Genomic DNA, 115343 nt, shown 5'->3' on the forward strand with positions numbered 1-115343 from the left:
GCGAGCACCGCGCCTGCGAGCGGTTGCAGACGCCGGCGAGGCGCGCGCGCAGTTTGGCGTTGCGAGTCTTCGGCTCGATTTCCGCCGCCGCGAATGGCACGGATCGAACCGTTGGCGCCGTAATTCCGGCGCATGGACATGACAAAGGTGCGGCCCCCGCCGCTCGACGACTGCTTCACTGCTGGCTCCCAGTGCAAGAAAACCCCGTTTCTGGCTGGCAAGCGCTCGTGGCAATCGGCGTGTAGGCAGCATCGTCATCGACGCTGAGGAACACGCAGGCAGGCGCGGCTGGCGAAAATCTCGTACCACCCGGCCGCAGAGACCCGGCCTTGGGACGAAAAACTTAAATGAGAATCATTTGCATTTTTAGCGGAGAAGTGACGGCACGTCAAGGGGATATGTCGTGCGATGTCGACAAATGGGAAAGCGGCGAAAGGGCGGCGTCAGATCGGCAGACTCGTATCGAACTTGATTTCGCGCAGCACGACGCTTGTCTTCACGTTGGCCACGGCGGGCAGACGGAAGATGTGCTCGTGAAGAAACGCGTCGTAGGCCTTGATGTCCGGCGCCACGATTTTGAGGATGTAGTCGGCCTCGCCCGTCGTGCTGTAGCACTCGGTGACTTCCGGGCAGGTGCGGATTTCGCGCTCGAACTGTTCCGTGCCGCCCTCGGTGTGGCGGGTGAGTTGCACATGGGCCAGCGCGCACACATGCAGGCCCAGCTTTTCGCGGTCGAGCAGCACCGTGTAGCGCTGGATCACCCCGCTTTGCTCCATGTCCTTGATGCGTCGCCAGCACGGCGTGGCCGACAGGCCCACGTTTTCAGACAGTTCTTGCGCCGAGCGGCGCGAGTCGATCTGCAATAGGCGCAGGATTTGACGGGCAAAATTGTCGAGTAATTCCATTTCCTTAAAGCGCCTTTTTCGAAATGAACGTTTCTAATTGTGCGACAGAATGAGTGAAATAGTAAAAATCTTTCTCCCGCCTCCCCATACACTGCTTGCATACCAACGCGTGCCCGCGCTATGCGGCTAGTGCGTTGAGACGAACAGAACAGAAGCTCCCCAAAGCACGGCCGACACCCGGTCACATCCGTCCGGTGCTGGCTGCGGGGATCAGGAGATACCCAATGAATGCCCCCATGCGCGCCGCGCTTGCGACGCCGACGGCCAACCCCCTGGCCCATCCCGATTACCAGCTCTCCGACGCGCTCACGGCCCGCCGCGGTCAGATTTTCCTGACCGGTACGCAGGCGCTCGTGCGCATTTTGCTGATGCAACACCAACTCGACGCCGCCCGTGGCCTGAACTCGGCGGGCTTCGTCAGCGGGTATCGCGGCTCGCCGCTCGGTGGCGTGGATCAGCAGTTGTGGAAGGCGAAGAAACTGCTCGATGCGGCCAACGTCAAGTTCCTGCCGGCGATCAATGAGGAACTGGGCGGCACTGCCGTCATGGGCACGCAACGCGTGGAAGCCGACCCCGAGCGCACTGTTGAAGGCGTGTTCGGCATGTGGTACGGCAAGGGCCCGGGCGTGGACCGTGCCGGCGACGCGCTCAAGCATGGCAACGCCTACGGGGCATCACGTCACGGCGGCGTGCTCGTGGTCGCGGGTGACGATCACGGCTGCGTGTCGTCGTCGATGCCGCATCAGAGCGACTTCACGATGATGTCGTGGAGCATGCCCGTGCTCAACCCGGCCGACATCGGCGAACTCGTCGAATTCGGTCTGTACGGCTATGCGCTGTCGCGCTTCTCGGGCGCGTGGGCGGGCCTCAAGGCGATCTCCGAGACGGTGGAGTCGCGCGGCACGGTCGACCTCGACAAGATCCGCACCGACTGGACCGAGCCGCTCGATTACGTCGCGCCGGCAGGCGGCCTGCACAACCGCTGGCCCGATTTACCGAGCCTCGCACTCGAAGCGCGTCTGGCTGACAAGCTCGACGCCGTGCGTGCGTTCTCCCGTATGAACAGCATCGACAAGTGGATCGCTCCCGCCCCCGAGGCCGACATCGGAATCGTGACGTGCGGCAAGGCACATCTCGACCTGATGGAGACGCTGCGCCGCCTGGACATCACTGTCGACGATCTCGCCGCCGCCGGCGTGCGCATCTACAAGGTCGGGCTGTCGTTTCCGCTTGACCTGTCGCGTCTGGACACCTTCGTCGCCGGTCTGAAGGAAATCCTCGTGATCGAGGAGAAGGGCCCGGTCGTCGAGCAGCAGATCAAGCAATATCTCTACAACCGCACGACGGGCACGCGTCCGATCGTGCTCGGCAAGACCGACGCCGAAGGCCGCGCGTTGCTCTCCGCGCTGGGCGAGTTGCGTCCGTCGCGCGTGCTGCCGGTGTTCGCCGAGTGGCTGGCGAAGCATCGCCCGGCACTGGATCGCCGTGAGCGTGTGGTCGATCTCGTCGCGCACGAGATTCTGTCGAATGCGGCCGACGGTGTGCGTCGCGTGCCGTATTTCTGCTCGGGTTGTCCGCACAATACGTCGACGAAGGTGCCCGAGGGCTCCATCGCGCAGGCGGGTATCGGTTGTCACTTCATGGCGTCGTGGATGGATCGCGACACCACGGGGCTGATCCAGATGGGGGGCGAAGGTGTGGACTGGGCCGCGCATTCGCACTTCACCAAACGTCCGCATGTTTTCCAGAATCTGGGCGACGGCACGTACTTCCACTCGGGCCTGCTCGCCATTCGTCAGGCCGTGGCCTCGAAGGCGAACATCACCTACAAGATTCTTTACAACGACGCCGTGGCGATGACGGGCGGCCAGCCGGTCGACGGCTCGATTTCGGTGCCGCAGATTGCGCGCCAGGTCGAAGCCGAGGGCATTGCAAAACTCGTCGTGGTGAGCGACGAACCGGAGAAGTACATCGGTCACGAAGGACAGTTTCCGAAGGGCACGACGTTCCACCATCGCAGCGAACTCGACGCTGTGCAGCGCGAGCTGCGCGAGATTCCCGGCACGACTGTGCTCATCTACGATCAGACATGCGCGGCCGAGAAGCGTCGCCGCCGCAAGAAAAATGAGTTCCCGAATCCGGATCGCCGTCTGTTCATCAACGAGGCGGTTTGCGAAGGCTGCGGCGATTGCGGCGTGGCTTCGAATTGTCTGTCGGTCGAACCGGTGGAAACGGCGCTGGGACGCAAGCGCCGCATCGATCAATCGTCGTGCAACAAGGACTTCTCCTGCGTGAACGGTTTCTGCCCGAGCTTCGTGTCGGTCAAGGGCGCGCAGTTGAAGAAGGCGCTCGCAGCGGCGTTCGATCAGGCGGCTTTTGAAGGACGTCTGAATGCGCTGCCTCAACCGGCAGCGCTCGCGGGCGACGTGCCGTTCGACATCATGGTCACGGGCGTGGGCGGCACCGGAGTGGTGACGATCGGCGCGCTCATCACGATGGCGGCGCACCTCGAAGGCAAGAGCGCCTCGGTGCTCGACTTCATGGGCTTCGCGCAGAAGGGCGGCGCCGTGCTGTCGTTCGTGCGTTTCGCCAACACGCCGCAAGCGCTCAATCAGGTGCGTATCGACACGCAGCAGGCCGACGTGCTGCTCGCTTGCGACATGGTGGTGGGCGCGAGTGCCGATGCGCTGCAAACCGTGCGTCGCGACCGCACGCGCGTGGTCGTCAACACGCACGCCATTCCGAACGCGACATTCGTGCAGAACCCCGACGCGAATCTTCACGCCGACGCGCTGCTCGCGAAGATGCATCACGCCGCAGGCAACGCCAAGCTCGATGCCTGCGACGCGCAAGCGCTCGCACAGCGTTTCCTCGGCGACACGATGGGCGCGAACATCATCATGCTTGGCTTCGCATGGCAACTGGGTCTGGTACCGGTATCGCTGCACGCGCTGCAACGCGCCATCGAACTGAACAACGTGGCGGTGCCGATGAACCAATTGGCGCTGGCGATCGGCCGGTTGGCGGCGGGAGATCCGGTGGCATTGACGCAGACGTCGGCCAAGGCGGCGCATGCCCCGGTGCATGCGCCGGTCGCCGACGACATGACGTTCGATACGCTCGTCGCACACCGTGTGGATCTGCTCACGCAGTACCAGAGCGCGGCGTATGCGGCGCAATTCGCGAGCTTCGTGAAGCGGGTGGCCGATGCGGAAACACGGGTGTCCGGCGCACCGGGACGCCTCTCGCGCGCCGTCGCGCAGCAACTGTCGCGTCTGATGGCTTACAAGGACGAGTACGAAGTGGCTCGCCTGTATGCGCACACGGCGTTTGCCGATTCGTTGGGCGAGGCCTTCGAAGGCAAGCCGGGTCGCGACTTCCGCCTTGAGTTCCATATGGCACCGCCGCTCATCGCACGCGGCAAGAACGGCGCGGCACCGAAGAAGGTGACCATTGGGCCGTGGCTGTGGCCGGTGCTGCGGGGGATGGCGAAGCTGCGCGGGTTGCGCGGCGGGGCGCTCGACGTCTTCGGTTACACGCTGGAGCGCCGCATGGAGCGTCAGTTGATCGCGGACTACCGTACGACGATCGAACGTGCGTTGGCCTGTCTGTCGGCCGATACGCTGGCCGATGGGGTGGCGCTGGCCGAAGCCCCGGCAAAGATTCGCGGCTACGGTCATGTGAAGCTCGCGAATCTGGCGATGGCCAAGCGCGTCGAAGCCACGATCGCCGGCCGGCTGGGCGTGACGCCGGCCACCGGTAACGCCGTCGAGCAGGCGCTGGCGCACGCGCGCAAGCGCGGCAAGTCGCTGGCAGGCATTCCGGTGGTGACGTCACGCTGAGCCGCTTGGGGGAGCGGATGCCGGTTTCGGATCGGCGTTGATGCTCGAAATGCACGGAACGGGGGCTGCGGCCCCCGTTTTTCATGGGCGCACGCATGCTTCGTCGCCGGAGGTGCCGACCCGCACCGAGCGCGTTTCTGTACTGTCATCGGGCCGACGCGCTACCATTCGGGGGTTACGGTTGACGCAACTGGGTGAACCGGATGCCGCAGAGGGCGTGACGACGGGAAGCCGTCGACTGCCCGCGAGGCGTCGGGAATTGCCATAAGCGCTTGATTACGGAGAGGAAAATGAGTGTTTCGAAGGCACCTGCGGATCGCAAGGTGATCCTCACGGGTGACCGCCCGACCGGCCCGCTGCATTTGGGTCACTACGTCGGCAGTCTGAAAAACCGCGTGGCGTATCAGCACGAGTACAAGCAGTTCATTCTGGTCGCCGACGCGCAGGCGTTGACCGACAATACGGACGATCGCGGCAAGGTTCACCGAAACGTCTCGGAAGTGGCGCTCGACTATCTGGCTGTCGGCATCGATCCGACGGTGACGACCATCTGCGTGCAGACGTGGCTGCCCGAGCTGACCGAACTCACGTTCTATTATCTGAATCTGGTGACCGTGGCGCGCCTGGAGCGCAATCCGACCGTCAAGCAGGAGATCGTTCTGCGCAACTTCGAGCGCGACATTCCGGCCGGCTTCCTCACGTATCCGGTGAGTCAGGCGGCGGACATCACGGCGTTTCGCGCCACGCTCGTGCCGGTTGGCGAAGATCAGTTGCCGATGATCGAGCAGACGAACGAAATCGTGCGCCGTCTGAACCGTCTGGCCGATCGCGAGATCCTCGTCGAAACGAAGGCGCTGGTGCCGCCGATCGGACGTTTGCCGGGCATCGACGGCAAGGCCAAGATGAGCAAGTCGCTGGGCAACGCGATCAATATTTCGTCGACGCCGGACGAGATCCGCGCTGCGGTGAAGAAGTGCTACACCGACCCGCTGCATCTGAAGGTGGAAGATCCGGGGCACCTCGAAGGTAACGTCGCGTTCGCCTATCTCGATGCCTTCGACGAGGACAAGGAAGGGTTGCAGGCGCTCAAGGATCACTATGTGCGCGGCGGTCTGGCCGACTCGAAGGTAAAGGCGCGTCTGGAAGAGCGATTGCAGGAAATGCTTCGCCCGATGCGCGAGCGCCGTGAGGAATACGCCAGGAATCCGGACTTCGTGTGGGACATGCTGCGTGCGGGCACCGAACGCGCACGCGAAACGGTCGCGCTAACGCTCGACGACGTGCGCTCGGTGTTTGTCACGCCGGGCTGGAAGAAGTAAGGCTTGCCGACTCGCCCGACGGTGTTATCGGCAAAGAAGAAAGCAGCCCATCCGGGCTGCTTTTTTTTATGGTCGTTGGCGCTTGTGTCGGGGCACTGCAAACCAGCGCTCGGCGGAGGTATCAGAGCTGCGTGGAGATCGTCTCGAGGTTGCCGCACGACCGGCAGCGCGTGATGTCGCTCCTTAGCGCTTCGACACGTTGCGAGGATTGCGCATTGTCGGCGGAGGCGGCTCGCGTCACGGTGCGCGTGCCCGATTGGGCGATGAGATGGTCGATGCGCGAGAGTGCTGCGTTCTGCATACTCAGAAGCTCCGACAGTCCGGTCTCAATGTCGGTCAGGGTGTCGATGATCCGGCCTTCGGCGGCGGCGGCTCGATAGCTTTGCCCCGGATCGGCCGCGGGCGCAAAAAAGGCGTTGCTGGTAGGACGCATGATGGATTTCCTCCTCTTGGTGACTAGACCGTCTCCGACCCCTTTGGCCCGCCGTCAAAGTTGGGTTTTGATGTCGTCGCGGTCGAAATTCTCGAACTTTCGGTTCAATGTGCGTTGATTGCGTGTGGCGTGCGTGATTTCGTGATTGATCTTGTCGAGACGCTCTTGTATCTGCGTGGTCGCGCCAGACTGATGGATCCCATGTCTGGCTTCTATTCCCCGATTGATGGCGTCGTTCAGATTCTTGACTGCGGTGATTTCGTTAGATAGCTGACCCCAGCCGCGATTGCGCGCGTACGCGAAGACGTTGCAGATCCCGTTGAGTGCGGTCAGGATGCCGACCCCTGTCGTGGCGATCTTCAGCCCGAGGGCGAGGCCCGCAAGCGCAGGCAACAGCGCGGGAACCGCTATCGACGCCACACCCAACGATACGGTGATGACGAGAAACGTGACGAGGATCGCGATTTTCGTCTTCCATCGCCGTTTCTCTCCCGGAATGGCGGTCTGCGCCTGCGTCAGATAGTGATGAATCAGCGGCTCGGTCTTGCTGAGCAGGTCGCCCGTGACTTCGAACGCTTTGTGCAACTCCGCCTTGGCCTGTTTGAGCCCCTCTGGCGTCATGTTGGCGCCGTTCAGGCCCTGACGCTTGTCTTCCAGAAGCCGTCGCGCGGACGACGCGCACACCATCGTGTCGAGCGCCGCTTTCAAGTGCCCCAGTGCTTCGAATGCGGCCCGTGCTTTCGGCATCAATTGTTCAGGGTCGGAGATCGAGCGTTGCGCGTCGACGCTCCTGATCTTGAGCGACGTCAGGGAAATATCGCGGGCATCGCAGATTCTCTCGACCGCGCTCTCGAACGTCTCGATCAGCTTATCGATGCTGAGGAGGTCGGACGCCTGATGGGTGGAGACGGCTTCGGACAGTCTGACGATGACGTCGTACTCGTTGGATAATTTCCCGCGGACTGCGTCGGGGGCGACCGTTTGCGCAGCGGCATTCCAGTCGCGCTTGATCGTGGCGAAGCTCTCGAGGATGCCCTCGCGCAGGGTCTCGATGGTGGGAGAGGTGTCGGCAGGCGGCGATGACGCGCCGACGATCGGCATCTGCTGGCGAACGGCAACATGCTTCCATTCGGGGGAGGTCGTGGAATCGGCAGTCGGCCATGGCGGGGCCACGGTGTCGAAGCCAAGCGATATGTAGTTTTGCGGAACGAGCTTCATTTGGGGGGACCCTCCGTCGACAACATTTCACGAAGTCTAGGCAGCGTCGCCCGCGTGCGCTTTTCATTCGTTTGACGGATTGTTGTAAACGAGGTGTCGCGTGATCTTGAGCGACGGTGGTATCGGCGAGGCAAAAAAGGAAACGCCGCGATGTGCGAGACATCGCGGCGTTATTCGTGTTAGGCCGTGTAAAGCAGTGTTAAGCCGAGTTACCCGATCCAAACCAGCAGAGGCGCTCATATGGCGATGCAGTGCCCATTACGCGATCACGCGGGGCAGTGAGCACCGCAGCTTACGGTTGCTTCGCGACCTTGCCGTCCTTGAAGACCCAGCGAATACCTTCACCCTGACCGGTGAGTACCTCAATCGATTCGAGCGGATTCCCATCGACGACCAGCACATCGGCCAGTGCGCCCGGTGCGATCACCCCCAGTTCGCCCACGCGATTCAGAATCTCCGCACTGACGACCGTGGCCGAGCGCAGCGTGTCGGCCGTGCCCAGCACGCCGGCACGAATTGTCAACTCGTCCGACTGGTACTTGTGCATATCGCCGAGCAGGTCGGAGCCGAAGCCCATCTTCACGCCCGCGTCGCGATAGATCGACAGCGATTCGCGACCGGCGCGCTGCACGCTTTCCACCTTCGCGACCGATTCCGGCGGCAGGCCCAGCGATGCACCGTCCTTGGCCAGGGCGTCGTACGTGACCAGCGTGGGCACCACATAGGCGCCTTTCTCGGCCATGAGCTTCGCCGTCTCGGCATCGCACAAATTGCCGTGCTCGATGGTACGCACTCCGCAACGCACAGCTCGCGCAATCGCACGCGGCGTGTAGGCGTGAGCCATCACATAGGTTTGCGCGGCTTCGGCTTCGGCCACGGCGGCGCGGATTTCATCTTCCGAGTACTGCGTATTGGCGATGGGATCGACCGGCGATGCCACCCCTCCCGAGGCCATCAGCTTGATCTGCGTGGCGCCCTTCTGAATCTCCTCGCGCACGGCGAGGCGGATCGGATCGACGCCGTCGACCACGCGGGCAATCGCCCCGGCGCGAAACGCGCACGAACACGGCTCGAGCGTATCGCTGCGCGGCCGAAAATCGCCGTGACCGCCCGTCTGCGAGAGCGCCTTGCCCGACGGGAAAATGCGCGGGCCGGGAATCACGCCTTGCTCAATGGCCTGTTGCAGTGCCCAGTCGGCACCGCCGGCGTCGCGCACGGTCGTAAAGCCGCGATTGAGCATGCCTTGCATGATCGGCAGCGACTTGAGCACAGTGAGCACGTTCGGCTGGCTGGCGTTCGTGCCGAGGTTGGGATGCGAGGCGAGCACGTGCACATGGCAGTCGATCATGCCGGGCATGACGGTCTTGCCGGTGACGTCGATCACCGTGGCGCCATCGATATCGAGCGGTGTGGCGCTGACAGCGGTGATGCGATCGCCCTCGATAACAACGTCGTGACGCTCGAGCAGACGACCGGCGGCCGCATCGAGCACATTGCCGCCGCGAAGCAGGGTAACGGACATGGGGGGAGTTCCTTGCAAAAGACACAAGGCGCGCCGGTCAGGGCGCGCCTCGATGAGAGAAAACTCAGGCCTTGGGCAGTGGCTTCACGAAGCGCGTGCCGATCAGGCTGATGGTGGCCGCGACGATCACGTAGATGGCCGGGGCCATGTTGCTGCCCGTGCGGGCGATCAGCCACGTGATGATGAGCGCAGCGAAGCCGCCGAAGATCGTCACCGCGAAGTTATAGGCCACCGACAGCCCGGTCGAGAGCACCTTCGCCGGGAACAGCTCGGCGAACGCTGCGAGAATCGGGCCGGTATAGCAGGCGATGAGCAGACCGAAGACGATCTGGAACGTGAGCAGCGATTGCAGACCCGGCGCCACGTTCAGGTACGTGAACATCGGCCATGCAAGCAACAGAATCAGCAGTGCGGAACCCGACAGGAACGGCCGGCGGCCGTAGCGATCTGCCAGACGTCCCACTACGGGTGCGAACACGAGAATCATTGCGCCGCCGACCATGCCTGCCGTGAAGCCGTAGGACGCGGGCAGCTTGAGCACGCGCTGGGCATACGTCGGCATGTAGAACAGCAGCACGTAGGTGCAGATCGTCCACAGCACGACCATCGAGAAGCTGGCGAGCGTCTCGCGCGGATACTGCGAGAACACGTCGCGCAGCGGCGTATCCGACTTCTCGGCGTGCTGGAACGTCGGCGTTTCGTCGATCTTGTTACGGATGTAGAAACCCACCGGGCCGATCAGCATGCCGACGATGAACGGCACACGCCAGCCCCAGGATTCGAGCGAGGCCTTATCGAGTTCCGTCGTGACGAACGTACCCACGGCAGCGCCAAGCAACACGGCGAAGCCGATGCTCGATTGAATCCATGCCGAGTAGTAAGCGCGCTGATTGGCGGGGGCGTATTCGGTCAGGAAGGCGGTTGCACCACCCATTTCGCCGCCGGCCGAGAAGCCTTGCAGCAAACGCGCCAGCACGATGATGAGGGGGGCGGCCAGACCGATCTGATCGTAGGTCGGGGCCAGACCGATCATCGCGGTACCGGCAGCCATGAGCAGAATGGTGAGCGACAGGGCTGCCTTGCGGCCCACGCGGTCGGAATAGATGCCGAGCACGATGCCGCCGACCGGGCGCATGAAGAAGCCCACGCCAAAGGTCGCGACAGCGAGCAGGAACGACGACAGATCGTCGCCGGTGGGGAAAAACTGTTTCGCGATAATGGCTGCGAAGAAGCTGTAGACGGTGAAGTCGAACCATTCAAGACCGTTGCCGATCACCGTCGCCACGATCGCGTGACGGCGCTGACGAGCCATATTGTCTTGAGGCACTGCGTAGGTCGCCTGCATCTGGGTCTCCCGGAGGATAGGTGGCGTCCGTTGCGTGCTTTGCTTTCACGTCATGCCGGTAATACGCCTGCTTTTGTCGAATCACGTCTGCCGAAGCCGGGCACAAGCGGCCCGATGGCCTCGGTGTACGTGCGCGGATAGAGCACAAAGTAGTGCATACAAAATGACAGGCCAAACGATAATTCCGCATGTTGCCATGCGTGTGGCGCATGGCAACTTTCAAAAAAACACGTAACCCCTATGATGGGAAACGAGTTTCGGAATAAATCCAGTTGCGGAAAATTCGCGCTGCGGCATGCTCATGGCGCTCGGCAGGCCATATGAGGTAGTAGCCGCCGCCCAGACTCGCGGTCGCTTCGCACGCGCGAACGAGCAAGCCGGCGTCGAGACATGAGTCGATCATGTGACGCCATCCCATCACCATGCCGCCGCCTTCGATGGCCATCTGCACGAGCAGCGGATAGTGATTGGCGCTCACCATGCGGGGGAATTTCCGGGCACCGACACCTTGCAGCTCGAACCAGTCGGGCCATGACATCCACTTGCGCTGGCCGTCTTCGACGAGAAGCAGCGTCTCGTTGACGAGATCGGCGGGCGTGAGCTTGCGGCCGTCGAGGTAGGCGGGGGAACAGACGGGGAAGACTTCCTCGTCGAACAGACGCCGTCCGGCGAAGGCCGGCGGCAGGTCGTTACGCACGTAATACACGCCGAGATCGAACTCCGACGCGGAAAGCGACGTGATGCCGTCTTTCACGATCACGCGAATTTTGATGTCGGGATGGGCGGCGCGAAAGCGCATGAGTTGCGGTGTCATCCACAACACGGCCACACCGGACGAACAGGCCACGGTGAGATCGAGATCGCCGCGCCGCTTCATCAGATCGGCGGTGGCTTCGGCGCACTCGCCAAGCAGACGCTGAATCTGCTCGGCGTAGCGTTGTCCGGCCACCGTCAGCCGCAGCGTGCGATGTTCGCGTGTGAAGAGCGCGCGCCCGAGGAATTCCTCGAGCTGCGCGATCTGCCGGCTCACGGCGCTTTGCGTGAGGTTGAGTTCCGCTGCGGCCCGGGTGAAGCTTGCGTGCCGCACGGCAGCGTCGAAAGCAATCAGGCAATGCAGCGGAGGCAACGGCGAAATGGGCATGCGTCGGTGACGAGGGGCGGTGTGGCGCTAACGAGGAATCAGCGCTTGCCGACCATCTGCTCGGGGCGAACCCACGCGTCGAACTGCTCGTCCGTCACATGGCCGAGGGCGAGGGCGGCCGCCTTAAGCGTGGTGCCTTCCTTGTGCGCCTTCTTGGCGATCTGCGCGGCTTTGTCGTAACCGATGTGCGGGTTGAGCGCGGTCACGAGCATGAGCGACTCCTCGAGCAGCGAGGCGATGCGGGCGCGATTCGGTTCGATACCGATGGCGCAGTTGTCGTTGAAGCTCACGGCGCCGTCGGCGAGCACGCGTACGCTTTGCAGGAAGTTGTGGATGAGCATCGGCTTGAACACGTTCAGCTCGAAGTTGCCCATCGAGCCGCCGATGTTGATCGCCACGTCGTTACCGAGCACCTGAGCGCACAGCATCGTCATCGCTTCGCATTGGGTCGGGTTGACTTTGCCCGGCATGATCGAGCTGCCCGGTTCGTTTTCCGGGATCATCAGTTCGCCAATGCCGCAACGCGGGCCGCTGGCCAGCCAGCGCACGTCGTTGGCAATCTTCATCAGGCTGGCGGCGAGCGTCTTGAGCGCGCCGTGCGCGTTGACGATGGCGTCGTTGGCGGCGAGCGCTTCGAACTTGTTCGGCGCGGTGACGAACGGCAGCCCGGTGTCGCGTGCGAGCGCGTCGGCCACTTTCTTCGCGAATTCCGGATGCGCGTTCAGGCCCGTGCCGACGGCCGTGCCGCCGAGTGCGAGTTCCGCCACGTGGGGCAGGGCGTCGTCGACGTGCTTCAGGCCGTGGTTGATCTGCGCGACCCAGCCCGAAATTTCCTGACCGAGCGTGAGCGGCGTGGCGTCCTGGAGGTGGGTGCGGCCGATCTTGACGATGTCGTCATAGGCGTGGGCCTTGGCGGCGAGCGTGTCGCGCAGTTGGCCGACGTTGGGCTTGAGATGGTTGACGAGGGCGTCGAGGGCGGCCACGCTCATGGCCGTCGGGAACACGTCGTTCGACGACTGGCCCTTGTTCACGTCATCGTTGGGGTGCACGCTGCGCGCTTCGCCGCGCACGCCGCCAAGCAGTTCGCTGGCGCGATTGGCGAGCACTTCGTTCATGTTCATGTTCGACTGCGTGCCCGAGCCGGTCTGCCACACGGCCAGCGGGAATTCGTCGTCATGCTGGCCATCGATCACTTCGTCGGCGGCCTTGATGATGGCGTCGGCCTTCTTCGCGTCGAGCATGCCGAGGTCCTTGTTGACCTGGGCGGCGGCGCGTTTCACGCGAGCGAGCGCGCGCACGAGTTCGCGCGGCATCTTTTCGGTGGAAATCTTGAAGTTCTGCAGCGAGCGCTGCGTTTGGGCACCCCACAGACGATCGGCGGGCACCGCAATTTCGCCGAAAGTATCGCGTTCCATTCTCACAGACATGATCGACTCCTCGAAGAGAGAATTGAATTCTAGAGCTTTAGTAAGGTTCCGGCATGGCAGCACAGGGGTGACATGCCATGACGTGGGAATGCATTGCGGGGAGCGCGGCCATTTCGAATGTCGTGAACGGGAGGCCTGAGCAGGCATGGATTATGCGCCGGAATTGTGACGCCAGGCAGGGGGTGCCGGCGTACGCAGACCGTTGCCGGATCGCTCAGGCCCATACGGCAGCCACCAACTGTAAGGCGGCGGCGATGGCGGGTTCGTCGCGCCGCGTGGCCAGCGTGACGAACGTGAGTTCGGTCGGCACGCTCACGCCGTCGGCGATCACCAGGCCGTGGGCGCGGGCCTCGCGTAGCGCAATCGAGTCGCGCACGAGCGAAAGCCCGATGCCCGACTTCACCAGATCGAGCATCGACGGCTCCTGATCCACTTCCGCAACCCGGGTGGGCGACACCCCGAGCGCGCCGAACAGTTCCGACAGCAGACGGTGGTGGGCCGACTCTGGCGGTGTCCAGATCCAGGGCAGTGCGGCGAGTTCGCGCCATCCACGCCGGGCCACCCGCTCGCGCCAGCCGGCGGGTGCGAGCACTTGATACGAGAACGGCGTGAGGGTGATGGCGTGATAGCGCACCGGGTCGGGGCGGCCGAGATAGAAGCCGACGTCGAGTTCGCCGCGCCCCACCTGCTGCAGCACCGAGCCGGACATGCCATGGCGCAGCGCCGTCTCGATGTGCGGATACGACTCGACCAGACGCTTGAGAAACCCGCCCAGCCGGGTGAATTCGGGATCGAGGATCGTGCCGATACGCAAGCGTCCGCGCACCGTTTCCCGTAGCGCACCGGCGGCCTGTTGAAGATCGGTCAGCGCGGCGAGCATGCGCTCGGCCAGCGGCAACAGCGTTTGTCCGTCGCGGGTGAGGGCCAGTCCCTGTGCCGTGCGCGCGAAGAGTGTCAGACGCAGCGCTTCCTGAAGCGCCTTGACCTGAAGGCTGACCGCCGGTTGCGTCAGATGCAGCCGCCGGGCGGCGCGGGTAAGGTTGCCTTCGTGAGCGATGGCGACGAAAGCGCGAAGATGGGCGAGTTCCATGGGGCAGCCGTTAGCAATCCGCAATCGTTACCCGGTGGAGGGTAACGGGCAATATAAGCCGATCTTATATTGCTTTTGATAATTTCTCATTGGCTTGCGCCGGTGTGCCGCAGTACGCTTGGTGCTTGCCGGTGCGCGTGTCGTCGAGCGTGTCGCGGGCAGGAGGAATTCGGGGTATGAAACATGAGCGATGCTGATATTCGGGCACCGCTGACAAAATGAACCTGAAGCGGTGGGCGACAGTCCACCCCAGTCGGGTGCTGCACCCGCGCCGGCACCGCACTATGGCGAGTGCCGCGCCATTGACGGAGACATGCGGGAATGAGCAAGCAGGCAGCGAAGCACGAGCGCTTCGATTACATCATCGTGGGGGCCGGCTCGGCCGGGTGTGTGCTGGCCAATCGCCTCACGCAGGACCCCGACGTCAACGTGCTGTTGCTCGAAGCGGGCGGCAAGGACGACTATCACTGGATTCATATCCCCGTCGGCTATCTCTATTGCATCGGCAATCCGCGCACGGACTGGTTGTATCGCACGCAGGCGGAAGCGGGCCTCGGCGGCCGCTCGCTCGCGTATCCGCGCGGGCGGGTGCTGGGCGGTAGCTCGTCGATCAACGGCATGATCTATATGCGCGGTCAGCGCGAGGACTACGACGCGTGGGCCGACGCGACCGGCGACGACGGCTGGCGTTGGGACAACGTGTTGCCGCTGTTCAAGCGCAGCGAGGATCACTACAAGGGCGGCACCGAGTTTCACGGTGGCGGGGGCGAGTGGCGTGTCGAGAAGCAGCGTCTGTCGTGGCGCGTGCTCGATTCGTTTGCCGATGCCGCCGAGCAGATCGGCATTCCCAGGACGGACGATTTCAATCGCGGCGACAACTTCGGCATCGGCTATTTTGAAGTGAATCAACGGCGCGGTGTGCGTTGGAGTGCGGCGAAGGGTTTTCTGCGTCCGGCGATGCAGCGGCCGAATCTGACCGTCATCACGGGGGCGAGTGTGAGCCGCCTGACGTTCGACGGCACGCGTTGCACCGGCGTAGCGTATCGCGGCGGCAATGAAGACTTCACGGCGCTCGCGAGCGCCGAGGTGATTCTCGCGGCGGGGGCAGTGAATTCGCCGCATCTGCTCGAAGTCTCGGGCGTCGGAAGCGCAGAGCGGCTGCGCGGCTTCGGTATCGATGTCGTCGCCGATCTGCCGGGCGTGGGCGAGAACCTTCAGGACCATCTGCAATTGCGCTCGGTGTACAAACTGCGCGGTGTCACGACGCTGAATCTCACGGCCAACAGTCTGTTCGGCAAGCTCAAGATCGGCATGCAATATGCGTTTGCGCAGCGTGGGCCGATGAGCATGGCGCCGTCGCAATTGGGTGCGTTCGCCCGCAGTCGGGAGGACGTGGCGCGGCCCGATCTCGAGTACCACGTACAGCCGTTGTCGCTCGAGCGCTTCGGCGAGCCGTTGCACAAGTTCAACGCGTTCACGGCGTCGGTGTGCAACCTGCGGCCGACGTCGCGCGGCAACGTGCATCTGACGTCGCCGGACGCGCGCGTTGCGCCCAACATCGCGCCGCACTATCTGTCGACGGAAGCGGACTTGCGTGTTGCGGCGGATGCTATCCGGTTGACGCGTCGCATCGTGGGGGCACCGGCATTTGCGCGTTACGAGCCGCGCGAATATCTGCCGGGGCCGTCGTTCCAGAGCGACGAGGAACTGATGCGCGCGGCGGGCGAGATCGGCACGACGATCTTCCATCCCGTCGGCACCTGCCGCATGGGACGCGCCGACGACCCCGACGCCGTCGTCGATGCGCAGTTGCGCGTGCGCGGCGTGCAGAACCTGCGCGTGGTCGACGCCTCTGTCATGCCGGCGATTACGTCGGGCAATACGAACTCGCCGACGATCATGATTGCCGAACGCGCGAGCGACATGATTCGTGCGGGGCGCAAAGCCAGGCAGTGAGCGAACGCGATATCGACGCGCCTGCGTTTCACCGTTCTGGGTGAAGCGCAGGCGCCGGTTCCGGCCTCGGCCATGACCGTGCGCCTTCCGGAAATCCGGACAGCGGCGCTAAAACTTACGTAGTAATACCTAATGTCGGTTGCGCGAACGACACGAGTCCATCGCCAAAAGCTATCGGACGCACGTTTGCGTGTGCCGCAAAAGCCTTTTGCCATAAGGGCTTGTGGCACCTCCGGGTAGTGCGATCGAACGTACTGCAACACGAGTGAGCATGCGTGTTTCGGTGGGTGCGAAGCTAAGTGCAAATCCCAATGATCGCGTTGCAGCAAACCACACACAATAACGTTTCCCTATGTGCGATCGAACCAAGAATTCGACACCACATGCGGGACGTGGGGCATATCGCCGACGACGCCGGACCATAGCGTCATCTGCCTGCCTTGCGGTTGTCACAGACGATGGTGCCGTGGCGCTTGACGGCCTCGCACCGCCAACCAGGAATGTGGCAGGAGACATGGCGAACAACGATTACATTCTCGAAACCCGCGGACTCACGAAAGAGTTTCGTGGCTTCACCGCCGTGAACGGGGTCGACCTGCGCGTCGCGCGCGGCACCATTCATGCGCTCATTGGACCGAACGGCGCCGGCAAGACCACTTGCTTCAACCTGCTCACCAAATTCCTGGTGCCCAGCGCGGGAGCGATTACCTTCAACGGTGAAGACATCACCCGCGAAGCACCGGCGCAAATTGCGCGGCGCGGCATCATCCGCTCGTTCCAGATCTCTGCCGTTTTCCCGCACCTCACCGTGCTCGAGAACGTGCGCATCGGTCTGCAACGCAACCTTGGCACCGCGTTCCACTTCTGGCGCAGTAACCGCACGTTGCGCAAGCTCGACACCCGTGCGATGGAACTGCTCGCCGAGGTCGGTCTCACCGAATTCGCCAATACGCTCACCGTGGAACTGCCATACGGCCGCAAGCGCGCGCTCGAAATCGCAACCACACTTGCTATGGAACCCGAACTAATGTTGCTCGACGAGCCCACGCAAGGCATGGGCCACGAAGACGTCGATCGTGTCACCGCACTCATCAAGAAAGTGTCGGCAGGCCGCACGATTCTGATGGTCGAGCACAACATGAATGTGATCGCGGGTATCTCCGACACCATCACCGTGCTTCAGCGCGGCGAGGTGCTCGCCGAAGGCCCGTATCACGAAGTCTCGAAGAATCCGCAGGTGATGGAAGCCTATATGGGCACCGCGGACGGCGAAATGCAGGGAGCCCACGGGTGAGGACGGCTATGTACGGGAATGGGGGTGGCAACGGTAGCGGGAAGGGCGGCTCGAACGTACCGGCACTGGAAGTCGAAGGACTTCAGGCGTGGTACGGCGAATCGCACATCCTGCATGGCGTCGATCTGACGGTGGGCCGTGGCGAGGTCGTCACGCTGCTCGGGCGCAACGGCGCCGGACGCACCACGACACTGCGCGCCATCATGGGCCTGACAGGACAGCGTCAGGGGTCGATTCGCATCGGCGGGGAAGAAACGATTCACCTGCCGACGTATAAAGTCGCACACCACGGCGTGGGCTATTGCCCCGAAGAACGCGGCATTTTCGCGAGCCTGTCGTGCGAGGAAAACCTGCTGCTGCCGCCGTATATCGGCGTGAGCGGGAAGCGTCGCGACGATGGCGGGCAAGGCATGTCGCTCGAAGAGATCTACGACATGTTCCCCAACCTGAAGGAGCGGCGTCACAGTCAGGGCACGCGTCTGTCGGGGGGAGAACAGCAGATGCTGGCGGTGGCGCGCATTCTGCGCACGGGGGCCAACCTGCTGCTGCTCGACGAAATCTCCGAAGGTCTTGCGCCGGTGATCGTGCAGACGTTGGCGCGCATGATCACCACGCTCAAGGCGCGGGGCTACACCATCGTGATGGTGGAACAGAATTTCCGTTTTGCGGCTCCGCTGGCCGATCGCTTCTATGTGATGGAGCACGGCAAGATCGTGGAGCGCTTCGGCGCTCAGGAGCTGGAGACGAAGATGCCGGTGCTGCACGAGTTGTTGGGCGTATGAGGTGAGCTACCCGGCGCACGTGCGTTCCGGGCGATGGACCCAGGCGATCAAATCCACGAAGGAGACGAAGATGACGATTCGGATGAAGGCGTTGGCCGTTGCGGCTGCGTTCGGTTTTGCGGCAATGGCCTCGCAGGCCCATGCCGATGGCAACACGGTGAAGATCGGTTTCATTACCGATATGTCGGGCCTGTACACCGATATCGACGGGCAAGGGGGTGCGGAAGCCATCAAGATGGCCATCGCCGACTTCGGTGGCAAGGTCCTCGGCAAACCGATCGAACTGGTCACTGCCGATCACCAGAACAAGGCGGACGTTGCGGCGTCGAAGGCGCGCGAATGGTTCGACCGTGGCGGCGTGGACATGCTCATCGGCGGTACCAACTCCGGTACCGGTCTGGCGATGAACAAGGTCTCGGCCGAGAAGAAGAAGGTCTACATCAACGTGGGCGCCGGTTCGGATGCGCTGACGAACGACCAGTGCCAGCCGTATGGCGTGCACTACGCCTACGATACCGTCGCGCTCGCACGCGGCACGGGCTCGGCCGTCGTCAAGGCGGGCGGCAAGTCGTGGTTCTTCCTGACGGCCGACTATGCGTTCGGTCACGCGCTGGAGAAGGCAACGGCCGACGTGGTCAAGGCCAACGGCGGCACGGTGAAGGGGCAGGTACGTCACCCGCTCTCGGCGTCGGACTTCTCGTCGTATCTGCTGCAGGCGCAATCGTCGGGCGCGCAGGTGCTGGGCCTGGCCAACGCCGGTGGCGACACCATCAATGCGATCAAGGCCGCGAAGGAGTTCGGCATCAAGGGCAAGATGCAAATCGCCGGTCTGCTCGTGTTCATCAACGACATTCACTCGCTCGGTCTGGATAACACCGAGGGCATGTACCTGACCGATAGCTGGTACTGGGACAAAAACGACAAGACCCGTGCTTTCGCCAAGCGCTACTTCGACAAGATGAAGAAGATGCCGTCGAGCCTGCAGGCCGGCGACTATTCGGCAGCGACGACCTATCTGAAGGCAGTGCAGGCCGCCGGCACCACCGATGCCGACAAGGTCATGGAGCAACTGCACAAGATCAAGATCGACGACATGTTCAGCAAGGGTTATATCCGCCGCGACGGCACGATGATCCACGACATGTACCTGATGCAGGTGAAGTCGAAGGCAGAATCGAAGTCGCCGTGGGACTACTACAAGGTCGTGGCGACGATTCCGGGTGAGAAGGCGTTCACCACCGAGGCGGAGTCGACCTGCAAGCTGCCGAAGTAATCGGCGCGATCTGAAAGCGATGCAACGAAAGCGGCGGGACGTGTGTCCCGTCGCGACCTTTCTCCCAGAGAATCGATTTCGATGGAATTTCTAGGCATCCCCCTGCCGGCGCTGTTGAGCCAACTGCTGCTGGGACTGGTGAACGGCTCGTTCTACGCCATGCTGAGCCTCGGCCTGGCGGTGATTTTCGGTTTGCTCAACGTGATCAATTTTGCGCACGGCGCGTTGTTCATGCTGGGTGCCATGCTTGCCTGGATGGGCGGCAACTATCTTGGCCTCAATTACTGGGTCATGCTGATTCTCGCCCCCCTCGTGGTGGGCATCATCGGCATTGTCATCGAGCGCACCATGCTGCGCTGGATCTACAAACTCGACCACCTTTACGGCTTGCTGCTCACATTCGGCATCACGCTTGTGCTCGAAGGCGTGTTCCGTTCGATCTACGGCGTGTCGGGCCAGCCCTTCGACGCCCCCGAGGCGCTCTCAGGTGCCACCAATCTCGGCTTCATGTTCATGCCGAATTACCGCGCGTGGGTGGTAGTGGCGTCGCTCATCGTGTGCTTCCTGACGTGGTTCGTCATCGAGAAGACGAAGATCGGCGCGTATCTGCGTGCCGGCACCGAGAACCCGAAGCTGGTGGAAGCGTTCGGTGTGAACGTCCCGCTCATGATTACGCTGACGTATGGCTTCGGTGTCGCGCTGGCCGCATTCGCCGGGGTGCTCGCCGCGCCCGTCATCCAGATCTCGCCGCTCATGGGGCAGTCGATGATCATCACCGTGTTCGCGGTGGTCGTGATCGGTGGCATGGGCTCCATCATGGGCTCGATCGTGACCGGTCTGATGCTCGGCGTGATCGAAGGCTTTACCAAGGTGTTCTACCCGGAAGCGTCCGCGACCGTGGTGTTCGTCATCATGGTGATCGTGTTGCTGCTGCGCCCGGCTGGGCTGTTCGGCAAACAAAAGTAAGGGGCAGAACCATGCAACAACAGACGCAACAACGGGTGCTTTATTCCCTTCTGCTGCTCGCGCTGATCGTCGCGCCGTTCGCCGGCGCCTACCCGGTCTTCGTCATGAAGGTGCTTTGCTTCGCGCTGTTCGCCTGCGCGTTCAATCTGCTGCTGGGCTTCACGGGGCTGCTGTCGTTCGGCCACGCGGCGTTTTTCGGCAGCGCAGGCTATATCACCGGCTACGCCATCCGCAATCTGGGATTCACCCCGGAGATCGGCATTCTCGCGGGGGTGATCGCCGGGGCGGTGCTGGGGCTTGTCATCGGCCTGCTCGCGATTCGACGCCAGGGGATCTACTTCGCGATGATTACGCTGGCACTGGCGCAGATGCTGTACTTCCTCTGTCTGCAAGCGCCGTTCACGGGCGGTGAAGACGGCCTGCAAGGCGTGCCGCGCGGCAGTCTCTTCGGCGTGCTGCCGCTCGATTCCGACCTCACGCTGTATTACGTGGTGCTAGCCATCTGTGCGCTGGGCTTTCTGCTCATCATGCGCATCGTGCACTCGCCGTTCGGTCAGGTGCTCAAGGCGATCAAGGAGAACGAGCCGCGAGCCATCTCGCTCGGTTACGACGTCGATCGCTTCAAGCTGCTGGCGTTCGTGCTCTCGGCGACGCTGGCGGCACTGGCCGGGTCGACCAAGACGGTGGTGCTGGGCTTCGAGACGCTGACGGACGTGCACTGGACCATGTCGGGCATGGTGATCCTGATGACGCTCGTGGGCGGTCTGGGAACGATGCTCGGGCCGGTGGTCGGCGCAGTGGTGATCATCGTGCTGGAGAACAAGCTCGGCGACATCGGCAACTGGCTCGCGACGGCCACCGGCGTGCCCTGGTTCCAGACGCTTGGCGAATCGGTGACCATCGTTATCGGCGCGATCTTCATCATCTGCGTGCTGGCCTTCCGGCGCGGTCTGGTGGGCGAACTGGTAGCGCGCAACCGGTTCTTCCGAACCATCTCGCAACCGTCGTGACAACGGGGTGGACGCACCGGCTTGGGGCGTCCGCTCATCACCCTGGCGCACGAATGTCGGAAAAAAGCTAATTCATAGGGGTAAATGCTGACTTGTGGTGCATCGGGTGCTCCTTTATTCTCTCTATCAGTTCGCGTCACAGCAGGATATAGGGGCGAGGAACGAGGAGACAATAAGCGCGATAACGCGCACCGCCAAAAAGGAAGCGCTGTTGGAGAATGCTCCAACAGCGCTTTTTATATTGCGCTTCGCTCCCGCGCGAGGCCGCTGGCCGCCGGAGCCCGGCAGTCTGTACGACATCCCTTTGCACAGTGTTTTTTCTGCGATTCACGCCATATTGCGAGAATCGCATTGCTTAAATTCGCGCAATGCGGCCTAAAGACGCTATGCTCGCCGTTTCATTGTGCGCTTTCGATGGTGTCGTCCAATTCGGTCAATTCCATTTGGGCGCCACTCTCACTCATTCGGCTCGTTCCATTCGGCCATTACGATTACCCGGTAGTCGCAGTCGTATGTCTAGCACCCTTCACGTTCCGCAATGCGCGCACCCGCGCTGTCTGGCCGGTGACTTCCCCCGGTGGCCGTCGCAAGTGCGAAGGGTCTGTGTGGTCCTTATGGCCCGTATGGCGGGTATGGCCCGTGCGGGGAATGTATGTTGACGGGCTGGGCGCTGACCGACTTGCTGATGCTCGCGGGCGGGGCGTTTCTCGCCGGTCTGGTCGATGCCGTGGTCGGTGGCGGCGGATTGATCTCGGTGCCGACGCTTTTTGCCGTCTTTCCGAACGCTGCGCCACCGGTGCTGTTCGGTACCAACAAGATGGCCGGCGTCTGGGGCACGGCGTCTGCCGCGTTGCGCTACGCGCGCGGCATCCAGCTTCGCTGGGCCATTCTGGTACCGGCAACGGTCGCGGCGTTCGTGTTCTCGTTCTGCGGTGCGTATGCCGTCACCCATATTCCCGCCGACGTGCTGCGCAAGCTGCTGCCGTTCGTGCTCGCGGGGGTGGCGGTCTACACGTTGCGCAAGAAGGATTTCGGGACCGTCCACGCCCCTGTGAAGGGTGGGACAGGGGTAACCCTCATGGCCGTTGCCGTGGGCGGTGCCATCGGCTTCTATGACGGTTTCTTCGGCCCTGGTACGGGCAGCTTCCTTGTATTTCTGTTTGTCCGGCTGTTCGGGCAGGATTTCGTCAACGCGTCGGCGTCGTCGAAGATCGTAAACGTGGCGACCAACCTCGCCGCGCTGCTGCTGTTCGGCATGGGCGGGCATGTGTGGTGGCAGGTGGGCCTTGGCATGGCGATCATGAACGTGCTCGGCAGTCAGGTGGGTAGCCGTCTCGCGCTCAAGCACGGAGTGAGCTTCGTGCGGCGTATGTTCCTGTGCGTTCTCGCGGTGCTGATCGTGAAGACCGGCTACGACGCGTTTCTGCGCGCGTGAGATGGGATTGCGGGATCGCGCAGGGTGGCCGTTGGCGTTCCGGCAGGTTCAGGCAATAAGGAGGGCCGGCGTGTCGGGGGCAGATGCGGTCGAAACCACATGTGGGGAAACCGCACTTTACGAGAAGGCATCGGTGCCCGTAAGATGGGCGACAATTTACCGACTGATCGGTCGGTTAATGTCAAAAAAACGAATTCGAAATTTTTGTGAGGAGACCCAAATGAAATTGAAGTTGCTGTGTATGGCATCGGCGATGATGCTTGCCGCGGGCGTCGCGAACGCTCAGGTGAAGATTGGCGTGTCGCTGTCGGCGACCGGCCCGGCGGCTTCGCTGGGTATTCCCGAGAAGAACACCATTGCGCTGATGCCGAAGACGATCGCCGGTCAGTCGGTGCAGTACATCGTGCTCGACGACGCGACCGACACGACGACCGCCGTCAAGAACATGCGTAAGCTGATCACCGAAGATCACGTCGACGCCGTGCTCGGCTCGACCGTCACGCCGAATTCGCTGGCGATGGTCGACGTGGCGGCCGAGACGCAGACGCCGGTGATTTCGATGGCAGCGGGCGCAGCCATCGTCGAGCCGGTCGATGCCAAACGCACGTGGGCGTTCAAGACTCCGCAGAACGACATTCTGATGGCCACCGCCATTGCGAAGCACATGGCCGATCACGGTGTGAAGACCGTGGCGTTCATCGGCTTCTCGGACGCTTACGGCGAAGGCTGGTACAAGGAATTCCAGAAGGCTGCCGATCTGAACAAGATCAAGGTGGTGGCCAACGAGCGCTTCAACCGTGCCGACACGTCGGTGACGGGCCAGGCCTTGAAGGTCATGGGCGCGAACCCGGACGCCGTGCTGATCGCCGGTTCGGGCACGCCGGCGGCATTGCCGCAGCGCACGCTCAAGGAGCGCGGCTACAAGGGCAAGATGTATCAGACCCACGGCGTGGCCAACAACGACTTCCTGCGCGTTTGCGGCAAGGACTGCGAAGGCACGTATCTGCCGGCTGGCCCGCTGCTCGTGGTCGAGCAACTGCCTGCCGACAATCCGGTGAAGAAGTCGGCCGCCGCATACAAGGCCGCTTACGAGAAGGCTTACGGCGCCGGTTCGATCTCGACCTTCGGCGGTCATGCGTGGGACGGCGGTCTGCTGCTGCAGACGACTATTCCGGTGGCGCTGAAGAAAGCCAAACCGGGCACGGCGGAATTCCGTGCCGCGCTGCGCGAGGCGCTGGAGAACGTGAAGGACATGCCGGGCACCGCCGGTATCTTCAATATGAGCAAGAACGACCACAACGGTCTGGATCAACGCTCGCGCGTGATGGTGCAAATCGTCGACGGCAAGTGGAAATTGGCGAACTGATACGGTTCGGGGCTGCCTATAGCACCAGTAGTACGCTGGCATGCCCCGTTGTCGTATCTGCGGTATCTGCGCCCGGTTGGACCGATCGGGCCGGAAGAACGGGCGTTCGCGCCCGTTTTTTTTGAGCGCGTGGTAATTTCGCGCTTCGCAAAGAGACGGCAGGACATGCGAAACGAGCGGCACACGAGAGGCCGTATTGTCCCAACCTGATCGCTACAGCCGGGGGGCTGACCAGGCGATCCTTTCGAGCGTAAATCCATGACGGGTGAATTCGAGCACCGCAATCTATCTCTGGTGTTGCTGCAGTCGCGTGAAGCGGTGATGGGGCTGTTCCGGCCCTTGCTTAATTGTTACGACATCACCGAACAACAATGGCGTGTCATACGGGCCGTCAACGATAGCGAATCCGGGGAAATGGAAATCGGACAGGTCGCGCGCGAGTGCTGCATTCTCAGTCCGAGTCTGTCGGGCATGCTCGAGCGAATGGAGGTCTCCGGCCTCATTCTGCGTCGTCGCGTGGCCGCCGATCAGCGACGGGTAATGGTGTCGCTCACGCCGTCGAGCCGCGCGCTGTGCAAGAAGCTCGGCCCGCTGGTCGAGGAACGTTATCGCTACCTGGAAGACAAGGTCGGGCGCGACACGCTCGCCGAAATCTACCGGTTGCTCGACGTCGTACGTGAGGCGTTGCCTCCCGAAGTGCTGGCAGAAGCACCGTCGTTGCCGACCAAGGCGCGTCGCCGTCGCAAGCCGGCGGCGGGAGGGTAGGCATCCATCGTGCGCGACGCTGCGGGAATGAGCGTCGAGAGCGGTCAGCAGCAGTTTTGAGCGGTCTTGAGCGGGAGCGGGTGATGGGGGTGCGCCGAGTCAGGCGCGGCATGCAGGACGGTGCAGACGGCGAAATGGCAGGAGACAGGTTTCGCCGACTCAGTAGTCACCCGAGTTTTACCAATACATAATCGTTTATACAATTCATAATTCGCTGCGCTGCGACACGGGGATCGTGCGGGGTGTATCGATGTGAAGGGGAACGGGGCGGCCGCGCGCCGCGCCGTGCATCACACCGGCTGTCTCGCCAGCCGGTTCAAGAAGTACTCAAACGAAGTGAGAGGAGCATGGATCTTTCGATTGCAGCCATCCTGGCGCAGGACGGCATCACCACGGGTGCGATTTATGCCTTGCTGGCATTGGCGCTCGTGCTGGTGTTCTCCGTCACCCGCGTCATCTTCATTCCGCAGGGCGAGTTCGTGTCGTATGGCGCGCTGACGCTGGCGGCACTGCAAACCCAGAAGTTTCCGCTTACGAGCTGGTTGCTCGTGGCGATGGGCGTATGCACGTTCGTCGTGGAGACGGCTGGCGTGTTGCGTCATAGCGAGCGTCGCAAGCTGGCGGGCCGCCTGGTGCCGGTGCTTGCGGGCAAATATCTGGTGTTTCCGATCGCCGTGTTCTTCGTCGTCAAGGCGTTGGCGACGATGACACTGCCGATGCTCGTGCAGATCGCGCTTACGCTGCTGCTGGTCGTGCCGATGGGGCCGATGCTTTATCGCCTGGCCTATCAGCCACTGGCCGAGGCGAGCACGCTGCTGCTGCTCATCGTCTCGGTCGGGGTGCACTTTGCGCTCACGGGGCTGGGGCTGGTGATGTTCGGGGCCGAAGGCTCGCGCACGCAGGCGTTCTCCGACGCGAGCTTCAACATCGGTTCGGTGATGGTGTCGGGTCAGAGCCTGTGGGTGCTGGGTGTCTCGCTCGTGATGATTCTGGCGCTGTACTTCTACTTCGACCGCTCGCTCTCGGGCAAGGCCCTGCGTGCCACGGCCGTGAACCGGCTGGGTGCGCGTCTGGTGGGTATCGGCACCGTGCAGGCCGGGCGGTTGGCGTTCACGCTGGCGGCGGTGTTGGGTGTGCTGTGCGGCATTCTGATCGCACCGATCACGACCATCTACTACGAGTCGGGCTTCCTGATTGGCCTGAAGGGCTTCGTGGGCGCCATCATCGGCGGTCTGGTGAGCTATCCGGTCGCAGCGCTGGGGGCCATTCTGGTGGGCCTGCTGGAGTCGTATTCGTCGTTCTGGGCGAGTGCATACAAAGAGGTCATCGTCTTCACGCTGATCCTTCCCGTGCTGCTGTGGCTGTCGCTCACGAGCAAGCATGTGGAAGAAGACGAGGAATAAGCCGGGGCGGACCACAGAATGAAAAACAAATACTTCCTGATTTTCCTGGTAGTGCTGGCCGTGTTGCCGGTACTGCCCGCGCCGGTGCGTTTGCCTGAATACTGGGTGACGCTGCTTAACTACATCGGCCTGTACAGCATTGTGGCCATCGGCCTCGTCCTGCTCACGGGTGTGGCCGGCATGACGTCGTTCGGACAGGCGGCGTTCGTCGGTCTGGGCGCGTATGCCACGGCGTATCTGACCACTGCCTACGGCGCATCGCCATGGCTGGGTCTGATCGTCGGCGTGGCGATCACGGCAGCCGCGGCCCTCGTCATCGGTGCGATCACCATGCGTCTGTCCGGCCACTTCCTGCCGTTGGGCACGATTGCCTGGGGGCTGGCGTTGTACTTCCTGTTCGGCAACCTCGAGTTCCTGGGCAAGTACGACGGCCTGAACGACATTCCGACCATCAACCTGTTCGGCATCGAGCTGGCGAGCGGGCGTCAGATGTTCTATCTGATCTGGATCGTCGTGGTGCTGGCAGTGGTGTCGATCAAGAACCTGCTCGATTCGCGTCCGGGCCGTGCCATTCGCGCGCTCAAGGGCGGTGGCGTCATGGCCGAGGCCATGGGGGTGAACACCGCGTGGATGAAGGTCGTGGTGTTCGTGTACGCCGCAGTGCTCGCGGCGATCTCGGGCTGGCTGTACGCGCACTTGCAACGGGCCGTGAATCCGACGCCGTTCAACCTGAACCACGGCATCGAATACCTCTTCATGGCCGTGGTGGGCGGGGTGTCGCATGTATGGGGCGCGGTGTTGGGCGCCGCCATCCTGACGGTGCTCAAGGACTACTTGCAGAACATTCTGCCGGTGCTGCTGGGCGCCAACGGCAACTTCGAGACCATCGTCTTCGGTGTGCTGCTCGTGCTGCTGCTGCAATACGCGCGTGACGGCGTGTGGCCGTTCTTCGCCAAGATCTTCCCGGCGCGACGCGTCGCAAAGGCACCGGCGCATGCCGATCCGCTGGGGCATCGCGCGAAGCCTGCGTTGGGCGAGGTGGTGCTCAAGCTCGAAAAGGCACGCAAGGAGTTCGGCGGTCTGGTCGCGGTGAACGATGTGTCGTTCGAGGTGAAGGCCGGCGAGATCGTGGGGTTGATCGGCCCGAACGGTGCGGGCAAGTCGACGACGTTCAATCTGGTGACGGGCGTGCTGCAAGCCACCCGGGGCGAGATTTCGTTCCTTGGCGAGCGCATCGATCGTCTGCCGTCGCGTGAAATCGTCAAGCGCGGGATTGGCCGCACCTTCCAGCACGTGCGCCTGATGCCGCACATGAGCGTGCTCGAGAACGTGGCGATTGGTGCGTATCTGCGCGACAAGAACGGGCTGCGCCGCCGTCCGCAAGGGGGCGTGTGGTCGAGCGTGTTGCGTCTGGATCGCCACGAAGAAGCGATGCTCCTGAACGAAGCCAGAATGCAGATCGAGCGCGTGGGCCTTGGCGCACATATGTACGACGAGGCGGGCAGCCTGGCGCTGGGTCAACAGCGTATTCTGGAAATAGCCCGTGCGCTGGCATGCGACCCGACGCTGTTGCTGCTCGACGAGCCGGCAGCCGGCCTTCGCTACAAAGAAAAGCAGGCGCTGGGCGATCTGCTCAGAAAACTCAAGGACGAAGGGATGAGCGTGCTGCTGGTCGAGCACGATATGGACTTCGTGATGAATCTGACCGATCACCTGGTGGTGATGGAGTTCGGCACCAAGATCGCCGAGGGGCTGCCTGAAGACGTGCAGAAGAACCCGGCGGTGCTCGAGGCGTACCTTGGAGGAGTGGAGTAATGGCAGACGCGATTCTTGAGGTCAAAGACCTCGCCGTCGCATACGGCAAAGTCGAGGCGGTGCATGGTGCGCATCTGCGGGTGGAGGCGGGCCAGATCGTGACGGTGATCGGGCCGAACGGCGCGGGCAAGTCGTCCATGCTCAACGCCATCATGGGGGCGCTGCCGCACAACGGTTCCAGCCGGGGGAGCGTGGCGTATCTGGGACACGAGATGTCGGCGCTGACCATCGAAGCCCGGGTGTCGCGCGGCATGTGCCTGGTGCCGGAAAAGCGCGAGCTGTTCTCGACAATGACCGTCGAGGACAACCTGCTGCTCGGCGCCTACCGCCGCAAGCGGGCCGGGGAGAAGAACTTCCTGGACCAGATGGAAGTGGTCTACGAGCTGTTCCCGCGCCTCAAAGAGCGTCGTGTGCAGCAGGCGGGGACGCTGTCGGGCGGTGAGCGCCAGATGCTGGCGGTGGGCCGTGCGTTGATGGCAAAGCCCCAGTTGCTGATGCTCGACGAGCCGAGCCTTGGGCTGGCGCCGCTGATCGTGAAGGAAATCTTCCATATCATCAACGACTTGCGTAAGACGGGTGTGGCAACGCTGCTGATCGAGCAGAACGCCCGGGCGGCGTTGCAGGTGGCCGACTACGCTTACGTGATCGAGACGGGCGAGCTGGCGCTGGAAGGCCCCGCACAGGAGCTGGCGACCAATCCCAAGGTTATCGAGACCTATCTCGGGTTGGCGAAGAAGGCAGCCTGACGCGCGTTGCTCGTCGGATTGCTTTGACGGAAAGGCCCGCCAATTTGGCGGGCTTTTTCTTTTGTGACAGGGCGCGTGCGTGTCCGCTGCGGGCTATCCGGCCCCATTTTTGAGGCGTGACATCGAAGCATTGTTCGCAGTATGGGCGAACTCACTTATTCACAGTTGCTTGTGGATAGTTGTGGATATCCAAATTCTATGGCGCACTGCCGCAATAAGGGGTTGCGCGATTTTCTCGAAAGTCTTGAGGAAAAATCGCTTGAGGTTATCCACAGAAAAGCAAATTCCCGAGAGCTGTTTGGAGGCCTTGGCGCGCGTATGTGGATAAGGTGCTTCGATGGGGGGGGGGCGGAGGGGCTTTGGGCTTTGTTCTTCATTCTTCGTTTCGTGGTTTCACGTGAAACAGTGTGGTTTGTCGAGCAGCCTTGAGACGCCACATCCCGCGATCCCGGCGGCGTGCTTTCATCCGTCCGGGCACCGCCAATCCCCACTTCTCAAACATCCGAGTTTCCGGCCCGGGATGGCATTAATCCGTGGGATATCCGCTTTCCCATCGTTCGCCATTCCCGCAGCGGAGATTCCTCAGTGGAAAAGTCCGGTATCGAGCGATGCACTGCACTCGGGCAATTGACCCGGCGGAGATTGCCGGTGCCCGATCGAGTGACCTTCGAGTGGAACGCCCAGTCAGGGCGTCGGTGGTCTCCTTGTCCTTTGGCGAGCGAGAGCGGGGCTGATGTTTGGGGAGGTGCTGGTGGGGGCGCCGCCAACCCGGTGCAATGACGGCCGAGTGGTGACTCGGCCATCACCAACGTTTCACGTGAAACACGCCCACCGATTCTTCGATGGTTGTGCTCGGGCGTTGATCCGGCGGAGATTGTCGGTGCCCTGACGGAGCGACTTTCAAGTGGAGCGCAGTCAGGGTATCGGCGATCTTCGCGGCCCGGACGCGGGAGAGGGCGGGCGCCGGTATTCGGGGATGTGGTGGTGAAGTGCTATCGCTGCGACGCGATGGTGGCCGGGGGTAACCTGCCTATTCCCAACGTTTCACGTGAAACACGCCGACCGATTTGTCGATGGTTGTGCTCGGGCGTTGACCTGGCGGAGATTGTCGGTGCCCTGACGGAGCGACTTTCAAGTGGAGCGCAGTCAGGGTATCGGCGATCTTCGCGGCCCGGACGCGGGAGAGGGCAGGCGCCGGTATTTGGGGGCGTGGTGGTGAAGTGCTATCGCTGCGACGCAATGGTAGCCGAGCGTGACTCACCCACTCCCGACGTTTCACGTGAAACAGTCCCCAAAACCGTAGTTTTCCACGCATGTTCCACGTGAAACCCCGTGGCAGTTACAAATGATGCGCCGCAATACCGCTATAATTCCGCAATTACCGAATCCAGAGAGTTTGCCGCACGCGGCAAAATTGCGATGCTTTATCCAACCGAGTTCGACGTGATAGTGGTGGGTGGCGGCCATGCCGGCACCGAGGCCGCGCTCGCCTCGGCCCGCATGGGCTGTAAAACACTTCTACTCACCCACAACATCGAGACGCTCGGCCAGATGAGCTGCAATCCCTCCATCGGTGGGATCGGCAAAGGCCATCTTGTCAAAGAGGTCGATGCTCTGGGCGGCGCCATGGCGGCTGCGACCGATGAAGGCGGGATTCAGTTTCGCATTCTGAATTCGTCCAAGGGGCCGGCCGTCCGCGCCACCCGCGCGCAGGCCGATCGCCTTCTCTACAAGCAAGCCATCCGCCACCGGCTGGAAAATCAACCCAATCTCTGGTTGTTCCAACAAGCCGTTGACGATCTTATCGTCGAGGGCGAGCGAGTTGTTGGCGCTATCACTCAGATCGGGTTGCGCTTCCGCGCTCGCGCCGTGGTGCTGACAGCGGGCACCTTCCTCGATGGCAAGATCCACGTTGGATTGAACAACTACGTGGGCGGTCGCGCCGGAGATCCGGCTGCGCTCAGCTTGTCGGCACGCCTCAAAGAGTTGAAGTTGCCGCAAGGCCGGTTGAAGACCGGCACACCACCACGTATCGACGGCCGCTCCATCGACTTCTCCGTTCTTGAAGAGCAGCCCGGCGACCTCGACCCGGTACCCGTATTCTCGTTCCTCGGGCGCCCGGAACAACATCCGCGCCAAGTGCCGTGCTGGGTCACACATACCAACGAGCACACCCACGATATCATCCGCGCCGGACTCGACCGGTCGCCAATGTACACCGGCGTTATCGAAGGGGTGGGTCCGCGCTATTGTCCGTCCATTGAAGACAAGATCCACCGCTTCGCCGACAAGACGTCGCACCAGATCTATCTCGAACCCGAAGGCCTCACCACCAACGAGTTCTATCCGAACGGCATCTCCACCAGCTTGCCCTTCGACGTGCAACTGGAACTCGTCCGCTCAATGAAAGGCATGGAGAATGCCTACATCCTGCGGCCGGGCTATGCCATCGAATACGATTACTTCGATCCGCGTGGACTGCGTAGCTCGCTCGAAACCCGCGTGATCTCCGGTCTGTTCTTTGCAGGCCAGATCAATGGCACGACAGGCTACGAAGAAGCCGCCGCTCAGGGGCTGCTCGCCGGTATCAATGCCGCACTGCAGGTGCAGGGGCGCGATGCCTGGTGTCCGAGGCGCGATCAAGCGTACCTCGGCGTGCTGGTCGATGATCTGATTACACGTGGCGTCTCCGAGCCATATCGAATGTTCACCAGCCGGGCCGAGTATCGCCTATCGCTGCGTGAAGATAATGCCGACATGCGCCTGACGGAAATCGGCCGCGAACTCGGTGTGGTCGATGATATTCGCTGGGAAGCATTCTGCCGAAAACGCGATGCTGTTTCACGTGAAACAGAACGTCTCAAATCCACGTGGGTGAATCCGAAAACCTTCCCGGCCGAAGATTCCGTGCCGTTGCTTGGCAAGGCCATCGATCACGAATACTCGCTGGCCGATCTGCTACGTCGCCCGGAAGTCGGGTACCACGCATTGATGACCGTGCAGGGAGGGCGTCTCGCGCCCGAAGGGCAGTTGTCCGACGATCCACTGCAAGCCAACCTGATTCGCGAACAGATCGAAATCGCGGTCAAGTATCAGGGCTACATCGATCGTCAGGCTGATGAAATCGGACGCAAGGAAGCCAACGAGAATACCGTGCTGCCCGCCAGCATCGATTACAACGATGTTAGGGGCCTGTCGATCGAAGTCCGTCAAAAGCTCAATGCGCAGCGGCCGGAGACACTGGGGCAAGCATCGCGTATCTCCGGTGTGACGCCCGCCGCGATCTCATTGCTGATGATCCACCTCAAGAAGGGACTCGGACGCCGCCGCGTGTCGGAGGACACCACTGCCGATGCCGCTGCCGCCGATAACGGCGACCAGCACGCAGCCTGACGCGGAGACCTCATGACTGATCCGCGCAGGACTGCCGCCAGCGGCGGCAATGAGTTGAGCACGCTATTGGCCGACGGTATCCGGCAACTGGGCCTGTCTATCAGCGACGAACAACAGGCTCGTCTACTCGATTTTCAGGCACTGCTGGCTAAGTGGAACGCCTCGTTGCAGATGACCTCGATCCGCGATCCGCAGCAGATGGTCATCAAGCACCTGCTCGATTCCCTCTCGATACTGCCACGTCTCGATCATGAGCCAATTTCACGCGTGCTTGATGTGGGCTCAGGTGGCGGATTGCCCGGCGTGGTGCTCGCCATGGTTCGTCCCGACTGGCAGGTGACAGTCAACGACATCGTTCTCAAGAAGACGGCGTTCCTCACGCAAGCCCGCGCGACGTTCAAGCTCACCAACCTGACCGTTGTGACCGGCCGGGTCGAGTCGCTCGTCGTCGGTAAAGAAGTGCTCGCACCGTTCGATGCCATCGTCTCGCGCGCTTTCGCAGAACTGTCCGATTTCGTTACGCTGGCTCACAATCTGCTCGCCCCAGGCGGCAGCTTCTGGGCCATGAAAGGGGTGGCCGCCGAGAGCGAGCTTGCGCTGCCGGCCGGCTATGAGCTGGTCGAACGCCTGCCGTTGAACGTACCGTTTCTCGATGCCGAGCGTCACCTGCTCCGTGTGAAGGTGACGGCATGAGTGCCATCACCCGCTGGATAGGGGCCGCCATGGTCGGTTTGTCGGTGGTGGCTGCCGTTGCCTGGGCGCAGTCCGGGCAGGAATCGCTGACGACCCGCGTGCGCCCGGTGCCGAAAATCGACAAGGCGCGATATGTCGGCACCTGGTACGAAATAGCACGCTACCCGAATTTCTTCGAGCGAAAATGTGTGTCGGACGTGACCGCAGATTACGTGACTCGGGCGGACGGCAGGATCGAAGTCACGAACAAGTGCCGTAAAGAAGACGGTACCTGGGTTAGCGACACCGGTTTGGCTCGTACCGACGGGCAAGGCACCGGCACGGCGCGCTTCAAAGTCACCTTCGCGCCCGACTGGCTGCGCTGGATTCCCTGGCTTTGGGCGAACTACTGGGTTATCGTTCTCGACGGCGACTATCAGTTTGCCGCTGTCGGAGAGCCAAGCCGCGAGTACCTCTGGATCCTTTCGCGTACGCCGACGCTCGACGAAAATGCACTGAATCAAGTCCGTGCCCAGTTGCGCAAGCAGGGCTACGACACCGACAAACTGGTATTAACGCCCCAGAAGGCGAGCGTCCCCTGAGCACCGCGCCGGCGCATCTGACGCCGGTCAGTCAGCGCAAAAACTGAGCTTTGCTCAGAAAATCGAATTTGCGGGATGTGCCGGTTCACCGGCGGTACGGCGGGTTCGCCTGACCGGTGCAATCCCGGCATCATCTGCATCAATTGCATCAACACGGCAGCATTCGGAGGACTACATCGGCATGGCGAAAATTTTCTGCGTGGCCAATCAGAAGGGCGGCGTCGGTAAGACGACCACCACGGTGAACCTCGCTGCCGGACTGGCGTCGCACGGGCAGCGGGTCTTGTTGGTCGACCTCGATCCTCAGGGCAATGCGACGATGGGCAGCGGCATCGACAAGGCCGCACTCGAGTCGAGCGTGTACGAAGTGCTGGTCGACGGTGCCGATGTCACGACGAGTTGCCAGCGCTCGGAGTCGGGGAGTTACGACGTGTTGCCCGCCAATCGCGAACTGGCCGGAGCAGACGTGGAACTCGTCTCGCTCGAGAACCGCGACACGCGACTCAAGCAAGCGCTTGCCAAGGTCGACGATGCCTACGATTTCGTCCTCATCGATTGCCCGCCGACGCTCTCGCTGTTGACCCTCAATGGGTTGTGCGCGGCGCATGGCGTCATCATTCCGATGCAGTGCGAATATTTCGCGCTGGAAGGGCTGTCGGATCTCGTCAACACGATCAAGCAGGTGCACGCGAATCTGAACCGCGACCTGAAGGTGATAGGGCTGTTGCGCGTGATGTTCGATCCGCGCATCACGCTGCAGCAACAAGTCTCGGAGCAGCTCAAGGAGCACTTCGGGGACAAGGTTTTCAACGCGATCATTCCGCGCAATGTGCGACTCGCCGAAGCGCCGAGCTACGGCATGCCAGGTGTCGTTTTCGATCCCGCGTCGCGCGGAGCGAAGGCGTATCTCCAATTCGGCGCGGAAATGATCGCGCGCATTCAAACTATGTAAGGCGCAATCGCGCAGGAACGCATTGTCATGGCGACCAAGACCAACGCACTGAAAAAAAAGGGCCTGGGCCGCGGCCTCGAAGCGCTGCTCGGCGCGCACGCCGATAACCATAACGGCGCGGCCGAAGCCGGTGCCGACGGCGCGCCGTCGGTCATGTCGCTCGAGCGTATTCAGGCCGGTAAGTATCAACCGCGCACGCGCATGGATGAAGGGGCATTGCAGGAACTCGCAGCGAGCATTCGCGCGCAGGGCCTCATGCAGCCGATTCTGGTGCGTCGTGTCGATAGTGAGAAGTACGAAATTATTGCGGGCGAACGACGCTTCCGTGCCGCACGCATCGCCGGGCTGGCCGAAGTGCCGGTGCTCGTGCGCGACGTCTCCGATGAAGCCGCCGCCGCAATGGCGCTTATCGAGAACATTCAGCGCGAAGACCTGAATCCGCTCGAAGAGGCGCAAGGCATTCAACGTCTTCTCGGCGAATTCAACTACACGCATGAACAAGCTGCCGAGTCGCTCGGCCGATCGCGCAGTGCCGTGTCGAACCTGTTGCGTCTGCTCAATCTCGCGCAGCCGGTGCAGACCATGCTGCTGGCGGGCGATCTCGACATGGGGCACGCTCGCGCGCTGCTCGCCGTCGACGCCGCCACGCAGATCACGCTCGCCAATCAGGTGGTGAACAAGCGCCTGTCGGTGCGCGATACCGAGCGGATCGTCAACGCGTCGCTGAAACCGCAAGGTGACGGCATTCGCCGTCGCTCAGCAGAGGAGGGCGGTCGCGACGTGACGCGTCTCGAAGACGAGTTGTCGGATCTGCTCGCGTCGAACGTCAAGATCAAGGTCGGGCGGAAAGGGGCCGGACAACTCACGATCGATTTCGGCAGTCTCGATGCGCTCGACGGCATCCTCGCACGCATTCGCGCCGAGTAATTTTGGTCTACTGATTAACTTTTCCGTGAACGAACCCGCCGGTGAACCGGTAGGCAAGGCAAAGCCAACGGTGCCGCGGGCGCCGGACGACTCCCTCGCGGCGGCACCGTCGCGGGGCGCCGTAACGACGCACGCCTTGTACACCTTGCGCATCTTGCGCGCGACGTACGAGCGTGTGCGCAGCGACTGGGTGCTGGTCATTCTGCTCGCCGGATTCGTCATCCTGCAGGTGTTTCGTCCCGCGAGCGTCGGCGAATTGTTCGCGCGTATCGATCGGCAAACGATCCTCACGCTTGCGGGATTGTTGATGCTCACGCGCGCCATCGACCAGAGCGGCTTTCTCGATTGGCTGGCGCAACGACTGCTGCGGGCGTTTCGCACGGAGCGGCGCCTCGCGTTGCTGATGGTGACGTTTGCCGCCGCACTGTCCACGCTGCTTACCAACGACGTCGCCCTCTTTGCCGTCGTGCCGCTCGCGCAGTCGCTCGCCCGGATTGCCCCCGTGAGGATCGAGCGACTCATCATCTTCCTCGCGCTGGCGGTCAACGCCGGTTCGAGTCTCACGCCGTTCGGCAATCCGCAAAACCTCTTTCTGTGGCAACAGAGCGGCATGAGCTTCGGCGCGTACGTTGTCATGATGACGCCGCTCACGCTCGCCCTCATGGCTGTACTGCTGGCGATGTGCGCGGCCGCGTTCGATTCGCGCGCGCTGCATTTTCAACAGCGCGGCCCGAGGCACGACATGCGCTGGACGCTGCTGTGGGTCGCCCTGACGCTGTTCGTCGCGTTCGTCGTACTCGCAGACCACGGGTATGCCGCCTGGGCCTGTGCTGGCGTGGCAGCGGTGCTGCTGGTGGCACGCCGCAATGCGGTGTTCGGCATCGACTGGCTGCTGCTTGCGATTTTCGTGCTGATGTTCGTCGTGCTACGGGGTGTGGCCGGGTTGCCCGAGGTGCGCGCCACTTTGGGGCATGTGGACTTCTCCGGGACGGCAATGGCCTATGCGGGCGCTGCGGTGCTGTCGCAATTCATCAGCAACGTGCCAGCGGCGATTCTGCTCGCCGAATACAGCCACAACTGGCCGGCGCTCGCGCATGGCGTGGCTGTCGGCGGCTTCGGCCTGGCGATCGGTTCGTTGGCCAACCTGATCGCGTTGCGCATGGCGAAATCGGGAAAAGTCTGGTGGCATTTCCATTGGCTTTCCCTCCCGTTCTTTTTTGTCGCACTTTTCCTTGGGTTCATCGCCCTGAAATGGGTATGATCACGCACCAAACCCCGCCAAGGTGCAGCGATTGCGCAGCGTTCGCCAGGAATGCCGCGTCGCACCATGCGTAAAATGGTGCTCCATGAAAGTTGGCGCCAAATCGAAGCATGCACTGCACAATTTCGGCGAATTTGTTGCGCGTTTCGATTGACTGGGGTTCGTAATGTCCCGTAAAATCTCGCGGATTTATCTGCTTGAAGAGCCCATTCGTTTTGCACGAGTCGGGCGGGGAGGCAACGAGATGACCGAAGATAAACGGTCGAACTTGGAACCGAAACCGCAAGCGCCGGCACGCGCAACATCAGAGGATTGGGACGACGAGCAGGAGCAAGAGACAATCGTTCCGCTCACGCGTGCGCAGGCCGAGCGCCTGTTCGGTCCCGATGTGGGACGCGCATCCCGTGTGACTCCATTCAGGGTGGTGGGAGCCCAGGTACTGCTGTCGCTGGTAGCGACATTGGCCTGGTGGTTTCTCTCGGCATCGCCACGAGATGCGGCGGTGTCAGCCTGGCTGGGCGGAATGATCGGTTGGATACCGGGCGCGTTGTTTGCGTTGCGGCTAAGGATGTCAGGTGATCGCCTCTCCGTCGGTTCGCTGGTGATGGGAGAAGCGGTCAAGGTAGTCACGACGATTGCGTTGTTGGTGGCGGTAGCGTTCGGTTATCCAGGAATTCACTGGGTCGCGTTCCTCGTCACCTTCGTACTGACGCTGAAAGCCTATTGGCTGGCGATGGTACTGAAGTAGCGGTGAGAATGCCGCTCACGTGTCGACGCGCTACCGTGTGCGGATTTTCATAATTGGGTGTTTGATCGCTATGTCAGTAGAAGCCGGCCACGCTCCGAACCCGTCGGAGTACATTTCGCACCACCTGCAAAATCTCGCGAGTTCGACGCAGACTAGCATTGTCGATTTTTCGATCATCAACTGGGACACCATGTTCTGGTCGATCGCGATGGGCGTTCTGGGCTGCTTCGTGCTGTGGATGGCCGCCCGCAAAGCCACGTCGGGCGTGCCGGGCCGCTTCCAGGCTGCGGTGGAAATGCTCGTCGAGATGGTGGAAGACCAGTCGAAGAGCATCGTGCACGGCAATCGTGCCTTCATCGCTCCCCTCGCATTGACCGTGTTTGTCTGGGTCGCGCTCATGAACTCGCTGGACTTGCTGCCCGTCGATCTGCCCTCGAAGGTGATCGAATGGGTGGGTCTGGGTTCGATCATCACGCACCATCGCATTGTGCCGACGGCCGATCTGAACGGCACGCTCGGTATTGCCGTCGGCGTGCTCATCCTGATGCTGTTCTACAGCTTCAAGATCAAGGGCGCGGGCGGTTTCATGCACGAGCTGTTCACCGCACCGTTCGGCAACCACTTCCTGCTGTGGATTCCGAACCTGCTGCTCAACCTCATTGAATTCTGTGCCAAGACCGTGTCGCTCGGTATGCGACTGTTCGGCAATATGTACGCCGGCGAACTGGTGTTCCTGCTGATCGCTCTGCTGGGCGGTATCTGGAGCTTTGGCGCAGATGCGTCGGTGCTGGGTTTTGTCGGTCACGTCATTGCCGGCACCGCATGGGCGATTTTCCACATCCTGATCGTGTTGCTCCAGGCGTTCATCATGATGATGCTTACGCTCGTGTATATCGGTCAGGCGCATGACCATCACTGATCGGTCGTTGCGGGTCGTTAAGGGTTTCCCGGTTTTTCAGTTTTTCAAATTCAAAGTTTCAAGTCTCTAACCAAAAGGAGTAATCATGCAAGCTTTCATCGCCAACATCCAGGGTCTGACCGCCATCGGTATCGGCATCATCATCGGTCTGGGTGCTATCGGCGCCTGTCTGGGTATCGCGCTGATGGGCGGTAAGTACATCGAAGCGTGCGCCCGTCAGCCCGAGCTGATGAACCCGCTGCAAACGAAGATGTTCCTGCTGGCCGGCCTGATCGACGCGGCATTCCTGATCGGCGTGGGCGTTGCCATGCTGTTCGCGTTCGCGAACCCGCTGCTGTCGAAGCTCGCTTAAGTTTCTTTCGGCCGGTCGCGCACTGATCCGCGCGGCCAACTGGACATGAACGGCGCGCCCAAGCCAGCAGGCACAATGGGGCGCGCTGTTTTGCCAATCGACTCGCATCACCGAAAGGAAACACCGTGAACATCAACGCAACTCTGTTCGCGCAAACCGTCGTGTTTCTGATCCTGGCATGGTTCACGATGAAGTTCGTGTGGCCGCCGCTGATCAAGGCTATCGACGAACGCGCGAAAAAAATCGCTGACGGTCTGGCTGCTGCCGATAAGGGCAAGGCTGAACTCGATGCCGCCAACAAGCGCTCCACGCAAGCCCTCGCGGAAGCCCGCGACGAAGGCGCGAAGCGTATTGCCGACGCCGAGAAGCGCGCACTGGCTGTGGCCGACGAGATCAAGGCCCAGGCGCAAGCCGAAGCCGCCCGTATCATCGCCAACGCAAAAGCCGAAGCCGAGAACCAGGCCGTCAAGGTCCGTGAATCGCTGCGCGAAGACGTTGCCGGTCTGGCTGTCAAGGGCGCCGAGCAGATCCTGAAGCGTGAAGTTGACGCCAAGGCCCACGCCGACCTGCTGAACCAACTCAAGGCAGAGCTCTGATCATGGCCGAACTCGCAACCATCGCTCGTCCGTATGCCGAGGCGTTGTTCCGCGTGGCGAAGTCCGGCGACCTGAATCGCTGGTCGGAGCTGGTGCGCGAACTGGCGCAAGTGGCAGCGCTGCCCGAAGTGGCCAATCTGGCCGACGATCCGAAAGTCACGCCGGCGCAAGTCGTCGACGTGCTGACCGCAGCCGTGAAATCGACCGACGCCGAAGTGCGCAACTTCGTCGCCGCTGTGGTCGAAAACGGCCGTCTGGCCGCTGTGCCGGAAATCGCCGTGCAGTTCGAAGCGTTGAAGAACGCTGCCGCCGGTTCGGCGGACGCCACGATCGAAAGCGCCTTCCCGCTCGAAGGTGAGCAACTGACCTCGTTGGTCAAGGGCCTCGAGCACAAGTTCGGCTGCAAGCTCAACCCGAGCGTGACGGTGGACCCGTCGCTGATCGGTGGCGTGCGTGTGGTGGTTGGCGACGAGGTGCTGGACACTTCGGTGCGCGCCCGCCTGGCGGCTATGCGGACGTCGCTGACGGCCTGAGCCCGGCGCGATACGCCTGCGACGGCAAGAATTGAATATCAGGAGCACATATGCAACTCAATCCCTCTGAAATCAGCGAACTGATCAAGAGCCGGATTCAAGGTCTCGAGAGCGGCGCCGAAGTCCGTAACGAAGGCACCGTGATTTCGGTGACCGACGGTATCTGCCGTATCCATGGCCTGTCGGACGTGATGCAGGGCGAAATGCTGGAATTCCCGGGCAATACGTTCGGTCTGGCACTGAACCTCGAGCGCGACTCCGTCGGCGCCGTGATTCTGGGCGAATACGAGCACATCTCGGAAGGCGACACCGTCAAGTGCACGGGCCGCATTCTGGAAGTGCCGGTCGGTCCGGAACTGAAGGGCCGCGTCGTTGACGCGCTGGGCGTGCCGATCGACGGCAAGGGCCCGATCAACGCCAAGCAAACCGACGCCATCGAAAAGATCGCCCCGGGCGTGATTTGGCGTAAGTCGGTGTCGCAGCCGCTGCAAACCGGTACGAAGGCTATCGACGCCATGGTGCCGATCGGCCGCGGCCAGCGTGAGCTGATCATTGGTGACCGTCAGACGGGTAAGACTGCTGTGGCCATCGACACGATCATCTCGCAAAAGGGCAAGGGCGTGACCTGCGTCTACGTCGCCATCGGTCAGAAGGCTTCGTCGATCATGAACGTGGTGCGCAAGCTCGAAGAGCACGGCGCGATGGAATACACGATCATCGTGGCCGCCACCGCTTCGGACTCGGCCGCCATGCAGTTCATCGCACCGTACGCCGGCTGCACGATGGGCGAATTCTTCCGCGACCGCGGCGAAGACGCGCTGATCATTTATGACGATTTGACCAAGCAAGCCTGGGCCTACCGTCAGATCTCGCTGCTGCTGCGCCGCCCGCCGGGCCGCGAAGCGTATCCGGGTGACGTGTTCTATCTGCACTCGCGTCTGCTCGAGCGTGCGGCTCGCGTCTCGGAAGAGTACGTCGAGAAGTTCACCAACGGCGCTGTGAAGGGTCAAAGCGGTTCGCTGACGGCACTGCCGATCATTGAAACGCAAGCCGGTGACGTGACTGCCTTCGTTCCGACGAACGTGATCTCGATTACCGACGGCCAGATCTTCCTGGAAACCGACTTGTTCAACGCAGGTATCCGTCCGGCAATCAACGCCGGTATCTCGGTGTCGCGCGTTGGCGGTGCAGCACAGACGAAGGTCATCAAGAAGCTGTCGGGCGGTATTCGTACCGACCTCGCACAGTATCGTGAGCTGGCTGCGTTCGCGCAGTTCGCCTCGGACCTGGACGAAGCCACCCGCAAGCAGCTCGAGCGCGGCCGCCGCGTGACGGAACTGCTCAAGCAGCCGCAGTACCAGCCGCTGCAAGTGTGGGAACTGGCTGTGTCGCTGTTCGCCGCCAACAACGGCTATCTGGATGACCTCGAAATCGCTCAGGTGCTGCCGTTCGAAAAGGGTCTGCGCGAAGTTCTGAAGACCAGCCACGGTGCGCTCATCGGCCGTATCGAAGAGACCAAAGATCTCTCGAAGGACGACGAAGCCGCCCTGCACGCTGCGATCAAGGACTTCAAGAAGACCGGCGCTTACTAATCCGGTTGAATCGGTAACTATTCAACGGACCCGGGAAGGCGCGATGTTCAGGCAACAGCGGACGTCGCGCCGAGACAAGGAGTAAGCAATGGCTGGAATGAAGGAAATTCGCGGCAAGATCAAGAGCGTGCAAAACACGCGCAAGATCACCAAGGCCATGGAAATGGTGGCCGCGTCGAAGATGCGCAAGGCGCAGGAACGCATGCGTCATGCCCGGCCGTACGCTGACAAGGTGCGCCAGATCGCCGCGCACATGGGCCAGGCGAATCCGGAATACCACCACCCGTTCATGGTGAAGCATGTCGACGCGAAAGCTGCCGGCATCATCGTGGTGACGACGGACAAGGGCCTGTGCGGCGGCTTGAACACCAACGTGCTGCGTGCCGTGGTGAACAAGATGAAGGCTATCGAAGCGCAAGGGCTGAAGATCGAAGCCACCGCCATTGGCGGCAAGGGCTTCGGTTTCCTGAACCGTATCGGCGCGAAGGTGGTTTCGCATGTCGTGCAACTGGGCGACACCCCGCATCTGGACAAGCTGATCGGTGCCGTGAAGCTGCAACTCGACGCGTATGCCGAAGGCAAGCTCGACGCCGTGTACCTGGCGTACAACCGCTTCGTCAACACGATGAAGCAGGAAGCTGTGGTCGAACAACTGCTGCCGCTGCCCGAGAAGCTCGAGGGCGCATCGGAAGACGCGAGCGCAGTGCCGGCACGGCATTCGTGGGACTACATCTACGAACCGGATGCGAAGACGGTCGTCGATGCCCTGCTGGTGCGTTACGTCGAAGCTGTCGTGTATCAGGCAGTCGCTGAGAACATGGCGTCGGAACAGTCCGCCCGTATGGTGGCCATGAAGGCCGCATCGGACAACGCGAAGACCGTGATCGGTGAATTGCAGATGGTCTACAACAAGGGCCGTCAAGCAGCGATTACGAAGGAACTGTCCGAAATCGTGGGTGGCGCCGCCGCAGTGTAAGCGGTGGCACGGGCCGATGCGCCGTCAGGCGAAATGAATTTGAGTATCTAAAGGAAAAGCGATGAGTACTGCTTTGATTGAAGGCAAAATCGTACAGTGCATCGGCGCCGTTATCGACGTGGAATTCCCGCGCGAAAGCATGCCGAAGATCTACGATGCGCTCACCATGGAAGGTTCGGAACTGACGCTCGAAGTCCAGCAACAGCTGGGCGACGGCGTGGTGCGTACCATCTGTCTGGGTTCCTCCGAAGGCCTGCGCCGCGGTATGACGGTGCAAAACACCGGTCTGCCGATCACGGTGCCGGTCGGCAAGCCGACGCTGGGTCGCATCATGGACGTGCTTGGCCGTCCGATCGACGAAGCCGGTCCGATCGCACAGGATCACACCCGTTCGATTCACCAGAAGGCCCCGGCATTCGACGAGCTGTCGCCGTCGACGGAACTGCTCGAAACCGGCATCAAGGTTATCGATCTGATCTGCCCGTTCGCCAAGGGCGGCAAGGTGGGTCTGTTCGGTGGCGCCGGTGTGGGCAAGACCGTGAACATGATGGAACTCATCAATAACATCGCCAAGGAACACGGCGGTTATTCGGTGTTTGCCGGCGTGGGCGAGCGTACCCGTGAAGGGAACGACTTCTACCACGAAATGAAGGACTCGAACGTTCTGGACAAGGTCGCGCTGGTGTACGGCCAGATGAACGAGCCGCCGGGCAACCGTCTGCGCGTGGCGCTGACCGGTCTGACGATGGCAGAGCACTTCCGTGACGAAGGTCGCGACGTGCTGTTCTTCGTGGACAACATCTACCGTTTCACGCTGGCCGGTACCGAAGTGTCGGCACTGCTCGGCCGTATGCCGTCGGCCGTGGGCTATCAGCCGACGCTGGCTGAAGAAATGGGTAAGCTGCAAGAGCGTATTACGTCGACCAAGACTGGCTCGATCACGTCGGTGCAAGCCGTGTACGTGCCTGCCGATGACTTGACCGACCCGTCGCCGGCCACCACCTTCGGTCACTTGGACGCCACCGTCGTTCTGTCGCGTGACATCGCCTCGCTGGGTATCTACCCGGCCGTCGATCCGCTCGACTCGACCTCGCGTCAGATCGACCCGAACGTGATTGGCGAAGAGCACTACACGGTGACCCGTCGCGTGCAATCGACGCTGCAGCGTTACAAGGAACTGCGCGACATCATCGCGATTCTGGGGATGGACGAACTGTCGCCGGACGACAAGCTCGCCGTGGCCCGTGCGCGTAAGATCCAGCGTTTCCTGTCGCAGCCGTTCCACGTGGCCGAAGTGTTCACGGGCTCGCCGGGCAAGTACGTTCCGCTCAAGGAAACGATCCGCGGCTTCAAGATGATCGTCGACGGCGAGTGTGACCACCTGCCGGAACAGGCGTTCTACATGGTTGGCACGATCGACGAAGCGGTCGAAAAAGCCAAGAAGATGCAGTAAACGGTTGAGTGCCGGGCGACGGCGGGGTGTCGTAAGAGAGACCCCACCGCACGCCGGCAGGTGACTGTTGCGGGGCGGGGTAGCGAAGCGAGGGCGGCAACGTCCGGACTAGCGCGCCTGCCGCTTCATCACACTCAACGGGAGCGATTATGGCAACCATTCACGTAGACGTCGTCAGCGCGGAAGAGCAGATCTTCTCGGGTAAGGCGCGCTTTGTGGCGCTGCCCGGCGAAGCCGGCGAGCTGGGCATTTTGCCCGGCCACACGCCGCTGATCACGCGTATCAAGCCGGGCGCGGTGCGCATCGAGGACGAGGCAGGTAACGAGGACTTCGTCTTCGTGGCCGGCGGCATTCTCGAAGTGCAACCGGGCACGGTCACCGTGCTCGCCGACACCGCCATTCGCGGCAAGGATCTGGACGAGGCGAAGGCTGCCGAAGCCAAGCGCCGCGCGGAAGAAGCGCTGACGAACAAGGATTCGAACATCGAGTATGCGACTGCCCAGGCCGAACTGGCCGAAGCCATCGCTCAACTCGCTGCGATCCAGAAGTTCCGCAAGATGAAGTAAATCGGCAGGGCGGTTGCGACGGCGTTTTTACCGCCGGCGTAGCCCGCAATGCCCGCCGTCACACAGCGGCGTGCGTTACCACGTACGTTGCCGTATAGCGGCAGGAAGCCCCACGCATGCAAGTGCGCGGGGCTTTTGTTTTGCCTGGTGAATTCGATCGCCGATAGCCGTCGATGCGCAAGGCACGCCGGACTCAGGGCCATCCCCACTCGTTCCGTCACTCGAATTACGTTAACGTAAACGTCAAGTCGGCGTGACGCACTATTGTTATGAAGAGAAGCCCGCCGTCGTTCGATGCAACGACAGGCGAGCCATTCACTCGCAAGCGCCACGCGACAGCATTTCGCCACTTCAGCATTGCTTCAGGAGACACAAGCATGGAAAGCCGGGAAGGTGCGGGCGTTGTACCTCGTAATGGACTGTCGTATGTGAAAGGCGATACCACCGTACCGCTTTCGACGTTGACGGTGTTCGGTTTGCTTGCCGAGACGGCGGCGAAGTTTCCGGAGCGCCAGGCCGTGGTGTTTCGGGAGCAGGGCGTGGACTGGACGTGGCGCGAATTCATCGCACACGTGGATACCTTTGCCACCGGACTGATGTCGTTGGGGCTGAAGAAGGGCGATCGCGTAGGTATCTGGTCGCCGAACCGCGTCGAATGGCTGGTCACGCAGTTTGCGACCGCGCGCGTCGGCCTGATTCTCGTGAACATCAATCCGGCTTATCGGCTCGCCGAACTGGAATACGCGATCAACAAGGTGGGGTGCAAGGCACTTGTGGCTGCGGAGTCTTTCAAGACGTCGCGCTACCTCGACATGCTCAACGTGCTCGCGCCGGAGCTGGCAACGTGCACCCCCGGCCAACTGAAGTCGGAAAAGCTGCCGACGTTGCGAACGGTCATCCGCATGGGCATGGAGACCACGCCCGGCATGATGAATTACGGCGACGTGGTGGCGCTCGGCGCGGACACCGATCTCGTCAAACTGCGCGCGATGTCCGACTCGCTCGATTGTTTCGACGCCATCAATATCCAGTTCACGAGCGGCACGACGGGCAACCCGAAGGGCGCTACGCTCACGCACCACAACATCGTCAACAACGGCCGCTATATCGCCATGGCGATGCGCTTCTCCGAGCACGACAGTCTGTGCATTCCCGTGCCGTTCTATCACTGCTTCGGCATGGTGCTGGCGGTACTTGCCTGCGTGTCGACGGGTGCGACGATGGTGTTCCCGGGCGAGGCGTTCGACCCGAAGGCCACGATGGCTGCCGTGTCGGAAGAGCGCTGTACGGCGCTTCACGGCGTGCCGACGATGTTCATCGCGCAACTCGATCACCCGGCGTTCGGCTACTACCACTTCGATTCTCTGCGTACGGGGATCATGGCGGGCTCGCCGTGCCCCATCGAAACGATGAAACGCGTCATCAACGAAATGCACATGAGCGAAGTGACGATCGCTTACGGCATGACGGAGACGAGCCCGGTGTCGTTCCAGACCACGACGACCGACCCGCTGCAAAAACGCGTGACAACCGTGGGGCGCGTGCAGCCGCACCTCGAAGTGAAGCTCGTGGATGCCGCCGGAGAGATCGTGCCGGTGGGTGAGAAAGGCGAACTTTGCACGAAGGGCTACTCGGTGATGCTGGGCTATTGGGACGACGAGCCTCGCACGCGCGAAGCGATCCGCGATGGCTGGATGCACACGGGCGATCTCGCCACGCTCGACGAAGACGGCTACTGCAATATTGTCGGCCGGGTAAAGGACATGCTCATTCGTGGCGGAGAGAACATCTACCCCCGCGAGATCGAGGAATTCCTGTTCCGTCACCCCAAGGTGCAGGCTGTGCAGGTGTTCGGTGTGCCGGACGCGAAGTACGGCGAGGAAGTCTGTGCGTGGATCATTCTCAAGCCGGGTCAAAGTGCGACGGAAGACGATATCCGCGCCTTCTGCAAGGACCAGATCGCGCACTACAAGATTCCGCGCTACATCCGCTTCGTCGACGAGATGCCGATGACGGTCACGGGCAAGGTGCAGAAATTCATCATGCGCGAACAGATGGTCGAAACACTCGGGTTGTCCGAAGCGAAGACGGCTTGAGCGAGGCAGGGCGCAGGACCAGGCTCGTCCGGGGGAGAGGGTGAGCCCCTGCTTATTTTTTGAGCGGGACCGGGATCAATGCCGTATGATTCGGGGTTACCCTTGGTCTGCGCCATGCCTGCCCACACATTTCGCACCGTTTTCGTTCTTGGCATTCTGTCGGCCATCGGCTCGCTGTCGATCGACATGTATTTGCCTGCGTTGCCGAGCATCGCTCGCGAACTGAACACCACAGATGCGGCTGCGCAATTCTCGCTGGCATCGTTCTTCATCGGCCTGGGGCTTGGTCAGTTGCTGCATGGGCCGCTCGCCGACCGCTACGGCCGCAAGCGTCCACTGTATGCCGGTCTCGCGCTCTACACGCTGGCATCGGCCGGCTGCGCGCTGGCGAGCAATATCGAGACGCTGATCGTCTGCCGTTTCATTCAGGCGGTGGGCGGCTGCGCGTGCTTCGTGATCGCACGCGCCATGGCACGCGATCTGTTCGACACGAGCACGGTGGCGCGCGTGCTGTCGCGCATGACGCTCATCATGGGGGCCGCACCGATCCTCGCGCCGCTCATCGGCGGGCAGGTGCTGATGTTTGTCGGCTGGCGCTGGATCTTCTGGGGGCTGACGGCGTTCGGCGCGATGTGCTTCGCGATGTCCGTCTACTGGCTGCCGGAGACGCGCGCGGCGGCAAAGCAGGCCCGCAACTGGCTCATGACCGCCTGGCACAACTACGGCGCGCTTGTGCGTGACCGCGAGTTCATGGGCAATGCACTGGCGGGCGGCGTCGCGCAAGCCGGCATGTTTGCCTACATCACGGGCTCACCCTTCGTGTTCATCAATCTGTACGGTGTCGACCCGGCGAATTACGGTTGGCTGTTCGGACTGAACGCCTGCGGCATCATCGCCGGCTCGCAGATCAACGCGCATTTGCTGCGCAAACGCCGTCCGGCCGACGTGTTGCGTCGTACCAACAATCTCGTTGCGATTCTCGGATTATTGATGCTTGCCGTGGCGGCGTTGCAACTGGGCGGACTGATCGGATTGATGGTGCTGCTCTTCGCTTATGTCACGAGTCTGGGCTTCTCTCAGCCGAACGCGGTGGCCGAAGCCTTGAACCGGCAGCATCAACGCGCGGGCGCCGCATCGGCCCTCCTGGGAGCATTGCAGTTCCTCGCTGCGGCGAGCGCGGGCGCGGCCGTCGGGCTGATGCACGCCCGCTCGGCGGTGCCGATGGCGGCCGTCATCGCCTTGTGTGGTGTCCTGTCGTGGTGTTTCCACACGGTGCTCATTCGCAGAGCGAAGGCGACACCCCCGGCCACCGGAACGGTGTGAGGCGTTTCGACACCGCATCGATGCACCGAAGCCGGAACCTGCGACGTTGCCGGGCGTCTGAAATTCGCAACATGCGGAAAGGCACGGTAAGCCGGCAAATGGGCGTGATCGGCAATTTCTCGGGAACCGACTGCCGAGCTTTCTTTCCAACACTGAAATCCGGCGCGCGACCGTGCATCTGTAACAGTTTGTAATTGCTCTGTTCCCGTGTCCGCACGATTGGCAAAGTACGATCCAACGCCTCCTTGCAAAGTCCTCCCCCAGTTTTTTTGCAAGGATCGCTAAAGTTCGGTGAAACCTCGCCGAAATACAGTCAAGTAGTAAAGCGCAGCTTCGTGACACTTTCATGAAACTGCCGTCCGTTAGGCACCGATCACTCTCCCCGAGTGCATCGTTGGGGCCGCTTGCGCCCCCGATGTAGGAAAAATTCCTACAAAAAACTTCCGCTTTTCTCATCACTCCACGTAGTTTTTCTCCGATTTCTTTATCGTTCGCCCTTCTCCACAATGCGGGGGAATAGACAGTAGTACCGCAAGATTCATCCATTGCGCCGGGGGGCCGCATGCGAAACAGCGAAACACTGAACGAGATTCGTGAGTTGAATCTTTCCTACCTTGTCCTGGCTCAGCGCCTGATCCGTGAGGATCGCGCCGCGGCGATGTTTCGCCTGGGTATCAGCGACCAGCTTGCCGACGTGCTCGGCAGTCTCACGCTGGCTCAACTCGTCAAGTTTGCGGGGTCGAACCAGCTTCTGTGCCGATTTCGATTCGACGACCACGTGATTCTTTCCACCCTTACACACGGTGCGAAAGATGTAGGTATGCAGCAGTCACACGCATCGATTCTGCTGGCGGGGCAACCCGTAGAGCAGATCGGCTGAGCGTACAACAACGCGACGCTCGCTGCGCCGTCCCGAGGGGGCGGCGTTTCGCGTGACTTGCCAGGAAGCCTGTAAATGCGTACCAAAAGCGTCGTTCTCGAGGCCCGTGAGATTCAACTGGCCATCGAACTGATCGAACTCGGCGCCCGCCTCCAGTTGCTGGAAGCGGAAACGAGCCTGAGCCGCGACCGTCTCATCAAGCTCTACAAGGAGCTTAAAGGGGCCTCGCCACCCAAGGGCATGCTGCCGTTCTCGACCGACTGGTTCGTGACGTGGCTGCCGAACATCCACTCGTCGCTTTTCCACAACATCTACCGTCATCTGGTTCAGCACGGCGGATGTCAGGGCATCGAAGCCATCGTCAAGGCGTACCGCCTGTACCTCGAGCATGTGGAATTGCATGGCTGGGAAGCCGTGCTCGGGTTTACACGTGCGTGGACGCTCGTTCGCTTCTTCGACAGCAAGATGTTGCAGATGACGCCGTGCACGCGCTGCGGCGGTCATTTCGTCACGCACGCGCACGAACCGCATGGCCAGTACGTTTGCGGGCTGTGCCAACCGCCGTCGCGTGCCGGTAAGACCCGGAAAGCGAAACACGCGCATGCCGCCGATCTGGCGCCGGCCGTGGCGTCGCCCGCACCTGGCACGGATATTTCTCCGCTCGCCGCCTGATCAAGCCCACTTCACGAGGTCACACCCCCTACAGTTTCCCTGCGTGTCTGCCGTTAAGCCCTCTGAACAGGAAGGACATTTTTCCGTAGACGTATTTTTGCGAGAGGTATCCGGCAGTGCTTGTCGTCATTGGTTACATCATCGTTCTGGCATCGGTCTTTGGCGGCTTCGTCATTGGCGGGGGCCACTTGGGCGCGCTGTTTCAGCCGACCGAGCTGCTGATTATCGGTGGCGCGGGCGTCGGCTCGTTTGTGGTGGGCAACAACAGCAAGGCGATCAAGGCGACGATGAAAGCGCTGCCGATGCTGTTCAAGGGCTCGAAATACACCAAAGATCTGTACATGGAGCTGATGGCGCTTCTGTACGTGCTGCTCGCGAAGGCGCGCAAGGACGGCATGCTCGCCATCGAAGGGGACGTGGAAGACCCGGCAGCGAGCCCGGTGTTCTCGCAGTACCCGCGCATTCTCGGCGAGCCGCGCATCATGGAATTCCTCACCGACTATCTGCGCCTGATGGTCAGCGGCAACATGAACGCGTTCGAGATCGAGAACCTGATGGATCACGAAATCGAAACGTACCGTCATGAGGGCGAAGTCCCGGCGCACTGTCTGCAAAAGACGGGCGACGCCATGCCGGCCTTCGGTATCGTGGCTGCGGTGATGGGGGTGGTGCACACGATGGCGTCGGCCGACCAGCCGCCTGCCGTGCTGGGTGCGCTGATCGCCCAGGCGCTCGTGGGTACGTTCCTCGGCATTTTGCTGGCCTACGGCTTCATTTCGCCGCTGGCGCAACTCATCGAGCACCGCATCAACGAGTCGGTCAAGCTCTACGAGTGCATCAAGGTCACGCTGCTGGCCAGCCTGAACGGTTACGCGCCGGCGCTCTCGGTCGAATTCGGCCGCAAGGTGCTCTATTCCACAGTACGTCCGTCGTTCGCCGAGCTTGAAGAGCACGTGCGGCAGGTCAAATCACGTTGACGGGCGGCAGCAATGAGCGAGAAAGAAGAGCGGCCCATCATCATCAAACGCCGCAAAGCCGGCGGGCACGGCCATCATGGCGGCGCGTGGAAGATTGCCTACGCCGACTTCATGACGGCCATGATGGCGTTCTTCCTGCTGATGTGGCTGCTCAGCTCCGTGACCAGCAAGGAGTTGACGGGCATCGCCGAGTATTTCCGCACGCCGCTCAAAGTCGCGCTCACCGGCGGGCGTAACGCGGCGGACAACAACGGCGTAATTCCCGGTGGTGGCGCTGATACGACGCGCACCGACGGTCAGAAGTCGCGCGGCGATCAGGCCAAGTCGCGTCAGGCGACGACCACCGAGCTGGCCGAGCGTGCCGATGCGCAGCGTTTGCGCGAACTCAAGGCACGCCTCGAGAAGGCCATCGAAAATAACCCGACGCTCAAACAGTTCCGCAAACAGTTGCTCATCGATGTGACGACCGAAGGTCTGCGCATCCAGATCGTCGACGACCAGAACCGGCCGATGTTCGCCAACGCGAGCGCGCAGGTGCAGCCGTACATGCGCGACATCCTGCGCGAGATCGGCAAGTCGCTCAACGACGTGCCCAATCGCATCAGCCTCTCGGGGCATACCGACGCCACCGCCTATGCGCAGGGCGACAAGAGCTACAGCAACTGGGAGCTATCCGCCGATCGCGCAAACGCCTCGCGTCGCGAGCTGATTGCGGGCGGTCTCGACAGTGAGAAGGTGTTGCGCGTGGTGGGCCTGGCGTCGACGGTGCCGCTCGATCATGACGACGCGTACAACCCGATCAATCGCCGTATCAGCATCATCGTGCTCAACCGCCGCGCAGAGCAGTCGTTCAAGCACGAGGGCGACCAGCCGACCATCGATGCCGTGAACGCGCGCGGCGCAGGAAGCGAGGCGGTGAACGCCGTCATCAACGGTACCTTGCCTGCCGTGCCCACGCCGCCGGCGCCGCCTGCGGCGCCTGGCACCGCAGCGCGATAACCGACAAGAGGAGACGCATGCACGCCCTTCGTAACACGATTCTCGCCGTCGACGATTCCGCGTCGATGCGTCAGATTCTGGCGGCAACGCTCGACGAAGCCGGCTACGCCGTGACGACCGCCCGCGACGGGCAGGAAGCCCTGGCGCTGGCGTCGAACACGACCTTCGATCTGGTGCTGACCGACCAGCACATGCCCGGCATGGATGGCCTGTCGCTCATTCGCGCACTGCGCGAACTCGACGCGTTTGCCCAGACACCCATTCTGGTGCTGACGACAGAAGTCGATGGTGCATACAAGACGGCAGCCCGCGAAGCGGGCGCCAGCGGCTGGCTGATCAAGCCGGTCGACCCCGAGGCATTGGTCGACGTAGTGGGCTCGCTCGTCGGCGAAGGCGCATGACGATGACGTTGATGGCACAACTAAGTTAGGACGAGGAAATCGGTGGATATCACCCAGTTCTACCAGACCTTTTTCGATGAAGCGGAAGAGTTGCTCGCAGAGATGGAGCACCTCCTGCTCGCGCTCGATATCAATGCGCCGGACAACGAGCAGCTCAACGCGATTTTCCGTGCGGCACATTCGATCAAGGGCGGCGCCGCTACGTTCGGCTTCACCGCGCTCACCGAGACCACTCACCTGCTGGAAAATCTGCTGGACCGCGCGCGTCGCGGCGAATTGCAGTTGCGCACCGAGATGGTCGATACCTTCCTGGAAACCAAAGACGTGTTGCATCAACAGTTGAATGCCTACCGCGCCTCCAGTGAACCCGATGCCGAGGCGATGACGCGCATTTGCGCAATTCTCCAGCAACTCGCCGCCGAAGAAGGCGGGGCCCCGGCCACCGCCGCACCGGTTTCGCCCGCAGCGGCGGCGCCGGCGAGCGCGCCCGCAGCGCCGGCCGCGCCCGCAGCATCCGGAGATGCCGGCGTAGCGGCAACCGACGCGAGCGGCGCACCCACGAGCGCGGTGCCGCCAGGCCAGACGCGTCTGAAAGTCACGCTCACCGGCGTGGGCGAAAAGGATCAGGCGTTGCTCGCGGAAGAACTGGGCAACCTCGGTCAGGTGGCCGGGCGTCAGTCGACCGGCGACGTGTTGCACCTGTGGCTCGACACCACTTGCGGAGCGGACGACATTCTCGCCGTGTGCTGCTTCGTGATCGAGCCGTCGCAGATCGACGTGCAGGATGCCTCTGCCGTCGCGGCCGCACCCGACGCACCGGCGCAAGCCCCTGTGGCGGCGCCGGTCCAGACGGCCGAGATTTTTGCGCAGGCACCGGCTGCCTCGGCGCCGATCGAAGTGCCTGCTGCGCCGGCACCCGCTGCGGCGCCTGCGGCCGAGCAAATCGTCGTGCCCGCTGCCCCGGTGGCCCAGGCGGGCTCGGGTGGCAACGGCGCCCATCACCCGCCGGAAAAGCGCGCGGCTGCCGCGCCGGCCGGTGCGGCTGCCGGACACGAGAACAGCTCGATTCGCGTGGGTGTCGAAAAGGTCGACCAGCTCATCAATCTCGTGGGTGAACTCGTGATTACGCAGGCGATGCTCGCGCAAACGGCGAGCAGCCTCGACCCGATGCTTCACGACCGTCTGTTCAACGGCATGGGCCAGCTCGAGCGCAACGCGCGCGACCTGCAAGAGGCCGTGATGTCCATCCGCATGATGCCGATGGATTACGTGTTCTCGCGTTTCCCGCGTCTCGTGCGCGATCTCGCCGGCAAGCTGGGCAAGCAAATCGAACTCGTCACGTTCGGTCAGGCGACCGAACTCGACAAGAGCCTGATCGAGCGCATCATCGATCCGCTCACGCACCTTGTGCGCAACAGTCTGGATCACGGTATCGAAACGTCGGAGGCGCGTCTGGCCTCGGGCAAGGACCCGGTCGGCCAACTGGTGCTGTCTGCCGCGCATCAGGGTGGCAACATCGTGATCGAAGTGAGCGACGACGGCGCGGGCCTGCGCCGTGAAAAGATTCTCGCCAAGGCACAGCAGCAGGGCATGAATGTGTCCGACTCGATGACGGACGAGGAAGTCTGGCAACTGATCTTCGCGCCAGGCTTCTCCACGGCTGAAGCGGTGACCGACGTGTCGGGCCGAGGCGTGGGCATGGACGTCGTCAAGCGAAACATCCAGCAGATGGGCGGCCACGTGGAGATTCTGTCCTCGCGCGGCAAGGGCACCACGATCCGCATCGTGTTGCCGCTCACGCTCGCGATTCTCGACGGCATGTCCGTCAAGGTCGGCCCCGAGATATTCATCCTGCCGCTGAACTTCGTGATGGAGTCGTTGCAACCGCGTCGCGACGACATTCGCGCCGTGACCGGCGAAGGTCAGGTCGTGCTGGTGCGCGGCGAGTACCTGCCGCTTGTCGAGCTGTACCGCGCGTTCGACGTGCCGGAAGCGCGCCTCGACCCCACGCAGGGCATCATCGTGATCCTTCAGGCCGAAGGCCGCCGCTTCGCGTTGCTGGTGGACGAACTGGTCGGTCAACAGCAGGTCGTGGTGAAGAACCTCGAAACCAATTACCGCCGTATTCACGGTATTTCCGCCGCCACCATCATGGGTGACGGCAGTGTGGCTTTGATCGTCGACGTGGCGGCGCTTCAGCGCGGCCAGCGCTCGGCAGTAGCCACCATCTTCAACTGAAGTCGGAGACGCGTTAGATGGACAACCTTTCGCAAGAGCATGCCGTGTCGCGCCAGGGCGGCGCCATGCAGACCGATGGCGACGGTCAGGAATTTCTGGTCTTCACACTCGGTGAAGAGGAATACGGCATCGACATTCTGAAGGTGCAGGAGATTCGCGGTTACGACGCGGTCACGCGCATCGCCAATGCGCCGGACTTCATCAAGGGCGTGATCAATCTGCGCGGCATCATCGTGCCGATCGTGGACATGCGCATCAAGTTCCGTCTGGGCCGCGTCGAGTACGACACGCAGACGGTCGTGATCATTCTGAACGTGGCGGGCCGCGTGGTCGGCATGGTGGTCGACGGCGTGTCGGACGTGCTCACGCTCGCACGCGGCGAAATCAAGCCGGCGCCCGAGTTCGGCGCGCAACTGGCGACCGAGTACATCACGGGTCTGGGCACGGTCGAAGGCCGCATGCTGATCCTGATGGACATCGAGAAGTTGATGACCAGCGACGATATGGCGCTCATCGAGCGGCTGGCGAGCTAAGCACCGGTAGCAGGCGCGCAAAGCAAGACACATAGCACGGACGTGAACGGCGGGCCGAGACACCCGCAACATCACCTCACAAACCATAACCCACTCACCCAGTCCACGGAGACCGAGTACGTGCGCAATAACCAGCCCGTCACCCAGAATGAGTTCGTCATCGGCGAGCATCAGTACCTGATCTCGCGAACGGATCTCAAGGGGCGGATCACGTACGCCAATCCCGCCTTCGTGGAGGTGAGCGGCTATTCGCGCGATGAACTCCTGGGTGCGCCGCACAACATCGTGCGCCATCCGGACATGCCGCCGGAGGCGTTCGGCGATTTGTGGGAGACAGTTCAGCGCGGCGACACGTGGATCGGGCTGGTCAAGAACCGCCGTAAGAACGGCGACTACTACTGGGTGCTGGCGACGGTGACGCCGACGCAGGAGAACGGCACGGTGGTGGGTTACACATCGGTGCGCGTACGTCCTGCGGCGGGGGCGACGGCGCAGGCTGAAACCGTCTATGCGCGCTTTCGCAATGGGCAAGCGGGCAATCTGCGCATTCGCGGCGGCAAGGTCGAGCGCGGCGGGATTGCGGCACTGGTGCGCAAGGTCCGTCTCGATACGCTGCGTGCGCGTCTGACCGGCATGATCGTGCTCGGCGCGATTCTGCTCGTCGTGGTCGGCGCTTTGGGCATGTGGGGCGTCTCGAGCAGCAATCAGAAGCTGTTGCGCGTGTACCAGAACGGTATGGTGCCGGTGAGCACGCTGGGTGTGATCGGCCAGAAGCTCGATCGCGATGTGCTGCTCGTGGCGGAAGCCGTAGGCAGCCCGAACCTCGACGCGATGAAGCGCGCGGGCGATGAAATCGCGGGCAGTCTCGACGAGATCAACCGTCAGTGGGCGGAGTACATGAAGGCGGTCGATCCGGCGACGCAGGCGCAGGCGGAGCGTTTCAACGTGATTCGCCAGCGCTTCACGACCGATGGCCTTCAACAAACGGTCGCGATGCTCAAGGCCGGCTCGGCCGAGGGTGCCCAACAGACATATATCGAGAAGGTGAAGCCGGCCTATGGCCCGATGCGCGACGAGCTGAACGTGCTCACGCGTCTCGAGCTCACGCAGGCGACCGATCTGTACGAGCAAGCGCAGAAGGAGCACACCCTCGTGCGCGGTGCCACGGCGGTGGCGGTGCTCGGCGGCATTGTCATCCTGTTCGTTCTCGGCAGCATTCTGCGCCGGGCGATCAACCATCCGCTGCGCGTCGCGCTCTCGATGTCCAAGCAGATCGCGGCGGGCGACCTGACCGGCACGGCCGAAGGCTCGGGCCACGACGAAATCGGGCAGTTGCTCTTCAGCCTCACGGTCATGAAGAACAGTCTGCTGTCCATCGTTTCGGATGTCCGTGAAGGCATCGACTCGATCAATGTGGCTTCGCGCGAAATCGCCGCAGGCAACACCGATCTGTCGGCCCGCACGGAGCAACAGGCCGCCTCGCTGGAGCAGACGGCCTCGTCGATGGAGCAGCTCACGGCCACGGTCAAGCAGAACGCCGACAACGCCCGGCAAGCGAGCGCGATGGCGGTGAACGCCTCGGAGATTGCCGAGCGCGGCGGTCAGGTGGTGGGCAACGTCGTCGACACCATGGACGGCATCTCGACGAGTTCGCACAAGATCGTCGACATCATCAGCGTGATCGAAGGCATTGCGTTCCAGACCAACATTCTCGCGCTCAACGCCGCCGTGGAAGCGGCCCGCGCGGGCGAGCAGGGACGTGGCTTCGCCGTGGTGGCAGGTGAAGTGCGCACGCTGGCGCAACGCAGTGCGGCAGCGGCGAAGGAAATCAAGGTGCTGATCGAAGACTCGGTCGGGCGCGTGGAAAACGGTTCGGCGCTCGTGGCGAAGGCCGGTCAGACGATGGACGAGATCGTGCAGGCGGTCAAACGCGTGACCGACATCATGGGCGAGATCTCGGCGGCCTCGGCCGAGCAGTCGAGCGGCATCGAACAGGTCAACCGTGCCGTGACGCAGATGGACGAAGTCACGCAACAGAACGCGGCGCTCGTGGAAGAAGCGGCGGCTGCCGCCGGATCGCTCGAAGATCAGGCGCATCGCTTGCGCGACGCGGTTGCCGTCTTCCGTGTCGGCGACAGCGTCAAGCTCGCCGGGGCGTCCAGCGCCACCATGCAACGCACGGCGTCTATCGCGCGGCAGGCGAGTGCGGCGGCACCGGCCGTCTCAGCCACAAAGGCTGCCTCGGCGGCAACGGCCGTGGCATCGGCAGCCAGCGCCGCACCGGCACGCGCGAGTGCCGGCGGGGGGGCGACGCGTGCGGTGACGCGCCGTGCGCAGCCGCCCGCGCCGGCGGCCACCACCGCACAAAAAGACGCTCAGGTGCTGCCAATCGCAGCACGGAGGGACAAGGCACCAGCAGGCGGATCGGCGGGAGCTGCGGCGGCGAAGTCGAGTGATCCGGGAGATTGGGAAGAGTTTTGACGTTTCGATGATTCAGATGGGTATGCCGGCCGCTGGCCGGTCTTCACGGGGTAGAGGTCGTTATGTTTAAGAATGTCACCATCCGGGCTCGGCTGACGCTGGCGCTAGGACTCTTCATGGTGCTGCTGGTTGTCGGCGCTGCTGTGGGGCTCGTCTCGCTGCGACAAAGCAATGCATCGCTGCAGGAGATTTACTCGAACGACATGGCGTCGGCACGCGCGCTCGCGCGGACGACGGTTGGGACACTGAGCGCACGTGTGACCCTCTCGCGCATCGAATTCATTGCCGATCCGACCGAGATCAAGACGGCGATCGAAGACGTTCGCAGGAGCCTCAAGAATGCTGACGACGCCTGGGCTGCCTATGCCGCGCTGCCGATGAGCGATGGCGAGAAGAGCATCGCCGACGCTGTGATCGTCGCACGCGGCAAAGTGGTCAACGATGGCATCCTGCCCGCCCTCAAGGCCATCGAATCCGGCGATATTCCCGATTTCCACGCCAAGACGGTGATCGACGTGCCGCGCCTGTTTGCCGACTACACGAAGGCGATGACGACATTGGCCGATTTGCAGGTCAAGAACGCAGAAGATCGTTACCTCGACGCACAGAGCCGCTACACGATGGTGATGTGGATGGTCGGCCTGGGCCTCGCTGTGGGCCTGCTCGTCGGCATCGTGACGCAGGTCACGCTCACGCGCGCTATCGTCGGCCCGATCGACGACGCCATCAAGCACTTCGAGAAGATTGCCAACGGTGACCTCACGCAACGCGTCGACGTGTCGAGCGACACGGAAACCGGGCGTCTGTTCAAGGGCGTGAGACACATGCAGGACAGCCTCGTGCGCACCGTCGCGGAAGTTCGCTCGGGCACCGAGTCGATCACCTCTGCGGCACAGCAGATTGCGGCCGGCAACACCGATCTGTCGGCCCGCACGGAACAGCAGGCCGCGTCGCTGGAAGAAACGGCCTCGTCGATGGAGCAGCTCACGGCCACGGTCAAGCAGAACGCGGACAACGCGCGTCAGGCCAGCCAGCTTGCAGTGAACGCCTCGGAAATCGCCACGCGTGGCGGTGAGGTCTCCGGGCAGGTCGGTGAAACGATGGATGGCATCTCGGCCAGCTCGAACAAGATCGTCGACATCATCAGCGTGATCGACGGCATCGCCTTCCAGACCAACATTCTCGCGTTGAACGCCGCCGTGGAAGCCGCGCGTGCCGGTGAGCAAGGCCGCGGCTTTGCCGTGGTGGCGGGCGAAGTGCGCACGCTGGCGCAACGCAGTGCGGCGGCAGCGAAGGAAATCAAGGGGTTGATCGAAGATTCGGCACGCCGCGTGCAAGACGGCACGGCGCTCGTGGCGCAGCAGGGCCAAACCATGGGCGAGATCGTGCAGGCGGTCAAACGCGTGACCGACATCATGGGCGAGATCTCGGCAGCGTCGGCCGAACAGTCGAGCGGCATCGAGCAGGTCAACCGCGCGATCACGCAGATGGACGAAGTGACGCAGCAAAACGCGGCGCTCGTGGAAGAAGCGGCCGCTGCCGCCGGCTCGCTGGAAGAGCAGGCCAATCGTCTGAAGTCGGTTGTCTCGGTGTTCCGCCTGGACGCCGGTCAGGCCGCAGCAAATCACGCGGCGCCGACGCTGGCGGCCAAGCCGGGCGCCGTGCGTCCGGCAGTGAAGAAGGTGGCGGCGCCCGCCGCTGCGGCACCGGCACCGGCGGCGAAGGTCGCAGCCGCACCGCAGCGCAAACCGGCACCGGCTGCAGCCGCGCCAGCGGCCCGCACCGGTACGGACGACGCGAGCGGTGACTGGGAAACCTTCTGAGCACGCGTCGAACGGGCGTAAAAGGCAACCAGGTAACAACTTATAGGAACGGTGCACGCGTCTGTCCCGGAGCAAGATGGGCCGGAATCGACGAGACGCGTGTCGGCAAGTGGCAATAATCGGTAAGACGAAACGCCGTCGCGCGCATTACACCGCGACGTGCGGCGGGTGGAGGGTCACATCATGATGCAGTTGAGTCTCAAGGCAAAACTCTGGTCAGCGCTTGCGCTGATGTGGCTGGGGCTGTTGATTCTCGGCGGCTGGGCTGCCTGGCATGAGCGCGGCACGGTGATATCGGAGCGACGCTCCGCGCTGGAGAACATTGTCTCCACTGCCGACGGGATCGTGCGCGACTACGCGGCGCAGGCTGCGGCGGGCAAAATCGGCGTCGACGAGGCGAAACAGCAGGCCATGGCACGCCTCAAGATGATGCGCTATGGCGACAACGGTTATCTGGTCGTCTTCAACACGACGCCGACCGTGCTCATGCATCCGACACTCGCCGATTTGGTCAACAAGGACGTCTCCAATTACAAGGATTCGAGCGGCAAACTGCTCTTCATCGAGATGGCGCAAGTCGCCAAGAGCAAGGGCTCTGGCTTCGTCGATTACTACGGCCGCATGCCCGGTAGCGACAAATTTCTCGCGAAGCTCTCGTACGTGAAGTACTTCGCGCCCTGGGACTGGGCCGTGATGAGCGGTGTGTACGTCCAGGACATCGATGAAGCGTTTTATGCCACGCTGTGGCGCCTGGGCATTGCGATGCTTGTCATCGGCGCCATCGTCACTGCGGCAATGATGGCGATCATTCGCAATGTGCAACGCAGTCTCGGTGGCGAACCCGATTACGCGGCCGAAATTGCGCACCGCATCGCCGGCGGCAATCTTTACGATCCTGTCGACGTCGCGCCGGGCGACACCGGCAGTCTGATCTACGCCATGCAGCGCATGCAGCAGACGCTTGCCCAGACCATCGGGCAGATTCGCCAGGGCACCGAGTCGATCACGACAGCCGCGCATCAGATCGCGGCAGGCAATACCGATCTGTCGGCGCGTACCGAGCAACAGGCCGCCTCGCTCGAAGAGACGGCCTCGTCGATGGAGCAGCTCACGGCCACGGTCAAGCAGAACGCGGACAACGCGCGCCAGGCCAGTCAGCTTGCCGTGAACGCCTCGGACATCGCCACACGTGGCGGCGAAGTCTCCGGGCAGGTCGGCGAAACGATGGACGGCATCTCGGCCAGCTCGAACAAGATTGTCGACATCATCGGGGTGATCGATGGCATTGCCTTCCAGACCAACATCCTCGCGTTGAACGCTGCCGTGGAAGCGGCTCGTGCGGGCGAGCAGGGGCGCGGCTTTGCCGTGGTGGCGGGCGAAGTGCGCACGCTGGCGCAGCGCAGTGCGGCGGCGGCGAAGGAAATCAAGACGCTGATCGAAGACTCGGCGCGCCGCGTGCACGACGGTACGGCGCTCGTGACGCAACAACGTCAGACCATGGGCGAGATCGTGCAGGCGGTCAAACGCGTGACCGACATCATGGGCGAGATCTCGGCGGCGTCGGCCGAACAGTCGAGCGGCATCGAGCAGGTCAACCGCGCGATCACGCAGATGGACGAAGTGACGCAGCAAAACGCGGCGCTCGTGGAAGAAGCGGCGGCCGCCGCCGGCGCACTGGAGTCGCAGGCGGACGAATTGCGCGATGCCGTGTCGGTGTTCCAGACGAACGGCGAGGGCGGCGCGAGCGTGCATGCCATGAGCGCAACGCGCCGGGAACCGACGCCGCAGCCGTTGGCTCGCGCCGCATGAATGTGAGCACAACAGTGAACATGACGTCCGACGATTGACGTTGCAGCAAAGTGAGAAACCATGACTGATTCGCGCAATACCTCGCAGCTGTCGCGCCGCAGTGCCGCTGGCAACACCGGCGCGCACGACGCTGGCAGCTCGCGCAGCGCGGATTTCGCGCGCGCAAGCGGTGCCGCCCTCTCGGGCGAGCGCGACTTTGCCTTCTCGCTGGCCGATTTCGGCCGCATCCGCAACCTGATCTATCAGCGTGCCGGGATTGCACTGGCCGAACATAAGCGCGAGATGGTGTACAGCCGCATCGCGCGGCGTTTGCGTGCGCTCGGCATGACGAGCTTCACCGAATACCTCGACATGCTCGAGGCCGATACCGGCGACGGCGAGTGGGAGTCGTTCACCAACGCGTTGACGACCAACCTGACGTCGTTCTTCCGTGAATCGCATCACTTCCCGTTGCTCGCCGACTTTGTGCGCCAGCGCCCCAAGCCGATTTCGGTCTGGTGCTGCGCGGCGTCGACCGGCGAAGAGCCGTACTCGATTGCGATGACGCTTGTCGACACGCTGGGCTCGCGCCCGAATGCGAGCGTGCTGGCCACGGATGTGGATACACAGGTGCTGACGCGCGCGTCGGCTGCCGTCTATAGCGGCGAGCAGACCGGCAAACTCTCGCAAGAGCAATTGCGCCGCCACTTTCTGCGCGGCACGGGCGCGAACGCGGGCAAGATCAGGGTGCGTCCGGAGTTGCAGCAACTCGTGACGTTCGAGCCGCTGAACCTGCTGGCGCCGTCGTGGCAGATCGGCGGTCCGTTCGACGTCATCTTCTGCCGCAACGTGATGATCTATTTCGACAAGGAAACACAGGCGCGGATTCTCGAGCGCTTCGTGCCCTTGCTAAAGCCGGACGGGTTGCTCTTTGCCGGGCACTCCGAGAACTTTACCTATGTGAGCCGGTCGTTCCGACTGCGTGGGCAGACGGTCTACGAACTGGCCGGCACGAGTGCACGGGGAGCCTGACATGGCGCAACCACTGGCCGAAGCGCTCGCGACCAATCATTACTTCGACAATGCGTTCAACATGCAGGCGGTGAAATTGCTGCCGTCGGAGTATTACGTCACGACCGAAGACATCATGCTCGTGACGGTGCTTGGCTCGTGTGTGGCTGCATGCGTGCGCGACAGCGTCACGGGCATCGGCGGCATGAACCATTTCATGCTTCCGGACGATGGCGAAAGCGAGCGCGACCGTATACTCTCGGCGTCCATGCGTTACGGCGCATACGCTATGGAAATGCTCATCAACGAGCTGATCAAGCTCGGCGCAAAGCGCGAGCGGCTCGAAGCGAAAGTCTTCGGCGGCGGCGCGGTGCTGGCGGGCATGACCACACTGAACATCGGCGATCGCAATGCGAACTTCGTGTTGCGTTATCTCGAGATGGAGCAGATTCGCGTCACGGCGCAGGATCTGCTCGGACCGCATCCGCGTAAGGTGTGCTTTTTACCGCGCACCGGGCGGGTGATGGTCAAGAAGCTGGGCGACCGGGGAGATCCGGCCATCGTCCAGCGGGAACAGGCGTACGCGCAGCGTTTGCGCACACGCGAAGTACGGGGCTCCGTAGAACTCTTTGCGCCACCGGCCAGAAATGCCAAGCCTCGGCCGGGGCCTGACAACCGACAAATGGAGGAGGCTTGAGCGAACCAATCAAAGTCCTGTGCGTGGACGATTCCGCACTCGTACGCAGTCTGATGACTGAGATCATCAATGCGCAACCGGACATGACCGTTGTGGCGACCGCACCCGATCCGCTCGTGGCGCGCGACCTGATTAAGCAGCACAACCCGGACGTGCTCACGCTCGACGTCGAAATGCCGCGCATGGACGGGCTGGACTTCCTCGAGAAGCTCATGCGCCTGCGTCCGATGCCGGTGCTCATGGTGTCGTCGCTGACCGAGCGCGGCTCGGAAGTCACGCTGCGTGCGCTCGAACTCGGCGCGGTAGACTTCGTGACCAAGCCGCGCCTGGGTATTCGCGACGGCATGCTCGAATACGGCGAGATGATCGCCGACAAGATTCGTGCGGCCGCCCGTGCCCGGGTGCGCAGCGCCCCGCCCAAGAGCGCGGTACCCACACCGATCGAAGCGGCGCCGATGTTGCGCAACCCGTTGGTGTCGACGGAGAAGCTGATTATCATCGGCGCGTCGACGGGCGGCACCGAAGCGATTCGCGAGGTGCTGGTGCCGATGCCGCCGGATGCCCCGGCGATTCTGATCACCCAGCATATGCCGGCCGGTTTCACCAAATCGTTCGCGCAGCGCCTGAACGGTCTATGCCGCATCACGGTGAAGGAAGCCGAGCATGGCGAGCGTGTGCTGCCGGGTCACGCGTACATCGCGCCGGGCGGCGACACTCACTTGCAGCTCTCGCGCAGCGGTGCGAACTATGTGGCCTTGCTCGACCCGGCGCCGCCGGTGAATCGACATCGGCCGTCGGTCGATGTATTGTTTCGCTCCGCGGCCGTGCATGCCGGACGCAACGCCATCGGGGTCATTCTCACGGGCATGGGCCGCGACGGCGCGGCCGGTCTCGTGGAAATGCGCCAGGCCGGCGCATATACCTTCGCGCAAGACGAAGCGAGCTGTATCGTGTTCGGCATGCCGCGCGAGGCCATTGCCATGGGCGGCGCAGAAGAAGTGGTGCCGTTGCACGAAATGGCTCGCAAAGTGCTGCATCAGGTCGCGAAATTTGGCGAACGCACCCAACGAGTATAGTAGTGCGCTTTTTGGCGTTTTTTCGCCGTATGGTTCGCATGGATTTGCGGGCACACTCAGGGCACTGAGTGGCGGCGGAATTTGCCCATGAATATCGCCGGCCCCCGAGGGGCGCCGGCCGAATTGGAGTAATGATGATAGACAAGAACATGAAATTCCTGGTCGTCGACGATTTTCCGACGATGCGCCGGATTGTGCGAAACCTGCTCAAGGAGCTGGGTTTCTCCAATGTCGACGAAGCGGAAGACGGTGCGGCGGCGCTGGCCAAACTGCGTGGCGGCAACTTCGAATTCGTGGTCTCGGACTGGAACATGCCGAACATGGACGGCCTGACGATGCTCCAGCAGATCCGTGCCGATCCGAACCTCTCGAAGCTGCCGGTGCTGATGGTGACGGCCGAAGCGAAGAAGGAAAACATCATCGCTGCCGCCCAGGCGGGGGCGAGCGGGTATGTGGTCAAGCCGTTCACGGCGGCGACCCTGGATGAAAAGCTGGGCAAGATCTTCGAGAAAATGGACAAGACGGGGGCCTGAGCGTGACCCACGAGGCGAGCACTGAATGGCCGGGTGAGCCCAATGGCGCTCACGTGACCGGCGAGGCGGCCCCCGCCGAGCGCATGCTCATGCGCATCGGACAGTTGACGCGCATGTTGCGCGACAACCTGCGTGAACTGGGGCTGGACAAGCAACTCGAGCAGGCTGCCGAGGCAATTCCCGACGCGCGCGACCGCCTGAACTACGTCGCCACCATGACCGAGCAGGCGGCGGTGAGGGCGCTCACGGCCATCGAACTGGCCAAGCCTCTTCAGGATCGCCTTGAAGCGGACGCCAACGCGCTCGACGAGCGTTGGGCCAAGTGGTTCGACGAGCCGCTCGAACTCGACGACGCACGCAAGCTTGTCCTCGAGACACGCACCTATCTGCGCCGCGTGCCAGAAGACACCCGCGCGACCAACAACCATCTGATGGAAATCATGATGGCGCAGGATTTCCAGGATCTGACCGGTCAGGTCATCAAGAAGATCATGGAGGTCGTGCAGGAGATCGAGAAGCATCTGCTTCAGACGCTGCTCGAGAACATGCCTCCGGAGAAGCGCAAGGAGGCCGAAGACTCGCTGCTCAACGGGCCGCAGATCAAGAAGGAAGGTCGCACCGACATCGTGGCCGATCAGGGCCAGGTCGACGACCTGCTCGCCAGCCTCGGCTTCTGAGTGAGTGCCTCGCCAGCCGGTTGACCGGCCTGGCGGGCGTAGTTTTTCGGCCCCGGCGCCGGCCTCGTTCGGCCGCTGTCACGAAATACCGCCCAATCCCGCCTCTATTCCCCCCTTTGTGACTTGACGGTTACGGCCATAATCAGTCGCGATAGGGTGGGTTCGTCCGCCCGCAGTGGATAGGGCATGGCAGAGGAAAGCGATCTCGAAAAGTCGGAACCTGCGTCCCCCCGGCGTCTTGAAAAGGCGCGCGAGGAGGGACAGGTTGCGCGTTCGCGCGAGCTTTCCACGTTCGCCTTGCTGGCGGCCGGGGTGGCCGGCCTGTGGATGACGGCCGACCGGATCTCGCAGGGTTTCGCACAGCTCATGCGCCACGGCATGGCGTTCGAGCCAGGCACCGCGCTCGACACCCACCGCATGCTTTCCCACGCCGCCCACTCGGGCGCCGACGCCCTCGTCGCCATCGCCCCGCTGCTCGGCTTGCTGGTGCTCGCGGCGATCGCCGCCCCGATGGCGCTGGGCGGCTGGCTCTTCACGACCAAGTCGCTGGCCCCCAACTTTGGCCGGCTGAACCCGCTCAAGGGGCTTGGCCGCATGTTCTCCACGCAAGGTCTGGTCGAACTGGTCAAGGCGGTGGCGAAGACACTGCTGGTCGGGGCGGTGGCCTACTGGGCGATTGCGCGCGATAAAGACGCCGTGATGGGGCTGATGACCCAGTCGCCGCGGGCGGCGCTGCCCTACGTGGGCGAGTTGATCGTGGTGTGCTGCGCGTTCATCGTGGCGTCGCTGCTGCTGGTGGCGGCCATCGACATCCCCTTCCAGCTCTGGCAGCACTACAAGAAACTGCGCATGACCAAAGAGGAAGTGCGTCAGGAAAACAAGGAATCGGAAGGCGATCCGCACCTCAAGGCGCACATCCGCCAGTTGCAGCGTCAGACCGCGCGCCGCCGCATGATGCAGGACGTGCCCAAGGCCGACGTGATCGTGACCAACCCGACGCACTTTGCTGTCGCCCTCGAATACAAGGACAACATGCGCGCGCCGCGCGTGCTGGCCAAGGGCGCCGATCTGGTGGCGCAGCGCATCCGTGAGTTGGGTGCGGAGCACAACATCCCGATTCTCGAAGCCCCGCCGCTCGCGCGCGCGCTGCATGCGCACGTGGAGATCGGTCACGAAATCCCGGCCACGCTGTACACGGCCGTGGCCGAAGTGCTCGCGTGGGTCTTCCAGCTTCGCCGCTGGCGTACCGAAGGGGGCATGGAGCCAAGCGTTCCGTCCGACCTGCCGGTGCCGGCCGAACTCGACGCGCCGCGGCGCGCCGGGCCGAAACGAGTGTAACGAATGAACCTCAACCCTCGCGCGAACCAGTGGCTGCGCTCGTCGCAAATGCTCCTCGGCGGCAGTCTGAAGTCGCTCGCCGCGCCGGTGCTGATCATCATGATTCTGGGCATGATGATCCTTCCGTTGCCGCCGTTCATCCTGGATTTGCTGTTTACCTTCAACATCGCCCTGGCGGTGATGGTGCTGCTCGTGAGCATGTACACGCAAAAGCCGCTCGACTTTGCGGCGTTTCCGAGCGTGCTGCTGTTCTCCACGCTGCTGCGGCTGTCGCTGAACGTGGCGTCTACCCGCGTGGTGCTGCTCGAAGGCCACACCGGCCCGGACGCCGCAGGCAAGGTGATCGAAGCGTTCGGGCACTTCCTGGTGGGTGGCAATTACGCCGTCGGTATCGTGGTGTTCATCATCCTCGTGGTCATCAACTTCATGGTGATTACGAAGGGTGCGGGGCGGATCGCCGAAGTTGGCGCGCGCTTCACGCTTGATGCGATGCCCGGTAAGCAGATGGCCATCGACGCCGATCTGAACGCCGGCCTGATCGGCGAAGAGGAAGCGCGCAAGCGCCGCTCGGTGATCGCGCAGGAGGCCGACTTCTACGGCTCGATGGACGGTGCATCGAAGTTCGTGCGCGGCGACGCGGTCGCCGGTCTGCTCATCATGGTCATCAACATCGTCGGCGGCCTGATCGTCGGCGTGGTTCAGCACGGACTGGACATCGGCCTCGCCGCCAAGAACTACACGCTGCTGACCATCGGCGACGGCCTCGTCGCGCAGATCCCCGCGCTGGTGATCTCGACGGCCGCCGGTGTGGTCGTCTCACGTGTGGCGACCGACGAAGACGTCGGCCAGCAGGTCGTCTCGCAACTGTTCAGCAATCCGCGTGTGCTCGGCATCACGGCGGCGATTCTCGGCCTGATGGGGCTGATTCCCGGCATGCCGCACTTCGCCTTCCTGTTGCTGGCGATCGGGCTCGGCGCCCTCGCGCGCTGGCAGTTTCGCAAGGCCGAGGCGGCCAAGCAACAGGCGGCGCGCCCCACACCGGTGGCGGCCACCGCACCAGCCGAAGTGGCCGAAGCCTCGTGGGACGACGTGGCGCTCGTCGATCCGCTGGGACTGGAAGTCGGCTACCGGCTCATTCCGCTCGTCGACCGCAATCAGGACGGCGAGTTGCTCAAGCGTATCAAGGGCATCCGCAAGAAATTCGCGCAGGAAATCGGTTTCCTCGCGCCGGTCGTTCACATTCGCGACAATCTGGAGCTGCGCCCGAACCAGTACCGCATCACGCTCAAGGGCGTGACCATCGGCGAAGGCGAAGCGTATCCGGGCCAATTGCTCGCCATCGATCCGGGGCAGGTCACTGCGCCGCTGCAAGGCACGCCGACGCGCGACCCGGCCTTCGGCCTGCCGGCCACCTGGATCGACGTCGGTCAGCGCGATCAGGCGCAGGCCTATGGGTACACGGTGGTCGATGCCGGCACCGTGGTGGCGACGCACCTGAACCACCTGATCAACGCCCACTCGCACGAGTTGCTGGGGCGCCAGGAAGTGCAGCAGCTCATCGAGCGTATCGGGAAGGACGCGCCCAAGCTCATCGAAGATCTGGTGCCGAAGACCGTCACGCTCACCACGTTGCAGAAGGTGTTGCAGAACCTGCTCGAAGAGCAGGTGCCGATTCGCGATATGCGCACGATCATCGACACCATTGCCGAGCATGGCGCACGCGTGCAGGACCCTTACGACCTTACGGCGCTGGTGCGCCTGTCGCTCGGTCGTGCGATCACGCAAAGCGTGTTCCCGGGCAGCGGCGATCTCGAAGTGGTGGGGCTCGACGCCAATCTCGAACGAATTCTCACGCAGGCGTTGTCCGCGGGCGGAGGCACCGGTCTCGAACCGGGCCTCGCGGACACGCTGCTGCGCGAAACCCAGGCAGCCGTGGCGCGTCAGGAACGTCAGGGCTTGCCGTCGGTATTGCTGGTTCAACATCCGCTGCGCTCACTGCTTTCGCGCTTCTTGCGCCGCAGCCTGCCGCAGCTCAAGGTTCTGTCGTATGCGGAAGTGCCTGACACACGGAACGTGAAAATGACGGCACTCATCGGAGGTCAAGCGTGAAGATTCGGAAATTCTTTGCGGGCACGTGCCGCGACGCACTGCGCCAGATTCGCGAGGAAATCGGACCCGATGCGGTCGTGTTGTCCAACCGCTCGGTTGCCAACGGCGTGGAAATCGTTGCGCTGGCGGAAGAAGATCTCGACGCGCTCGCAGGCGGCGACATGCCGACGTACCGGCCGCGTCCCCGGCCGGCGGCACCCGCGCCGATCGCTGCGTCACCTGCCGCGAGTGCACACGACGCCGCTGCGGCGAGCGCATTCGCCGAGACGATGATGGGTGAACTCCAGAGCATGCGAGGCTTGCTCGAGGAGCAGGTGGCGGGGCTGGTCTGGAACGACAAGCAACGCCGCTCGCCGGCGCAGGGCGAGATTCTGCGCACGCTGCTGGCTGCCGGGTTCTCGGCACAACTGGGCCGCGCGCTGCTCGAACATCTGCCGGAGGGGAGCGATCGCGAGAACGGAATCGACTGGGTGAAGCAAGCGCTCAAGCGCAACTTGCCCATCATGCCGAACGAAGACGAGTTGATGGACCGGGGCGGTGTGTATGCACTGATGGGCCCGACCGGCGTGGGCAAGACCACGACGACGGCCAAGCTCGCGGCGCGCTGCGTGATGCGTCATGGCGCAGAGAAGCTCGCGTTGCTCACGACCGACAGCTATCGTATCGGCGGACATGAGCAGTTGCGCATCTACGGCAAGATTCTCGGCGTGACGGTGCATGCGGTGAAGGACGCCACGGATTTGCGTCTGGCGCTGACCGAGTTGCGCAACAAGCACATGGTGCTGATCGACACGGTGGGCATGAGCCAGCGCGACCGCACCGTACCCGAACAGGTCGCGATGCTATGCGGCGCGCAGACCCCGGTGCAGCGTCTGCTGTTGCTCAACGCGACAAGTCATGGCGACACGCTCAACGAAGTGGTGCACGCCTATCGCAGCGCCAGTGCGGAAGGCGGCAGCGATCTCGCCGGGTGTATTCTCACGAAACTCGACGAGACGACCAATCTCGGTTCGGTGCTCGATACGGTGATTCGTCACCGTCTGCCGGTGCATTACGTTTCCACGGGGCAGCGCGTGCCGGAAAATCTGCACGTTGCCGACCGGGAGTTCCTGATCGACACGGCGCTTTCGGCGCCGGTGACGGGCTCGCCGTTTGTGCCGGCCGAGGAAGACCTGCCGGCTGTGGTGCGCGGGGTCGATCCCAACTACAGCGGGCTCTTCGCGTCCGCTCAACCTTCAGGCGAGGCCTGCTTTGGTTAAACTCGTTATCGATCAAGCTGAGGGACTGCGCCGTCTGGTGGCGCGCCATACCACGCGTATCGTCGCGGTGGTGGGGAGTGCGCCTGAAGCGGGTCAGACGAGTGTTGCTCTGAATCTGGCCAGCGCGCTGGCCCATCACGGTCAGGATGTCGTGCTGGCCGACGAGAGCGGGCATGCGGCGCCGGCCCTTGGCCTGACGCTGCGCGGCGACATCCACGACGTGCTGGCCGGGCGCGTGTCGTCTGACGCGATTCGTGTCCATACGCGCGACAACGTGGTTCTGGTGCCGGTGGCGCACCGTCATCCCGAACGTATCGACCCGTCGGGTGCGTTGCCGCTGCTCACGATGGGCGAGCCCGACATCGTGGTCATCGACTGCACGCGTGCCGGGGCGGTGCTCAGCCCGCTGGCTGCACAGGCGCATGAGGTGATGGTGGTGCTCGGATGCGAGCCGGCATCGATCACGGGGGCGTATTCCTGGATCAAGCAGGCGCATTTCGACTATGCGCTGGCGCAATTCCGGGTGCTGGTGAATCGGGCAGAAGATATAGAGGCACGTGTGGTGTGCCGCAATCTGGCAACGACGGCGAGCCGCTATCTGGCGGTGTCGCTGGAACTGGCGGGCCATGTGCCGGTGGATCGGCAGGTCATGCGGGCGCGGCATCTCATGCGCACGGTGGTCGATGCGTTCCCCATGGCACCGGCGGCGGTGGCGTATCGTCAGTTGGCGGCACAGGTGATGCATTGGCCGTTGGCCATGCGCGAGACGAGCCCGGCGGCGCTCGGTGCCGATCGTGGCAGCGAGCTGGCGCATGGTGTGGGGGCGCTTAGCGCCCACACGGTCTGAGCGTCACGGCACGCGTCGAGAGAAAGCGGAGGGGAACATGTATACCGCGCGCGGGAAGGTCGACACGAACGACACACTGACCCAATATGCGCCATTGGTGCGCCGTCTGGCGCTGCAATTGATGGCGAAGCTGCCGGCGAGCGTGGAACTGGAAGATCTGATACAGGCCGGCATGCTGGGGCTGCTCGATGCGTCGAACCGGTATCAGGAGACGCAGGGCGCGCAGTTCGAAACGTACGCGAGCCAGCGCATTCGCGGGGCAATGCTAGACGAGCTGCGCGAGCTGGACTGGGCGTCGCGCGGCATTCGCAAGACGGCGCGTCAGATCGAGCAGGCGGTGCAGCGGCTGGAGCAGCGGCTGGGCCGGGGGCCGTCGGAGAGCGAAATTGCGAGCGAGATGTCCATCGGGCTGTCCGAGTACCAGCAAATGCTGCAGGACGTGCACGGCTGCCAGTTGATCTATTACGAAGACTTCGAAGCGGCGGACGAAGAGCCGTTCATCGACCGGATCTGTTCGGATCCGGGCGCCGACCCGCTCACGATGCTGCTCGATGAGGGATTGCGCGGCGGCGTCGTCGACGCCATCGATCGCTTGCCGGAGCGCGAGAAGTTGCTAATGAGCTTGTACTACGAGCAAGGGCTGAACCTTCGCGAAATCGGCGCGGTGCTCGAAGTAAGCGAGTCTCGCGTCTGCCAGTTGCACAGCCAGGCGATCTCGCGCTTGCGCGCGACGCTGCGTGAGAAGGCGTGGACGTCGGCGAATTAATCCGAGCTCCCAGGGGGGGCTGAAGCAGACTGCGGTGACGCGACGCGAGAAGCGCGCCGGAGGGGCTAGCGAACGGCCAAGCTTAACTTGAACAGGCAGGCGGTCAGGCCGTAACACTTCCACCGCTCGAGCGCGGTGTAGTGCGGCCGTCCGGTCCGTACAGCGGCGCGTTCTTCTCCGGGCCGTACAGCACGTTCAGGGCTTGCTGCGTGTAGGTCAGACGCGTGTGGATGAGCATGCCGTTCGTCTCGTTGGCACGCTTGGCGTCCAACGCGGCGTCGAGCAGCGCCTTCCAGGCGATATCGATCCGGGCGTCGTCGGCGGAAGCCGCCGCAGCACCCGCCTCGTCAGGCGAATAACCCAGGACTTGCAGCTGAGCGTCGCGCTCGCGACCGAGTGTCGCGAGTTCCGCCACCGCGCGCGCCTTGCGCTCGGTCAGCTCCGGCAGCGCGTCGAGCGTGCCGCTGACCAATGCCTGCTGCTCTTCGCCAAGTAACGCCGAAAACGCACCAATGGCGGTCGTTTCGGCAGACAGGGCGTTCAGCAGGGCATCAGGGGTCATGACTTCGATTGCGTCGAGAGCAGATCGCGTGCGGTCGCAATGAGACCGTCCGCAATCTTGGAGGGATCAATAGTGAGCTGGCCCTTGGCAATCGCGTCTTTGATCGCGAGCACCTTGGTCACGTCGACATCGGCCGAGCCTGTCTGTGCCAGCGCAGACTGCAAGGCGCGCATTTCCGACGACAGGGCGCTCGTGCTCACGCTCGCATCGCTGCCAGCATTTGCAGCAGACGCGGGCGAGCCGTCGGCGCTCACAGCGCCAGTGCTCGCCCGGTCAGCCGTCGCCTTGCTCGCGCCGACGCCAGTCAGCGGTTTGGCGGGTGGTTCGATTTTCATGTGCTTTCCCCAGAAACTTGCCTGTGTAACGGCATTATCCGCCACAACTTTAGGCAAGTAACATCCTGTTACCAGTTCAAGTGCCCGGGTGCTTTCAACGAATACTCAATCGTAGTGAGTGCTTACTCAAAGCGCAACTTCAACCTCGACGTTGCCGCCTTTGCCTGTCTTGACCGTGCCGCTGACGACCTGACCGGCGCGGGTACGCACCTGAACGGGGTCGCCGGCGCTGGCACGCGACAGCACCTGACCTTCGGTACTGACTTCAAATCCCGAGCCGCGCGAGACCACGCGGACGGTTTGTCCCTGCTGGACGGCAATCGCACTGCGCAGCAGATCGGCGCGGATCGGCAGGCCCGACGTAATACGGTTCACGGCCACGGTGCCGACAATCTGACCGGCATCGGTCGCTACCGTGCGCGGCAGCAGCGTGAGATCGCCCTGGCGCGGCGACAGATCGTTCGGCCCGATGGTCTCGCCCGGATTGATCTGGCGCGCCGCGACGAAGTACGTCGCGTTGATGCTCACGCGGGCTTGCAGATACAACGTCCATGGCCGCTCGCCCGAGCAGCGCACACCCACTGTCGTCGAGCCCCACAGACGCGCGCCGGGTGGCAGGAACGGTTCGAGCACAGGGCAGGCGGGCATGCGATCGGAAACGGCGTCGCCGACCGTGATGGCCACGCGCCCCGGCAGCCCTGTCGTCTGCTCGCGCAGAAACCGTTCGGCCGTCTGACGAATGGCTTCGGTGTTCTGGAACTGGGAATTCTGGAGGGGCTGGGGGGCGGCTGTCTGGGGCGCTTGCGCGCTCGCGCTGGCAACACCCGCATTCGCCCCAACAGCGTTGGCGTTCGCCGTCGTGACGGGGTGAACCATGTTCGGCACGTTCGATGCGACGCCGCCTGCGGCGGTGTTGTTACCGGGGATGACGATGGCGCCCGGGCCCAGCGTGTTGCCGAGGTGCTGCGCTGCGGTATCGGTGGCGATGCCGGCGGCAGGGGGGGCGGCGTGTGCAAAGCCCGGCGTGGTCAGGCTCGTCAGACCGAGTACGGCGGCCAGCAGCCCGGAACACACGGACGCGCGCAGACCCTGCCGCAACGCATGACGCGTGTGGGGGGCGCTGGCAAGACCGCTGCCGTATTTGCCTGCCATCGTGACTCTCCTTGCAGCCGTCACCCGATGTCGCCATGGGTGCTCGACGCTCAACCTGCCTCGGCACACGTCAGTCCGTGAAGCCGACGGCACCAGGCAGCGTTCCTGTGCCTGGGGGGCGAACCCCGCCCGGTGCCGTCAGGAAGCCATTCTAGAGATGTCCCCGCGCGGGGCATGGCTCGAAATGGCGGTCAATCTCCTTCCTATTCCTCCGATTGAATCCAGGGGGGCACGCATACGATGCACAGCATGCCAAAAGGTCCGTACTTTTTCCGGACCCCGGCAGGACATCCCGACTGCGCAACGCGCGGGGCCCGCCAGAGACCTCTGAGCGGACCCGATGCCACGGGCGCATCACGGGCAGGTTTCTTGTGCAGCACCCAGCATCAGAGCAAGCATTGGGCGAGACGAGATCATGGACAAACTGGATGCGGCATTGCGATTTTCCCAGCAGGCGCTGGCCATGCGCGCCTACCGTCAAGAGGTGATCTCGTCGAACATCGCTAACGCGGACACGCCGGGATACAAGGCGCGCGATGTCGATTTCAACAGTGCGTTGAGCCAGGCGGTCGAGCGCGGCGCGCAGCAGCAGCTCGCCACCGAGTCGAGCGTGTCGCTTTCGCGCACGTCCTCGCGGCATATCGCCGGCCGTGGCGTGAGCGCCGCGCCGCCGATGGGCGGCCCCGAGCTGCTCTATCGCGTGCCGTATCAACAAAGCGTCGACGGCAATACCGTCGAACTCGATGCCGAGCGCGTGAACTTCGCCGATAACGCCGTGCATTACCAAACGGGCCTCACGGTCATGTCCAGCCAGATCAAGACGATGCTGGCAGCCATCACGAGTCAAGGGTAAGTGCCATGCCACTCATGAGCATCTTCGATGTTGCCGGCTCGGCCATGACGGCCCAGTCGCAGCGCATGAACGTCACGGCCAGCAATCTGGCCAACGCCGAGTCGGTGACCGGCCCGGACGGTCAGCCGTACCGCGCCAAGCAGGTGGTGTTTCAGGTCAACCCGGTGACGGGCACCGACGTGGGCGGCGTGAAGGTGGCCGGCGTGGTCAACGACCCGTCGCCGCTCAAGACGGTGTACGACCCGAAGAATCCGGCAGCCAACGCCCAGGGCTACGTGACCATGCCCAACGTGAATCCGGTAGAGGAGATGGTCAACATGATCTCCGCCTCCCGTTCCTATCAGGCCAACGTCGAGGCACTCAATACCGCCAAGACGTTGATGCTCAAAACCCTCACGGTCGGCCAGTAAGGGGCCGCGCGGAGACCAGAACAATGGCAAGTATCAACACGTCGAACGCTGCCAATTTCTCGCAGTCGTTCCTGGATTCGGTCAACGGCACGGCGAGCAACAGCGCCAGCTCGAAGTCCTCGGCCGGCAGCGCAGACGATCTGCAGAACAGCTTCCTGAAGTTGCTCGTCGCACAGATGAACAATCAGGACCCGCTCAACCCGATGGAAAACTCGCAGGTGACCTCGCAGCTCGCGCAGATCAGCACGGTCACAGGCATCACCCAGTTGAACACCACGCTGTCGTCGGTGACGTCGCAGCTCAACTCGACGCAGAGCCTGCAAGCCGCCGCGCTGGTCGGTAAGGGCGTGCTGGTTCCTGGCAACAACATCGGCGTGGGCAGCACGACGGCAACGGACGGTACCGTCACGAAGACGGCCACCCCATTCGGCTTCGAACTGGCGGGCGACGCCGACACCGTCACGATTCAGATCAAGGACAGCACCGGCAAGGTGGTGCGCACGGTCAACGCCGGTGCGCTCGACGCCGGTGTGCAGGCGCTCACGTGGGACGCCAAGGACGACGCCGGCGCCACCGTGGCCGACGGCAAATACTCGCTGACGGTGACCGCCTCGGCCAACGGCAAGGCCGTGACGCCGACGCTGCTCTCCTACGCACAGGTTCAGAGCGTGGTGGCCAGCACGACGGGCGCGCCGCTGCTCAATGTCGGCACGGGCTCGAACATCAAGCTCTCCGACGTGCGCGAAATTCTGTAACCGCTCCATCCGACGTAAGCCCTAAACCGTTTTCATCGCGACAAACATCGTCGATCACCGAATTTCAGGAGTATCACCATGGCATTTTCGACCGGACTGAGCGGCCTGAACGCCGCCTCCAAGGACCTGGACGTCATCGGCAACAACGTTGCCAATGCGGCCACCGTCGGCTTCAAGCAGGGACAGGCGCAGTTCGCCGACATCTACGCGAACTCGCTGTTCGGCGCGGGCAACAACACCGTCGGTATCGGTACGCGTGTGTCGACCGTCGCGCAGCAATTCACACAGGGCGACATCACGGTCACGAACCGTCAGCTCGACCTCGCGATCTCGGGCAACGGCTTTTTCCGCATGTCGAACAACGGCACCATCGCCTACTCCCGTAACGGCCAGTTCTCGCTCGACAAGAACGGCTACATCGTCGACGCCAATGGGGACCACCTGACCGGTTACCTTGCCGGCCCGAACGGCATCGTCAACAGCGTCTCGCCGGTCGATCTCCAGATCCCGACGGGCGATCTGGCACCGACCGCCACCACGAAGATCACGGGCCAGTTCAACCTCGACTCGCGCAGTCCGCTCAACGCCACGGCGTTCTCGATCACCGATCCGACCTCGTACACGAACGCCACGTCGCTCAAGGTCTACGACTCGCTGGGCAATTCGCACGACGTCAACGTGTACTTCAAGAAGACGAGCGTCGATCCGGTGACCAACAACGCCACGTGGACCGTGTACGGTTCGGTCGACGGCACGACGCAAATCGGCGCTGGCCCGATCGGCACGATGACGTTCAACACGGCGGGCAGCCTCGTCGCGCAGACGGATTCGACCGGCGCGGCCGTGACCGGCCCGATCACGCTGCCGGCCATCACCTACGGCAACGGCGCGTCGCCCGCGACCCTGACGCTCAACCTGACGGGCACGACGCAGTACGGCAATACCTACACGCCGAACACGCTCACGCAGGACGGCTACACGTCGGGCCGGCTGACGGGCTTCACGTTCAATGCAGACGGCACGATCGTCGGCACGTATTCGAACACCAAGTCGGTAACGCTCGGTCAGGTTGCACTCGCCAACTTCAACAACGTGCAGGGCCTGATTCCGCTGGGCAACAACCTGTGGGCAGAGTCGGCCGATTCGGGCATTCCGATCGTCGGCGTGCCGGGCGGCACGAACCTCGGCAAGCTGCAGGCCGGCGCAGTGGAAGCGTCGAACGTCGATCTGACGGCGGAACTGGTCCACATGATCACCGCGCAGCGTAACTATCAGGCCAACGCGCAGACGATCAAGACGGAAGACCAGTTGATGCAGACGATGGTGAATCTGTAAGGCGGACGGCGCACATGCGTAACTTGGAGGAGGGGCGTCGATGGATCGTCTGATCTATATCGCCATGACGGGCGCGAAGCAGGCGATGGAGCAGCAATCGACCACCGCCAACAATCTGGCGAACGTTTCGACGCCGGGCTTTCGCGCCCAGCTCGCGGCGTTTCGCCAGACCCCCGTGCGCGCCGCAGACGGCACGACGGGCACCCGCACGTTCGTGACCACGTCCACGCCGGGCACCGACTTCACGCCGGGCGCCATGCAGCAGACCGGCCGTGCGCTCGATGTTGCCATTCAGGGGCAGGGCTGGCTCGCCGTGCGCGATGCGCAGGGCCGCGAAGCCTATACCCGCGGTGGCAACCTCGAGATGACCGCCGACGGTCAGCTCACGTTGCACGGGCTGCCGGTGATGACCGACGCCGGGCCGGCCGCCGTGCCGCCGGGCGCGGCCGTGAGCATCGGCACCGACGGCACGCTCTCGGCACTTGGGCAGGGTGATCCGCCCAACTCCATCGCCGTCATGGGGCAGTTGAAGCTGGTGAATCCGCCGGAAGGCAATCTGGTGCGCGGCGACGACGGACTGTTCCGCACGGCGAACAACGCACCGGCGCAGGTCGATCCGAATGTTGTGGTGGTCTCGGGTTCGATCGAGAACAGCAACGTCAATCCGGTCAGTGGTCTGGTGAACATGATTTCCCAATCGCGGGCTTTCGAGATACAGATGAAGATGCTCTCGACGGCCGATACCAACGAACAAACCGCCAACCAGTTGCTGAACTTCAGCTAACGCGCGGGGGTGCGCCGGGGTCGTGAAAGACCCCGCACCGCCAACGTACACGGGGAGAATGACCCAATGATCCGTTCGCTCTACATCGCTGCCACCGGCATGAACGCCCAGCAGACGAACATGGACGTGATTTCCAACAACCTCGCCAACACCAGCACGAACGGCTTCAAGAAGGGCCGCGCGGTGTTCGAGGACTTGCTGTATCAGACGATCCGCCAGCCTGGCGCGCAGTCGTCGCAGCAGACGTTGCTGCCCTCGGGCCTGCAACTGGGCACCGGTGTGCGCCCGGCCGCGACCGAGCGCATCTTCACGCAGGGCAACCTGACCTCGACGAGCAATGCCAAGGACGTGGCCATCAACGGCGACGGCTTCTTCCAGGTGCTCATGCCGGACGGCACGACCGCCTATACGCGCGACGGCTCGTTCCAGGTCGATAACAACGGTCAGCTCGTGACGGCCTCGGGTTTCCCGATTCAGCCGGCCATCACGATTCCGGCCAACGCGCTGTCGCTGACCATTGCGCGCGACGGCACGGTCTCGGTTACGCAGCCGGGCAGCACGGCCAACGTGCAGATCGGTACGTTCCAGCTCGCCACGTTCATCAACAACGCCGGTCTGCAAAGCATGGGCGAGAACCTGTACGCCGAGACGGCCGCCTCGGGCGCACCCAACGTGGCGCAGCCGGGCACCAACGGCGCGGGCGTGCTCAACCAGAACTACGTCGAAACGTCGAACGTGAACGTGGTGGAAGAACTGGTGAACATGATTTCCGCGCAGCGCGCCTATGAAATCAACTCGAAGGCGGTCACGGCATCCGACCAGATGCTGCAACGTCTGACCCAGATGTAAGCAGCGGTTCGCCGCTGAAAGTTCTCAGGAATGAACGTCGATATGTCCGCTCGAACGACCGCCCCGACGGCAACGCAACGCAGCGCTGGCCACGCGCGGTATCTGGCGCTTGTGGCCGCCGCCGCGCTGAGCGGTCTGGCCGGCTGCGCTTATGTGCCGCAGGAGCCGGTGGTGAACGGGCCGACGACCACGCGCCCGCCGCCCCCGCCGATGGCGGCTGACCCGGAAGGCTCGATCTACCGTCCGCTGTACTCGAATCGCCCGCTGTTCGAAGACCGCCGTCCGCGTAACGTTGGCGACATCCTCACGATCGTCATCAACGAAAACACGGCGGCAAGCAAGAACTCGGCCGCCAACGCCAACCGCGCAGGCAGCGAAACGCTCTCGCTCAACCAGATGCCGGGTGTGGTCGGTGGCGTGTTCAACAACCAGTCGCTGAACGCAAGCGGCGGCAACAAGTTCGACGCCAAGGGCGCGGCCAACGCCAACAACGTGTTCTCGGGGCAGATCACCGTGACCGTGATGGAAGTGCTGTCCAACGGCAATCTGGCCGTGGCGGGCGAGAAGCAGATCGCCATCAATCAGGGCACGGAGTACATCAAGTTTTCGGGCATCGTCAGCCCGCAGACGATTTCGGGCGCGAACACCGTGCCTTCGACGCAGGTGGCCGATGCGCGCATCGAATACCGTGGCAAGGGCTACATCAATGAAGCCGAAACCATGGGCTGGCTGCAGCGCTTCTTCCTTAACGTTTCGCCCTTCTGATGTCGATCATGCCGTCCCTGTCGCGCCGCGCGTCCCAACACCGTCACCTCCGCCAGGCAGTCCGCCGCTTCGTTGCCACGCTTGCCGTGGCGGGCGCGGCAAGCGTGGCGCTGCTGGTGCCGGGCGTGGCAAACGCCGAGCGGCTCAAGGAGCTGGCTTCGATTCAGGGCGTGCGCGACAACCAGTTGATCGGCTACGGTCTCGTGGCCGGTCTCGATAACTCGGGCGACCAGACCACGCAGACGCCGTTCACCGTGCAGAGCATGACCAACATGCTCTCGCAGTTGGGGATTACCGTCGCGCCCGGCACCAACATGCAGTTGAAGAACGTGGCAGCCGTCATGGTGACGGCCACGCTGCCGGCATTCACCCGCCCCGGTCAGGCCATCGACGTGGTGGTGTCGTCGATGGGTAATGCCAAGAGCCTGCGCGGCGGCACGCTGCTCATGACGCCGCTCAAGGGGCCGGACGGACAGGTCTACGCGCTCGCGCAGGGCAACTTGCTCGTGGGGGGCGCCGGCGCGTCGGCCAACGGCTCGAGCGTGACCGTCAACCAATTGGCGTCGGGCCGCATCCCGAGCGGCGCTATCGTCGAGCGCGCTGTGCCGAGCGCCATGGGTGGCCAGCCGGGCACCCTGCAAATGGAGTTGAACGTTACCGACTTCTCGACCGCGCAGCGCGTGGTCGACGCCGTGAACCGCCGCTTCGGCTTCAGCACGGCCCAGGCCCTCGATGGCCGCGTGATTCTGCTGCGCACGCCGACCGATCCGGCCGCCCGTGTGCAGTTTCTGGCGCAACTCGAGAGTCTGGAAGTGCGCCCCGACAACACGGCCGCGCGCGTCATCATCAATGCGCGGACCGGTTCGGTCGTGATGAACCAGAACGTGACGATCCAGCAATGCGCGGTGGCCCACGGCAATCTGTCGGTGGTCATCGATACGCAGAACAACGTGAGCCAGCCGGCGCCATTCTCGGGTGGACAGACGGTGGTGGCCCCGAATTCGCAAATCTCCGTCCAACAGGAGAACAACGCGCTCAAGATGGTCAAGGCGGGCGCCAACCTCGCCGACGTCGTCAAGGCGCTGAACTCGCTCGGTGCGAGTCCGGCAGACCTGATGTCGATTCTGCAGGCCATGAAGGCCTCGGGCGCCCTGCGCGCCGATCTGGAGATCATCTGATATGGCCGACGGCAACCGCCTTACCGGCGCGGCGGGCAAGAACCTGCCCGACCTGACGCAGCGCGCCACGTACGACATGCAGGGCCTCACGGCCTTGCGCGCCGCCGCGCACCAGCAGACGCCGCAGGCCACGCAACAGGCCGCCAAGCAATTCGAGGCCGTCTTCACCCAGATGATGCTCAAGAGCATGCGCGATGCCACCATGTCCGGCGGCCTGCTCGGCAGCGATCAGGAAAAGATGTTCAGCGGCATGCTCGACGACCAGCTTGCCCAGCAGCTCACGTCGCACAAGGGCATCGGGTTGGCCGATCTGATGCTCAAGCAGCTCGCCACGACCGGCACGACGCTGCCGCCTGCTGCGGTGGGGCGTCAGCAGTCGCTTCAGGGCCGTGCCTACAACTCGGCCGATGCCATCGGGGTGGCCGACGGCGCACCGGCGGCTGCGGGCGAGTTCGTCGACCGCATGGCCACGGCCGCACAGAACGCCAGCGCGCAGAGCGGTATCCCGGCGCGTTTCATGCTGAGCCAGGCGGCGCTCGAGTCCGGCTGGGGCAAGCGGGAAATCCGTCGCAGCGACGGCAGCACGAGTTTCAACGTGTTCGGCATCAAGGCGGGCAAGCACTGGACGGGGCCGACCGTCGAGGTCGCCACGACGGAGTACGTGAACGGCCAGCCGCGCAAGGTGATGGCAAAGTTCCGCGCCTATCGCTCGTACGACGAGGCGTTCAACGACTACGCGAATCTGATCTCGAACAACCCGCGCTACGCGTCGGTCGTGGCGAGCGCCAACGACGCGGCGAGCTTCGCCACCAATCTCCAGCGCGCGGGCTACGCGACCGATCCGCAGTACGCCAGCAAGCTCATGAAGATCATGAAGCACTTCGCCTGAGCACCGGGCGGCAGGGGCGGCCGGCCGTTGGCTGGCCGCGAGTACGGCAAACGGGACGAAATCATCTGGCGCGGTGGCCTCAATATTGCCGCCGGGCTGCCGTAAACACATCGGTAACGGTGCGCGAGCGGGCCTTGGGCCGCGGGGCGCGCCTCTAATTCAAGCCGCGAGATCATGAGCCTAATCAATATTGGCATGAGTGGGCTGAACGCCTCCCAGTTCGCCCTGAATACCACCGGCAACAACATCTCCAATTCGGGGACGGCCGGTTATAACCGCCAGATCGTCAACTACGCGCAGCAGAACAGCCAGTTCACCGGCATGGGCTACCTCGGCCAGGGCGTGCTCGTGACCGACGTGTCGCGTGTGTACGACCAATTCCTGTCGAATCAGGTCAATCAGGCGCAGACCCAGTACAGCCAGCTCAACACCTACTACCAGCAGATCTCGCAGATCAACAACGCGCTGGGCAGCTCGACGACCGGCCTGTCGGCCTCGATGTCCACGTTCTTCACGAACCTGCAGACGATCGTGACGGCGCCGAATAACTCGGCCACCCGGGCTACGGTGATCTCGTCGGCGCAAACGCTCACGAGCATGTTCCAGTCGCTCTCGGGCACGTTGTCCTCGCTGCGCACCAGCGTTAACGGCACGCTCAGCCAGTCGACGGATCAGATCAACACCTACGCCAAGCAGATCGCCTCGCTCAACGACGCGATTGCACAGGCGCAGGCCAACGGCATCAACGCGACGCCGAACGACCTGCTCGACCAGCGCGACCTGGCCGTGGCGAACCTGAACGCGATCGTGCAGACGAACGTCGTCAAGGACAGCAGCGGCGCGTACAACGTCTTCATCGGCAATGGCCAGTCGCTGGTGACGGGCAACTCGGCCTACCAGCTCACCACGGTGCCTTCGACGAGCGATCCGTCGCAAGTGACCATCGCGTATGTGAGCCCCAACGGGACGAAGGTGCCGATTCCGGAATCGTCGATCACCGGCGGCTCGCTGGCCGGCCTGTTGTCGTTCCGCAGCGGCGCGCTCACGCAGGCTCAGAACTCGCTCGGCCAGATCGCCTTGTCGCTGGCCGGCACGTTCAACGCCCAGAACCAGCTCGGCCTGGACCTCTATGGTCAGATGGGCGGCAACTTCTTCACCGTGCCCAACCCGACGGTCATTGCCAACACGGGCAACTCGAACGCCGCCACCCTCAACGCCACGATCACCGATGCCTCCAAGGTGACGACGAGCGATTACACCGTGGGCTTCGACGGCACGAACTACACGCTGACGCGCCAGTCCGACGGCGCGAAGTGGACCGCCGGTGCACCGGCGCTGCCGGGCACGCCACTGAACTTCGTGGACGGCGGCGGCGTAGCCTTCGGCGACGGCTTTTCGGTCACGACGGGCAGTATGGCGGCGGGTGACAGCTTCACGATCCAGCCCACGCGCAATGCGGCACAGAACATCGGCGTGGCGATCACCGATCCGGGCAAGATTGCACTGGCCGCGCCGATCATCGCCTCGACGGCCAGCGGCAACAGTGGCTCGCTGAAGGTGGACCAGGGCAGCGTGGACGCGACCTATCTGTCGAACGTGCTGGCGGCCCCGGTGACCTTCACGTTCAGCAAGGACCCCGCGACCGGCGCGTTGACGCTGGTTGCGCCGTCGGCCATGACCGTCACGGTCAACGGTGTGACGACGCCCTACGCGGCCGGCGCCACCGTCCCGTACAACGCCGCCACGGGTGCCAAGATCACCATGAACGGCATGACGGTCAATCTCAGCGGCACGCCGGGCGATACCGACAAGTTCACCATTGCACCGAACAACTCGGGGGCCGTGACCGACAACCGCAATGGCCTGGCCCTCTCGGCCTTGCAGAACGACAAGACGAAGGTGGGCGGCGCGCAAAGCTACGCGACGGCCTATGCCAATCTGGTCTCGTTCGTGGGCTCGACCACGAATACCTACAAGTCCACCAGCGCCGCGCAGGCCACCTTGCTGCAACAGGCGCAGACGGCACAGCAGTCGAATTCGGGCGTGAACCTCGACGAAGAGGCGGCCAATCTGATCAAGTATCAGCAGCTTTATCAGGCCAACTCGAAGGTGATTCAGACGGCGTCAACGCTGTTCGACACCATCCTCCAGATCGTCCACTAAGCGCAGGGGCACGATAATGCGTATCAGCACCAACATGATCTACGATCAGGGGCTGCGCTCGATGAGCCAGAACACCTCTGACCTGCTCAACACGCAAGCCCAGCTCTCGTCCGGCAAGCGCGTGACGACGCCGAGCGACGATCCGATCGCTGCCGCCCAGGCGGTCGCCGTGTCACAAGACAACAGCATGAACACCCAGTACGGTGCGAACCGTGCGGCTGCGACGACCCAGCTTCAGCTCGAGGATTCGACCTTCGGCAGCATCATCAACTCGTTGCAGCACGTGATGTCTCAGGTCGCGGCGGCGGGCAACGCCACGCTAAACGACACCGACCGCGCGACCATTGCGACCGATCTGCAATCGAGCTTCCAGCAATTGCTCTCGCTCGCGAACACGACCGATGCCAACGGGCAATATCTGTTCTCGGGCTACATGGGCAATTCGGCCGCTTACGCGGCGTCGCCCACGGGGGCATCGTATTCAGGCGACATGGGCGTGCGTTACGTGCAGGTGAGTCCGAACCGCCAGATCGCGATCAACGATCCCGGCCCGACCATCTTCGAAGGCATTCAGGCGAGTACCGCCAGTACGTTGATCAGTGGCACCGCGGCCAATCAGGGCACCGCGACATACTCCACCGTCTCGACCACCGACGTGACCAACGCGGGCGCGAACCATCAGTATCAGATCAGCTTTGCGATCGACAACACCACCACGCCGCCCACGACCAATTACACGGTCAAGGACCAGACGGACGTGACGGTGCCCGACGTGACGGGAGCGTACACCGCCGGCCAGCCGATCAAGTTCGGCGGCAAGTCGGTCACCTTCTCGGGGGCGCCGGCCACCGGCGACACCTACACCGTGCAGCCGGCGAACAAGGCCAGCACGAACCTGTTCGACAATTTGCAGGCGCTGATCAGCACGCTCAAGACACCGACCAACGGCACCAACGGCACGGGGCAGGCGAACCTGAGCAACGCGTTGACGACGTTCGGCCAGCAGTTCAGCAACACTTACGATAACGTCACGACCATTCGCACCACCACGGGCTCCCGAATGAACGAACTGACATCGCTCAACAACATTGGCGACAGTAACTCGCTGAACTACCAGTCGCAGCTGGGCGATCTGCTCGACGTGGACTGGAACTCGGCGGCGACCAAGTTTCAACAGTTGCAGACCGCATTGCAGGCGTCGCAACAGAGTTTCCTGCAAACGCAGAAGCTCTCGCTGTTCGCGCTGCTCTGAGGCACGGTGCGCGGGCACACCCGCGCGAGATGACAGAAAAGATTGCGGGCCACGCGGCATGACGCCGGGTGGCCCGCAGTCGTTTTGGGACGCACGCCATGCCGCGAGCGCCGGTCTCAGGCCTTGGGCACGAAGGCGGCTGTGGCGCGAATCATCATGTCGATGCCGGTTGCGATGAAGTGATCCATGACCGGTGCGAGGCGCGGCATCATCAGTTCGAGCACGACGAGGCCGACGCCCAGCGTGAGCGGGAAGCCCACGGCGAAGATGTTGAGCTGCGGGGCGGCGCGGTTCAGGATGCCCAGCGCGAGGTTACAGATCAGCAACGCCGCGACGAGCGGCAGCGACAACATGAGCGCGAGCGTGAAGAGCTGGCCGCCGAGCATGGCGAGGTAATGCCAGCCGGCCACGGAGATCGGCGCGCTCGACACCGGCAGCACGGTGAAGCTCTGTACCAGCGTGGCGAACATCACCAGATGGCCGTTGGTGGAGAGGAACAAGAGCATGGCCACGACATTGAGCAGCATGCCGAGCACGGCCGTGCTGCCGTCGCTGTTCGGCGTGAGCAGCGTGGCGAACGACAGACCCATCTGCAACCCGACGAAGTCGCCCGCCATGCTGATGGCCGAGAACACGATCTGCATGCACCAGCCCAGCGCCGCGCCGATCATCACCTGTTGCACGAGAATCCACAGACCTTCCCAAGAGAACGGCGAGACGGCCGGCATGGGGCCGAGTACCGGGGCGAGCGCCAGCGCGACGATGCCCGCCAGGCCGATCTTGACCGTGCCGGGCACGGCAGCATCGCCGAACAGGGGCGCGCTCATGGACAGCGCGAGCAGGCGCACGAACGGAAACAGGAACGTCGCGATGACGCCCAGGAGCTGTTCGTAAGTGAAGCTGATCAAAGCCGGCGCGGCTTACCCGACGAGGCCGGGAATACCGGTGAGCAACTGGCGCATGTAGTCGACCATCAGGTTAAGCATCCACGGACCCGCGATCACGAGCGTGACGAACACCGCGAGCAGCTTGGGGATGAACGACAGCGTCATTTCGTTGATCTGCGTGGCGGCCTGAAACAGGCTGACGAGCAGACCGGAGACGAGGGCGACGAGCAGCAGCGGCGCGGCGAGCAGCAGTGTGACCTGCATGGCCTGATGGGCCAGCGCCATGACGGTTTCCGGAGTCATTTCGCGTTCCTCGCCGCTACATGGTGAAGCTCTGGGCCAGCGAGCCCAGCAGCAATTGCCAGCCGTCGACCACCACGAACAGCATCAGCTTGAACGGTAGTGAGACGGTCGAGGGTGAGACCATCATCATCCCCATCGACATCAGCACGCTCGCGACCACCAGATCGATGATCAGGAACGGAATGAAGATCGTGAAGCCGATCTGGAATGCCGTCTTCAGCTCGCTCGTGGCGAAGGCGGGCACGAGAATGCGCATCGGCACGTCTTCGGGGCCGTTCATCGGCGGGGTCTTGGCCAGCTTGGCGAAGAGCGCCAGATCGGCTTCGCGGGTCTGCTTGAGCATGAACGCGTGGAATGGCTTGGCCCCGGTGTCGATGGCTTGTTCGAAGCTGATCTTGTTGGCGGCAAACGGCTGATAGGCGTTGGTGTACGCCTGGTCGAAGACCGGCGACATGACGAAGAACGTCAGGAACAGGGCAAGCCCGATCAGGATCTGGTTCGGCGGCGAGGTCTGCACACCAATGGCATGGCGCAGCAGCGAGAGCACGATGATGATGCGCGTGAAGGCCGTCATCATCAGCAGCATCGCGGGCAGGAAGCCCAGCGATGTGAGCAGCAGCATCGTCTGCACGGACAGCGAATAGGTCTGTCCGCCGCCAGGCGCCGGTGTTGTGGTCAGCGCGGGCAGCGTGGCCTGCGCAAGTGCCGTGCCCGGCAAGATGAGGCTGGCGAGCGCCAGCCCGAGCATAAGTCCCTGCGTCAGACCTAGCGTCGGACCCGCCGGGCCCCGAGACGTTCCGGCGCACAGCAAGCCACGCAACATCAGGAATCCTTTTTCATCGATTCGCGCAATTTTTGCGCAAAAGCCTGCGCCGCGCGGCTGGCTTGCGCGCCCGGTTGGGCGACAGTGGGCGCGGCAGGCATGCCGGCGACGCGATCGGCGTCGATCACATGCAGGCTGCGGACCTGACCGGGGGCGACACCCAGCACGATCCAGTCGCCGGCGACTTCCACGACCACCACACGTTCGCGCTGGCCGACGGCGGCGCTACCGACGATGCGCACATTGCCGCCCCCCAGCGGACGTTGCAGGCCGAAGCGTTTCGCAAGCCACGCGAGCCCGAACAACAAGGCCAGCACGAGCACAAGGCCCAGCCCCGTCTGCACGATGCCCGCGCCGCCCAGACTCGGCACGGCCGCCGCCTGCGAGGCAGGGCTTTGGGCGTGCGCGCTGGAGATCGTCAGGAAGGCGAGGCCGAGGACGCTGCCGACGCCGCGGCGGCGAGCCGGCGCGCCGAAGGCTCGCGCCATTGCCTGCGCGGCGTGCGCCACGCGGGAGGGGCGAGAGGCGATGCAGGTGGTGCGAGAGGTCGTGGCGCTTGCCACGGCACGCCGCACGGGCTTGCCGTGGACTTTTCTTGCCATCATCGGTTGAGCTTACGGATGCGTTCGGATGGCGTGATGATATCAGTCAGGCGGATGCCGAACTTGTCGTTCACGACCACCACTTCGCCTTGGGCGATGAGGCAGCCATTGACCAGCACGTCCATCGGCTCGCCGGCCATGCCGTCGAGTTCCACGACGGAACCTTGCGCCAGTTGCAGCAGGTTCTTGATGGCGATCTTCGTGCGGCCCAGCTCCACGGTCATTTGCACCGGGATGTCGAGAATCAGGTCGATGTCGTTGTGCGTGGCGTTCGGGGGATTCCCGGCGGTGGCGGCAAGCGGCTGAAACACAGGGGCGGCGGCCGGTTGCGGCGCGCTAGCGGGCTCCGGCTCGGCAGACGTCTGCTCCGCCATGGCACTGGCCCACTCGTCCGCCATGGCCTGGGCGTCCTCACCGGGCGTTTGAGGGGTATCGCTCATCACTCGTTGTCCTTCGTGTAATCGCTGTGCGAATGGTTGATCATCTGGTTCACGCGCAGCGCGTATTGACCATTGAAGACGCCGTAATTGCATTCCATTACGGGCACGCCGTCGACCTTGGCTTCCAGCACCTCGGGCACGTCGAGCGGAATCACGTCGCCTACGCGCATGTTGAGCAACTGCGAGAGCGTCATGTCGATGTGGGCGAGGTTGGTCACGATTTCGACATCGGCCGCCTGCACCTGTTGCGAGAGCAGACGCACCCAGCGCTTGTCGACTTCGAGCGTTTCGCCTTGCAGCGGACTCGAGAGCTGATCGCGCATCGGCTCGATCATCGAGTACGGCATGCAGATGTGGAATTCGCCACCGACCGAACCGAACTCGATATCGAACGTGGTCGTGACCACCACCTCGTTGGGGGTGGCGACGTTGGCGAACTGCGTATGCATTTCGGCCCGCACGTATTCGAATTCGACCGGATATACCGGCTTCCACGACGCACCGTAGTTCTCGAACACCAGATCGAGCAGGCGCCCGATGATGCGCTGCTCGGTCTGCGTGAAATCGCGCCCTTCGACGCGGGTGTGGAACCGGCCGTCGCCGCCAAACAGGTTATCCACCACCAGAAACACGAGGTTCGGATCGAACACGAACAGCGCCGTGCCTCGCAGTGGCTTGATGTGAACCAGGTTGAGGTTGGTCGGGACGGGCAGGTTGCGAATGAACTCGCTGTACTTCTGAACACGCACCGGGCTGACCGAAATTTCGGCGCTGCGGCGCATGAAGTTGAACAGCGCAATGCGGAACAGTCGCGAGAAGCGGTCGTTGATGATCTCGAGCGTGGGCATGCGCCCGCGCACGATACGCTCTTGCGTCGCGATGTTGTATGGCCTGATGCCGGAATAGACTTCCGACTCGGACCTGTCATCCTGTTCGCCGGTGACACCCTTCAGAAGGGCATCGACTTCTTCCTGCGACAGGAACTCCTCATGCGCCATGAATCACTCACTGAATTACAAACGCGGTGAACAGCACTTCGCCCACGGCCTGCTGCGGCATGTTGGCCGCAAACGGCTGCGCGACCAGTGTGCGAATCTCGCTCGCCAGACGGCGCTTGCCGTCGATTGTGGCCAGATCTTGCGGCTGCTTGGACGACAACAGCAGCAACACGCGGCTGCGCACTTCGGGCATGTGCTGCGTGATGCGTGCTTGCGTTTCGGCATCCGCCACCTTGAGCGAGAGGCCGATATGCAGGTATCGCTCGCCGTCTTCGCCCGACAGGTTCACCGTGAACGGGTCCATGCCAACGAAGACGGGCGGCGGCGGAGGCGGCGGTGCTTTTGCCGCTTCGCTATGTCCGGTGAGCAAATACACGGCCGTTGCCGCCCCTGCGGCAGCCATGAGCGCTACCGCAACGATCAACAGAATCCATTTGCGCACGCCCCCTCCTGAGGGGGCCGCGGCTTGCGTCGGTGCGGGATTTGCCATGTATTCGCCTGCTATTGGGTAATGATTGTCGGCTAACCCGCCAAGGGGTGATCGGCCGAAAAGAAGGGACAATCGCGTCTAACTCGCGTCTTTGTCTTAACGGCAGAAAAACCCGCTTGCTTTAGGGCAGTGCGGCACCCGGCCGCGCCGGTTTGCACACGGCTTCACTGCCATCCATGCGTTGCTGTCCGGTTCGGGAGATCAGGCAAACGTGTCGACGAGGCCGTTGCTCGCCCGCACCGGCACGCTCACGGTCGTGGCCAGCGCCGCGTCGTCGGCCTGACCGAAGCCTGGTGTGCCGCGCGCGTTGCCATTGCCTTGTCCGTTACCGCCGCCATTTCCGCTCGCGCCTTGCTGTGCGAACGCCTGTTGCTGCGAGTTATCGCTGCTGACGGTCGCGTTGCCCAGTGCGATGCCATTGTTCGCAAGGCTTTCGCGCAGTTGCGGCAGGGCGGCCTGCACGGCGTCGCGCACCGCTGCGTGCTGCGAGACGAACATGGCTTGCGCCGAGTCGTTCGCCACGTTCAACACGACATGCAGCGGGCCGAGATCGGGCGGGTTCAGGCTCAGTTGCGCAGTCTGTGCGTGCGCGGACGACAGCCACACCACTTGCTGCGAGAGCTGGTTGTTCCAGTCCTGCGTGCCGACGCGGGCATTCAGTGCGAGCGCTGCCGGCAGATTGGCCTGCACCTGCAATTGCGGCTGGGCGTCGACGGCAGGCGTGGCGGCCTGCATGGCCTGAGCAGCCGCCTGCGTGGCGGCGGTGGTGGCTTGTGCGGCGGCGTCGCGATTGCCCTGAGCCGATGCCATTGCGTCGGCCATGCGTTGCGCGGCCTGGGCGTCTGCACTGGCCGTGGGCATGGCCGCCTTGGCGTCGGTGGCCGCCGGTTGTGCGGCGGCGGTGGCCGGAGCGGTCGCCGGGGCCGTCGTGGCGTTCTTGGCCAGTGCGTCGAGCGAGATCCCGCCGGTCTTGCCGGCGTTCGACGTTGCCGGCGTGACCGTGCCGTTGGCCGGTGCGCTCGCGGCGGCGGTTGCGGGCGCGGTCTTCGCGTCGGCTGCGGTAGCGCCGGCCGGCGTCTGGCCCGTCAGTTGGGCGGCGCCAGCGGCTTGCAATGCGCCGTTCACGGCGGCGGCGATGGCCGCGCCGGTGCCGGGCTTGCCGTCGGTTGCGCTGGTTTCGGCAGCGCTCGCCGGCACCGGTGTTTGCGGCTGGAGCGGCGCGTTGTTCATGGCGGCCAGCGCCACGGCAAGGGCGGTCGCCGGATCGCCAGGCGCTGCGTTGGCTTGCGCCTCGTCGTCGGCGTTATCGGGCTTGTCGCCCTTGTCGTTGTTGGCGGCCGTCGTTTTCGAGGGATTCTTCGAAGCGTCCGTCTGCCCCGTCTGGCCAGTCTGTCCGGCCGATGCACTGCTGTTCGCGGCGTTGTCGGCCGACTTCGTGCTGCCGTTGTTGTTCGACGCGTTGGCGGACGTATTGCTCTGGCTCGCCTGCGGCGTGCCGTTGTTTGCGTTGCCGGCAGGCTGGGCGCTCTGGCGGGTCTGCTGCAGCACGGTGGAGAAGGGCAGCACGCCGCTGTCGTCGGTGTTCGACGAACCGGCGCGGTTGGCCTTCAAGGCTTGTTGGGCGGCAGCCGCGGCATCGGTGAGGAAGCTCAGCATCGACATGTCGGTTTCCTTTTCCTTCAAATCGGGGATTCGGCACGACGGCGCAGGCTGCGCGCGGCGTACTCGTCGTTTTCCTTCTGCTCGCGACGCGCGACCCGCACGGCTGTGCGGGCGGCTTCGCGCGAGGCGAGCGTGCCGAAGGAGTTCAGGCGGCGCTGCTGCGCCTGCCATTCGCGGCGCGCAGCCGCGAGACGCTCCTCCGCCTGTTCGAGCAGCATGGCTTGCTGGCCGATGGCCGTATCGAGCGTATCGATGAATTGCTGGAAGTTGCGCCAGTCGCAGCCCGCCATGCCCTGAATCGTCGCCGTCTGCATCCGCGTGCGGTACTCGTGACGATACTCGCGCAGCGAGTCGAGCTGACGCTCGACTTCGGCGCGTTGCTTCTGACGTTCGCCGAGCAGCCGCGCGGCTTCGTCCACGTCCTTCTGGGCGAGTTCGATGAGCAACTTGAGGGGCAGGGTGGAGTTCATGGCCGCCTCCGCTTAATGGAACAGACCTTGCAACTGGTGCACGGCGTCCGGGTAACTGGCCCGTTCGCGCATCCCCTGTTGCAGGAAGCTCTCGAGACGGGGGTATAGCTCGATCGCCTGATCGAGCATCGGGTCGCTGCCCGGCGCATACGCACCCACATTGATGAGGTCGCGATTGCGCTGGTAGCGCGAGAGCATTTGTTTGAAGCGCCTGACCTTGTCGAACTGGCTGTCGTCGATGAGGGCGGCCATCGCACGGCTGATCGACTGTTCGATGTCGATGGCCGGGTAATGTCCCGACTCCGCCAATTGGCGCGAGAGCACGATGTGGCCGTCGAGAATGGCGCGGGCCGAGTCGGCAATCGGGTCCTGCTGATCGTCGCCTTCGGTGAGCACGGTGTAGAACGCCGTAATCGAGCCGCCGCCGTCGGGACCGTTACCGGCGCGCTCGACCAGCGCCGGCAGCTTTGCAAACACCGAAGGCGGGTAGCCTTTCGTGGCCGGCGGCTCACCGATGGCCAGCGCGATTTCGCGTTGTGCCATGGCGTAACGGGTGAGCGAGTCCATGATGAGCAGCACGTCCTTGCCCTGATCGCGGAAGTACTCGGCCAGCGTGGTGGCGTACGCCGCGCCTTGCAGACGCAGCAGCGGCGAGACGTCGGCCGGTGCCGCCACGACAACGGAGCGCGCCAGACCGTCCGGTCCGAGAATGTTCTCGATGAAGTCTTTCACTTCGCGGCCACGCTCGCCGATCAGACCGACGACGATCACTTCGGCCTGCGTGAAGCGAGCCATCATGCCGAGCAGTACGCTCTTGCCGACACCCGAGCCCGCAAAGAGGCCCATGCGCTGGCCGCGTCCGACGGTGAGCAGCGAGTTGATCGCGCGCACCCCCACGTCGAGCACCGATTCGATAGGCGCGCGGCCCAGCGGGTTGATCGGCGCCGAGGCGAGCGAGGCGCTGTCGGTCTGGCCGAGCGGGCCGAAGTCGTCGAGCGGGCGGCCGGCGGCGTCGACAACGCGGCCGAGCAGCGCTTCACCGACCGGCAGACGTTTGCCGTTATGGCGCTGATTCGCAAGCGGACCGTCGGCGGCCGGTTCCATCGGGAACACGCGCGCGCCGGGCAGCAGGCCGGCGACTTCCGTCTGCGGCATGAGGAACAGGCGGTCACCGCCGAAACCGACGACCTCCGCTTCGGCAGTGGCCGGTTCGCGCGAAGGGTCGTGCACCGGCAGTTCGATCAGGCAGCCCGCCCCGACCGGCAGGCGCAGACCGACGGCTTCGAGTACGAGACCCGCAGCACGGGTGAGGCGGCCGCATCGGCGGGTCGGCTCGACGGCGTGCACGTGGGCGATGCGCTCGCGCAGCGTGTTCTGCCAGCGGCGCAAATGCGCGTCGCGTGCGATCTCACGAGCGTCCAGGACATGGACGCCAGCCTTCGACGCAGGCGGGGGCGCAACCGTCGCCGGATCGCTGCCTTCGGTGGTGCCGGATTCGGCGGTAGCACCTGGCTGGGCCTGAGGTGGCTCGGGCGCTTCGTCGTGATCGTCGGGTTGCAGCGCACCGGCCTGCACGGGGTGTTGGGTCGTGTCGATCTCGTCCCACAGGCGCACCGAAGGCGTCGTGCCGTCGTTCGCCGGAGAGGGCGAGTGCGATGCATTCGACGTTACGTCGTCATGCGTGTTCTCGGTGTCTGCCAGCACCGGCGCATGGGCGGCGAGCGGGGTGAGTTCGGCGTTCACCATGGCAGATCCTTGCCCAGCGCAGCCATCACGCGTTGCCAGCGGGTGCCGACGGTGGCGTCGACTTCACCGCTCGCGGCTTCGGCCTTGCAACCGCCGCGTTCGATGGTGGGGTCGGCGCGCACCGACCAGCCGGCAGCGCGCAGTTCCACACCCACATGAGCTTCGACCAGCGCGACGTCGTCCGGATTGAGGAGCAGACGCGGCGAACCGGTGAGCGGATCGTTGGAAAGCAGCTCGCGCACGATGGGCAGCAGCGTTTCCGGACGGATGGTGAGTGTCTGACGCAGGGCCTGACGCGCGATGTCGAGCGCGAGCCCGAGCAGCGGCTCGGACACTTCGCGGTCGATGGCGTTCACGGCAGCGCCGAAGCCGTGAGCAATATTGGCGAGTTGTGCGGCGCGCGCATCGACTTCGTGCTGGCCCGCTGCCTGTCCGGCGGCGTAGCCCTCAGCCTGACCGGCGGCATACCCTTGCGCGTGGCCTTCGGCACGCGCGGCTTCGCGCCAGGCGGCAATCTGTTCCACGAGCGCGGGATCTTCGAGCGGGCTGGGCGCCTTCGGTTGTGGCGGGGGCGGGGGCGGCGGCGGGTCGAACGACGCCATCTCCCAGCGCTGCCAGGCGGAGAGGCGTTCTTTCGGAATGATGGTCGACATACGCGCGGGCCCCGTTCGGTTACACGTAAGCGTCGTCGCCGCGGCCGCCGATCATGATGGCACCTTGGTCGGCCAGGCGCCGCACCACTTGCAGCACCTTCTTCTGTTCGGTTTCGACTTCCGAGACACGCACCGGACCGCGAGATTCCAGGTCTTCGCGCAGCAATTCGGCCGCACGTGCCGACATGTTCTTGAAGAACTTCTCGCGCAGTTCGACCGGTGCGCCCTTGAGCGCGATGATGAGCGACTCGGACTCGATTTCCTTGAGCAGCACCTGAATGCTGCGGTCTTCCACGTCGAGCAGGTTCTCGAACACGAACATCTCTTCGACGATCTTCGCCGCGAGGTCCGAGTCGTAGTTGCGCACGGCTTCGATGACCGACTCTTCGTGCACACCGCCCAGATAGTTGAGGATTTCCGCCGCCGTGCGCACGCCGCCCATCGGGCTGCGCTTGATGTTCTCGCTGCCCGAGAGCAGCTTGGTGAGCACGTCGTTGAGTTCGCGCAACGCCGCCGGCTGAATGCCGTCGAGCGTGGCAATACGCAACACGACATCGTTACGCAGGCGTTCGGTGAAGAGCGCCAGCACTTCCGACGCCTGATCGCGATCGAGGTGAACGAGAATCGTGGCGATGATCTGCGGATGCTCATGGCGGATCAGTTCGGCCACCGCCGTGGAATCCATCCACTTCAGGCCTTCGATACCGCTGGTGTCGCCACCTTGCAGAATGCGCTCGATCAGGCCCGCCGCCTTGTCGTTGCCCAGCGCCTTGTTGAGCACCGAGCGGATGTACTCGGACGAGTCGAGCGAGAGCGCGGAGTGCTGTTCGGCTTCGAGCACGAAATCCTGCAGCACGTCGGCGATCTGGTCGCGCGTGACTTGCCGCAGCGAGGCCATGGCCGCGCCGAGCTTTTGCACCTCACGCGGCGCGAGGTACTTGAAGACCTCCGCCGCTTCGTCTTCGCCCAGCGACATCAGGAGGATGGCGCTGCGTTGGAGTCCCTCAGCCGCGCTCATCGCCACCACCCACCCATGATTTAACTACCGTTGCCACGATCTTCGGATCCTGTCGCGCGATCTGACGCGCGAACTGCAAATTGCGCTCGTAGGCGCTGAGTTCGCCCTGTTTGCCGGGCTCGCCGTCGACACCCTCGCCTTCGGCACCCCCTTCGGCACCCGTGGCGCCGCCTGCCGCACCGGCGAGCGTGGGCTCGGCCGGCGGCGGCGGGGTCAGGTGCTTGCGGATGGCCGGACGTATCACGCCGAACCAGAGATAGATGCCGATCAGCCCGATCAGCGCCCACTTGCCGATTTGCTTGGCCAGTTCGATGTTCTGACGCTGACGCCACCACGGCAGGTTGGCTTCCGGGTCTGCCTCGACCGTGAACGGGCTGTTGACGATGTTGAGCGTGTCGCCGCGCTGGCCCGAGAAGCCGATGGCTTCCTTCGCCAGATTCTGGATCTGGTCGAGCTGTGCCTGCGTGAGCGCCACCATGGCCGCCTTACCCTTCGCGTCGGTGCCGGGACGATAGTTCACGACGATGGCCGCCGACAGGCGCTTCAGCCCGCCCGTGGCCTGCTGCACATGACGAATCGTGCGGTCGACCTCGAAATTGACCGTGGCGTCCTTGCGGTCGCTGCGCGGGCCCTGCGGGGCGCTGGCGGCGCTTGCCGGATTGGCGGCAGTCTGTTGCGCGATCTGCTGCTGTTGCTGGGTTATCGGCGCCGTGGCCTGACCCGGCGGTTGGTTCGACAGCGCACCCGGCACACCGCCCGGCGGTGTGATGCCGATCTGAGAGGCTTCGCTGTTTTGCTGGCTGCGCACAGCCTGCTCGCCCGAGTTCGGCTTGTAGTTCTCGGAGGTTTGCTCGACCTGATTGAAGTCGATGTCCGCCGTCACCTGTGCGTGCACGTTGCCTGGACCGACGATCGGGTTCAGGATCGCCTCGACGCGGCGTGCGTACGATTGTTCGAGTTCGCGAACGTACTTGAGCTGGCTGGCGTCCAGGCCCAGCGCGTTACCGCTTTGCGCGGACAGCAGATTGCCGTTCTGGTCGAGCACCGTCACGTTCTTGACCGGCAGTTCCGGCACGCTCGACGCGACCATGTGAACGATGGCGCTGACCTGGGCGTCGTCCAGCACGCGGCCCGGATACAGCGTGACGAGCACCGAAGCGCTCGGTTTTTGCTGCTCGCGCACGAAGACCGACGGTTTGGGAATGGCCAGATGCACACGTGCGGCCTGCACGGCCGACAACGATTCGACCGAACGGGCGAGTTCGCCTTCGAGCGCGCGCTGGTAATTGACCTGTTCGGCGAACTGGCTGATACCGAACTTTTGGTTGTCCATCAGTTCGAAACCGACCAGGCCGCCCTTGGGCAAGCCCTGCGAAGCCAGACGCAGCCGTACGTCGTGTACCTGTTCGGCGGGCACCAGAATGGCGCCCCCGCCTTCGGCGAACTTGTACGGCACGTTCATCTGTTGCAGCGAGGTGATGATGGCGCCGCCGTCGCGATCGCTCAGGTTGCTGTAAAGCACCTTGTAGTCGGGGGTACGGCTCCACAGGAATACCGCAATCAGCAAGGCAATAAGCGCCGCGCCGCCAATGAGCAACGGCAGGCGCTCGCGCGAGCGCAACTGCGCCAGCAGGGGCGGCTTGGCGGCAACGTCCGCCGTCTGGGTGGCGGCGTTCATGCGCGGCTCCACGCCAGTGGCGTTGATACGACGTTCATCGCGGTGGAAGTGCTCACTAACATGCGACAGAATTCTCCGGGTACGCGTGGCATCGCGTTCACTTTCCAAGGGCGCTAAGGATCGGAAAGATCCGGTTCCCGGTGCGCACGATGCCGATGGTCCTGATTATTCGTTGGCGAATATGGAATCGTTCCGTGGATTAGGCGGGTGTTTTGCCGCTAATTAAGGTATTGGCGGCTTGCCATAGGGTGGTAATCTCCAACGTGACTGATAAAAGGCAAACCGGTCGAAGCGGCGCGATCTCGCGCGCAGCCGGTGCTCATTGAGGACAAGCAACATGGCCATTCCGGGGATCGAATCGGTATTGCAGAAGCTGGGCGGCGTGGCGGCGCAGGCGGCGAGCTCGATCATGGGCACGTCCAGCGCCGGCGCGGGTGCCGCATCGGCGACAGGCGGGTTCGCGTCTGAATTGGAAGCGTCGCTCAAGCGCGTGTCGTCGGCGCAGAACGGCGCGGAGTCCCAGGCGCGTGCTTTTGAAATGGGCGAACCGGGCGTGGCGCTCAACGACGTCATGGTCGATCTTCAAAAAGCCAACATCGGCTTTCAGATGAGCCTGCAAGTTCGCAACAAGCTCGTTTCCGCTTACACAACCGTGATGAATATGCAGGTGTGAGGTCGTTCGACCGGTTGCCGCGTCACAACGGCAGCGGGTTGGGTCGTCTCGGCACCTGAAGAAGCCCCGTCTGGCGACGGGGCTTTTTTGTTACTGGGTACATCGATCGTACGCGCGTTGATAAATCGCGGTACGACCTGGCGCCAACGTAGTCAGGCGGACGGTTCGGAAGATGAGGGTGGGACGGCAGCGCCGGGGCTTGCCTGACCCTCTGGGGGAACGATGCCCGGCGGCAGCGCCGGCGGTTTGCCACCCCGGCCCGCTTCGAGCTTGTAGAGCCATGCCAGCAATTCCGCGACCGCTTGATAGAGCTGTGCGGGAATGCGTTGATCGAGGTCGACCTGCGTGAGCAGGCTCACCAGCTCGGGCGACTCGTGGACATACAGGCCGTGCTCGCGCGCCGTGCGCACGATGGTCTCGGCGAGCAGGCCGTAGCCTTTCGCCACCACGCGCGGTGCCGTGTCTTTCGCGCCGTAGGCCAGCGCGACTGCGGCCCGGCGTTCCGGTGGAAACGTCATGCTTCACCTCCCGGCGGCGAACTCTCTCCGGATGACGGGCCAGCCGTTCCGTCCGCCACGGCCGCCGCAGCGGCGACGCTCGCCGGCGGCGCATCGCTACCCGCCGATCCTGCATCGCGCTCGTCGCTCATCGCACCGAACGACAACTGGCTCGCGATGAGACCGACTGCGGCCAGTCGTTGACGCAGTTCCTCGCCTTCGTGCGACAGTAAATCCGCCGACGCCGCCGAGTCCGTCAGCAGGCGCGCTTGCAACTGTTGCCCCGATAAGCCGAGATTGACGTCGACCGTGCCCAGCGATGGCAGTGTCAAACGCAGATGCGTATGCCATGTGGATGCGGCCGAGACCTCACCCGGTGCAGGCTGCCCGGCGCGCTCTTGGACCTGCCATTCCATCGGGGCGCCCGGCCATGCCGCGCCGTTCCACTGAAACTGCGGATTGACCAGCATGTCGAGTTGTTGGCGCACCAGCGCGACACTCTCGGCGGGGGCATTCGCAACGGCGGCGAGAGCGCCAGCCGGGCCGTGCGGTGCAGCACTGGGGGTGTTGCCGTCGCCAGATGCAGCCAGCAGCGCATCGCCCTCGCGCCCGCTCGGCAGCACGCTGCTCGTGGTGTGCGCCACGCTGGCGGCATGCGCCAGCGCGTTCGCGGTATTGGGCAAATTGGCGGCGGCGTGCAGACCGCCATCGGCGGCCTCGCCAGTGGCGGTCTGGCCGGGAAGTCCTGTCTGCGCGGCGGCGGGGCTCGCCGCCGGCGACGCGGAAGGGCCCGGCACCGGCCACGCGGCCGTCATTGCCGCCTCTGCCGCTGCGGGGCCCAGCAAGCGCGTTAGCGGACCGGGGCCCGGCAGGGTGGCGTCGGCACCCGCCGCGCGCAATTGCGCGGCCAGATTGGCCGATGCCGGCCAGCGCAACTGAGGCTCGGCTTGCAACTGCTCGAACGAGCGGCTGCCGGACGCCCATTGCGCCAGATGCGATTCATAGAAAAGTCCGCTTGTCGACAGCGCATCCTTTAGCGCAGAGGCCAGAAGCGGTGCGAGGGCCGGGGCGCCGGTGCCGGGAGCGGCAGGCCACACCGGGGCGCTCGCTTGCACGGGACCGGGCGAATCGGGCGCGAGCCGCAGGATCGTATCGATGGTGCGCGCAGCGGCGGAAAGCGTTGCCTGCTGCACCGGAGTAGGCAGCCGCTGGGCGCTCTGCGAAGGCGTATTGCCGAGACCGACGGCGGTGGGGGAGGTGCGTGTGGCGAGGTCGCCGAGGGCGGACGTCGCGTCGCCCGCCGGTTGTGTACCGGCGACGGCACTTGGGGCGCTGGAAGACGACACTCCCGGCCCAATACCGAGCAGTGAATCGAGTCGCCGTGCGAGCGTTGTGGCCAGCACCGAGTCCAAACCGGCCATGCCTTACTCCGAAAAGCGGACGCCTCAGGTGCCTAGGTTCAGGCCATAGACTTCGTGCAGGGCACGTTGACGGCGCGTATTGTTGATCATTGCGTCGAGATGCGCCAGATGCGGCACTGCGAGGTCGCGAATCGCCGCGTCGTCGGCCAGAATGCGCCGGATGATGGCGTGCTTGCGCGAGCGCTCATCGTCGGTGAGCGGCAGGGCGGCGTCAAGTTGCTTGATCGCATCGACCTGCGTACGGTACTGCGTTTCGATGTCGATGAGTGCGTCCCAATCGCCGTCGCGCGCCACACCGAGCATGCGCTCCGTGAGACCCGCAATAGTCTCGTAGCAGTTCAGCAAGGTCGCGGCTTCAGTCATAGCGCACCCCGGTGCCCGCCTGTGCGGCGGGTGCGCCCGTGCCGGCTGCCGGGGCAATCTCTCGCCAGGCCGATGCAATCGTGTCGAGCAGGGTGTCGACTTCTCGCACCTTGGCAACGTCGTTTTCGAGATTGGCCTCGAGCAGGCGGCGTCCCATGTAGTCGTACAGATCGCCCAGATTGCGGGACAGTTCTCCGCCCACATCCATGTTCAGGCCGTCGCGCAGTCCGCCGATGATGCCGATGGCCTTCGAGAGCGCCTGTCCGCGCTCCGCAATGCGGCCATCTTCAAAATGGACGCGGGCCTTCGTCAGGGCTGCCTTCGCGCCGTCGAACAGCATCGTGATGAGCTGATGCGGGCTCGCGGCGATGACGCCCGTTTCGAGCCCGACCTTGCGATAGGCGTTGGCGGCGTTTTGACCGTACATGAGCGATCTCCGGGGGGCGCGCCTACTTCGACGACGAAGACGACGAACCGCCCAGCACCTGCTTGAGGTAGTCGCTGGTGCTCGAAAGCTTCGACATGGTCGCGTCGAGCGCGGTGAACTGCGCCAGATAGCGGTTCTGCATCTGCGTCATCTGGTCCTGCCAGTCGCTCTCCTGCTGCTGCACTTGCTTGATGGTGGCGTTCAGGTTCGACTGGGCTGTGCTGATCGCACCCTTCGCGCTCAGGAAGTTGCTGACCTGGTTCGACAGCAGCGACGCATAGCCTTGCGAGAAATTGATGGTGCCGCGATTGCCGAGGTTGGTGCCGGTGACCTGAATCTTGAGGCCGTCGGTCTGCGAACCCGCTGCACCGGTCAGATACTGGCCGCTGCCCGTGGCGATCACGCCGCCGATCGAGCCGCCGACGTCCACGCCATCGGTGCTGGGCGAAACGCCGGTGCCGAACAGCGCGGTCATGGCGTTGCCCGACGTGACGCGCACATTCGAGGCAGAGCCATAACGGTTCGACGTGACCGATAGTACCCCGTTGGTCTGCTTGACCGTCACAGTCGAGCCGTTGGCGGCGAACTTCGAGTTTCCGTTGATCGCGGCCTGCAAGGCGGCGGCCATCTTGTCGGGCGTGTAAATACCGTTCGGGATGGTGATAGACGTGCTCGTGCCGTCGACTTGTACCGTCAGCGTATTGTTGGTGCCGTCGATGGTCGTGTTCGCGCCAAGCGTGGCGTTCGACGTGAGCGTACCCTGGGTTGCAAGGCGGGTGACGACCACGTCGTACTGGCCCGGTTGCGTATTGCTGGTCGAGCTTTGGTAGCTGATCAGGCTGTCGGTGGTCGTGCCGTTGGTGGCAAGCAAAGAGGCGAGCTGGGCGAAGCCGCCCGAGCTGATCGCCTTTTGCAGCTTGGTCGTATCGACCGCGAGCTGCCCCGACGTATCCGTGGCGCTGCCGGTGCCGTCGCCAGCCTGGAATGTCACGCCGATATCGGCGAGCGAAGTCAGCACCGACCCCGAGACCCCCGGCAACTTGCCGTTCAGGATCTGCTGGATCTGCGTGGTGATCATCTGCGTGGTCGTGTCGCCGATCAGCGGGCCGTTGTTGTTCGACGTGCTGCCTGGCGTGGCGCTCGACTTGTCGAAATACGTCAGCTTGCCGATGGCCGAATGCAGCGTGTTGTAGGCGGTGACGAAATCGTTGACGGCCTTGGTGACACCGTCGCTGTTATTGCTCACGCTGACGGTGGTCGTGCCGGTCTTGAGCAGGCTCATCGACAGACCTTGCACAGCGCTCTTCACCGTGTTGGTCGGGCTCGACACAGCCAGGCCATTGATGGTCAGGCTGGCGTTCTGGCCTGCCGCCGTCTGCGTCAGGCTCTGGGTGCCGGCGGGATCGTAAGCCAGCATGTTCGTGAGCGTGGCGTCACCCCCTGCGGCCACGTCGACCTTCATGCTCATGGTCTGCCCCGTCTGCGTCGAGGTCAGGACCAGACGGTTCGGCGTGGCGCTGCCGTCATTGACGATCGTGGCCGTCACACCGCCGTTGGCGGCGTTAATGGCGTCGCGAATGCCTTGAAGCGAGTTGTTCGTGTTCGTGATCGTGACGCTGAACGGTGCCTGCTGCGCGTTCGGCGAGAAGCTGGCGCCAGTGTACGTGCCATTGGCAAGCGTGCCACCCGAAATCGTGCCGAAGCTGAACGTCAGCTTGGTCGACGTGCCGCTGCCAATCGAGGCGGCGGGGTCCGACACGCCGGTCGTCGACAGGCTTTGCGCCTGCGCCAACTGCGTCGTGTTGATGGTATAGCTACCCGCTTTCGCGGTGGTGTCTGCCGAAGCGCTCAGAATCGTCGCATCGCCCGGCGTGGCAGCCATCTGAAGGAACGACGATGCCGACGACAGGTTCGAGAGCGAGGATTGGAACGAACTCAGCGCCGATTGCAGGCTGCCGAGTGCCGAGACCTTGGTCTGATAGCTGGCCTCTTGCGACTTGAGCAAGTCGAGCTTTTTCGTCGCCGGCTGCATCAGACTGGTGACGAGATCGTTCACGTTCAGCCCCGAGCCGATGCCCGGTGACGAAATTGAGCCCGTGGTACTACTGCCAGTGGTCGCCATAAATTGCTCGCTCTCAAAAATAGTTGCTCAACTCGCAAAACGCCGGCGCAAAAAGTGCTGCCCTTGTAATGCTTGCGGCGACGCCCCCCGCAAAGGTGGCGCCGCCGGCGGCCCGGCCGAGTTGCCGCCGGGCGTTACACCTTGCCAAACAGGCGCTTTACTGGAGAAGCTTCAGCACTTGTTGCGGCAGTTGGTTTGCCTGGGCCAGCATCGAGATACCGGCTTGTTGCAGAATCTGCGACTTGGTCATGTTGGCCGTTTCTGCAGCGTAGTCGGTGTCTTGCACGCCCGAACGCGCCGAGGTCAGGTTCTGCGTCGTGGTCGACAGGCTCGAAATCGTCGACTGGAAGCGGTTTTGAATAGCGCCCAGGGTCGATTGCAGCGTGTCGACGGTGCCGATGGCCGAGTCGATCTGCGACAGCATCAGCGTGGCGCTGTTGACCGTCTTGACGTCGGCTTGTGCCAGGCTACCGCTCGTGGCGTAGGTCGTGGCTGCCGTCGGCAGGCCCAGCTTGGTCAGCGTTGCCGGCGTGCCGCCGCTGATCTGGAAGGCCGAACCCGAGCTCAGGTGCATCTTGCCCGTGGTGTCGACATACGCGTTCACGCCGCTGTTCGACGAGTTGATCGCGTTGGCCAGGTCGGTGGCGCTGTTCATCTTGCCGGTGATGTTCGTGGCCTTACCATTGACGGTCAGGACGAGGTCACCTGCTGCCAGCGTTTGCGAGAACGTCGAAGCGACGGCGGTCGACGTGGTCGTCGAACCCGCGGCGGCACCGGCGACGGCCATGCCCAGCGTGGTAGCGTCGGCACCAGCGACCGTCAGCGTTTGCGTCGGATCGGTGTTGGTGATGGCGATTTCGCCGGCCGAGTTGACCGATGCGACGTTGCCCGTGAAACCGGCGGTTTGTGCGGCGGTGTTGATTGCCGTTGCCAGGTCAGCCGAGCTGTTGTACGTGCCGGCCTTGACGTTGACGGCCGTGCCTGCGCCCAACTGAACGGTCAGTGCGGCAACGGTGAAGCTCAGCGGGTTGGTGGCCGAGCTCGTTTGTGCGACCGAACCGATGCTGGCGACGGTCATGCTTTGTTGCAGGTTGACCGAGATGGTCTGGCCTGCGTTGGCGCCAACCTGGAAGTTCGCCGTGCCCATCGAGCCGTCGAGCACGTTCAGGCCGTTGAACGACGTCTGGGTTGCCAGACGGTTCACTTCAGCCAGACGCTGTTGGACTTCCTGGTCCAGTGCTGCACGATCCGAAGCCGAGTTCGTCGAGTTGGTCGACTGCACGGCCAGGGTACGGATGCGTTGCAGGTTGTCGGTGATTGCCGACAGGGCGCCTGCGGCGGTTTGCACCAGCGAGATACCGTCGTTGGCGTTGCGCTGGGCTTGCTGCGTGCCGTTGATCTGGGCCGACATACGGTCCGTGATCGCCAGGCCAGCGGCATCGTCCGCTGCGCTGTTAATACGCAGACCCGACGACAGACGGGTAATCGAGGTTTGCAGACCCGATTGCGAGGTGCTCAGGTTACGTTGTGCAACCAGCGAGAAGATGTTGGTATTGATGACAGATGACATTTAGCCACTCCTTTCCCAAAATTTTTGGCTCCGGCTTAAGCGCCGTAACTTTGGCTCACCAGCCAATCGCCGAAAGCCGCCGTTGTAGGGGATATCGGACGGCCATTGGGAAAATTTAGGGTGATTTCACAAAATGCTCTCTCACCCCCGATCGACTGACCCCGTCGATGTCGGAAAAACGCTAATAAGCCAGTCTACAAATTTCCTCCATGATCGATTCGTCAAGGAAAGGGGCAATCTGCCGCCTATTCATGTCCTGTAAGGCTTGGAGAGGTGGTGGCATGTCGCGTCACCCGGTGGGTGAGGCGGGCAATTCTCAACTTGTGGCACGGGCTGGCGGCGGAGAAAAAATTTTTTTCCGCCGCCACGAAATTTCTTCGTGCCGATGGCTGACGGCGCCTAAAAAGCACATGGCCCGCGACGGCGGGCCATGAAGTGAGTACTAATTAGCAGAAAATGTGGTGCCGATGGCGCTATGCGCAGACGGGGCCCATCTCTGCGCTGACCAGGCCGTGCTGCATCACGTAATAGGTGAGTTCGGCGTTGTTGTTCAGGCGCATCTTCTCGAGCAGGCGTGTGCGGTACACGCTCACGGTCTTGACCGAGAGCGACAGCGCGTTGGCGATGTCGGTCAGGCGCTTGCCCGAGCCGATCATGCAAAGCGTCTGGTATTCGCGGTCGGACAGGCGCTCGTGGGGCGGCTGGTCGGCATCCGGGCCGAGATAATCGGCGAGCGTCTCGGCGACCATCGGGCTCACATACTTGCGGCCCGCCGCGACCTGGCGCACGGCCGAGACCAACTGCTGCGCGTTCGAGCGTTTGCTTAAATAACCGGCAGCGCCGGCCTTGAGGGCGCGCAGCGCGAACTGGCCTTCCCCGTACATGCTGAAGATCATGATGGGCAAACGCGGATGTTTGCGCCGCAAGGTCTTGAGAATCTCGAGACCGTTTGTGTCGGGCAGCGAAATGTCGAGCAAGACGATGTCCCACTGCGCGGCATCGGTCATCTCCAGCGCTTCTGCGCCGCAATCGGCTTCGCCGATGACGGCGATACTCCCGCTATCGGAGAGCAACTGCCGGACGCCCTGGCGCACGATGGCGTGGTCGTCGACGATGAGCACTCTAAGCGTCATGATGCGTATATCCGTGAAGAGCATGCGAATCCGGGCCATGGAGGCCGGCCGGGGCAGGCAGGATTTGATGCCAGGGGAGCCGTGCACTCACGAGCGTCCCCGATCCCTGCGCACTACCGATACGCAGCGTGCCGCCGAGTGCCGTACAGCGCTCGCGCATGCCCACCAATCCGAAATGTCCCTGCTTGCGACGCGCGCCGCGGCGCAAGCCGCAACCGTCGTCTGAAATCGTGAGTTTGAGAGAGCGGTGGCCGCCGTCGAGCGCGACGACAACGCGCGAAGCGCGTGCATGGCGGGCAACGTTAGTGAGCGCTTCCTGTGCGATACGGTACAGGGCCAGCACCGCATCGGGGGAAAGGTTCGCGACGCGATCGCGTGTCACGTCGTCGCAGCGCCAGATGCACGTAAGGCCGCTTTGCTCGCCGAAGCCGCGCAACCAGGTGCGCAGCGCCGGGACGAGACCCGCGTCGAGCGCGGGTGGGCGGCTGCGGCCGACGAGTTCGTCAGCCGCGTCTTGTGCAGCGGTAGCGGCGTTCTGAATCTGGGTGCAGAGGGATTGCCATTCGGCAGCGTCGACCGGTGGGCGCATCGCCAGACGCGCTACGGCCAATTGCAGTGCCGTGAGCTGCGCGCCAAGGCCGTCGTGGATTTCCTGCGCCAGACGCGTGCGCTCGGCTTCACGGGCGGCGTCTATCTTGCGGGCCACGGCTTGCGCCAGCGGACGTGCTGACGCTCGCGCGGTGTGCGAGGCGGACTCCGCCGGCAAAGTGATGTCGCGAGCGGCAGGCTGATCCGATACCGGCGTCGCGGCGCGGGCGTGCAACGTGTCGTCAAGCGACGCGCGACGTCTCGCAGCCTGTGCGGCAGGATCGACGAGATACGGCATGGAGGCAAAATCCCTGAGAGAAAAAGTCCCGCACCGCAACCCCCGCGGCGAGACCACATGCAATTTAACAAACTTTACATTTCGTCACAATTACACGCGGCGGGCACCTGCATGGACTGACGGAAAAGCGTAACTATTTGATTTGGATTAAGAAGTTTGCGCTTGCTTGAAGAGGATTTTGCAAAGACCCGGAATATATCAGGGTTTATCCTAGCGGATCCAGTCGAGCTTGCGTTTCAAACGAAATTTCCAATCTAAACGATTGTAACGCCTTAATTTTTATCGCGACTTCATACAGTTGTGATTTTCTTTCAGGCGAGGGCACGGGCTCGCCGCGCGCTTCATCGGTGAAGTGACCCGAACAACGTTCCCTATGGGGCGTTGCTTTCGGTCTCATGGTCTAGGGGGAGCGTGACGGTCACCATCAGACCACGGCCGTCGCCGCCCGGTGCCAGCGTGACTGTGCCATGACTGGACGCCACGATTTCCTTGACGATGGCCAATCCCAGGCCCGTGCCGGGCTGACCCGGTGGTGCATTGCGGTAGAAGCGTTCGAACACGCGCTGACGCGCCTCGGCGTGAATCCCTGGCCCATCGTCGATCACGCGCAGGCGCGCCGAGCCGTCCGGGCGGTCGATGGCGACAGTAACGCGCCCACCTTCGTGGATATAGCGAATCGCATTGTCGACAAGATTCATGACCATCGCGTGAAACAGTTCGCCGTTGCCCGCAACCCACACGTGGGTCTCCGACGTTTCCAGCCCGAGATCGATGTTGCGCCGTTGTGCAAGGGCGACGAGTTCTTCGAGCACCCCGGCGGCGACGGCAACCAGATCCACCCGCGAGCGCGAGAACGCCGGGGTGTCGGCCGCCTCTGCCTGCGAGAGCAGCAACAGCTTGTTGGTGAGGTCGGCCAGGCCGCGGCTGCTCGTCTGCATGGCGGCGAGCACGTCCGCGAGCGCCGCGCGGTCGTCAAGCTGGGCCGCGAACTGCAATTGTGTGTCGAGCAGCGTGAGTGGCGTGCGGAGCTGATGGGCGGCGTCGGCCACGAAGCGCCGCTGTTGCTGCGCCTGCGCCGAGAGGCGCTGGATGCACAAATTGATCGCGTCGACGATGGGCCGCAGTTCGGTTTGCAGTTGCCCGGCGCGAATCGGCACCAGTTCCTGCGGCGCACGCCCGGCGACTTCGTCCTTGAGACGGATGAGGGGGTGCAGTTCGACCGTCAGCCCGATGAGCACCAGCACGGCAGCGAGGGCGGCCATGGCGATTTGCCGGTGCAGCGACGGCTCCCACAACTGCGCGAGCATCTCGTCGTGCGCGCGCATTGTCTCGGCCACCACCACGGCGACCTTGTGCGGCTTGCCCGAGTCGTACATCGTGCGAACGAAGCTGATGGCGCGCAGCGGTTCGCCGTTCACCTCGAGGGTCGAGTATGCCGGTACCGTTTGCGGGAAGAGCGGGGGATGCGGGAAGTCCGGCGGGCCGGCAAGGAGCCGGCCGTCTTGCGTGATGACCTGATAGAACACCCGGTCGCGCGCGGGAGACGCGAACAATTCGAGCGCAGACGGCGGCACGCTCGCGCGCAGCGCGCCATCGACCCAGGTCAGCTCGCCCGCGATCACCTGTGCCGACGTGAGCAGTGCCCGGTCTTGCACGAGTTCGGCGGTATCGCGCGCGCTGCGGTAGGCCTGCCAGGCGCTCGCTCCGATGTAGAGCGAGAGCGGCAGCATCAGCCACATCAGCAGCCGGACGCGCAGACTAAGCATCTTTCTCGCGCAGCAAATACCCCAGACCCCGCAAGGTCATGATGGCGGCCCGGCTGGTCTCGAGCTTCTTGCGCAACCGGTGGATATAGATTTCGATGGCGTCGGCACTCGGTTCGTCGTCCAGGCCGAACACCCCGTCGACCAAAGCGCTCTTGGCGACCGTCTTGCCCTGCTTTCGCATGAGGATTTCGAGCACGGCATGTTCGCGCGACGGCAACGCGAGCGGCGCACCCGCTATCGTGAATTGCCGTGTGCCCGTCTGATAGCTCAGGTCGGCGCACACGAGATCGGCGCCCTGTTCCGGCGAATGCCGGCGCGCAAGCGCCTTCACGCGCGCGATCAATTCGCGCACTTCGAACGGTTTCACCAGATAGTCGTCGGCGCCTGCGCCGAGACAGTCGACCTTTTCGTCGACCGAACCGCTGGCCGTGAGAATGATGACCGGCACGTTGTTGCGCCGCTCGCGCAAGCGTCGCAGCACATGCTTGCCGCCGAGCTTGGGCAGCATGAGATCGAGCAGCACCACGTCATACGTCTCTGTTTGCAGCAGACGGTCGGCGGCGTCGCCGTCGCGCGCGGCGTCGACAGTGAAATTGTCGTCGCGCAGCATGCGGGCGAGCCAGTGGGCCAGCGTGTCGTTGTCTTCGATCAGCAGCAGTTTCATAACGGCAAAAGCGGAATGCGACGGCGAGTGTGCCCGTGGAACCTGCGCGCGCCAACAGCGGGTAAACACCCATCGGATGCCCATGAAAACCTGCATCGGGCGAAAGCTGGATGAAAGATTCGGTTCTCTACAATCGGCAACAAGGCAGAGGTGTCGATTGAGAAGACCCCTGCCTTGGGCTCCGCGGTCAATCATGCGAGGCCGGCCGGCGCCGCAATGGAAGGCTCAGGCCATTATCCCTAAAAACGATGGAGACACCACAATGCGAGCAAGTCTGGGCGTGCGTGCGCCGAAAACCTTCCTGAAACCTGTTCTGGCTGCCGTACTCGGTGCGTCGCTGGCGCTGGCCGCCATGCCGGGTTTCGCTGCCGATAGCGGCAAGATCACGATCATGGTCGGCGGCATCACCAAGATGGTCTATCTGCCGGCCAAGCTCGCCGAGCAGCTCGGCTACTTCAAGGAAGAAGGCTTGAATGTCGAGTTGCTCTCGCAGCCGGCGGGTGTCGACGCCGAAAACGAATTGCTCGCGGGGGCCGTGCAGGCCGTGGTCGGCTTCTACGATCACTCGATCGATCTGCAGAGCAAGGGCAAGGAAATTCAGGCCATCGTGATCTTCGGTCAGGTGCCCGGCGAAGTCGAACTGGTCAATGCGAAGAGCAAAGACACCATCAAGAGCATGGCCGATGTGAAGGGCAAGACCCTGGGCGTGACCGGTCTGGGCTCGTCGACGAACTTCCTCACGCAATATCTCGCGGCCAAGCACGGCCTGACGTCGGCGCAGTATTCGGTGCTGCCGGTCGGCGCCGACAACACGTTCATCGCCGCGATCAAGCAGAACCGCATCGATGCCGGCATGACCACCGAACCGACCGCATCGCAGTTGCTCAAGACCGGCGACGCCGCCGTGCTGGTCGACATGCGCACGATGGAAGGCACGGTGGCGGCACTGGGCGGCGCTTACCCGGCATCGAGCCTGTATGTGCAACGCGTGTGGCTCGACAAGCACAAGCCGGAAGCGGCCAAGCTCGCCCGCGCGTTCGTGAAGACGCTCAAGTTCATCAACACGCACTCGGCCGCCGAGATCGCCGAGAAGATGCCGAAGGACTACTACGGCAACAACAAGGCGCTGTACGTGCAGGCGCTGCAGAACTCGCTGCCGATGTACTCGCCCGACGGCCGCATGCCGAAGGGCGGTCCCGAGACCGTGCTCAAGGTGCTCTCCGCGTTCAATCCGAACGTCAAGGGCAAGCACATCGATCTGTCGAAGACGTACACCAATGAGTTCGTCGATCAGGTGAAGTAATGCCCGATCCGGCGCGACCCGTTCGCCGGCCTTTGACCCCGTAATACCGGTGCGCGGTCTCTTCGACGCGCAGCCAGCCGAGCCGCCCATACCCGACGACCGCCGACGATCGTCCGGTGTGCGGGCCGGCTCACCCTTGAGAAACCGCAACGATACCGTCGGACCTTCGACGAAGCCACCGAGGAGCCGGGCACATGACCCAGACCATCACCCCTACTGCGCCGGCACGCGCGGCGAGCCCTGTTTCGCGCGACACGCCCGCCATCGAATTCGACAACGTGTCGTGCCGCTTCATCTCGCCGGACGGCAAAGCCACGGTCGCGCTGCGCAACTTCAGCATGTCGGTCGCGCGCGGCGAGTTCGTCGCCATCGTCGGCCCGACCGGCTGCGGCAAGTCGACCACGCTGTCGATGATTACCGGCCTGCTACGCCCGACCGCAGGCAGCGTGCGTGTGATGGGCCAGCCCGTGAACGGCATCGATCCGCGCATCGGCTTTGTCTTTCAGAACGACGCGGTCTTCCCGTGGCGCAGCGTGCGCGATAACGTGGCCGCCGGCCCGTTGTTTCGCGGTCAATCGAAAGAGGCCGCTTATGCCCTGGCCGACGAATGGATCAAGCGCGTGGGCCTCGACAAGTTCGGCAGCCATTACCCGCATCAACTCTCCGGCGGCATGCGCAAACGCGTAGCGCTGGCCCAGACGTTCATCAACAATCCCGAGATTCTGTTGATGGACGAGCCGTTCTCGGCCCTCGACATGCAAACGCGCACGCTCATGCAGGACGAGTTGCTGCAACTGTGGTCGTCGACGTCGGGCTCGGTGGTGTTCGTCACGCACGATCTGGAGGAAGCAATTGCGCTGGCAGATCGCGTGTTCGTACTTACGGCGCGTCCGGCCACGTTGAAGAACGTCTACACGATCGATCTGCCGCGTCCGCGCGTGATGTCCGAAATTCGCTACGAGCAGCGCTTCATCGACATCTCGCGTGAAATCTGGGCGGATCTGCGCGAAGAAGTGAAGATCGGTTGAGCATGTGCGGCCCCGCCGGGGCTGCGTCAGTGATTTTGCGGGCCGCGTTGCCGTGAACGGCGACGCGCGCCTTTGCCGTCAGGAGGAGGGCATGAACATGAGTGAACAGGCCGTACTGGCAGGGTTTGGCGACGCCGATCTCGCGCGTGAGGAAGCCGCGGCGCAGCGCCGCATCAAGCAACGTCGCGCGCTGGTGGTTTTCCTGCGCGTGGCGATTCTGGTGATCGGACTTGGCGGCTGGGAGTTGTCCGCGCGTCTGGGCTGGATCGATCCCTTCTTTTTCTCGCAACCGAGTCTGATCGTTCAGCAGATCTACGACTGGTGTGTCGAAGGCACATCGCAGGGGCCGCTCTGGACGCAGGTGCTCGTCACGCTCGAAGAGACCGTGCTGGGCTTTCTGATCGGCGGTGTGGCCGGTGTGATCTGCGGCATCGTGCTGGGGCGCAACAAGCTGCTCTCGGATGTTTTCAGTCTCTACATCCAGATTGCCAACTCGATTCCGCGCGTGGTGCTCGGCTCGATCTTCGTGATCGCGTTCGGTCTGGGCATGGCGTCGAAGGTGGCGCTCGCGGTGGTGATGGTTTTCTTCGTCGTGTTCGCGAATGCCTTCCAGGGGGTGCGCGAGGCCGACCGCTACATGATCGCGAATGCGCAGATTCTGGGCGCGTCGCGCCGTCAGGTGACGATGTCGGTGGTGATTCCGTCGGCGCTGTCGTGGATTCTCGCCAGCTTGCATGTGAGCTTCGGTTTCGCTCTCGTGGGCGCGGTGGTCGGTGAGTTCCTCGGCTCGAAGCAGGGTATCGGTTTGCTGATCTCGACCGCGCAAGGTGCGTTTAACGCGAGTGGCGTGTTCGCGGCGATGATCGTGCTGGCGGTGGTGGCGCTGGGCGCGGATTACCTGCTGACGTCGCTCGAGAAGCGTTTGTTGAAATGGCGTCCGGCGGCGTTCGCCAACGAGTGAGCGCAACGATGTCGCGGCGTCATGGTGTCATGGCGTCGCGGTGTCACGAGTGTCCGGCGACAGTCGCCGGTGCAAGAGGAAACGGCGCCACCCATCGCGGGTGGCGCCGTTCTCGTTTGGTGGGGGACGCGAGGCGTCCCATCGTCTTGAAGCGATCAGATATTGAGCTTCGTGACCTTCGTACCTTCGATATTCAGGTTGGCCATGAGGCCGGCGTTGGTCATCACGATCACCTCCACCGGCGAGGTCGCGGTGTTCAGATCGACTTCACCGTTCGCGCCGATCTTGACCAGCGCGACCGAGGCGTCGGCACCGGCCGTCCAGCCGTCGGTGCGCTGGAACTTGTCGAGGGCGTCCTGCGTCATGAACAGGAAGATGATGGCCTTCGATTGCGCACCGATCTGCAGACCGAACGATGCCGTCACGGTGTTGTAGTAACCCCTCGTGGCGCCGCCCACACGCAGTGCGCCTTCGCCATATTCGCCGCCTACGATGAAACCGGCTTGCAGCACCGATGGGAACACGAGTATGCCCCGTGCCTTACCCACCAACTCGCGGGAGCCCTTCACGGACGCATACATCTTGTCGAGCGCCCCGTTCACCGAGGCATCGATTTCACGCCGCTTGTTGGCGTTGGCACCGGCCGCGTTCTCGCCCTTGTCGGCCTGTGACGGCGAGGTCGTGGTACAGCCGGCGAGCGCGAACGCGGCGGCGGCAAGGGCGACGGAAGTTTTCATCAGGAATTCGCGTTTTTGCATTTTCTCCCTCCAGATAGTGCGTGTGCCGTGCACAAAGCACGGTGGCATGGATGTGGATAAAACGTCAGACCGACGAAGCGCCCGTGCGGGGCGCCGCGCTTCGGCATCGAAGCGGATGATGAGAGCGATAGTTTGGCATCCGATGGATGCGTTTGTCGAACGGAGTGCGGCGCCCGTGACCCGTTTCGCGACGCTGCGAACATGCCGCGCAGTGTGTCGGCATGGCGTCGATTATGCGGTCTCCATTGGTATTGTCAAGAAAATGGCGCGACAAGTTCCGCTAACGTGCGCCTAACTTTTATTAAATTGTAGGCATCCGCCTACGTGCACTTGCGCACGTATTCTTCCTTAAGGGCTTTGCGCGGGTTTGTGCGCGTAGGAATGTCGACGCGATCGCCTGCGGGGGAGTCGACTCGCCGGTCGCGCGTGTAAACCGGCTTGTCCGGCGTATTCGCGATCTTGTCGGCGAGGGCGCGGCATTCGTCGCGCAGGGAGGGCGATGCGGCACCGGATGCGGCGGCCTGTTCGGCGGCCTGGTCGCGCGCTGCTTTCGAGCATTGCTCGGGAGGAAGGGCGCGACCGACGCTATCGAAGCACACCGGTGTCTGCGCGAACGCCAAGCCGCCTGCGCTGAACAGTGCGGCAGCTGTGGCCGCCTGCACAACGCGTTTGATGGCGGCGTGCGCTCGTCCAAGCTCGGCAGTGCGAAGTACCGGGGATGTGAGGCTGGGGGTGAGAGCGTGTGATGCGAATGAAGCGAGCATCGGGGGCAGCGTGGCGGTGCGGCGTGGCATCGTCGATCTCCTCAATGGGCCCCGTCGTGGCGCGGGTCTCGCTATTTTGGCATTGCCCCGGCCGGATTGTCGATAGTCGCGACGCCGTGCCGCGCCGCAAGCGCGGCGGGGCGGTCGGTGCGCAGCTCCAGCCGGTAGCCCACGCCGTAGATCGAACGCACGATTTCTTCGTTGGGCCGGACCGCCTGCAATTTGTGGCGCAGGTTCTTGATATGGCTATCGACCGTGCGGTCGGCGACCACACGGTGATCGTCGTACATCCGGTCGAGCAGATGCGCTCGCGGGAATGTCTTGTCGGGGTGGCTGGCGAGCGTGGCGAGCAAACGCAATTCGACCGGGGTCAGGGGCAGTTCATGCCCGTCGAGTCGTGCGTGATGGCGCACCGCGTCGATGACGAGTGCCCGCTGTTGCGGCGCGATGGCCGCGGCGTCGCCATTGGGGCAGGCGCCGGCCGCACCGCGAACCCGGCGCAGGATCGCTTTCACGCGCGCCACCACCTCGCGCGGGCTGAAGGGCTTGCAGATGTAATCGTCGGCACCGAGTTCAAGACCGAGCAGCCGGTCGGTCTCTGCTGCGCGGGCTGTCAGCATCACGATCGGGACTTCGGAGATCTCGCGCACGGCGCGGCAGACTTCGAGGCCGTCCATGCCCGGGAGCATCAGATCGAGCAGCACCAGACGCGGCTCGGTCGCCCGGACGGCCGGGAGCACTTCGCGTCCGTCAGAGAGGATGCGGCACGGCATGCCCGCCACGCGCAGATACTCGGCGAGCAACGCGGCGAGCTTGGGCTCGTCTTCGACAATCAGAATCGGGGCGGCGTCGGAGAGTGTCATCGCGTCGGTCGGTGATGGAAGGGCGGAATGAGGTGCAACGGTCAGCGAGTTCGGGGGCATGGAAGCGCGGCTCAGCACAAGGTCGCGGCGGCGTGGGCGGCGAAGCCGGACCCGCTTGCGACGCAGGACGAACCGGAACCGTTGCACAGGCCGCTCATGCCGTTGGACGCACTGCGGAGACAGGGCAGCGTGATCGTCAATGCGAGTCCGCCTAGCGGAGAATGCCGCGCGACGATCTGGCCGCCATGCGCTTGCACGATGTGTCTGCACAGCGCAAGCCCCAGACCGGCGCCGCCGCTGCGCCGGCTGCGCGACGCCTCTACCCGGAACAGGCGCTCGAACAGGCGCGGCAGGGCGTCGTCCGGCACGCCGGGCGCGGAGTCTTCGATCTCGAGACGCAGTTGCGTGTCCGTCGACGACAGATACACGCGCACAGCACCGCCGCCGTCGGTATAACGCAATGAGTTCTCGAACAGGTTGCCGAGCAGTTGCGTGAGACGGTGCAGATCGCCGTCGATGAACAGTGCGTTCTCGGGAAGATGGACATTCAGCGAGATGCCCTTGGCGTCGAACCAGTCGCCGAACGCGGCCGCAGAGGTGGCGACGCGCTCGGTGATGTCGACAGGCGCAAACGCGTAGGTCAGCGCGCCAACATCCGAGAGCGACAACTCGTAGAGATCGTCGATCAGCTTGGAGAGCAGCGAGATTTCCACCCGCAGCGAGGCGAGCGCATCTTGCGTAAGCGGGCGTACGCCGTCTTCCATCGCTTCGATTTCGCCGCGCAACACCGAGAGCGGCGTGCGCAACTCGTGAGAGATGTCGGCGAGCAGGTCGCGGCGCAGGCGGTCGTTGTGCGAGAGGGTGTCGGCCAGCCGGTTCAGGTCGACGGCGAGACGCGCAAGTTCGTCGGCGCCGGCCGTTGGCACGCGGACACTGTAATCGCCCATCGCCATGCGATGGGTGGCGTCCAGCAGCGGGGTGACGGGCACGAGCAAGCGCTGGGCCAGGCGCAGGGCGACTGCGCCCAGCAGCGCCACGCCCAGCAGCGTCACATACATCAGGTTGTTGCCGTGCAGCCAACGGTGGCCAGCCACGGCAGCACGCACGGCGACCGCGGTGGCCGTCATGGTGACCAGTCCTGTCGCGAAGATCGCGAGGAACAGCTTGCGAGCGATGCCGGAGTTCATGCGCTGGATAACGGGTTAAGGGGGGCGGCCAGAGTAGACACTGGGGCATGACGAGGCGGGCCGGTGTGAGGCCCTGCCGACGTTGGCGCGCCATTTTCTCAGCTTCGGGGCGGCAGGCGTCGTGCCTCCACAAATTTTCCTCTATTCGTGCTTAGTCGCTGCACACCCGCTGCGTACTATCCGTCACGAAGCTGGCCGCCGTGCCGTCTTCCCAATCAGCAAACCGTTCACACTTTTCGAACCAGGCCGGACACGGTATCCGGGATCGGCGCGGGGGCGCCTCATCATGTCGAAGCTGTCGATGCTACAGCGCGTTGCGGCGCGCGCGCTCATGGGGACAGTTGTGCCGCTGGCGACAGTGAGCCCCATGTTGAGTGCCTGTTCGAGTCCGGTGACGGCGCCGACGCCGATGGCCGTGATGCCCATGCCACGCGTGGCCAACGTGCAAACGGCAGGGTCCATCTATCAGCCGACGACCGCGACGAACTGGTTCGAGACGCCGGTGGCGCATCGCGTGGGCGATCTGCTCACGATCGCGGTGTCGGAGAATTCGTCGGGCACCAACAAGTCGCAGAGCGACGTCTCGCGTAACGCGAGCGTCACCGCGAAGAGCGTCAGGCCCGATGGGGCGGATTCGGTGCTCGAGCGCTGGTTCAACATCGGACAGTCGGCCAGCAGCTTCAAGGGCAATGGCACGAACAGTTCGACCACGGCGCTGACGGGCACCATTGCGGTCGCGATCGTGGAGGTGCTGCCCAACGGGGCCTACGTGGTCGGCGGGGAAAA

At 63.4% G+C, this 115343-nt stretch carries 107 protein-coding genes (2 of these 107 cut by a window edge); 68 read left to right on the forward strand and 39 right to left on the reverse strand.

The window, feature by feature from the left end:
* Both PCO31110_RS05180 and PCO31110_RS05185 read right to left on the reverse strand, forming a co-directional pair.
* Positions 1-140: the start of a TonB-dependent hemoglobin/transferrin/lactoferrin family receptor gene (locus tag PCO31110_RS05180; RefSeq protein ID WP_081636421.1), read on the reverse strand. It extends 2275 nt beyond the left edge of the window; the window shows 140 of its 2415 coding nt (coding positions 1-140); it begins with the start codon at positions 138-140; its stop codon lies beyond the left edge, outside the window.
* Between the two features lie 303 nt (positions 141-443).
* Positions 444-905, reverse strand: a complete 462-nt coding sequence (locus PCO31110_RS05185) for an Lrp/AsnC family transcriptional regulator (RefSeq protein WP_010806630.1) — start codon at positions 903-905, stop codon at positions 444-446.
* 236 nt (positions 906-1141) lie between these two features.
* On the opposite strand from PCO31110_RS05185, the gene PCO31110_RS05190 reads away from it, so the two are divergent.
* On the forward strand, positions 1142-4747 hold the full coding sequence (locus tag PCO31110_RS05190) for an indolepyruvate ferredoxin oxidoreductase family protein (RefSeq protein ID WP_442417702.1): 3606 nt from the start codon (positions 1142-1144) through the stop codon (positions 4745-4747).
* Positions 4748-5037: 290 nt separating this feature from the next.
* Positions 5038-6066, forward strand: a complete 1029-nt coding sequence (trpS, locus tag PCO31110_RS05195) for a tryptophan--tRNA ligase (protein ID WP_150689788.1) — start codon at positions 5038-5040, stop codon at positions 6064-6066.
* A 121-nt stretch (positions 6067-6187) separates the two neighbouring features.
* Here trpS and PCO31110_RS05200 read toward each other — a convergent pair whose 3' ends face one another.
* From PCO31110_RS05200 to PCO31110_RS05230, 7 genes are all read right to left on the reverse strand, one after another.
* Positions 6188-6499 carry a hypothetical protein gene (locus PCO31110_RS05200; RefSeq protein WP_150584265.1) on the reverse strand — a complete coding sequence of 104 codons (312 nt, stop codon included), beginning with the start codon at positions 6497-6499 and terminating at the stop codon, positions 6188-6190.
* A gap of 54 nt (positions 6500-6553) precedes the next feature.
* Positions 6554-7717, reverse strand: a complete 1164-nt coding sequence (locus PCO31110_RS05205) for a hypothetical protein (RefSeq protein ID WP_010806626.1) — start codon at positions 7715-7717, stop codon at positions 6554-6556.
* A 292-nt stretch (positions 7718-8009) separates the two neighbouring features.
* Complete coding sequence (locus PCO31110_RS05210; RefSeq protein WP_150689789.1) at positions 8010-9239, reverse strand: metal-dependent hydrolase family protein; 1230 nt, start codon at positions 9237-9239, stop codon at positions 8010-8012.
* Positions 9240-9303: 64 nt separating this feature from the next.
* Positions 9304-10584, reverse strand: coding sequence for an MFS transporter (locus PCO31110_RS05215; protein WP_010806624.1), 1281 nt, complete (start codon positions 10582-10584; stop codon positions 9304-9306).
* Positions 10585-10822: 238 nt separating this feature from the next.
* Entirely contained in the window at positions 10823-11725 is a 903-nt protein-coding gene (locus PCO31110_RS05220; RefSeq protein WP_150689790.1) for a LysR substrate-binding domain-containing protein, read from the reverse strand.
* A gap of 38 nt (positions 11726-11763) precedes the next feature.
* Positions 11764-13152 (reverse strand): class II fumarate hydratase, encoded by a 1389-nt coding sequence (gene fumC, locus PCO31110_RS05225; RefSeq protein ID WP_246189727.1) that lies wholly within the window; start codon positions 13150-13152, stop codon positions 11764-11766.
* A gap of 214 nt (positions 13153-13366) precedes the next feature.
* On the reverse strand, positions 13367-14242 hold the full coding sequence (locus tag PCO31110_RS05230; protein WP_010806621.1) for a LysR family transcriptional regulator: 876 nt from the start codon (positions 14240-14242) through the stop codon (positions 13367-13369).
* A gap of 321 nt (positions 14243-14563) precedes the next feature.
* Here PCO31110_RS05230 and PCO31110_RS05235 point away from each other — a divergent pair, with 321 nt between their 5' ends.
* The 50 genes from PCO31110_RS05235 (at position 14564) to PCO31110_RS05480 (ending at position 71119) form a co-directional block, all read left to right on the forward strand.
* Positions 14564-16198: a GMC family oxidoreductase gene (locus PCO31110_RS05235; RefSeq protein ID WP_010806620.1), complete on the forward strand. Its 1635-nt coding sequence runs from the start codon at positions 14564-14566 to the stop codon at positions 16196-16198.
* Positions 16199-16712: 514 nt separating this feature from the next.
* Complete coding sequence (locus PCO31110_RS05240; RefSeq protein ID WP_010806616.1) at positions 16713-17492, forward strand: ABC transporter ATP-binding protein; 780 nt, start codon at positions 16713-16715, stop codon at positions 17490-17492.
* Between the two features lie 8 nt (positions 17493-17500).
* Positions 17501-18274 carry an ABC transporter ATP-binding protein gene (locus PCO31110_RS05245; protein WP_010806615.1) on the forward strand — a complete coding sequence of 258 codons (774 nt, stop codon included), beginning with the start codon at positions 17501-17503 and terminating at the stop codon, positions 18272-18274.
* 76 nt (positions 18275-18350) lie between these two features.
* On the forward strand, positions 18351-19547 hold the full coding sequence (locus PCO31110_RS05250; RefSeq protein ID WP_036664623.1) for an ABC transporter substrate-binding protein: 1197 nt from the start codon (positions 18351-18353) through the stop codon (positions 19545-19547).
* 81 nt (positions 19548-19628) lie between these two features.
* Positions 19629-20513 carry a branched-chain amino acid ABC transporter permease gene (locus PCO31110_RS05255; protein ID WP_010806613.1) on the forward strand — a complete coding sequence of 295 codons (885 nt, stop codon included), beginning with the start codon at positions 19629-19631 and terminating at the stop codon, positions 20511-20513.
* An 11-nt stretch (positions 20514-20524) separates the two neighbouring features.
* On the forward strand, positions 20525-21523 hold the full coding sequence (locus PCO31110_RS05260) for a branched-chain amino acid ABC transporter permease (RefSeq protein WP_010806612.1): 999 nt from the start codon (positions 20525-20527) through the stop codon (positions 21521-21523).
* A 652-nt stretch (positions 21524-22175) separates the two neighbouring features.
* Positions 22176-22958 (forward strand): sulfite exporter TauE/SafE family protein, encoded by a 783-nt coding sequence (locus PCO31110_RS05265; RefSeq protein WP_010806611.1) that lies wholly within the window; start codon positions 22176-22178, stop codon positions 22956-22958.
* A 220-nt stretch (positions 22959-23178) separates the two neighbouring features.
* Complete coding sequence (locus PCO31110_RS05270) at positions 23179-24324, forward strand: ABC transporter substrate-binding protein (protein ID WP_010806610.1); 1146 nt, start codon at positions 23179-23181, stop codon at positions 24322-24324.
* A gap of 258 nt (positions 24325-24582) precedes the next feature.
* Positions 24583-25089 carry a homoprotocatechuate degradation operon regulator HpaR gene (hpaR, locus tag PCO31110_RS05275; RefSeq protein WP_010806609.1) on the forward strand — a complete coding sequence of 169 codons (507 nt, stop codon included), beginning with the start codon at positions 24583-24585 and terminating at the stop codon, positions 25087-25089.
* Positions 25090-25436: 347 nt separating this feature from the next.
* Complete coding sequence (locus PCO31110_RS05280) at positions 25437-26492, forward strand: branched-chain amino acid ABC transporter permease (RefSeq protein WP_010806608.1); 1056 nt, start codon at positions 25437-25439, stop codon at positions 26490-26492.
* Positions 26493-26510: 18 nt separating this feature from the next.
* On the forward strand, positions 26511-28307 hold the full coding sequence (locus tag PCO31110_RS05285; protein WP_010806607.1) for a branched-chain amino acid ABC transporter ATP-binding protein/permease: 1797 nt from the start codon (positions 26511-26513) through the stop codon (positions 28305-28307).
* On the forward strand, positions 28307-29053 hold the full coding sequence (locus tag PCO31110_RS05290) for an ABC transporter ATP-binding protein (protein WP_010806606.1): 747 nt from the start codon (positions 28307-28309) through the stop codon (positions 29051-29053). The genes PCO31110_RS05285 and PCO31110_RS05290 overlap by 1 nt, the downstream gene beginning before the upstream one ends.
* 141 nt (positions 29054-29194) lie before the next feature.
* On the forward strand, positions 29195-29482 hold the full coding sequence (locus tag PCO31110_RS05295; protein ID WP_150689791.1) for a hypothetical protein: 288 nt from the start codon (positions 29195-29197) through the stop codon (positions 29480-29482).
* A 990-nt stretch (positions 29483-30472) separates the two neighbouring features.
* Positions 30473-32446, forward strand: a complete 1974-nt coding sequence (mnmG, locus tag PCO31110_RS05300) for a tRNA uridine-5-carboxymethylaminomethyl(34) synthesis enzyme MnmG (protein ID WP_010807770.1) — start codon at positions 30473-30475, stop codon at positions 32444-32446.
* A 12-nt stretch (positions 32447-32458) separates the two neighbouring features.
* Entirely contained in the window at positions 32459-33139 is a 681-nt protein-coding gene (gene rsmG / locus PCO31110_RS05305) for a 16S rRNA (guanine(527)-N(7))-methyltransferase RsmG (RefSeq protein WP_150689792.1), read from the forward strand.
* Positions 33136-33720, forward strand: coding sequence for a lipocalin family protein (locus PCO31110_RS05310; RefSeq protein WP_150689793.1), 585 nt, complete (start codon positions 33136-33138; stop codon positions 33718-33720). The genes rsmG and PCO31110_RS05310 overlap by 4 nt, the downstream gene beginning before the upstream one ends.
* 181 nt (positions 33721-33901) lie before the next feature.
* Positions 33902-34672 (forward strand): ParA family protein, encoded by a 771-nt coding sequence (locus PCO31110_RS05315; RefSeq protein WP_010807767.1) that lies wholly within the window; start codon positions 33902-33904, stop codon positions 34670-34672.
* A gap of 27 nt (positions 34673-34699) precedes the next feature.
* Complete coding sequence (locus PCO31110_RS05320) at positions 34700-35599, forward strand: ParB/RepB/Spo0J family partition protein (protein WP_010807766.1); 900 nt, start codon at positions 34700-34702, stop codon at positions 35597-35599.
* A gap of 145 nt (positions 35600-35744) precedes the next feature.
* Positions 35745-36860 carry an SLC13 family permease gene (locus tag PCO31110_RS05325; protein WP_150689935.1) on the forward strand — a complete coding sequence of 372 codons (1116 nt, stop codon included), beginning with the start codon at positions 35745-35747 and terminating at the stop codon, positions 36858-36860.
* Positions 36861-37104: 244 nt separating this feature from the next.
* Entirely contained in the window at positions 37105-37608 is a 504-nt protein-coding gene (locus PCO31110_RS05330; protein WP_010807764.1) for an ATP synthase subunit I, read from the forward strand.
* A gap of 70 nt (positions 37609-37678) precedes the next feature.
* Positions 37679-38527: a F0F1 ATP synthase subunit A gene (gene atpB, locus PCO31110_RS05335; protein WP_010807763.1), complete on the forward strand. Its 849-nt coding sequence runs from the start codon at positions 37679-37681 to the stop codon at positions 38525-38527.
* An 85-nt stretch (positions 38528-38612) separates the two neighbouring features.
* Positions 38613-38879, forward strand: coding sequence for a F0F1 ATP synthase subunit C (gene atpE, locus PCO31110_RS05340; RefSeq protein ID WP_010807762.1), 267 nt, complete (start codon positions 38613-38615; stop codon positions 38877-38879).
* Between the two features lie 125 nt (positions 38880-39004).
* On the forward strand, positions 39005-39475 hold the full coding sequence (locus tag PCO31110_RS05345; RefSeq protein WP_010807761.1) for a F0F1 ATP synthase subunit B: 471 nt from the start codon (positions 39005-39007) through the stop codon (positions 39473-39475).
* 2 nt (positions 39476-39477) lie between these two features.
* Positions 39478-40008: a F0F1 ATP synthase subunit delta gene (locus tag PCO31110_RS05350; RefSeq protein ID WP_010807760.1), complete on the forward strand. Its 531-nt coding sequence runs from the start codon at positions 39478-39480 to the stop codon at positions 40006-40008.
* 50 nt (positions 40009-40058) lie between these two features.
* Positions 40059-41600: a F0F1 ATP synthase subunit alpha gene (atpA, locus tag PCO31110_RS05355; protein ID WP_010807759.1), complete on the forward strand. Its 1542-nt coding sequence runs from the start codon at positions 40059-40061 to the stop codon at positions 41598-41600.
* A gap of 88 nt (positions 41601-41688) precedes the next feature.
* On the forward strand, positions 41689-42576 hold the full coding sequence (atpG, locus tag PCO31110_RS05360) for a F0F1 ATP synthase subunit gamma (protein WP_150689794.1): 888 nt from the start codon (positions 41689-41691) through the stop codon (positions 42574-42576).
* A gap of 61 nt (positions 42577-42637) precedes the next feature.
* Positions 42638-44029, forward strand: coding sequence for a F0F1 ATP synthase subunit beta (gene atpD, locus PCO31110_RS05365; protein WP_150689795.1), 1392 nt, complete (start codon positions 42638-42640; stop codon positions 44027-44029).
* Positions 44030-44178: 149 nt separating this feature from the next.
* Complete coding sequence (locus PCO31110_RS05370) at positions 44179-44595, forward strand: F0F1 ATP synthase subunit epsilon (RefSeq protein WP_010807756.1); 417 nt, start codon at positions 44179-44181, stop codon at positions 44593-44595.
* Positions 44596-44972: 377 nt separating this feature from the next.
* Positions 44973-46691: an AMP-binding protein gene (locus tag PCO31110_RS05375; protein WP_010807755.1), complete on the forward strand. Its 1719-nt coding sequence runs from the start codon at positions 44973-44975 to the stop codon at positions 46689-46691.
* Between the two features lie 114 nt (positions 46692-46805).
* A complete protein-coding gene (locus tag PCO31110_RS05380; RefSeq protein WP_150689796.1) occupies positions 46806-48014 on the forward strand; it encodes a Bcr/CflA family multidrug efflux MFS transporter in 1209 nt (402 codons plus the stop codon).
* A gap of 562 nt (positions 48015-48576) precedes the next feature.
* Positions 48577-48894: a flagellar transcriptional regulator FlhD gene (gene flhD / locus PCO31110_RS05385; protein ID WP_010807753.1), complete on the forward strand. Its 318-nt coding sequence runs from the start codon at positions 48577-48579 to the stop codon at positions 48892-48894.
* A 75-nt stretch (positions 48895-48969) separates the two neighbouring features.
* Positions 48970-49566: a flagellar transcriptional regulator FlhC gene (flhC, locus tag PCO31110_RS05390; RefSeq protein ID WP_010807752.1), complete on the forward strand. Its 597-nt coding sequence runs from the start codon at positions 48970-48972 to the stop codon at positions 49564-49566.
* 116 nt (positions 49567-49682) lie between these two features.
* Positions 49683-50543 (forward strand): flagellar motor stator protein MotA, encoded by an 861-nt coding sequence (gene motA / locus PCO31110_RS05395; RefSeq protein ID WP_010807751.1) that lies wholly within the window; start codon positions 49683-49685, stop codon positions 50541-50543.
* 12 nt (positions 50544-50555) lie between these two features.
* Positions 50556-51542, forward strand: a complete 987-nt coding sequence (gene motB / locus PCO31110_RS05400; RefSeq protein WP_150689797.1) for a flagellar motor protein MotB — start codon at positions 50556-50558, stop codon at positions 51540-51542.
* A gap of 17 nt (positions 51543-51559) precedes the next feature.
* The gene (locus PCO31110_RS05405) at positions 51560-51943 is read left to right on the forward strand and encodes a response regulator (protein ID WP_010807749.1); all 384 of its coding nucleotides are present in this window, start codon (positions 51560-51562) and stop codon (positions 51941-51943) included.
* A gap of 42 nt (positions 51944-51985) precedes the next feature.
* A complete protein-coding gene (gene cheA / locus PCO31110_RS05410) occupies positions 51986-54181 on the forward strand; it encodes a chemotaxis protein CheA (RefSeq protein WP_150689798.1) in 2196 nt (731 codons plus the stop codon).
* A 17-nt stretch (positions 54182-54198) separates the two neighbouring features.
* Positions 54199-54714: a chemotaxis protein CheW gene (locus PCO31110_RS05415; protein WP_010807747.1), complete on the forward strand. Its 516-nt coding sequence runs from the start codon at positions 54199-54201 to the stop codon at positions 54712-54714.
* 120 nt (positions 54715-54834) lie between these two features.
* Positions 54835-57195, forward strand: a complete 2361-nt coding sequence (locus tag PCO31110_RS26140) for a methyl-accepting chemotaxis protein (RefSeq protein WP_217427260.1) — start codon at positions 54835-54837, stop codon at positions 57193-57195.
* 62 nt (positions 57196-57257) lie between these two features.
* Positions 57258-59018, forward strand: coding sequence for a methyl-accepting chemotaxis protein (locus tag PCO31110_RS05425; protein ID WP_150689800.1), 1761 nt, complete (start codon positions 57258-57260; stop codon positions 59016-59018).
* 183 nt (positions 59019-59201) lie between these two features.
* Positions 59202-60827 carry a methyl-accepting chemotaxis protein gene (locus PCO31110_RS05430; RefSeq protein ID WP_010807744.1) on the forward strand — a complete coding sequence of 542 codons (1626 nt, stop codon included), beginning with the start codon at positions 59202-59204 and terminating at the stop codon, positions 60825-60827.
* Positions 60828-60887: 60 nt separating this feature from the next.
* Positions 60888-61838 carry a CheR family methyltransferase gene (locus tag PCO31110_RS05435; RefSeq protein WP_010807743.1) on the forward strand — a complete coding sequence of 317 codons (951 nt, stop codon included), beginning with the start codon at positions 60888-60890 and terminating at the stop codon, positions 61836-61838.
* A 1-nt stretch (position 61839) separates the two neighbouring features.
* Entirely contained in the window at positions 61840-62514 is a 675-nt protein-coding gene (cheD, locus tag PCO31110_RS05440) for a chemoreceptor glutamine deamidase CheD (protein WP_010807742.1), read from the forward strand.
* Positions 62511-63590: a protein-glutamate methylesterase/protein-glutamine glutaminase gene (locus PCO31110_RS05445; protein WP_010807741.1), complete on the forward strand. Its 1080-nt coding sequence runs from the start codon at positions 62511-62513 to the stop codon at positions 63588-63590. Before cheD ends, PCO31110_RS05445 begins: the two co-directional genes overlap by 4 nt.
* A gap of 134 nt (positions 63591-63724) precedes the next feature.
* Positions 63725-64123 carry a chemotaxis response regulator CheY gene (cheY, locus tag PCO31110_RS05450; RefSeq protein WP_036664138.1) on the forward strand — a complete coding sequence of 133 codons (399 nt, stop codon included), beginning with the start codon at positions 63725-63727 and terminating at the stop codon, positions 64121-64123.
* An 83-nt stretch (positions 64124-64206) separates the two neighbouring features.
* Positions 64207-64800: a protein phosphatase CheZ gene (gene cheZ / locus PCO31110_RS05455; protein ID WP_051126522.1), complete on the forward strand. Its 594-nt coding sequence runs from the start codon at positions 64207-64209 to the stop codon at positions 64798-64800.
* Between the two features lie 186 nt (positions 64801-64986).
* Positions 64987-66138: a flagellar biosynthesis protein FlhB gene (flhB, locus tag PCO31110_RS05460; RefSeq protein ID WP_010807738.1), complete on the forward strand. Its 1152-nt coding sequence runs from the start codon at positions 64987-64989 to the stop codon at positions 66136-66138.
* A 48-nt stretch (positions 66139-66186) separates the two neighbouring features.
* On the forward strand, positions 66187-68247 hold the full coding sequence (flhA, locus tag PCO31110_RS05465; protein ID WP_370855816.1) for a flagellar biosynthesis protein FlhA: 2061 nt from the start codon (positions 66187-66189) through the stop codon (positions 68245-68247).
* A complete protein-coding gene (flhF, locus tag PCO31110_RS05470; protein ID WP_150689801.1) occupies positions 68244-69506 on the forward strand; it encodes a flagellar biosynthesis GTPase FlhF in 1263 nt (420 codons plus the stop codon). Before flhA ends, flhF begins: the two co-directional genes overlap by 4 nt.
* Positions 69499-70353 (forward strand): MinD/ParA family ATP-binding protein, encoded by an 855-nt coding sequence (locus PCO31110_RS05475; protein ID WP_010807735.1) that lies wholly within the window; start codon positions 69499-69501, stop codon positions 70351-70353. Before flhF ends, PCO31110_RS05475 begins: the two co-directional genes overlap by 8 nt.
* Before the next feature lie 37 nt (positions 70354-70390).
* The gene (locus PCO31110_RS05480) at positions 70391-71119 is read left to right on the forward strand and encodes an RNA polymerase sigma factor FliA (protein WP_010807734.1); all 729 of its coding nucleotides are present in this window, start codon (positions 70391-70393) and stop codon (positions 71117-71119) included.
* 103 nt (positions 71120-71222) lie between these two features.
* On the opposite strand, the gene PCO31110_RS05485 is transcribed toward PCO31110_RS05480, so the two are convergent.
* The 3 genes from PCO31110_RS05485 to flgA form a co-directional block, all read right to left on the reverse strand.
* Positions 71223-71681: a flagella synthesis protein FlgN gene (locus tag PCO31110_RS05485; RefSeq protein WP_010807733.1), complete on the reverse strand. Its 459-nt coding sequence runs from the start codon at positions 71679-71681 to the stop codon at positions 71223-71225.
* Complete coding sequence (gene flgM / locus PCO31110_RS05490) at positions 71678-72016, reverse strand: flagellar biosynthesis anti-sigma factor FlgM (protein WP_010807732.1); 339 nt, start codon at positions 72014-72016, stop codon at positions 71678-71680. Before flgM ends, PCO31110_RS05485 begins: the two co-directional genes overlap by 4 nt.
* A 126-nt stretch (positions 72017-72142) precedes the next feature.
* Positions 72143-73168, reverse strand: coding sequence for a flagellar basal body P-ring formation chaperone FlgA (gene flgA / locus PCO31110_RS05495; RefSeq protein ID WP_010807731.1), 1026 nt, complete (start codon positions 73166-73168; stop codon positions 72143-72145).
* 412 nt (positions 73169-73580) lie between these two features.
* On the opposite strand from flgA, the gene flgB reads away from it, so the two are divergent.
* From flgB to flgL, 11 genes are all read left to right on the forward strand, one after another.
* On the forward strand, positions 73581-74021 hold the full coding sequence (flgB, locus tag PCO31110_RS05500; RefSeq protein ID WP_036664149.1) for a flagellar basal body rod protein FlgB: 441 nt from the start codon (positions 73581-73583) through the stop codon (positions 74019-74021).
* 5 nt (positions 74022-74026) lie between these two features.
* Positions 74027-74431, forward strand: a complete 405-nt coding sequence (flgC, locus tag PCO31110_RS05505; protein ID WP_010807729.1) for a flagellar basal body rod protein FlgC — start codon at positions 74027-74029, stop codon at positions 74429-74431.
* Between the two features lie 23 nt (positions 74432-74454).
* A complete protein-coding gene (gene flgD / locus PCO31110_RS05510; RefSeq protein WP_150689802.1) occupies positions 74455-75186 on the forward strand; it encodes a flagellar hook assembly protein FlgD in 732 nt (243 codons plus the stop codon).
* A 78-nt stretch (positions 75187-75264) separates the two neighbouring features.
* The gene (gene flgE, locus PCO31110_RS05515; RefSeq protein ID WP_150689803.1) at positions 75265-76521 is read left to right on the forward strand and encodes a flagellar hook protein FlgE; all 1257 of its coding nucleotides are present in this window, start codon (positions 75265-75267) and stop codon (positions 76519-76521) included.
* 40 nt (positions 76522-76561) lie between these two features.
* A complete protein-coding gene (locus tag PCO31110_RS05520; RefSeq protein ID WP_010807726.1) occupies positions 76562-77305 on the forward strand; it encodes a flagellar basal body rod protein FlgF in 744 nt (247 codons plus the stop codon).
* A gap of 66 nt (positions 77306-77371) precedes the next feature.
* Positions 77372-78154 (forward strand): flagellar basal-body rod protein FlgG, encoded by a 783-nt coding sequence (gene flgG / locus PCO31110_RS05525; protein ID WP_010807725.1) that lies wholly within the window; start codon positions 77372-77374, stop codon positions 78152-78154.
* 42 nt (positions 78155-78196) lie between these two features.
* Positions 78197-78919, forward strand: coding sequence for a flagellar basal body L-ring protein FlgH (locus PCO31110_RS05530; protein ID WP_051126524.1), 723 nt, complete (start codon positions 78197-78199; stop codon positions 78917-78919).
* 8 nt (positions 78920-78927) lie between these two features.
* Positions 78928-80097, forward strand: a complete 1170-nt coding sequence (locus tag PCO31110_RS05535; protein WP_370855807.1) for a flagellar basal body P-ring protein FlgI — start codon at positions 78928-78930, stop codon at positions 80095-80097.
* A 1-nt stretch (position 80098) separates the two neighbouring features.
* The gene (flgJ, locus tag PCO31110_RS05540) at positions 80099-80986 is read left to right on the forward strand and encodes a flagellar assembly peptidoglycan hydrolase FlgJ (protein ID WP_010807722.1); all 888 of its coding nucleotides are present in this window, start codon (positions 80099-80101) and stop codon (positions 80984-80986) included.
* A gap of 174 nt (positions 80987-81160) precedes the next feature.
* A complete protein-coding gene (gene flgK, locus PCO31110_RS05545) occupies positions 81161-83149 on the forward strand; it encodes a flagellar hook-associated protein FlgK (protein WP_150689805.1) in 1989 nt (662 codons plus the stop codon).
* Between the two features lie 16 nt (positions 83150-83165).
* Positions 83166-84401: a flagellar hook-associated protein FlgL gene (gene flgL / locus PCO31110_RS05550; RefSeq protein ID WP_010807720.1), complete on the forward strand. Its 1236-nt coding sequence runs from the start codon at positions 83166-83168 to the stop codon at positions 84399-84401.
* A gap of 116 nt (positions 84402-84517) precedes the next feature.
* Here flgL and fliR read toward each other — a convergent pair whose 3' ends face one another.
* The 13 genes from fliR to fliF form a co-directional block, all read right to left on the reverse strand.
* On the reverse strand, positions 84518-85309 hold the full coding sequence (gene fliR, locus PCO31110_RS05555; protein WP_010807719.1) for a flagellar biosynthetic protein FliR: 792 nt from the start codon (positions 85307-85309) through the stop codon (positions 84518-84520).
* 12 nt (positions 85310-85321) lie between these two features.
* Entirely contained in the window at positions 85322-85591 is a 270-nt protein-coding gene (gene fliQ / locus PCO31110_RS05560) for a flagellar biosynthesis protein FliQ (protein WP_010807718.1), read from the reverse strand.
* Positions 85592-85607: 16 nt separating this feature from the next.
* Complete coding sequence (gene fliP, locus PCO31110_RS05565; protein WP_051126525.1) at positions 85608-86339, reverse strand: flagellar type III secretion system pore protein FliP; 732 nt, start codon at positions 86337-86339, stop codon at positions 85608-85610.
* A gap of 74 nt (positions 86340-86413) precedes the next feature.
* Positions 86414-87019, reverse strand: coding sequence for a flagellar biosynthetic protein FliO (fliO, locus tag PCO31110_RS05570; RefSeq protein WP_246189730.1), 606 nt, complete (start codon positions 87017-87019; stop codon positions 86414-86416).
* Entirely contained in the window at positions 87016-87456 is a 441-nt protein-coding gene (gene fliN / locus PCO31110_RS05575) for a flagellar motor switch protein FliN (protein ID WP_010807715.1), read from the reverse strand. Before fliN ends, fliO begins: the two co-directional genes overlap by 4 nt.
* On the reverse strand, positions 87456-88454 hold the full coding sequence (fliM, locus tag PCO31110_RS05580) for a flagellar motor switch protein FliM (RefSeq protein ID WP_010807714.1): 999 nt from the start codon (positions 88452-88454) through the stop codon (positions 87456-87458). The genes fliN and fliM overlap by 1 nt, the downstream gene beginning before the upstream one ends.
* 7 nt (positions 88455-88461) lie before the next feature.
* Complete coding sequence (fliL, locus tag PCO31110_RS05585; RefSeq protein ID WP_036664108.1) at positions 88462-88944, reverse strand: flagellar basal body-associated protein FliL; 483 nt, start codon at positions 88942-88944, stop codon at positions 88462-88464.
* 201 nt (positions 88945-89145) lie between these two features.
* The gene (locus PCO31110_RS05590) at positions 89146-90606 is read right to left on the reverse strand and encodes a flagellar hook-length control protein FliK (RefSeq protein WP_150689806.1); all 1461 of its coding nucleotides are present in this window, start codon (positions 90604-90606) and stop codon (positions 89146-89148) included.
* A gap of 17 nt (positions 90607-90623) precedes the next feature.
* Entirely contained in the window at positions 90624-91076 is a 453-nt protein-coding gene (gene fliJ, locus PCO31110_RS05595) for a flagellar export protein FliJ (RefSeq protein ID WP_010807711.1), read from the reverse strand.
* A 12-nt stretch (positions 91077-91088) separates the two neighbouring features.
* Positions 91089-92822: a flagellar protein export ATPase FliI gene (gene fliI, locus PCO31110_RS05600; protein ID WP_246189731.1), complete on the reverse strand. Its 1734-nt coding sequence runs from the start codon at positions 92820-92822 to the stop codon at positions 91089-91091.
* Entirely contained in the window at positions 92816-93475 is a 660-nt protein-coding gene (gene fliH, locus PCO31110_RS05605; RefSeq protein ID WP_150689807.1) for a flagellar assembly protein FliH, read from the reverse strand. Before fliH ends, fliI begins: the two co-directional genes overlap by 7 nt.
* 19 nt (positions 93476-93494) lie before the next feature.
* Positions 93495-94493, reverse strand: a complete 999-nt coding sequence (gene fliG, locus PCO31110_RS05610) for a flagellar motor switch protein FliG (protein WP_010807708.1) — start codon at positions 94491-94493, stop codon at positions 93495-93497.
* The gene (fliF, locus tag PCO31110_RS05615) at positions 94480-96171 is read right to left on the reverse strand and encodes a flagellar basal-body MS-ring/collar protein FliF (RefSeq protein WP_150689808.1); all 1692 of its coding nucleotides are present in this window, start codon (positions 96169-96171) and stop codon (positions 94480-94482) included. Before fliF ends, fliG begins: the two co-directional genes overlap by 14 nt.
* A 337-nt stretch (positions 96172-96508) precedes the next feature.
* On the opposite strand from fliF, the gene fliE reads away from it, so the two are divergent.
* Positions 96509-96844, forward strand: coding sequence for a flagellar hook-basal body complex protein FliE (fliE, locus tag PCO31110_RS05620; RefSeq protein WP_150689809.1), 336 nt, complete (start codon positions 96509-96511; stop codon positions 96842-96844).
* 152 nt (positions 96845-96996) lie between these two features.
* Here the strand turns inward: fliE and PCO31110_RS05625 are convergent, their stop codons facing one another.
* From PCO31110_RS05625 to PCO31110_RS05670, 10 genes are all read right to left on the reverse strand, one after another.
* A complete protein-coding gene (locus PCO31110_RS05625; RefSeq protein WP_150689810.1) occupies positions 96997-97362 on the reverse strand; it encodes an EscU/YscU/HrcU family type III secretion system export apparatus switch protein in 366 nt (121 codons plus the stop codon).
* Positions 97359-98762 (reverse strand): flagellar hook-length control protein FliK, encoded by a 1404-nt coding sequence (fliK, locus tag PCO31110_RS05630; protein WP_150689811.1) that lies wholly within the window; start codon positions 98760-98762, stop codon positions 97359-97361. The genes PCO31110_RS05625 and fliK overlap by 4 nt, the downstream gene beginning before the upstream one ends.
* Positions 98763-98786: 24 nt before the next feature.
* The gene (locus PCO31110_RS05635; protein ID WP_150689812.1) at positions 98787-99125 is read right to left on the reverse strand and encodes a flagellar protein FliT; all 339 of its coding nucleotides are present in this window, start codon (positions 99123-99125) and stop codon (positions 98787-98789) included.
* The gene (gene fliS / locus PCO31110_RS05640; protein ID WP_150689813.1) at positions 99118-99552 is read right to left on the reverse strand and encodes a flagellar export chaperone FliS; all 435 of its coding nucleotides are present in this window, start codon (positions 99550-99552) and stop codon (positions 99118-99120) included. The genes PCO31110_RS05635 and fliS overlap by 8 nt, the downstream gene beginning before the upstream one ends.
* A 22-nt stretch (positions 99553-99574) precedes the next feature.
* The gene (fliD, locus tag PCO31110_RS05645) at positions 99575-101674 is read right to left on the reverse strand and encodes a flagellar filament capping protein FliD (protein WP_010807701.1); all 2100 of its coding nucleotides are present in this window, start codon (positions 101672-101674) and stop codon (positions 99575-99577) included.
* Positions 101675-101831: 157 nt separating this feature from the next.
* Positions 101832-103244, reverse strand: coding sequence for a flagellin N-terminal helical domain-containing protein (locus PCO31110_RS05650; protein ID WP_010807700.1), 1413 nt, complete (start codon positions 103242-103244; stop codon positions 101832-101834).
* Positions 103245-103717: 473 nt separating this feature from the next.
* The gene (locus tag PCO31110_RS05655) at positions 103718-104377 is read right to left on the reverse strand and encodes a response regulator (protein ID WP_010807699.1); all 660 of its coding nucleotides are present in this window, start codon (positions 104375-104377) and stop codon (positions 103718-103720) included.
* Positions 104367-105263 (reverse strand): sensor histidine kinase, encoded by an 897-nt coding sequence (locus PCO31110_RS05660; RefSeq protein ID WP_010807698.1) that lies wholly within the window; start codon positions 105261-105263, stop codon positions 104367-104369. Before PCO31110_RS05660 ends, PCO31110_RS05655 begins: the two co-directional genes overlap by 11 nt.
* 371 nt (positions 105264-105634) lie before the next feature.
* On the reverse strand, positions 105635-107029 hold the full coding sequence (locus PCO31110_RS05665) for a sensor histidine kinase (protein ID WP_246189732.1): 1395 nt from the start codon (positions 107027-107029) through the stop codon (positions 105635-105637).
* Positions 107022-107693: a response regulator transcription factor gene (locus PCO31110_RS05670; RefSeq protein WP_010807696.1), complete on the reverse strand. Its 672-nt coding sequence runs from the start codon at positions 107691-107693 to the stop codon at positions 107022-107024. Before PCO31110_RS05670 ends, PCO31110_RS05665 begins: the two co-directional genes overlap by 8 nt.
* A gap of 262 nt (positions 107694-107955) precedes the next feature.
* On the opposite strand from PCO31110_RS05670, the gene PCO31110_RS05675 reads away from it, so the two are divergent.
* The 3 genes from PCO31110_RS05675 (at position 107956) to PCO31110_RS05685 (ending at position 110985) form a co-directional block, all read left to right on the forward strand.
* On the forward strand, positions 107956-108996 hold the full coding sequence (locus PCO31110_RS05675; RefSeq protein ID WP_010807695.1) for an ABC transporter substrate-binding protein: 1041 nt from the start codon (positions 107956-107958) through the stop codon (positions 108994-108996).
* A 194-nt stretch (positions 108997-109190) separates the two neighbouring features.
* Positions 109191-110024, forward strand: a complete 834-nt coding sequence (locus PCO31110_RS05680) for an ABC transporter ATP-binding protein (protein WP_010807694.1) — start codon at positions 109191-109193, stop codon at positions 110022-110024.
* Between the two features lie 91 nt (positions 110025-110115).
* Positions 110116-110985, forward strand: coding sequence for an ABC transporter permease (locus PCO31110_RS05685; protein WP_010807693.1), 870 nt, complete (start codon positions 110116-110118; stop codon positions 110983-110985).
* A gap of 155 nt (positions 110986-111140) precedes the next feature.
* Here PCO31110_RS05685 and PCO31110_RS05690 read toward each other — a convergent pair whose 3' ends face one another.
* From PCO31110_RS05690 to PCO31110_RS05705, 4 genes are all read right to left on the reverse strand, one after another.
* Entirely contained in the window at positions 111141-111743 is a 603-nt protein-coding gene (locus tag PCO31110_RS05690) for a BPSL1445 family SYLF domain-containing lipoprotein (protein WP_010807692.1), read from the reverse strand.
* Between the two features lie 320 nt (positions 111744-112063).
* Positions 112064-112537, reverse strand: coding sequence for a hypothetical protein (locus PCO31110_RS05695; RefSeq protein WP_010807691.1), 474 nt, complete (start codon positions 112535-112537; stop codon positions 112064-112066).
* Between the two features lie 41 nt (positions 112538-112578).
* Entirely contained in the window at positions 112579-113370 is a 792-nt protein-coding gene (locus PCO31110_RS05700) for a response regulator (RefSeq protein ID WP_150689814.1), read from the reverse strand.
* 71 nt (positions 113371-113441) lie between these two features.
* Entirely contained in the window at positions 113442-114557 is a 1116-nt protein-coding gene (locus PCO31110_RS05705; protein ID WP_010807689.1) for an ATP-binding protein, read from the reverse strand.
* Positions 114558-114843: 286 nt separating this feature from the next.
* Between PCO31110_RS05705 and PCO31110_RS05710 the strand changes: the two genes are divergently transcribed.
* A protein-coding gene (locus PCO31110_RS05710) for a flagellar basal body L-ring protein FlgH (RefSeq protein ID WP_010807688.1) crosses the window boundary here: on the forward strand, positions 114844-115343 show its 5' portion. It continues 199 nt past the right edge of the window; the window shows 500 of its 699 coding nt (coding positions 1-500); it begins with the start codon at positions 114844-114846; its stop codon lies beyond the right edge, outside the window.

The organism is Pandoraea communis, assembly GCF_902459745.1.
Lineage (GTDB): Bacteria > Pseudomonadota > Gammaproteobacteria > Burkholderiales > Burkholderiaceae > Pandoraea > Pandoraea communis.

Bases quoted from the DNA above. Each gene is read 5' to 3' on its own strand.
- PCO31110_RS05185 (WP_010806630.1), bottom strand. From the start codon at position 905: ATGGAATTACTCGACAATTTTGCCCGTCAAATCCTGCGCCTATTGCAG.
- PCO31110_RS05190 (WP_442417702.1), top strand. From the start codon at position 1,142: ATGCGCGCCGCGCTTGCGACGCCGACGGCCAACCCCCTGGCCCATCCC.
- trpS (WP_150689788.1), top strand. From the start codon at position 5,038: ATGAGTGTTTCGAAGGCACCTGCGGATCGCAAGGTGATCCTCACGGGT.
- PCO31110_RS05200 (WP_150584265.1), bottom strand. From the start codon at position 6,499: ATGCGTCCTACCAGCAACGCCTTTTTTGCGCCCGCGGCCGATCCGGGG.
- PCO31110_RS05205 (WP_010806626.1), bottom strand. From the start codon at position 7,717: ATGAAGCTCGTTCCGCAAAACTACATATCGCTTGGCTTCGACACCGTG.
- PCO31110_RS05210 (WP_150689789.1), bottom strand. From the start codon at position 9,239: ATGTCCGTTACCCTGCTTCGCGGCGGCAATGTGCTCGATGCGGCCGCC.
- PCO31110_RS05215 (WP_010806624.1), bottom strand. From the start codon at position 10,584: ATGCAGGCGACCTACGCAGTGCCTCAAGACAATATGGCTCGTCAGCGC.
- PCO31110_RS05220 (WP_150689790.1), bottom strand. From the start codon at position 11,725: ATGCCCATTTCGCCGTTGCCTCCGCTGCATTGCCTGATTGCTTTCGAC.
- fumC (WP_246189727.1), bottom strand. From the start codon at position 13,152: ATGTCTGTGAGAATGGAACGCGATACTTTCGGCGAAATTGCGGTGCCC.
- PCO31110_RS05230 (WP_010806621.1), bottom strand. From the start codon at position 14,242: ATGGAACTCGCCCATCTTCGCGCTTTCGTCGCCATCGCTCACGAAGGC.
- PCO31110_RS05235 (WP_010806620.1), top strand. From the start codon at position 14,564: ATGAGCAAGCAGGCAGCGAAGCACGAGCGCTTCGATTACATCATCGTG.
- PCO31110_RS05240 (WP_010806616.1), top strand. From the start codon at position 16,713: ATGGCGAACAACGATTACATTCTCGAAACCCGCGGACTCACGAAAGAG.
- PCO31110_RS05245 (WP_010806615.1), top strand. From the start codon at position 17,501: ATGTACGGGAATGGGGGTGGCAACGGTAGCGGGAAGGGCGGCTCGAAC.
- PCO31110_RS05255 (WP_010806613.1), top strand. From the start codon at position 19,629: ATGGAATTTCTAGGCATCCCCCTGCCGGCGCTGTTGAGCCAACTGCTG.
- PCO31110_RS05260 (WP_010806612.1), top strand. From the start codon at position 20,525: ATGCAACAACAGACGCAACAACGGGTGCTTTATTCCCTTCTGCTGCTC.
- PCO31110_RS05265 (WP_010806611.1), top strand. From the start codon at position 22,176: ATGTTGACGGGCTGGGCGCTGACCGACTTGCTGATGCTCGCGGGCGGG.
- PCO31110_RS05270 (WP_010806610.1), top strand. From the start codon at position 23,179: ATGAAATTGAAGTTGCTGTGTATGGCATCGGCGATGATGCTTGCCGCG.
- hpaR (WP_010806609.1), top strand. From the start codon at position 24,583: ATGACGGGTGAATTCGAGCACCGCAATCTATCTCTGGTGTTGCTGCAG.
- PCO31110_RS05280 (WP_010806608.1), top strand. From the start codon at position 25,437: ATGGATCTTTCGATTGCAGCCATCCTGGCGCAGGACGGCATCACCACG.
- PCO31110_RS05285 (WP_010806607.1), top strand. From the start codon at position 26,511: ATGAAAAACAAATACTTCCTGATTTTCCTGGTAGTGCTGGCCGTGTTG.
- PCO31110_RS05290 (WP_010806606.1), top strand. From the start codon at position 28,307: ATGGCAGACGCGATTCTTGAGGTCAAAGACCTCGCCGTCGCATACGGC.
- PCO31110_RS05295 (WP_150689791.1), top strand. From the start codon at position 29,195: ATGGGCGAACTCACTTATTCACAGTTGCTTGTGGATAGTTGTGGATAT.
- mnmG (WP_010807770.1), top strand. From the start codon at position 30,473: ATGCTTTATCCAACCGAGTTCGACGTGATAGTGGTGGGTGGCGGCCAT.
- rsmG (WP_150689792.1), top strand. From the start codon at position 32,459: ATGACTGATCCGCGCAGGACTGCCGCCAGCGGCGGCAATGAGTTGAGC.
- PCO31110_RS05310 (WP_150689793.1), top strand. From the start codon at position 33,136: ATGAGTGCCATCACCCGCTGGATAGGGGCCGCCATGGTCGGTTTGTCG.
- PCO31110_RS05315 (WP_010807767.1), top strand. From the start codon at position 33,902: ATGGCGAAAATTTTCTGCGTGGCCAATCAGAAGGGCGGCGTCGGTAAG.
- PCO31110_RS05320 (WP_010807766.1), top strand. From the start codon at position 34,700: ATGGCGACCAAGACCAACGCACTGAAAAAAAAGGGCCTGGGCCGCGGC.
- PCO31110_RS05330 (WP_010807764.1), top strand. From the start codon at position 37,105: ATGACCGAAGATAAACGGTCGAACTTGGAACCGAAACCGCAAGCGCCG.
- atpB (WP_010807763.1), top strand. From the start codon at position 37,679: ATGTCAGTAGAAGCCGGCCACGCTCCGAACCCGTCGGAGTACATTTCG.
- atpE (WP_010807762.1), top strand. From the start codon at position 38,613: ATGCAAGCTTTCATCGCCAACATCCAGGGTCTGACCGCCATCGGTATC.
- PCO31110_RS05350 (WP_010807760.1), top strand. From the start codon at position 39,478: ATGGCCGAACTCGCAACCATCGCTCGTCCGTATGCCGAGGCGTTGTTC.
- atpA (WP_010807759.1), top strand. From the start codon at position 40,059: ATGCAACTCAATCCCTCTGAAATCAGCGAACTGATCAAGAGCCGGATT.
- atpG (WP_150689794.1), top strand. From the start codon at position 41,689: ATGGCTGGAATGAAGGAAATTCGCGGCAAGATCAAGAGCGTGCAAAAC.
- atpD (WP_150689795.1), top strand. From the start codon at position 42,638: ATGAGTACTGCTTTGATTGAAGGCAAAATCGTACAGTGCATCGGCGCC.
- PCO31110_RS05370 (WP_010807756.1), top strand. From the start codon at position 44,179: ATGGCAACCATTCACGTAGACGTCGTCAGCGCGGAAGAGCAGATCTTC.
- PCO31110_RS05375 (WP_010807755.1), top strand. From the start codon at position 44,973: ATGGAAAGCCGGGAAGGTGCGGGCGTTGTACCTCGTAATGGACTGTCG.
- PCO31110_RS05380 (WP_150689796.1), top strand. From the start codon at position 46,806: ATGCCTGCCCACACATTTCGCACCGTTTTCGTTCTTGGCATTCTGTCG.
- flhD (WP_010807753.1), top strand. From the start codon at position 48,577: ATGCGAAACAGCGAAACACTGAACGAGATTCGTGAGTTGAATCTTTCC.
- flhC (WP_010807752.1), top strand. From the start codon at position 48,970: ATGCGTACCAAAAGCGTCGTTCTCGAGGCCCGTGAGATTCAACTGGCC.
- motB (WP_150689797.1), top strand. From the start codon at position 50,556: ATGAGCGAGAAAGAAGAGCGGCCCATCATCATCAAACGCCGCAAAGCC.
- PCO31110_RS05405 (WP_010807749.1), top strand. From the start codon at position 51,560: ATGCACGCCCTTCGTAACACGATTCTCGCCGTCGACGATTCCGCGTCG.
- PCO31110_RS05415 (WP_010807747.1), top strand. From the start codon at position 54,199: ATGGACAACCTTTCGCAAGAGCATGCCGTGTCGCGCCAGGGCGGCGCC.
- PCO31110_RS05425 (WP_150689800.1), top strand. From the start codon at position 57,258: ATGTTTAAGAATGTCACCATCCGGGCTCGGCTGACGCTGGCGCTAGGA.
- PCO31110_RS05430 (WP_010807744.1), top strand. From the start codon at position 59,202: ATGATGCAGTTGAGTCTCAAGGCAAAACTCTGGTCAGCGCTTGCGCTG.
- PCO31110_RS05435 (WP_010807743.1), top strand. From the start codon at position 60,888: ATGACTGATTCGCGCAATACCTCGCAGCTGTCGCGCCGCAGTGCCGCT.
- cheD (WP_010807742.1), top strand. From the start codon at position 61,840: ATGGCGCAACCACTGGCCGAAGCGCTCGCGACCAATCATTACTTCGAC.
- cheY (WP_036664138.1), top strand. From the start codon at position 63,725: ATGATAGACAAGAACATGAAATTCCTGGTCGTCGACGATTTTCCGACG.
- cheZ (WP_051126522.1), top strand. From the start codon at position 64,207: ATGCTCATGCGCATCGGACAGTTGACGCGCATGTTGCGCGACAACCTG.
- flhB (WP_010807738.1), top strand. From the start codon at position 64,987: ATGGCAGAGGAAAGCGATCTCGAAAAGTCGGAACCTGCGTCCCCCCGG.
- flhA (WP_370855816.1), top strand. From the start codon at position 66,187: ATGCTCCTCGGCGGCAGTCTGAAGTCGCTCGCCGCGCCGGTGCTGATC.
- PCO31110_RS05480 (WP_010807734.1), top strand. From the start codon at position 70,391: ATGTATACCGCGCGCGGGAAGGTCGACACGAACGACACACTGACCCAA.
- PCO31110_RS05485 (WP_010807733.1), bottom strand. From the start codon at position 71,681: ATGACCCCTGATGCCCTGCTGAACGCCCTGTCTGCCGAAACGACCGCC.
- flgM (WP_010807732.1), bottom strand. From the start codon at position 72,016: ATGAAAATCGAACCACCCGCCAAACCGCTGACTGGCGTCGGCGCGAGC.
- flgA (WP_010807731.1), bottom strand. From the start codon at position 73,168: ATGGCAGGCAAATACGGCAGCGGTCTTGCCAGCGCCCCCCACACGCGT.
- flgC (WP_010807729.1), top strand. From the start codon at position 74,027: ATGCCACTCATGAGCATCTTCGATGTTGCCGGCTCGGCCATGACGGCC.
- flgD (WP_150689802.1), top strand. From the start codon at position 74,455: ATGGCAAGTATCAACACGTCGAACGCTGCCAATTTCTCGCAGTCGTTC.
- flgE (WP_150689803.1), top strand. From the start codon at position 75,265: ATGGCATTTTCGACCGGACTGAGCGGCCTGAACGCCGCCTCCAAGGAC.
- PCO31110_RS05520 (WP_010807726.1), top strand. From the start codon at position 76,562: ATGGATCGTCTGATCTATATCGCCATGACGGGCGCGAAGCAGGCGATG.
- flgG (WP_010807725.1), top strand. From the start codon at position 77,372: ATGATCCGTTCGCTCTACATCGCTGCCACCGGCATGAACGCCCAGCAG.
- PCO31110_RS05530 (WP_051126524.1), top strand. From the start codon at position 78,197: ATGTCCGCTCGAACGACCGCCCCGACGGCAACGCAACGCAGCGCTGGC.
- PCO31110_RS05535 (WP_370855807.1), top strand. From the start codon at position 78,928: ATGCCGTCCCTGTCGCGCCGCGCGTCCCAACACCGTCACCTCCGCCAG.
- flgJ (WP_010807722.1), top strand. From the start codon at position 80,099: ATGGCCGACGGCAACCGCCTTACCGGCGCGGCGGGCAAGAACCTGCCC.
- flgK (WP_150689805.1), top strand. From the start codon at position 81,161: ATGAGCCTAATCAATATTGGCATGAGTGGGCTGAACGCCTCCCAGTTC.
- flgL (WP_010807720.1), top strand. From the start codon at position 83,166: ATGCGTATCAGCACCAACATGATCTACGATCAGGGGCTGCGCTCGATG.
- fliQ (WP_010807718.1), bottom strand. From the start codon at position 85,591: ATGACTCCGGAAACCGTCATGGCGCTGGCCCATCAGGCCATGCAGGTC.
- fliP (WP_051126525.1), bottom strand. From the start codon at position 86,339: ATGCTCGGGCTGGCGCTCGCCAGCCTCATCTTGCCGGGCACGGCACTT.
- fliO (WP_246189730.1), bottom strand. From the start codon at position 87,019: ATGATGGCAAGAAAAGTCCACGGCAAGCCCGTGCGGCGTGCCGTGGCA.
- fliN (WP_010807715.1), bottom strand. From the start codon at position 87,456: ATGAGCGATACCCCTCAAACGCCCGGTGAGGACGCCCAGGCCATGGCG.
- fliM (WP_010807714.1), bottom strand. From the start codon at position 88,454: ATGGCGCATGAGGAGTTCCTGTCGCAGGAAGAAGTCGATGCCCTTCTG.
- fliL (WP_036664108.1), bottom strand. From the start codon at position 88,944: ATGGCAAATCCCGCACCGACGCAAGCCGCGGCCCCCTCAGGAGGGGGC.
- PCO31110_RS05590 (WP_150689806.1), bottom strand. From the start codon at position 90,606: ATGTCGATGCTGAGCTTCCTCACCGATGCCGCGGCTGCCGCCCAACAA.
- fliJ (WP_010807711.1), bottom strand. From the start codon at position 91,076: ATGAACTCCACCCTGCCCCTCAAGTTGCTCATCGAACTCGCCCAGAAG.
- fliI (WP_246189731.1), bottom strand. From the start codon at position 92,822: ATGGTGAACGCCGAACTCACCCCGCTCGCCGCCCATGCGCCGGTGCTG.
- fliH (WP_150689807.1), bottom strand. From the start codon at position 93,475: ATGTCGACCATCATTCCGAAAGAACGCCTCTCCGCCTGGCAGCGCTGG.
- fliG (WP_010807708.1), bottom strand. From the start codon at position 94,493: ATGAGCGCGGCTGAGGGACTCCAACGCAGCGCCATCCTCCTGATGTCG.
- fliF (WP_150689808.1), bottom strand. From the start codon at position 96,171: ATGAACGCCGCCACCCAGACGGCGGACGTTGCCGCCAAGCCGCCCCTG.
- fliE (WP_150689809.1), top strand. From the start codon at position 96,509: ATGGCCATTCCGGGGATCGAATCGGTATTGCAGAAGCTGGGCGGCGTG.
- PCO31110_RS05625 (WP_150689810.1), bottom strand. From the start codon at position 97,362: ATGACGTTTCCACCGGAACGCCGGGCCGCAGTCGCGCTGGCCTACGGC.
- fliK (WP_150689811.1), bottom strand. From the start codon at position 98,762: ATGGCCGGTTTGGACTCGGTGCTGGCCACAACGCTCGCACGGCGACTC.
- PCO31110_RS05635 (WP_150689812.1), bottom strand. From the start codon at position 99,125: ATGACTGAAGCCGCGACCTTGCTGAACTGCTACGAGACTATTGCGGGT.
- fliS (WP_150689813.1), bottom strand. From the start codon at position 99,552: ATGTACGGTCAAAACGCCGCCAACGCCTATCGCAAGGTCGGGCTCGAA.
- fliD (WP_010807701.1), bottom strand. From the start codon at position 101,674: ATGGCGACCACTGGCAGTAGTACCACGGGCTCAATTTCGTCACCGGGC.
- PCO31110_RS05650 (WP_010807700.1), bottom strand. From the start codon at position 103,244: ATGTCATCTGTCATCAATACCAACATCTTCTCGCTGGTTGCACAACGT.
- PCO31110_RS05655 (WP_010807699.1), bottom strand. From the start codon at position 104,377: ATGACGCTTAGAGTGCTCATCGTCGACGACCACGCCATCGTGCGCCAG.
- PCO31110_RS05660 (WP_010807698.1), bottom strand. From the start codon at position 105,263: ATGCCGTATCTCGTCGATCCTGCCGCACAGGCTGCGAGACGTCGCGCG.
- PCO31110_RS05665 (WP_246189732.1), bottom strand. From the start codon at position 107,029: ATGCTTAGTCTGCGCGTCCGGCTGCTGATGTGGCTGATGCTGCCGCTC.
- PCO31110_RS05670 (WP_010807696.1), bottom strand. From the start codon at position 107,693: ATGAAACTGCTGCTGATCGAAGACAACGACACGCTGGCCCACTGGCTC.
- PCO31110_RS05675 (WP_010807695.1), top strand. From the start codon at position 107,956: ATGCGAGCAAGTCTGGGCGTGCGTGCGCCGAAAACCTTCCTGAAACCT.
- PCO31110_RS05680 (WP_010807694.1), top strand. From the start codon at position 109,191: ATGACCCAGACCATCACCCCTACTGCGCCGGCACGCGCGGCGAGCCCT.
- PCO31110_RS05685 (WP_010807693.1), top strand. From the start codon at position 110,116: ATGAACATGAGTGAACAGGCCGTACTGGCAGGGTTTGGCGACGCCGAT.
- PCO31110_RS05690 (WP_010807692.1), bottom strand. From the start codon at position 111,743: ATGCAAAAACGCGAATTCCTGATGAAAACTTCCGTCGCCCTTGCCGCC.
- PCO31110_RS05695 (WP_010807691.1), bottom strand. From the start codon at position 112,537: ATGCCACGCCGCACCGCCACGCTGCCCCCGATGCTCGCTTCATTCGCA.
- PCO31110_RS05700 (WP_150689814.1), bottom strand. From the start codon at position 113,370: ATGACACTCTCCGACGCCGCCCCGATTCTGATTGTCGAAGACGAGCCC.
- PCO31110_RS05705 (WP_010807689.1), bottom strand. From the start codon at position 114,557: ATGAACTCCGGCATCGCTCGCAAGCTGTTCCTCGCGATCTTCGCGACA.